Raw genomic sequence first — 97,861 nt, 5'->3', positions numbered from 1 at the left:
AAGCGCAGCAATGCGTTCAGCTTACCGGTACTAATCGGCCGTGAGGCTTGACCATAAAAAATTACTGAAGGGGGGTGGCAACACCCCCCGGATTATACTCATTGCCAGAAGCTACCAAATCACTACGATGCAATTGTAAAGGGACCTAAGGGACGAGAAGGACCTTAGGGACCTCGATAAGAGAGACGAGCGTCAAGCTCAAGAGTTTCTCTGTGGCAATGCCGAGAGGGTCACACCCGTTCCCATCCCGAACACGGAAGTTAAGCCTCTCAGGGCCGATGGTACTGCATGGGTAACTGTGTGGGAGAGTAGGTCGCCGCAGGGAATTTATTTGAAAGGCCCACCTGGTTACATACCGGGTGGGCCTTTTGCTTTGGGGGCCGAAGAGGGACCGGCACCTTGCGGTACCCGTCCTCTTTATGCTATTTTGCCGAACGGATGCCCTGACAGATTCTGCTTGGATGGAGTGTGCAACGCTTATGGCTGAAGCGGCTGAGGTCAAAATAGAACCTACCTGGAAGTCACGTCTGCTGGATGAATTCCAAAAGCCCTACATGCTCGAGCTGAAAGAGTTCCTGCGCCGGGAATTGGCCGCCCGAAAGATCATCTACCCCAAAGGGAACGAATTCTTCAACGCCTTCAACACGACACCGTTCGAACGCGTAAAGGTGGTCATCCTCGGGCAGGATCCCTACCACGGCCCGAACCAGGCGCACGGGCTCTGCTTCTCGGTCCGGCAGGGGGTGGATATCCCGCCATCCCTGGTCAACATCTACAAAGAGATCCAGCGCGACCTGGGCCTTCCGCCCCAGGAATTCACCCATGGCTATCTGCAGCATTGGGCCGAACAGGGCGTTCTTCTGCTCAACAGCGTTCTTTCCGTTGAACAGGGACGTGCCGGGTCACACCAGGGGAAAGGGTGGGAAACCTTTACCGACTGCGCCATTGCCAAACTCAACGCAGAACGGGAGCACCTGGTGTTCATGTTGTGGGGCTCCTATGCCCACCGGAAGGGTGAAGTCATCGACTCGCGCCGGCATCTCGTCCTCAAGGCGCCCCATCCGTCCCCCTTGTCTGCGCACCGTGGCTTTTTCGGGTGCGGGCACTTTTCCAAAACCAATGACTATCTTTCCCGATACGGCATCGATCCCATCGATTGGCGCCTGGCTTGAATTCCCCTTCCGTCTCTTTTCCTCTCAGTTTTAACTTTTCCTTCTCAAACTATTACGTTTCAGTTGTTAAGTACTGAGCTCTCGGTAAAATAGACCGGTCGTGTCTCAGGGCACGAACTTTATTATTATTTTTGGAGATGTCATGTCTCAAACGGTAAAGGAAGTTGTCATTATCGGTGGCGGGTTCGCCGGTCTGAATGCAGCAAAGGTTCTTGGAAGTGTTTCCGGCGTCTCTGTGACGCTTGTCGATACGAGAAACCATCACTTGTTCCAGCCGCTTCTGTACCAAGTGGCCATGGCAGGTTTGAATCCTTCTGATATCTCTGCGCCGATCCGCGGTCTGCTTTCCCGTCATAGGAACGTTCGGGTTATGATGGACGAAGCAGTCTCCGTTGATCTGCCCCAGCGGCAGGTGCACCTGCGCAGTGCCGGTTCGCTTCCCTTTGACTACCTCATCATTGCCACCGGCGCCCTCCATTCCTATTTCGGCAACGAGGAGTGGGAACTGCACGCCCCGGGACTCAAGACAATCGAGCAGGCGACCGAAATCCGGCGCCGCATCCTGACCGCCTTCGAGGACGCCGAAATGTGCGGCGAGTGCGGGGACCGTGAGCGCCTCCTCAGTTTTGTCGTGGTGGGCGCAGGCCCCACCGGTGTGGAACTGGCGGGTGCCATCGCCGAGATGGGGCAGTTCACCCTGGCGCGCGACTTCCGGCGGGTGGACCCGCGCATGAGCCGGGTGATCCTGATCGAGGCCGGTCCGCGGATCCTTCCCGCGTTCGACCCGGAACTTTCTGCTTCGGCCATGCGCAGTCTGGAACAACTCGGTGTCGAGGTCAAGACGAGCTGCCGGGTCACCTCAATCGATGACGGCGGAGTGCAGGCGGGTGACCTCTTTATTCCCACCCGTACCGTGCTCTGGGCAGCTGGGGTCGCCGCCTCGGAACTGGGGAGAACGCTGGGGGTTCCCCTGGACCGGCAGGGGCGGGTTCTGGTTGAGCCGGACCTGAGCATCGATAAATTCCCCTATGCGTTCGTCGTTGGTGACCTGGCTCATTATCCGGGCCCGGACGGGCAGCCGCTTCCCGGGCTCGCCCCGGTCGCGATGCAGCAAGGTCGAGCTGCTGCCCGTAACATCCTGCGCGATTTGTCCGGCGAGGAAAGAAAACTCTTTCATCACCTGGATAAAGGGATGCTGGCGACCATCGGCAAGAACAAGGCGGTCGGCCAGTTCCAGAAATTGCACTTCACCGGGTTCACCGCCTGGATCGCCTGGCTCTTCGTCCACATCTACTACCTCACCGGATTTGCCAATCGACTCCTGGTCGTGATCCAGTGGGGTTGGTCCTACATGACCTTCAAGCGCGGGGCACGGCTCATTACCGGGAGGGATTGGCGTCTCTACAAGAAAAGAAGAAACGACTGACGAAACGAACCCACCGTAGCTCCGCTTCTCTTCCTGCCGCCCCGGCTTTGACAAATTGCGGTTAGTCGTTTTTAATATCGCAATGACTGCGAACCCCCTTCCCCACATACTCATAACGGCCGTGCTTTTGCTGGTTCTGACGATGTCACCGGCAACGGCACGGCTCATTGAGAATCATCCGACCTCTCAGGCACCCTCGGCTGAGTCATTTCCTTCCACGGCAATTCTTATTGAGCGTTTTCCGTCTCCCGTGTCACCCATTACCATGCTTTCTCCCGCGGTGTGGTCCGCCAACACCTTTGCCGCCCCGGTCCGTTCTGCGTCCGATTCCGAGCCGGTTGGCGCCGCTTCCTCCGTGGCCGCATCGGCGGGGGATCCGGTAGCAGCCGATCAGGCACCGTCCTCGGTGCGGCGCGGCTGGGGATGGCGTCGGGCGAGCCTGGCGGAGTATGTGGTCGTTCCGGTCGCCGCAGCGGGAACCCTGTATTTCGAAAGCGAAAACGGACAGCACGTGACGGCACGCTGGCGGGGACATGACGGCTTCGACGAGGGGATTCGGAGCGCGCTGCGCCTGGACCATCCCGGAGCACGGGAGGCGGCCCGGACCACCGGGGACGTGCTGATGGGGCTTTTGATTGCCGCGCCGGTGGTGGACTCGCTGGCAACGCTGGGGATGCGGGACCGCAACTGGGATGCCCTCTGGCAGACTTCGATGATCAACCTGGAATCCTTTACCTTTACTTCGCTGGCGTCGAGCCTGATGCAGAACCTGATCGCCCGGGAAAAACCGTTCGTCAGAAACTGCAAGGACATCAACCACTGCGAGGAGACCCAGCCGAATCGGAGCATGCCCAGTGGTCACACCGCCTTCGCCTTCACCGGGGCGGGGCTGCTCTGTACCAACCACTACTACCAGGGACTTTACGCAAGTCCCGGTGCCGAGCGTCTGGCCTGTGCCAGCGGTCTTACCTTGGCGACCGCAACGGGGTTTGTACGGATGATGGCCGACGGGCATTACGCAACCGACGTCCTGGCCGGGGCCGGGATAGGCTTGTTTTCCGGTTTTGTGCTGCCGAGGCTGCTGCACTACTCATGGCCGCAGGCTACGGCGGCAGATGAGAGCGAACCCCCATCCATCTTCCGGGGGATGAATTTTGCCCCTGAAATCCGGGCTGGGGGGGGCGCCCTGGTCTGCACGGTTCCCTTCTAGAAGGGTGAGACGGAACAACCCAAGGTGGGCCCGCTGGAACGATTTCGGCGGGCCTTTGCTTTTGACTCCCACGGCCCGGCATCGGAGGATCCGGCCTGGAAGCAGGCGGTCTCGCCGCCGAAGCCGAGCATGCCGGCACCGAGCGGGTCAAGGGCCTGCGCCGCCGGCGCTTTACGGCGCTGCTGCGCAGTAAACGGTTGTATCCTTCTAACAAACATCGTAAGATGTGCGGCGACCGTCGCGGGGTACCGTCCTCGTTTTTCCCAATTGGCGTTCCTTTCTTCTGATCAGGTGCAATAGATGGATCTCGACCCGGTAGCTGAGAGCAAAAGACTGTTCGCTCGCGCCGTCAATGACTTGGCCGAGGGTAAGTCACAGTCGGCGCTCGCCGATCTGGAGCGTGCGCTCAAACTGAACGACAACCAGTCCTGGTATTCCTATTTGGGGTTCTGCATTGCGAAGGAACGGGGACAGGTCCGCAAGGGGGGGGAGCTTTGCAACCAGGCGCTGGCCCATGAGCCGGAAGAACCGGCCCATTACCAGAACTTGGCCCGGATCCACCTGATTTGCGGGCACAAGGCGGAAGCGATCGAGGTGCTGCGCAAGGGGGTAACCGTTACCTCCTGCCCCGAGCTCGTCGCCCAGTTGAACGCGCTCGGCTCCCGCAAACCACCGGTTCTTTCCTTTTTGTCCCGGGACCACTGGATCAACCATTACCTCGGCATCATCCTTTCACGTCTGGGACTTCGCTGATTCGTGCAGACTCCGATAGCATGTTGCGGGCGACTGCGTTATTATTAGAAGCAAGCAGCGCGCAACCAATGCAACAAAGGAGGCAGAAGATGGCACGTAAATTCGGTAACGCCATGGTGGATACGCTCTTGTTGGTCGGTGGCGGCGTCGTCGGGGCCGGTTTGGCCCTGCTGTTCGCACCTCAGTCGGGCAAGAAAAGCCGCGTCAGGATCGCCAAATTCAGCAAAACCATGAGCCGGAGAGGAGAAAGGACGCTCAAGGGAATCGCCGACAATGTTACGAACTTTGCGGATACCATGGGAACCATGGGTGACCGGGTCATGAGGCGGGTACACTGAGTCATTGCAGCTTCGGTAAAAAGTAACGATTTGAACAGACGGGGCCCACCGGCGAATGACGGTGGGCCTCTTTGCGTATACGGCTGACCCATATCCCGTTCTTGACCTGCCTGCTCGGTTCGGGCTACTCTAGCCAGAGGTCATAACGGCCTCGATCGGTGCAAGTTATGTGTTTGATTTTGATGGCATATCGGGTTCATCCGCGCTACCCCCTCATCCTTGCGGCGAACCGGGATGAATTCTACGATCGTCCCACCGCGGCGGCCGGTTTCTGGGAGGGACAGCTGGATCTGCTCGCGGGGAAGGATTTGGTGCACGGCGGTACCTGGCTGGGAGTGACGCGGCAGGGGCGCCTCGGTGCGGTAACCAACTACCGGGATCCCCGCCACGTGATACCCGATGCCCGCTCCCGCGGGGAGCTGGTCACTTCATTTCTCTGTTCCGCCGTGGATGCCGGAGGCTTCCTCGCTAACCTCGGCGATCAGTCGGCTGCCTACAACGGGTTCAACCTCCTGGTTGGCGATGTGGAGCAACTCCTCTATTTTTCCAACCGCGCCGGGAAAATCGTACCGATCGAACCGGGAATCCATGGAGTGAGTAACCATTTACTAGACACCCCCTGGCCGAAAGTGGCGCGGGGCAAGGAGCTTCTTGCCCGGGCGGTTGCCGCAGGGGATGTCTCTGCCGAGCGGCTGTTCACCATCCTCGCCGACCGCGAAAAACCCTGCGACGCCGAGTTGCCGGCTACCGGCGTGAGTCTGGAATGGGAGCGCCTGCTCTCTTCGATCTTTATCGTCAGCCCGACCTACGGGACGCGTGCCTCCACGGTCCTGCTGGTAAACGAGCACCGGGAGTTGGCCTTCGTGGAGCGGAGTTTCCCCCCTGTGGGGGACCCGATTACCCGGGAGGTCCATTTTTCATTGGAAGCCGGAGCCAGTCCCGAGGCGGTGCCGTCTTGCCACTTCGGTGCCAGGCGTGCCGGCGCACCCGACTAGCAGGGCGGCGGCCTGGTGGCTCGCAGCCGCTGCGGTGCCGGGCGCGGGGGGGGGCGGAAACTGTGCAGGAGGGAGCGATGGATTGACACGAGGATCGAACAATGGCAAAGAAGCTATTCGTTGCAGCTATTGAAAAAAACTGTGGCAAGACGACCACCTGTCTTGCCTTGATGCACCTGGCCCGAAAGCGCTACGAGCGGGTCGGGTTTCTCAAACCGTTCGGCGGACAGTCGGTCACGTTCCGGGGGCAGCTTGTCGACAAGGATGTGGCCCTGATGGCCGAAGTCTTCGACCTCGCCGAGGACCCGGAACTGATGTCGCCGGTCGTGCTCACGCCCAGCACCACCCGTGACGTCATCGACGGAAGGATCACCCCGGAGGAACTGCAGCAAAAGATACTGGGGGCGGCCGCGGAACTGGAGCAGCGCTGCGACCTTGTCATCGTGGAGGGCTCCGGTCATCCCGGGGTCGGTTCCATCATGGGGATCTCCAACGCCCGCATCGCGCGGATCCTGCAAACCCCGGTGCTGCTGGTGACCGGCGGCGGCCTGGGCAACGTCGTGGACCGGTTGGCCCTGATCCAGGCCCTGTTCGAAAAGGAGGAGGTCGACTTTCGGGCGGTTCTGGTCAACAAGCTGATCGGGGAGAAAAGCGGGAAAAGCCTGGAATATCTGCGGCGGGCTCTCGGTGCCGAGCCGTTCCAGGTGCTGCGCGGCTTCGACTACCACCCGGTGCTGGCCAACCCGACCCTGCAGCGGATCGCGACGCTCCTCGATCTTCCGGTGCAGGGAGACCGCAGCGAGGTGCAACGGATCGTCCACCGGGTGCTGGTCGGCGCGGCCTCGACCCAGCGGATCACGGAGCTGATTACCGAGCCCTCCCTGATCATCGTCACCAGCAGCCGCAACGAGCTTCTGGTGACCCTCGCCCACCTGTACCATCTGCCGGAATACCGGCCGTTCATCGTCGGGGTGGTGATCTCGGGGGCCTCCCCGATCAGCCCCATCACCCTGCAGATCCTGGAGAAAAGCGAGATCCCGTTCATCAGGGCGGAGCAGTGGGTCTCGGCAGAGTTGTACCAGATGATCAGCCGGGACGTTTCCAAAATCGTGGCCGAGGATCGGGAAAAGCTCGACCTGATCCGGCAACTGGCCGAAGAGCACCTTAATTTCGGGACGATGGAGGAAATTTTCTTTTCCGACCGCCCCCTGACATGGTAAAGGAAGGAACAATGACCAAAGAAAGCCCGAGACACACGGTGGTCGTCGGATGCCTGGTAAGAAACGAGGAGGGGAAGGTCCTGTTGATCCGCCACCACCAGCGGGGGTGGGAGATACCCCAGGGGCGGGTTGAGGAGGGTGAGAACCTGGTCGATGCGGTGCACCGGGAGGTGCGCGAAGAGACGGGAGTGGAGATCGAGCTCGGACCGCTGGCTGCGGTCTGGTCGATGGTCTCGCCCCCTCCGGCGGTGATTTTCGCCTTTCAGGGACGCTACTTGGAGGGGGCGCTGACACCGACTGGCGACAGCGTCGAAGTTGCCTGGTTCACCGAGGCCGAAGCCACCCAGATGGTGGCCTCGTCGGTGATGCGGCAGCGCCTTCAGGTTTTGCTGGAATTTGACGGAACCGTGTGCTATCGGTCCTACACCATCCGCCCCTACCAGTTGCACCTGGAGCGGGGACTGGCCCAGTGGTCGAGCCCGGCAGCCGAATCCTGACGCGGATCTGCGGCAGCTCCGAAAGATGCGGTAACCACGGGCCGCAGGGGGGTGGCGCAGCAAGGAATAACGAAGGGAGGGATAGATGAAGGTCGAATGGCAGGAATACCTTTCCACGGGGGTGCTGGAGATTGACATCCAGCACAAGCTCCTTTTCGAGAAATACAACGCCTTTCTTGCTGCCGTCGAGGCGGAACGCGGGCCGGAGGAAATCGGGAAGCTTTTCTGGTTTCTGGAGGCGTACACGGTGACCCATTTCCGGGAGGAAGAGGAGGTCATGCAACGGCTGGGTCACACGGAACTCCCCCGACACCGGATGGAGCACCACGACTTCGTCCGCAAGGTCCTCGATTTCAAGGAGCGGCTGAAGAGCGAGGGGCCGACCCCGCACCTCATCCTCACCACGACCCGCTTCATCTCCACCTGGCTCATCAACCACATCTCGGTCATGGACCGCGCCATCGGGAAGACTGCGGCCTCGAAAACGAGCGGATCACTGGAGTAAGACGCCGCGGCCCTGCAGCAGCGCGGTCAACTGGACCGCGTTTCGCGGCGCTGCTCCGCCCGCATCGTTGTTGAAATAGATGAAGACGTCCCGGGCCTCTCCCAAATACCCTTCGATCCGGTCGGCGTCTTCCGCCAGTTGTTCCTCGGTATATTCCCCGAAGTACTGTCCCGATGCGCCGTGCCGCCTGAGGTAGACGAAATCGGCGGTCACCGGCAGCCGGTGCAAAAACTGCGGCGCATCGGCCATGCACAACCCCACCTTTTCCTTCCGGCAGATTTCCACGATCTCATCGCCGATCCAGCTTTGGTGCCGAAATTCGAAGACGTGCCGTACCGGGTAGGCGTGCAGCAGTTCGAGGAATCCCGCGAACCGGTCCCGATCGCAGGCGAAGCTCGGCGGAAACTGCCACAAAACCACCTTCAGCTTCTCCTTCAGTTCCATTGCCGGCTCGAAAAAGCGCGGCAGGCTCTCCTCCGAACCCAAAAGCCTCTTGATATGCGTGATGTAGCGGCTCCCCTTGATGGCGAAGGCGTAGTCCGCCGGCGTCTCCTCGTACCAGTGCCGAAACGTTTCCGGCTTCGGGGTCCGGTAGAAGGTGACGTTGAGCTCGACGGTCGGAAAAACCGACCGGTAGTGGGCAAACCAGTGCTTCTGGGCCAGGTGTTCCGGATAGAAGTTCCCCAGCCAGTGATGGTAGCTGTACCCGCTGCACCCGATGAAGAGTTTGGCCATATCGAGTCTCCTCTGTCATTCACCTGCCTACTGCATCCCCAGAGTGTTCCCCGCCTGCGCAAGGTGAGAAGTATATCAATCTCTTAAAACGATTCACGCCAACGCATTGGCCGCGCCGTCGACAGGTGGCAAAGGTTGAGCGTTGCTCACCCGGAAGGGAAACAAAAAAGTCTGGTAGAATGGAGGGCCTCTCGATCACACGGGGGGCTTTTCCATTGGGGGGGGATATGAAGAGAGCACCGAGCGCCATCATCCTGATCGGCATACCGGCGGCAGGGAAAACGACCTTTTACCGAGCGCGCTTTTTCGACACTCACCTGAGGATCAGCCTGGACCAGCTCCAGAGCCGGCGCCGGGAACAACTCGTCCTGGATGCCTGCCTGGCCGGAGGAATATCGTTCGTCTCGGATAACACGAACGCCACCGTTGCAGTCCGGGAACGCTTCATCGTGGCGGCGGGGGCGGCGGGATACCGTGTGATTGGGTATTACTTCAGTTCCCAGCTTCCCGATGCGCTGTTACGTAACCGGTTGCGCGAAGCAAAGGCAAGGATCCCGGATGCGGGGGTGTGCGGAATCGCGGGACGGCTGGAACTTCCGACGCTGGCCGAGGGGTTCGAGGAGCTTTGGTTTGTGCGGATGGCGGAGGAGGGTGGCTTCGTGATTGAGCCGTGGCGGGAGGAGGATATCGGCAATGGAACTCGATCCTGAGGAGACTGCGGCTGGGCTGATTCCGCCGGGAGCCGGGCTGGAAGAGCTGCGCAAGATCGCCTCCCACTGCACCGCCTGCCCGTTGTGGGAGCGCGGGACCCAGACCGTCTTCGGCGAGGGGCTGCCTGATGCCCGACTGATCCTGGTCGGGGAACAGCCGGGGGATATCGAGGACCGGAAAGGACAGCCGTTCGTGGGGCCGGCCGGCCGGGTGCTGGATCAGGCCCTGGAGCGGGCCGGCATCGTGCGCAGCGACGCCTACGTTACCAACGTCGTGAAGCACTTCAAGTGGATCGCCCTCGGGAAGCGCCGCCTGCACCAGAAGCCGAACTCCCGGGAGATCGGCGCCTGCCTCCCCTGGCTCGATGCCGAAATCGCGCTCATCAAGCCGCTGGTCTTGGTGGCGATGGGAGCAACGGCGGCCCAGGCCCTGTTCGGGAGCAAGGTGCAGGTCAAGCGGGACCACGGCCGCTTTCTCCCGACCGACCGGGTCCCCCATGCCATGGTGACCACCCATCCCTCCGCGATCCTGAGGGCGCCCACCGACGACGAGCGCCACTACGCTCTCGATGAATTCGTGGCGGACCTGCGCCGGGTCGCGGCAGTCCTCAAATGACCCGCACCTGCTGAGCGTGGTGGGTTCGGGATGATCCAAAGAGGGTAACGGAATCTAAATCCACCAGGGGTGCCCGGGTGGACTCATCGGGTACCGTACGGCTCCTCCCGTTCGTGGAACGGGTCCAGCCGGATCACTTCCAGAAAGGGGACCTCCTGCTGCCGCTGCAGTATCCCCTCCACCAGAAACGGCCCCGGCGTGGTCACCCGCTCTCCCATGAGCCGGTAGCGCTGCGGCAGCACCACTCCCTCCAGCAGTCCCGTTTCGTCTTCCAAGGTCACATACTGAAGGATTCCCTCCCGAATCGGAACCCGGCGCATTGCCGCCATTACCGCCGCCAGCCGTACCGGCTCTCCGGCCGGGCGCGCCGTAGCTTGTGCCACCGTCAGGCAGCGGCAGCGTCTCGCCTCGGGGCGCAAAAGCCGCATCGGGTGGGCGGTCACGCTCATCTCCAGATGGATCAGCTCGTTGCGCACCCGGGTCAGGGACTGGTACAGGGTGACGCGCTGCCGGTCGGCATCGGACAGCGGGGGGAGGGTGAGGTGCAGCCGGTCGAGATCATCCAGCGGTGCACCCTCCCGGAACCGCTTTAGTACGGTCTCGTGCAGAAACGGGTACCCCTGCCGGGTGAGGGGAGGGAGCCGATCGCAGGCTCCGGAGAAAACCAGCGCGGTCACATCCCGTATGATAAGGGGGACTCGTTCCAGGAGGTCCCGCAGGGAAAGGAACGGACCACCGTCCTCCCGTACCTCGATGAGCTCCAGGGCGGCCCGCCGGGAGAGCCCCTTCACCTTGGCAAGACCGATCCGGACGGTGGCCGCCGTTCCTTGACTCATTTCCAGGCCGCAGGAGTAGCTCGACCGGTTGACCTCCGGAAGGGAGAGCCGCACCCCCATCCGCTGGAGATCGTTCGCTTCGACCCGGAGCGGGTAGAGTCCCTGATGGTGGTTGAGGAGCGCGCAGGCGAACTGAAGGGGATAATGCACCTTGCAATAGGCGGAGTAGTAAGCGAGGCGGGCGTAGCTTGCCGCATGGGCCTTGTTGAAGGAGTAGGCGGCAAACCTGGCGGCGGTGAGCCAGGCGCGTCGCGCCCGGGCTCGTCCCTGTTCACCCGCCTCCTCGGGTAGCTGTTCCAGGAAGCGGCGCTGCAGCTCGGCGAGCACCTCGGCATCGCCGCCGCTGCGCACGATGCCCCGGCGCAGCTCGTCGGCCTCGGCGAGGCTGACGCCTCCGGTCCGGCTCAAAAGCTCCATGACGTCCTCCTCGTAAAGAAGGAGTCCCTGGGTCGTGGCGGTGCGGTCGGCCAGTGCCGGAAAGACGGGGAGGGCCCGCTCTTCGCCGCGCGCCCGGCGTACGAAGCTTCGCTTGACCTCCCCGGAGGCCGCGCCGGGCCGGATCAGGGCGAGGGCGGCGGTGAGATCGCTGCTGCTCCGGATGGGGAGCCGGGCCAGCAGGACGCGCATCGCAGGGCTCTCCAACTGAAAACAGCCCAGCGTGTCCGCCCGGTCGATGAGCTCGAGGGTGGCCGGGTCCTCACGCGGCAGCGCCGCCAGGGAGCACGGCTCGGCTTGGGCCAGGCGCAGCGTTTCTTCCAGTTCGCTCAGGCAGCGGTTGCCGAGCAGGTCGATCTTTACCAGGCCCAGTTCGGCCACCGCCACCGAGTCGTACTGGGTGATTACCACCCCCTTCGGGGCCCGTTCCAGGGGGAGCCGGTCCCGAAGGGGAAAACGTTCGATGAGCACGCCCCCCGGGTGCACCGCCAGGTGGTGCGGCCGGCCAACCAGGCGTCGGACCAGGGGGAGGATTTCCGTGAGCATGGGAGCCTTCTCGTAGCGCCGCAGCGGGTCCTCCGCGGCCGTCTCTTCCGGCAGCTGCGCCGCGAGGTCGAGGAAATCGACCTCCTGCGGTTCGAGCTCCTCCGGAGGGAGCGCCCGGCTCAGGCTCTCGATCAGGGCGGGGCGGGCCCCCCAGGCCTTCAACCCCTCCCGCAGGGCGGAGCGGTAGCGGAAGCTGTGGTGTGCGGCGACCATGGCGACATGATCGTGGCCGAAATGGCGATAGACGAAATCGATTACCTCGTCCCGCCGGTGCCACGGCAGGTCGAGGTCGACATCGGGCCAGGAGCTCTTGCCAGGGTGCAGGAAGCGCTCGAAAAGGAGTCCTTCCGCGATCGGGTCCACCGGCGAGCCCCCGAGCAGGTGGATGACGAGCGAACTGACCGCCGATCCCCGGACGGCGGTGGGGATGCCGTTGTCGCGGCAGTAGCCGAGGATCTCGGCTACCTGGAGCATGAAACGGGAAAAGCCCAAGGCCGCGAACGTGGCCAGTTCCTGATCCAGGCGCACCCGGTGTACCTGAAGCCACGCCGGCTCCGGGGCCTCCCGCAGGGAAATGGCTCGGCTGCAAAGCTGTCTGAGCTGCAAGGCGTTCGCTTCCTCGCTTAAAAGATCGCTCCGGGGAGCAAGCTCCTGGATCAGGTCGAAAGAACAGGTGGCGGCGATCTCCTCCGCTGCCGCAACTGCCGCCGGCAGGTCGTGGAACAGGACGTCCGCCGCTTCCGGGGAGATAAGTAGCCGATCCACGGATTCCGCTTCGGCCGCCATCTCCATTTCCCGCAGCGCGGTCCCGGTCCGGATCGCGAGCTGGAGCAGGTGGAGCGGGTGGTCGGCGGGGTCAAGGAGCAGGCAGTCCAGATCTGCCACCGCCCGGATTCCCAGGCGACGGGCCGCTTCGACCCGCGGCGCTGGCTCCTCGTCGGTCCCCGGACGCACGATCAGCAATCCCGCCATCGGTCGGGGAAACCCTCCAGCCACCAGGCGGGCCAGCGCGGCCGGATCGTCGCTCAGGGCGAAGAGCCCCTCCCGGTGTTTCAGGAGCAGCGCCACCGGATCGTCCGCCTTTTCTTTGCTCTCGCCCACCGCGCCACGACGGCGCGCCACGATATGGCAAAGGGACCGGTATCCCGTGTCGTTTCTGGCCAGAAGGACCATCCGGCCGTGACGGCTCCCGACCCCCTGGCGAAGATCGAACCCCGACCGCAGCTCGATGCCGGTAATGGGACGGATGCCGTACTCTCTGCATTGTCGGTGAAACCTCACCTGGCCGTAGAGATTCTCGATGTCGGTCAGGGCGAGTGCCGGGTATCCCAGCCGACTGGCGCGCTCCACGAGCTCCTCAATAGAGGCGGTGCCGTACCCGAGCGAATAGTCGCTTTTTACATGCAATGGGATGAACATCCGGAGGAGCTCCTGAGCCGGCGCTTTTCACGAGGAACGGTTCCTTGACAACCTTATTGGGATCTATAACATTCAATATTAATTATTTCAAATTTTTATCATTCTAAAGATCCGGCGATCACTGGCATAACGGGAACAGCGAAGCGACAGGCGGAAACGGTCGGCAAAATCAGGTTGCGCTGGCCGGCCTGGGGACTGTGCCTCCAGCCTCATCAAGGGGCTCAACTGCTACCGGCAGCAGCCGGACGGCGATGGCTCGGTACCGGACAGGAATAGGCTGGTGCACGCGTTTTGAAAGGGTATTGATTCTTCTGGTGGGGCTGGGGAGCGGATTGGTGGAAGGAGCGCTCTGGGGGCTGGCGGCTGCCGTGAACCTCAACGCGGCGCAGCGCCTGGTGGGCGTTTTAACCGCTAACCGTGCCGGGGCAAGGGATGAATGAATCGGCGGCGTCAGTGGTGCAGGGATTCGGCAAGGAGGCGGTTGGTCTCGCGCAGCCGGCGGCTTATCAGCCGGGCGATGCGCAACAGGAGCTTACCCCGGATGCCCGGGTACTTTTGGGGAAAATCGCAGGAAGGTTGCTGCACGTCATGACGAAGGAGCGGCGCCGCGATCGCAAAGGCGTAAACGGAAGGGGGGCTCGCCGTCGCGAGCCGCGCGGAAGCGGCAAGTTCCTAGAGGAGAATGACGATCTCGTCGATACTTCGGAAGATCTTCCCGCCGCTGCGCTCGATGAAGTGGATCAACTGCAGGTTGATCGGCAGACCGACGAAATCCCCGCTGTCCCTAAGGTCGGTCCGCAGCCCGTAGCATTTCTTACCCAGTGCGGAGGCAAAACCTACCTCACCCGCGGTGCCCGAGTCGACCTCGGCGCCGTCGAGCACCGCAAGGACGTAGTTAGCCCACCGGATTCCCCCCTCGTTGCACGTCCCGATTTGCCGGGAAACCTCCTGCAGCTGCGCTACTCGCTCGTTGAAGTCGGTCTGCCGCAGGGCCGTCTCGATACGGTCCTTAAACTGGGTTTGATCCCAGGGGTCGAAAATCTCGAAGCCCAGAGCGGCGAGCCTGACCTTGATCTTGTTGAGATAGGCGACGTTTTCGGGAGAGAAGCCGAGCGGGGAGGCGAGATACAGCTTTTTCATGTTGCCGAACTCCTGGCTTGGCGATGCCGGTTACTGTTTCAGGCAGTCCAGATCTCACTCAAGCATGTGAAAGTATTCATAGAACGCGGAGGCAGAGCCGGTCAGCTCGCGGTTTTAATGTTAGCCTACGCTCTGATCCCTGTCCATATAAAAACCGTGTTCTTGCACCGTCATCCCCAATACAGTCTCATGTCGAGCGGCATATCAGCCGATACAGTACTTACTGCTCGCAATGCCTGCACCCCGCCAACTTGAAGGCAGGTTTTAAGGGTATAATGAAATGAAAGCCAAAAGTCTCAACAATACCACCAATGGGCGGTTGTCGAACGATCGAGCGGCAGGACCGGGCCACAGCATCTCATTGACGGAGGGGAACGACGGTATGGCAATGGTTCCTGAAAAAGCAGGTGAGCTCTCCCTCCTCGGCAGCGGCAATACCTCTCCGCTGGGGGCTACCGTCTTCGACGGCGGGGTGAATTTCAGCGTCTTCGCCCGGGACTGCACCGGAATCGAACTCCTTCTGTTCGACGCCGTTGACGACCAACTCCCCTCGCGGGTCATCGTCTTGGACCCGAGGAAGAACCGGACCTATCACTACTGGCACGTCTTCGTTCCGGGGATCGGTCCCGGCCAGCTTTACGGCTATCGCGTCTCCGGGCCCTTCATCCCCCAGCGCGGCTTCCGTTTCGATCCGGAGAAGCTGCTCCTCGATCCCTACGGACGGGCGGTGGTGGTTCCCAAAGGGTACGACCGCGGCGCCGCCTGCCTCCCTGGGGACAATGTCGGCAAGGCGATGAAGAGCGTCGTTGCCGACCCTCGAGGCTATGACTGGGAGGGGGACCTCCCTCTCAAGCGCCCCTTTTCCCGCACCGTCATCTACGAGATGCATGTTGCCGGCTTCACCAAGCACCCCTCCTCCGGGGTGGCCCCGGAAAAGCGTGGCACCTATGCCGGCTTGATGGAGAAGATCCCCTATCTCCAGGAGCTCGGCGTCACCGCAGTGGAGCTCTTGCCGGTATTCCAGTTCGATCCCAACGACGCCCCGCTGGGGCTGCGCAACTTCTGGGGGTACAGCCCGGTCTCCTTTTTCGCGCCCCACGCCGGTTACAGTTCGGACCCAAACCCCTTGGGCGCATTGAACGAGTTCCGCACCATGGTGAAGGCGCTGCACCGCGCCGGGATCGAAGTGATCCTCGACGTCGTCTTCAACCACACCTCGGAAGGGGACCACAAAGGGCCCACCTTCTGCTACCGCGGCTTTGCCAACGACGTCTACTACACCCTCTCCCCGGACGGGAACTACATGGATTATTCCGGGTGCGGCAACACCTTCAACGCCAACCACCACGTGGTGCGCCGGATGATCATCGACAGCCTCTTGTACTGGGTCCGCGAGATGCACGTGGACGGCTTCCGCTTCGACCTCGCCTCGATCCTTTCCCGGGACTTGGAGGGGCACCCGCTGAAAAATCCCCCCATCATCTGGGATATCGAGTCGGAGCCGGCGCTGGCCGGAATCAAGCTGATCGCCGAGGCGTGGGATGCGGGGGGGCTCTACCAGGTGGGGAGCTTCATCGGGGACAGCTGGACGGAGTGGAACGGGGAGTTTCGCGACGACGTGCGCAGCTTTTTCAAAGGGGATAACGGGTCGGTGTCGCGCTTTGCGTCGCGGCTGCTGGCCAGCCCCGACATCTACGGCCACCAGGAGCGCGAGCCGGAGCAGAGCATCAACTTCGTCACCTGCCACGACGGGTTCACCCTCAACGACCTCGTCTCCTACAACCGGAAACACAACGAGGCCAACGGAGAGGACAACCGGGATGGTGCCACCTTCAACGTGAGCTGGAACTGCGGTGTCGAGGGGGAGAGCCCGGACCCGGCGGTGGAGGCGCTGCGCAACCGCCAGGTGAAAAATTTCCTCGCCGCAACCCTCCTCGCCCTCGGCACCCCGATGATCCTCATGGGAGACGAGGTGCGCCGGACTCAGAAGGGGAACAACAACGCCTATTGCCAGGACAACGAGATCGGCTGGTTCGACTGGCGACTTCTGGAGCGTCACGCCGACGTCCACCGCTTCGTGCAGCACCTGATCCACGCCCGGCTGATGCACGGCACCAGCATGGAGGATCTCGGGCTTACCCTGAACCAACTGTTGCACCAGGCCCGTTTGGAATGGCATGGCGTCCGCCTCGGCTCACCGGACTGGAGCCACGAGTCCCACTCGATCGCCCTCACCGCGTGGAGCGGCACCCGCAACGTCGTCTTCCACTACATGGTGAACGCCTACTGGAAACCGCTCAACTTCCGGCTCCCTTCCCCGAAGAAACTCCCCGGCGGCGTTTGGCATCGCTTCATCGATACCTCGCTCGTCTCTCCGGACGATATCCTTCCCTTCCAGGAGGCGCCGGAGGTGCCCGACAAGGGGTACCTCGTCAAGGAGCGCTCCCTCGTGGTGCTGGTGGCGGTGGCCAAGGAGCCGTAGCCTCAGCAGGCTCTTCACCCCCCGGGCCGGTCGTCAGGTAACGATACCTGGTGCCTGCCCGGCGGGGAGCGGGTGCCTCTGCCCGAAGGGAGCTGGTGCCTGCCTTGTGGGAGCGCCATTCCTGGCGCGATCAGGCCCGCGAGCGGACCGGCAATCGCCCTGCTGTCAGAAATACCGATTCCATAACAACGCCCCCTCGAAGACCCCGTGCCGGTTCACCGCCTCCTGGCTCACTTCCAGGGTCACCGTGTCCTGCTGCGACACGCGGAAGCTCTGGTTGATCCCTCCTTTCAACACCCAGCGATCGTCGCCCAGCTCGTAGACCGCCCCGCGCAGGAAAAACTGCACCTTCCACCACCCGCCGATCTGTTCCAGGTCCCCCACCGAAAGTGCCGGACCGATGGTCGCCGTCCCGCGGATCTTGCCTCCCGCGTTGAAGTCCAATTCCCCCATGACATAGGCGATGCCCCCGAACGGGGAGGCATGGGCGAAACCGCCCCCGGTGTTGATCCGGAACAGGAGCGCATCACTGCCGTCGCGCATCGCCTCCCGGTCCGCGCCGATGAGCGCCTTCCAGGAGAGGGGTTGGAAGAAACGGTCGCGCGGGGCGAGCGAGACGATGTCCAAAAGGTGCAGGGATTTCACCTCCACATCGTGCGTTCCGAAGTTGTAGAGGAAGGCGGCTTCCATGAACTTGAGCTGCGCCCCGGGGAGGTACCCCTGGTCCGGATCGAGCAGCGAGTGGTAGGCAGGCTGCAGACGCAGCTCGAGGTAGGGGTCGCTGCGACGGACTCCGGCCCCGGTGCCGACGGCGAAGGAACCGTGGCCCCGATCGGGCGGATCCGGTTCGGCCGCGGTTTCGGCGGCGCTGCTGCTTCCCATGCGGCTTCGCTCGGCCAGGACCTTGAGGTAGTTCCTCGAATACGCCTCCTTGCCGATCTCCTCGCGGGCAAAGCGAAACTGGAGAAATTCCGCGGCCAAATCGAGCGATTGTCTCCGCTCCTCGGCGGATACCGGGAGGTTGCGCACCGCCTGGGGGGAAAGCTCCGCCCGGGCGATTCGGTAGGCGGCCTCCCGGGTGGGGGCGTCGAGCCCCGCGGCGATCCGGCGGATCTTGGTCCCCTGGGACGGACGGTAGTGCGCCGGCCCGAGGACCCCGGCCGCTCGGGCCAGGTCGATGGTATCGGAGGGGAGCACCCATAGACCGGTCTTGTCGGTGAGTCTCAGTTCGGGCCGGGCGGCGTCGATGAGGAAGAGCAGGTTGTACGAGCAGTTCTCGTCGAAGAAATAGTAGTCGGAGTAGATCTTCTGCAGCTCCCACAGATGGGCGAGCATCCGGCGCACCTCCGGTTGCGAGAGCTTGAGCGGGTACTCCCACATGTCGCGGTGCTCGAGGTCGGAGTACTCCTTGACCTTGAGGTAGTAGGGGAGCAGCGAATAATAGCCACGATAGCCGCCGAAGATCCCCCTCCAGGCGTAGAGCAGGCCGTTGCTGTCGGTGGCGGCTGCGGCGTAGTTGGCGGCGTAGGAGATGAGGCTGCTTTTGCTGGTGCCGTCCAGGCGCAAGAGGGTGTGCCCGAACATGGAGGCGGGGCTGTTGATGTGTCCCACCGGGAAGACCAGGACCGCGGCTTGGGGATCGACCGTCTCGAACAGGCTGTCGCGCTCGGTGCAGGTGACGGCGGGGAGCCGGGCGGGGTCGATCCGGAGCTTTTCCTGCAGAAACTGGAACCTGGCGGGGAAGCGGCAGAGCGCGTGCTCGCCGTCCTTTCCGCCGGGAAGGAAAAAGCTGCGCAGCGTCTGGGCGAGTTCCGCGGCGGAGTCGGTCCGCCCCTCAGGGGCGAGGAAAAAGCGGGGATCGGGGATACGGCTCCGGACCCGCTCGCCGCTGCCGGCGTAATGGAGCAGGGCATGCCAGGTCCGGTCGCGATCCAGATCCATCTTTTGCGCCTGCTGGACCAGCTGTTCCGCGTAGGCGCTCTCGGTGCGTGGTTCCGGGGGGGAGGTTTCGGCGCGGCCCCACAACGGCAGGGCCAGCAGCATGAGCATCGGCAGCAAGACGGGCCACCGGGACCGCCGCGCTGGCCCACCGCGGCCGCCACGGAACCAGGGACGAAAAAAAGGTACACGGACCGCTCCGTGTACCTTTTTGGTTGCTGCAGACGCCACGCGGCTAGTTGCTGCCAACGGCGATGGCGTTATCGATGACTTCCGCCATGACCACGTGGTCGGAAGTGAAGATCCGGTCGAAGTTAGCCTGAAGCTTCGAGTTGAAGGCGGCGGTGCGCTCGGCGGGAATCCCGAGCATCTCGTCGAAGGTCGACAGGGTTTCCCCTTTGCCGGCGGCGATGTCCTTGGCCAGGTTGTCCATGTTGGCCCGTACGAACTCGTTCAGCTTCTCGTTTTTAACCACCTTCGCGGGCTGGGTGCACTGAGAAGTCCCGGAGCTGATGCCGAAGGTCTGGGTTCCGGTCGACCCGTTGGTGGTCGACTGCAGGATCTCGAAAAGGATCGAGCCTTCCGCCTTGCCCTGCCAGATGAGGGCGCCCAGACCGCACCCCGTGTTGCGTTGAGCGTCGGCGTATGCTGAGCCTGCCGTTACCAGAATGAGTGCAAAAACCAGAAGTAGCTTTTTCATTGTTTCCTCCTGTCTGTATCAGTGGGATGAAATGCTGCTGGTTTATTTTAGGCGTTGACATCGGTGTGTCAACGCAGCCCGCTGGAATAAGGGACGGGGCCGGCGGTTTGTTACCCGAAAACTACCAGTTTTCTCCCAGGAGTTCGAAGTGGGCACGGGGGTGCGCGCAGGCCGGACAGGCATCGGGGGCGTTCTTGCCGTGGTGCAGATAGCCGCAGTTACGGCAGCGCCAGGTCGTCTCTTCGTCACGGCTGAAGACCCGTCCCTGCTCGAGGTTTTGCAGCAGGTCGCGGTAGCGCTTTTCGTGCTGCCTTTCGGCGACGCAGATGAAGTCCCAGATCGAGGCGATAATCGCGAACCCTTCCTCGCGGGCCACCCGGGCAAACTCGGGGTAGAGCATGCTGTATTCCTCGTGCTCCCCATTGGCGGCGGAAAGGAGGTTTTCCGCGGTGCTGCCGATGCGGCCGGCCGGGAAGGTGGCGGTAATTTCCAGGTCGCCCCCCTCCAGGAAACTGAAGAAGCGCTTGGCGTGCTCCTTCTCCTGGTTGGCGGTCTCCTCGAAGATGTCGGCAATCTGGACGTATCCTTCCTTGCGGGCCACCCCGGCAAAATAGGTATAGCGGTTGCGCGCCTGGCTCTCCCCGGAAAAGGATTTCAGCAGGTTCTGCTCCGTCTTCGTTCCCTTGATACTGGACATGCTTGGTGCTCCTTTTATGAGTTGGGTGCCGCGGGATGCGGCGCTGACTGCTTGTTTCGGGTGGTCGTTTTCTGATGCCGACGTCGACTTTTCCTATCTGGTGTCCGGGGACCGTCACGGAGAAGGACAAGATTGGCAAGCGCCAACGGACGGGTCGAGCATAACGTCATAACATAGTCAGAATTTGTGTCAAGGTCTGACATCGCATTGCACCCCTCTGTATCAACGAAAGACAACCGGGGTGATCCGTCCCGGCAACGGCTCGGGCAATGTCTTGGCGATGACCGCCTCCTGTCACGGTCATATATTATTTCATGGGATAACATCTTGTCGTATCGTCATTTTGTTCTGGTATAATTGGATATGTTGGAGGCGATTGGCAGTACCAAGGAGGCAACTAAATGAACGTTTTTGACTGTGCCATAAAAATCGAGGATGAAGCCCGGAGATTCTACCAGAACATGAGGGCGGAGAGTGCCAGCCCCGAATTGAAGAACCTTTTCGCCATCCTGGCCGCCGCTGAGGAGGAGCACCTGCGGACCCTGCAGAAAATGAAGGAAATGGGGGCCAACGGCAAAAGCGATCTGGGACCGGTGGGGGCTGAAGCCTGCGGTTTCCGGCCCTTCCGGGGGACGGGCGGTCTTAAGGCTGCGACGAAGAACGACCGTGACTTCTACCTGCATGCGATCCACGAGGAGGAGCAGGACATCAAGTTTTACGAGGATCTGGCCAGCCGGACCAAAGATGAAGTAGTGCGGCAGCAACTTTTGATGATCGCCGAGCAGGAGCGGCAGCATCTGGCCCGTATCGAAAACATCTACAGTTTTGTGGAGGAACCGCGTACCTTCCTCGCCTCGGGCGAGTTCAGCAACCTCAACGATCTCTGATGAGGGAGGTCCTTCACTGAGGAGACCCCCCCGCAACCGGGAACAACAAAGGGCCCAGCGTCGTATCACGCTGGGCCCTTTGTTGTGGATGGGAAGCGGCGCTTCCCCCGGCACGGTCACCCCCGGTGCGGCGGCGCCGGGCGCCGAGCCGAGGCCGTTACACCGGACCTTCGTTGGTCCGTCCGTAGCTCCCGGCGAGCTCGGCGGTGGCGATGATATGCGTCTGCATCGCTTCTTCGAGCTTTTCACGCCCCGCCTCCGGGGGAAGTTCCAGTTTCCGGTCCAGGACGTAAAGGCGGAAGACGTAACGCTGGATTCCGGAAGGAGGACACGGACCGCTGTAGCCCGTTTTTTTCAGGCTGTTGATCCCGACCTCGGTATGGAAAGGGGAGGACGTGCTCCCGGATCTCCGAGGTCTGCGGCGGGATGTTCCAGAGCACCCAGTGGCATTCGCTCCCCGCCGGCGCATCGAGGATTTCCAGCACCAGTGCCAGGGAACGTGCCTGCTCCGGGACGCCGTGGATCATCAGGTGCGGATTGAAGTTATCGCCGTCGCAGGCGGAAATTTCGGTTTGTCAGCCATGAATCCTCCCTTGGAGACGGCAGCGCGGCACGCAACTCCCCGTCCCCCGCAGGGCGGTGGGGCGCCCCAACAACGGGTGCGGCAGTTGGCTCAGTCGCCGAAGGCCTCGCTGTCGACGATTTCCGGAGCGTCCACGACGCTGCGGTAGACGGAGCCGTGAAAGAGGATGTATTTCCTGCTGCAGGTGCAGGAAAATGACAGCCTCACCCCCCAGTGCTCCTTGACGTACTGTGGATATTCGTTCCGGTTGCCGCATACGCAGGTGAAACCATCGTCATCAACTGTCAACTCGGACATGGCGTCCTCGGTTCCCTCTTGCCCCAGCCTCTTGGTTGTCTTCGGCTCGGTGCTCTTCCGGCCGTTATCGCTGGGGAAGATGTTGGATTGGTGAAACAGGTGCCTGACCCTCTACGATTCTAGTGACGTGATGTTGAAAGTCAAACCGTGCCGGCGAATTTGTAATGCCACAACGACTTGAAAAGACAACGAAAACGGTCAGGGCGGGTGCTGCACGACCTTGGCCGGCGCCGGCCGGCGGAGTTGGTCCCGGACTATCGGCCGTCTTTGCGCCGGTTTTTTGTGGCAGTACACTGTTGCGCTGTAGAAAATTCTCATATGCCGAGGTGCGGCATGAGAACACCCCGACAATCCGGACGCGCAGGGCCGCTGGTACTACCGCCGCAACCCGAAAGGGTACTATCCCCGGGTGCGGCGCTGCCCCGAGGGGGGGGACCTCGGTGACGACCCCGCCCCCGGAAATCGACGACGAGGAGGAATACCGATGAACATGCAGATCATTGCGGTCCCGCTGCTCGCGGCAGTTTTGCTGGCCGGATGCGCCTCCCGGCCGACCGGTCCGAGCGTCATGGTGCTGCCCGCCCCGGGCAAGAGTTTCGACCAGTTCAACCTCGAAGACGCGCGCTGCCGGCAGTGGGCGGCCCAGCAGGTGGGGATCTCGCCCCAGGAGAAGGCAAACCGCGCCATGGCCCGCAGCTCAGCGGTCGGCACCGCCGTGGGGGCCGGGGTCGGGGCGGTCCTTGGGGCGGTGACCGGGCACCCCGGTACCGGCGCCGCACTCGGCGCCGGGGGAGGGCTCCTGGTCGGCAGCGCCTCCGGGAGCGAGGCCGCCGAGAGCAGCGGCAACCAAGCCCAACGCCAGTTCGACATCGCTTACCAGCAGTGCATGTACTCCTACGGAAACCAGATCCCGGGGGTGCTCCCGGCCAACCTGACCCCCGCTCCGCCGCCACCGCCGCCGCGCTGAACCGCACCGGCGGGTCCCCGCTGAGGGGAGACCCACACGAAAAGAGCCCGTTTCCGGTTGGGAAAACGGGCTCTTTTTTTAGCCGTGCTCAGGCGGCAGCTGCTACGGGTGGAACACCACGTCGACCCAGTAGTTGGAGCTTCTCCAGCCGCTGGCGGGGAACATGCTGGTCGAGCCGTAGGCAAAGACGCCGTTGGAGCCGGAGCCGCCGTCGGCCAGCGCATGCAGTGGCGGGGTGTCCACCCCCTTGGTGGCGAAGTAGGTCTGGTCGTCGCTGTAGTGGCCGCTGTTGGTGTGGTAGGAAGCGACGTAGACGGTGCCGGCGCTGATCGCGACCGGGGCGGCGAAATTTACCTGCTGCCATCCCGACGCCGTCTCGCCCGAAAACGTGGCACTGGCGATGAGGGTGCCGCTGCCGCTCCAAAGGTGTGCGGTATGGGTGCCGGTGTTGGTCGATGCCTTGTAGAAGCGGATTCCGGTGATGAACCCGGAGACGTCGGAGGTGAAACGGACGCCCAACTCGACGGCGCTGTCCGGCCCGGAATCGATGACCGACGGAGTGGTCGAGGCGCTCCAGATGCTGATCTGGGCAGCGACGGTGACCGTGCTGCTGCCGCGGAGCGTGCCGCTGGTGGCGGTGATGGTGCTGCTGCCGGAGGCGACGGCCGTTGCCAGACCCGAGGCTGCGACGGTCGCGACCGCGGCGTTGGAGGTCGACCAGGTCACCTGGCTGGTGAGATCCTGGGTGCTGCCGTCGGTGTAGGTTCCCGTCGCGGTGAACTGCTGCGTGGTGCCGACCAGCAGGGTCGGCGCCGCCGGGGTCACCGAGAGGGAGACGAGGGTCGGAGCGGTCGTCGAAGCTGGCGTGAAGAGCACGTCGACCCAGTAGTTGGACGCGTTCCATCCCTGGTTGGGGAAGCTGCTGCCGGTTCCATAGGCGAAAACACCGTTGAACCCCAAGCTTCCGTCCGCCGGGGCATGCAGCGGCACGGCATCGAAGCCCCGGCCCGAGAAGTAGAACTGGTCGTCGCTGTAGTGCCCGGTGCTGGTGTGGTAGGAGGCGATGTACGGGGTGTTGGCGGTGATGGCAACCGGGGCGCTGAAGGTGGCGCGCTGCCACCCCGAGGCGGTCTCTCCGGAGAAGGTGACGCTGGCCAAAAGGGTGCCGTTGGCGGCCCAGAGGTTGCCGACATGGGTGCCGGTATTGCCCGTTGCCTTGTAAAAGCGGATGCCGGCGATGCTCCCGTTGACGTCCGAAGTGAAGCGGACCCCGAGTTCCACCGGGCTGTCCGGGCCGGAATCGACCACCCCCGGGGACGCTGAAGGCCACAGGGAGGCGAAGGTGCTGCCGCTTACCGTTACGTTTACACCGGTGCCGGGACTCTCGAGGTTGCCGCTGTCGTCCACGGCGCGGCTCAGGATCGTGGTCGGACCGGAACTGGCCGGGGTCCAGACGTAGCTCCAGCTTCCCCGCCCGGAAGCCGGGTGCCAGGTGAGCCCGGCGTCGGTGGAGACCTCGACCCCGCCGACCACCCCGCCGCTGTCGGTTGCGGTTCCGGTGACGGTCACGCTGGAGCCGGGGGCGAAAGAGAGGCCGGAGGAGGGAAAGGTGATAACCGAGGTGGGCGGGGTCAGGTCGGTGGACGGGGATGCCGCGACCAGCCCGGACTGCAGGGTCGCCGGCTGGACCCCCATGTCGGCGAGGAGGTTCACCGTCGCCTGTTTCATCCGGACATCGGTGGTCGAGCCGAGGCTCGTCCGGTCGTGGTTGGCGTCGAGCCCCCAGGCCCATTCGTAGGTTCCGGTGGAAAAGACCAGGGCCCCGCTGGCGTCCCGATAGAGGGTCACGTTGTGGGTCGTGGAGCAGGCACCCACCGTGGAGCCATAGTCCAGGAGGCAGGCGGTGGAGGTCGAGACCGGCGTGGTGCTGAGGCGGATCAACCCCGCCGGGCGGAAACCGTTGTCCTCATCCATGTCCAGCTCGTCGGCCAGGGTTCCCGGCGCCAGCGATGCCGTCTGCCCGGAGCCGAGCGTGGCAAGGGAGGTGTTGCGCCAAAACCGCATCTTCCCGTCGGCCTGCGGCACCGTGATCGGCCCCCCCAGGTAGCTGTCGGCAAACCGGGTGAGACTTCCGGTCAGAAGGTTCTCGGGGCGGCCGCCGTCGGCGGGGGGGCTGAAGCGCGGGTCGCGCCAGGTGCCGGTCCAGGTTGGCGGGTCGGCCGGGTCGATCGGGGCGTTGGCCCAGGTCTCCTTGTAACAGACCAGGGTGCGGTACGGGGTGGCGGTCCCGTCGATGCTGTTTTCCCAACGGGTCTTCCAGTAGATGGTGTTGCCGCTGAGAAAGGCGAGGTTCACCCCCGCGGCGCGCGCCGCCTCCACGTTGGTGCGCTGGTTCCCGGACCAGTACTCGTCGTGGCCGTTGGAGAGGAAGACCTGGTGATTTAAAAGCAGGGTCCCGTTGCGGTCGCTGTCCAGGGCGGTGCTGTAGCTGACGTCGAAACCGTTGGCCTCCAGCCAGCGCAGCATCGGGTATTCCGCGTTGAAGAGCCAGGTCTGCGGCTCGACGCTTCGGGTCAGGAAGGGGCGGTTGTAACTGACCTTGTAGGCGCGGCAGTAGGTACCGTTGCACAGGGGCCCCTGGTAGAAGTCGTTGCCGCCGTAGTTGTTGTAGGCATGCCAGGTGGTGTCGGAGCTTTGGAAGATGATGGCGGAATTGCGGGTGTCGTTGCGCACCACGAAGACGATGTGGCTCGCCCCGCCGGTGTCGGTCCGGGTGGCCTTGGCGAGGTAGATGCCGGAGACGGCGCTGGCCGGGACCTTCCAGGATGCGGACACGCTCCAGTTGCCGCAGTCGACGAGCCCGGTCGCGGGATCCGAGAGGCAGGCCGGCTGGTTTTGTGCCGTGCTGCCGGTGATCGAGGTGATCATGCGGGCGCCGTTGCCGCCGTAGTAGCCCAGGCGGTAGATGTCCAGCCGCCAGGAGCGGGCCGGCGTGTTGAGCTTGAAAAACACGGTCCCCCCGGCCGGGACGCTGATGTCGGTGGCAAACCCCTGGATGGTGAGGTCGCCGGCGTCCTTGGTGGGGAGATCCCAGGTGGACTGGGGGGTGCCGACCAGGCAGTTCTCTCCTTCGATCGGGTTGGCGGGAGCGGCGCAACTGGCCGCTGCCGGGCGGGGCGCGGCGAGGAAGATGCAGGCGGCGACGAGACAGGCGGTAACCGCCCGGATGCTGCTTGCGGGAACGTTGAAGTTCATGTCGTTCCTCCTTAGTGATGGGTGGATGGTTGGAAATAACCGGGAGAACGGGCAGGGGAGGGACAGCAGGAGTGGGAGCCGTCAGGTTTGCTAAAAGATTAGCAGCATGTAACGGATTTGAAAGTCGTTATCGAAAGAGGGCGGGAGGGAAAGTTCAGGCGAAGCAGATGCTGTAGACGATGAGGAAGGTGAGCTGGCAGCAGGCGACCACCCAGCCGTTGCGCAGCATGGATTTGAGGTCCTTGGAGGCGGCGAAGCCGAGCGAGCTCATCATGTTGGCCCCGGGGAAGACGAAGTTGTTGACGCGGGTGGCGACCACCAGGGCGAGCGACCAGGAGATCATGGCGACCCCGTAGCGCGCTAGGAGGGAACCGAACATCTCGTGCAAAAGTTTCATGGTGGCGACGGTGGCGCCACTGATGCCGAAGGCCCCGAGAAATCCGCCGGTAATCACGATCGCCGGCTTGCCGCCGATTTCCATGAGCGGCCGGATCAGCTTGGAGAGCGCCGCGAACCCTCCGGCCTGCTGCACGAAAACGATGAACGGATCGAGCAGGAGAAAGAGGAAGAAAAGCCCCACGTTTCCCGCCATCCCCTTCACAACCAGTTTCAGGATGGTTTCGAAGCTGAGCCCGCCGGTGAGTCCGGTCACCAGCGAAAGCCCGAGCATGATGACGATGACGAACGGGGTGGGGGCCTGGCCGAGGATGCCGTAGACCACGGCGGCGACAAAGCACAAGGTGAAGACGACGGTGGCGCGCCGGCTCCGCGCGGTGGGGACGAACCGCTCCATCTCCTCGGGGAGCTCGTAGCGCTCGGTATCCCGCGTCTGGCGCTGGATCCTCTGCACCATCACCCAGGTGACGCACAGGGTGATGAGGGCTACCGGGCCCGAGACGTAAAGGAGCATGGTGCCGTAGCCGATCTTGGTGAGCCCGATCAGGGTGATCACCGGAGGGGTGAATGGCCCCAGGATGAGTGCCTCTTCCCCGACCGCCTGGAAGAGCACCCCGACGGTGCTGCGGGAAAGACCGACCGCCGCGGCGATGGGGAGAACGATCGGGGCGATGATGGCGTTGCCGCCGGCCAGCGTCCCCAGAAGGCCGACGATCACCAGGCAGGCCGCCATGATCCCGAGCATCGCCTTTTTTTCGGTGTCGACGCCGATCCCGTAGATGATCCGGTGCACGATGGTATGGGAGACCTTGGTCGCCTCCAGCACCTCGCCCAGGCCGCGACCGAGCATGATGATGAGCCCGACCAGGGCGAGGAAGGAGCCCATGGCGTTGGCGAAGGACTGGCCCAGGGTGATCAGGTTCTGCCCGCTCAAAAGCGCCCCGACCATGACGCAGATGGCGGTGGCGGGGAGGATGTCGACGTTGCGGAAAACCAGGACCACGTAAAGGATGAGCGGGGCGAGCCCGATCAGGCCGATCAGCGTGCCGGTGTCGATGGCGAAGGGCATGAAAAGACCTCGGCGGTAAGATCCGCGGGCCGAACCTGTCGGCCCGCGGGAAAGCGCCGCTGAGTATAGCACAGGAGTTTTCGAGGTGAGAGAGAATTGCGGAATTGCGGCGGGCCGATCCGATCGATCGGTCTGATCCGGCGGATCGGTTCGATCGGTCCCGCCGCAGGGGACGTCCCCCTACTTGAGGGTGAACGAGGTGTCGCCGACCCCGAAGGAGAACTGGGCGGCCCCGGTCGCGAAGCGGTAGTACCTGCCGTCCCCGCCGGTGCCCGCCGCGATGGCCCAGTCGGAATAGGTCCCCTGCTCCCCTTCGATCCTGATCCAGTACTTCTTACCGGCGGTGGCGGCAAACGGGGTGGGGAGCACGAAGTCGTAGTCGTACATCGACGAGCCGGCTACCGCGGTCTCCGCGGCGTTGCCCGAGGTGGTGTACTTGGCGAGGTAGGTCTCGGCTCCGGCGTCGGGGCGGGTCACCAGCGGCTGGGTCCCGCCGGGGATCGAGTCGAAGAAGGTGATGGTGAAGAAGAGGACCTTGCCGAAGGTGGCGTTGTGCAGGTAGCCGCCGCGCCACTTCACCTCGGAGATGCTCTGGTCGGAGCCCAGGGTGAAGTCCTTGTAGGCGTACATGTCGTTGTCGCTGCCGTTGGGATAGACCATGGAGGACTGGATCAGTCCCCCCTGCGGGTTGAGCGGATAGCTGAAGATCGACGCCGGGGCGTTGATCGAGTAGGTCGCCGAGGCGACCGTGGAGCTCACCCCGGAGAGGACCGCGAATGCCTTGAACGTGGTGGTGCCGGTCCCGGAGATCGCCACCGGGGCCGTGTAGACGGTGGAGGCGGTGGTAGGGAGGGTGCCGTCGGTGGTGTAGTAAATGGTGGCGCCGGCGGTGGCGCACTGGATGGTCACACTCTGGGCGCCGCTGTAGCTTCCTCCGGACGGGGTGAAGGTCGGGGTGGCGACGCTCGGCAGGTAGCTGATCGCATAGGTGGCCGACGCGGCAGCCGAGGTGGTCAGGCCGCTCTTCACCGCGATCGCCTTGATGGTCATGCTGGTCCCGTTGCCGGACACGGCGATCGGGGCGGCGTCGCTGTAGAGGGTGGACGAGGTCGTCGGGGTGCTGCCGTCCGTGGTGTAGTAGATGCTCGCGCCGGTGGTTGCCGTCTGCAGGGTCACCGTCTGGTCGCTGTGGTAGGTCCCGGCGGCCGGCATGAGGGTCGGGGTGGCGACGGTGCTGTAGCTGATGGCGAAGCTGCCGGAACTGACCGTGGAGTCGGCCAGCCCGTTTTTGATCGCCAGCGCCCGGATGGTCAGGCTGGTCCCGTTGCCGCTCACCGGGATCGGGGCGCTGTAGACCATGGATGAGGTGGTGGGGGTGCTGCCGTCCATGGTGTAGTAGATGGTCGCCCCGGTCGTGCTGCTCTGGAGGGCGACGGTCTGATCCTGCCCGAAGGTGCCGCCGGTCGGCGTCAAGGTGGGCGCGGCGACGCTGGTGCTGTTGTTATTGTTGGCGGTGCCGGAGCTTCCCCCTCCCGAGCAGCCGTAGCCCGAGACCAATACCAACAGGGCGCCCAGCAGGACAAGTAGTCGGTATCCCTTGCAATTGTTCATCTTCTGCCCCCTTCGTTCGTTGCCGAAGCCCCGCATGGGAACCTGGTGCGGCGGCGCGTCGGCGTCCAGTGTCGTTCGCTTTTCGTCGTCCCCTAGGTAATCGTGGGCCGCCCTTTCCCAGGTAAGGAGTGACGGGCTGCCACGCTTGCATTCCCTGGATTGCCCCCGGAACTCCCGCATCGTGAGCCGCTTCCCGATCGGGAAAGAGGATTCCCTCAGTGGGGACGGAGGAAGGAGCTGTTGTCGGCCGCCCCGCTTCCGTTGATCCTCCCCCCGGCGGACGGGGGGAGGATCGGTACCAAGGTTGACGCCGCGGCAGCTACCTGATGTCCGCGGTGAAGGATGGGGTCAGTGCGGCCACCGGCTGGTTGCTGAGATCCGCCGGGTTGAATTCGGCCTCGGGGAGGCTGAAGTCGGTCGCCTTGGGAGTCCCGGTGGTGATCTTGCAGTTCACGGTGGCGAACTCGCCCGCCCCGAATCCCGGCGCGGAACTTAAGACGAAGAAGGAGAGCTTGGCCGGGGTTCCGCCGGAGGCGGGGGTGAACGTCTCGGCGGCAATGCTGCACTGGCTGGCGACCCCGGAGGGGGTGACCACCCCCGATGCCACGCCGCCGCTGTTGTCCGTGTTCACCGTCACCCCGCTGGGGAGATCGACCTCCACGTGGATGCCGGAGAGGGCGGTTCCGCTGGGGAGGGTGCCGGAAGTGGAGAGTTTCAGTACCGCGGCCGTCGGCTGTGCTGCGCTTCCGCCGCCGCTGCCGCAGCCGGAAAGGGCCAGGGCGAATAAGGCCAGGCCGATCAGGCCGGCGCTTTTGATGCTTTTCATGGAATCCTCCGTTGCTACGCGCTGTTGTCGCTTTTCAGGGAGCGGCGCCGCGGCGGCCGTTTTGCCGGACCGCCGCAGCGCCCGACTGCTACTGCAGCCCCAGCGTCATCCGCAAAATCCCGATCACGTCGTAGATGTCGATCTTCCCGTCACCTTTGGGCATGCCGTCGCTTCCGAGCGGGGCGACGTCGCCGTGGGCGAGGTCGTTTGCCGTCGGGGCGATCTGCCCGGTCGCGATCTTGAGCAACCGCTGCGCGTCGGCAAGATCCGGCGCGCTCTTGCCGTTGGCGGGGGTGACGATCCCGTCCAGGGTGGTGTAGGTCGAGACCAGGCCGTTGCCGAAGACCCGCTGGGCGTAGATGTCGTAGTGCGTGTCGCTTCTGAAGTCCTGCCAGACGATGATGGCGCCTCCCGTGCCGTCGGCGACGATCTGCGGGTTCATCTGGTCGTCCTCCGGGGTGGAGATGGCGATTCCGTTGTCGTCCCAGACCGCGTGGCCGTCTGCGGCGATCCTTTGCGCGTAGATGTCGGCGTTTACCTCGATCATGTTTTCGTCCGGCGAGACGATGAGGCCGCTTCGGTAGTCCTCCCAGACGATGATGGCCCCCCCGGCGCCGTCCGAGACCAGCTGCGGGTTGAGCTGGGCGGAGGTGACCTGGGAGACCGGGATGCCGTTCAGGGTCCAGCCGGCGTGCATGGCGCCGTTGGCGTCCATGTGCTGGGCGTAGATGTCGTAGTTGGCGCCGTTTCTCAGGTCCTGCCAGGCGAGGATCACCCCGCCGGCCCCGTCGGCGACCATTTCCACTCCGAGCTGGGAGTTGGTGGCGATGCAGACCGGGGTGCCGCCGGCGCCCCACCCGTCGTGGATGGCGCCGCTGCCGTCGATGCGCTGCAGGTAGATGTCGGCGTGCAGCGGGTCGTTGCGGAAGTCCTCCCAGGCGATGAAGGCCCCTCCCGCCCCGTCGGCGGCGAGCTGCGGGGTGAGTTCGGTGGTGGCCTGGGAGACGGCGACGCCGTCGGCGGTCCATCCCGCGTGGATGGTCCCGTTGCCGTCGATGCGGCTCGCGTAGATGCTGGAGCCGGTCCCGGTCCGGTTATCCTCCCAGGCGATGATGGCGCCCCCGGTCCCGTCGCCGATCAGCTGCGGGTTGAGCTTGTTGTTGGTTGCGGTGGAGACGGCGACGCCGTTTGCGCTCCACCCGGCGTGGACGCTTCCGTTGGCGTCCAGGTGCTGGGCGTAGATGTTGAAGTTGGTGCCGTTTCTGAGATCCTGCCAGACGATGATCGCCCCGCCGGCGCCGTCGGAGACGAGCTGCGGGTTCAACTGGTCGCTCGTGGCGGTGCAGACCGCCACCCCGTCCACTGACCAGCCGGCGACGACCTTGCCGTCCTTGTCCAGGTGCTGCGCGTAGAGGTCGGCCTCGGTGGCGGAGCCGCGGTAGTCCTGCCAGACCATGATGATGCCGCCGGAGCCGTCACTGATGCTGCGCATGTTGTTCTGTCCCTGGACCACCTGGACCACGCCTCCGGCGGGCCAGCTGGCCACCGGGTTGCCGCCGGCGTCGATCCGGTCCAGGTAGATGCCGTGGCTGGAGGGGCCGCTGTTCGCTCCGGCGGCGACGATCGCCCCGCCGGCCCCGTCGCTGACCACCTGCGGCATGGTCAGCGTGACCGAGCTCATGGTCTTGAAGACCGGTGTGTTTATGTTCGCGTCGTAGCCCCATCCCCAGGATGTGTCCGGGTGGAGCAGCGCGGCGAGAAGCGCCAGTGATCCCAGCAGCGTCCCCCGCGTAAGTGCTCTGATTTGCCGAGTATCCATATCAGTCTCCTTATCGATGCGGGGAGGGGGACCCTCCCCGCGATCGGTAATTACGGGTTACGGTGTGGTCACGATGGCGGTGGTCGACCATCCCGAGGCACCGGCGCCGTTGGTGGCCTGGATCCGGTAGTAGTAGGTGACCCCTCGGGGGAGGCCGGTGTTGGTGAAGGTGGTGGCGGTGGCCGCGACGTTGAAGCTGGTAAGCCCCGCGGTGAAGCCGGCGTTGGTGGCCCGCTGGATGGTGAACCCGCCGATGTTGGTGCCGGCGGCGGCCCAGCTGAGCGCGACCTGGTCGGTGGTGGTCCCGGTGGTGCGGGAGGCGGTCGCCCGGAAAGTGGTCGGGGTGGCGGGCGGGGTCGCCTGGACGCTGACGAAGGCGGACCAGACCGAGGTAACGGCACCGGAGACGTAATTCACCCGGTAGTAGTAGGTGGTGCCGGAAACGACCGTGGTGTCGGTGTAGCTGGAGACCCCGGCGGCGACGGTGAAGGTGGTGAGCCCACGGGTGAAGCCGGTGTTGGTCGCCCGCTGGATGGTGACGGTCGCGGTCGGGTTACTGTTGACCCAGCTCAAGAGCACCGACAGCGGCGGCGCCGTGGAGAGCGTCGCGGTGAGGCCGGCCGGCGGCTGCAGCGATGCGGTGACCGATACGGCGGTGGACGGCGCGCTGGTCCCGGCCGGGTTGCTGGCGGTCACCGTACAGGAGTAGGTGAGGCCGTTGGTGAGCCCGATGACGAGGAGCGGGCTCGCCGCGCCGGTACCGGTGACGCTGGTGCCGCCGACCGGGGTGCAGGTCGCGGTGTAGCTCATCGGGAAGGCCGGGCAGGTCGAGGTGGGAGGCGTGAAGCGGATGCTCGCCTGGCCGCTGGCCCCGGTCGCGGTGAGGTTGGTCGGCGCGGCCGGCGGTACCCCCGGGGTGACCGCGTTCGAGGGGACCGAGGTGAGCCCGGCGCCGAGGGTGTTGGTGAGCGACGCGGTGAAGGTGTACGTCGCGCAGTTGGTCAGCCCGGTGATGGTCGCCGGGATGCTCACCAGGTTCGCGGTCGGCGTGCCGGCCACCCCGCCGGTGATCGGGGTGATGCTGTACGAGGTGATCGGGTTGGACCCGGTCGACGACGGGGTGACCGTTACCGTGGCCGAGGCGTTCCCCGCGACGGCGGTGACCGTCGGCGCCGCCGGGATCGACGGTGCCAGGAAGACCACCGGGCGCATCATGTCGTTCTCCTCGTGACCGAGGATGTGGCAGTGCCAGACGTACTCCCAGCCGAAGTTGGTCAGCTGGTTGGTGACCGTGATCGGGTTGTTGGTGAGCGGATCGACGCCGGTGAAGCCCGCGGTGCTCCCGATCGGCATGGTCACGTCCAGCGGACGGACGCTTTCCGGAAGCTGGAACGGCAGTACCGGGGTGCTCGGCCGCAGTGCCACGGTGATGTCCTCGAGCGGGTTCATCCGGACCGTGTCCTTCCAGCCGATCTCATTTTCGTCGGGCGGTTTCACCGTCCCGTCCCAACCCATCCGGTTGATGACCTGGACATCGAAGAGGTGGAAATGGATGAAATGGGTGTCCACCCCGTTGTGGGTGATCTTCCAGATCTGGGTCTCACCCGGGCTCACGATCTCGGTCGGGGGATCGATGTACCCCAGCGGGATTGTGGTCTGGGTCAGGAAGTTGGTGAACGGAAGCTCGACGCCCAAGGTGGCGTTCATCCGGCCGTAGTCGGTGGTGAAGAGCTCCTGGATCGCCTTCGACTTCTGCGGCATGACGGTGCTGGTGCTCGCGGCGGCAGTGGCTGCGGTGCCGGTCGTCGGCGGCGCGATGCTCACCGTCACCGGACCGGTGAAGCCGCTACCGGCGTTGGACAAGACGATGCCGTTCACGGTCCCGGTGATGGTGGCGAGTGCGGTGGCGCCGGTTCCGCCGCCGCCGGTCAGGGTGACCACCGGCGGAGTCGAATAGCCGCTGCCGCCGCTGGTAATGACCAGGGAGTTGACCGAGGCGCCTAAGGCCGCGGTGGCGGTCGCCTGGAGGCCGCCGGCGGGGGGGGGATCGATGGTGACGATCGGGGTGCTGGTGTAGCCGGCGCCCGATTTGGTCACCGTGACCGAGCCGAGCATGCCGGTGAGCACGCTGGTGCCGGTCGCGGTGGTGCCGCCCGCCGGGGGCGGGGTGAAGAGGACCGCCGGTGCCGTGGTGTAGCCGGAGCCCGGGTTGGTGATGGTGACCGAGACCCCGTTGCCGATGGTCGCCGTTGCCGCGGCGCCGGTTCCGCCGCCGCCGGTGATGGCGACGGTTACCGGGGCGACGTAGCCCGCCCCGCCGTTGGTGACGGTGATGGCGGTGATCCTGCCGCCGGCTACCGTCGCGGTCGCCGTGGCGCCGGCCCCGTTACCGAGGGCGTCGGTGATGGTGATGGTCGGTGCCGTGGTGAAGTTGCGGCCGCCGTTGGTGACGGTGACGGCGCTGATCAGGCCGATGGTGAGGTTGGCGGTGCCGGTGGCCTGGGTGCCGGTCAAGGTCGGCGGGGGCGAGAAGACGACGCCCGGGGCGACGATGTAGCCTGAGCCGATGTTGGTCATGGTGACCGCGCTCACCCCGTTGGTGAGGTTCGCGGTGGCCGTGGCGCCGGCCCCGCCGCCGCCGGTGATGGTGACTGCCGGGGTGGTGGTGTAGCCGCTGCCGGCCGCGGTGACCGCGACGGTGGCGACCTGGGTCGGGCTGCCGATGGTGGCGACGGCGGTCGCCTGGGTGACGGCCGGGCTCGCGTCGAGGTAGACGTTGGGGACGCTCGTGTAGCCGCTGCCGCCGTTCACCACGGAGATCCCGGTGACCACGCCGAGGAGGTTCACCGTGGCGACTGCGGTCGCCTGGGTCCCGCCGGCCGGCGGGGCGTCGATGGTCACGTTGGGGGCGCTGGTGTAGCCGGTCCCCGCGTTGGTGATGGCGATGGAGCTTACCACCCCGGCGGTGAGGGTAGCCGTGGCGGTGGCGCTGCCGCCGGTGAAGGTGACCGTCGGGGCGGTGGTGTAGCCGATCCCGCCGCCGCCGATGGTCGCGGTCGCTGCGGCGCCGGTCCCGCCGCCGCCGGTGAAGACCACGGTCGGCGCGCTCTGGTAGCCGTTACCCGGAGCGGTGATGGTGACCGAGGCGACCCGGCTGGAGACGGTTGCCGTGGCTTGGGCGCCGGTTCCGCCACCGCCGCCGAAGCTGACCGTCGGTGCGGTGAGGTAACCGGTCCCCGGGTTGGTCAGGGTCAGGGTCGATACGGTACTGGTGACGGTTGCCGTCGCGGTGCCACGGGTGCCGCCCGGCGGAGGTGCGGCGATGGTGATGGTCGGGGCGCTGGTGTAGCCGGAGCCCGGGTTGGTGACGGTGATCGAGTTCACCCGTCCCCCGACGAGGTTCGCGGTTGCGGCCGCGCCGGTCCCGCCGCCGCCGGTGATGGTCACCGCCGGGGCGGTAGTGTAGCCGCGCCCCCGGGTGGTGACGTTGATGGCGCTGACCCCCTGGGAGATCGTCGTGGTCGCCGTGGCGCCGCTTCCGCCGCCGCCGGTGATGGTGACGGTCGGTGCGGTCGTGTAGCCGGTGCCGCCGTTGGTCAGGGTGAGGCTCAGGCCGGAGACCATGTTCGCCGTTGCCGCAGCACCGGTCCCGCCGCCACCGCCGGTGAAACTGACGGTCGGAGCCGCGGTGTAGCCGGAACCTTGGGTAGTGACCGTGACGCCGGTGACCCCCCCGCCGGTCAGGGTGAGGGTGTCGACGACGTTGGTGATGGTGGCGGTGGCGGTGGCCGGGGTGGTGGAGGTGCCGGTGATGGTGACCGCCGGCGGGGTGGTGTAGCCGGAGCCGCCGTTTTGTACCGCGATCGTCCCGAGCCCGTTGCCGGTCGGCGTATAGCCGAGCTGGGTGTCGTAGATGCGGGAGTAGGTGCTGGTGTAGGTGCTGTTGAAGGCGCTGTTCAAGGCGGCCTCCGGAACGATCGGGGGCTCCTGGCTCTTGGCGTAGAGGCCCTGGGTGGTCGCGGTGGAGGCAAAGGCGGCCTGCAGGGTGGGAACGCTGAACGGCACGGTGTTGGGCGCCGTCTGGTCGACGACGATCTGCATGATGGTGCGGGTATTAGGCCCGTAACCGGGCTGGGTCTTCGGGGCGCCGCCGCTGGCACTTTGGTCCAGGTCGTTGGTGTAGTAGTCGAGGCGGGCGTCGAAGCCCGGCACCGGAGCGGGTGAGTCGTTGTACATGATCAGGGTGGAGCCCGCGGGAACCGAGGAGAAGTCGACGACGACGTCGGCACGCTCGGCCGGACCGAGGAAGAGCCCGTGGGTGGAAACGTTGAGCACGGTGATGCTGCGCCGCATGTATTCGTAGCCGATCGGGGTGGACGGGATCACCACCGGGGCCGGGAGCAGCCCCGCCTCGGTGCCGATCTGGACCATGGCCGGACCCGCAGTGGTCGGGTCGGGGACGCCGCCGTCGCGGCCGTCGGTGGGCCAGGTGGAAGGCCAGCAGGCGGCCGGAAGACCGGTGCCGTTGAGGGGGTTGCCGGCGGCGTCAAGCAGGCCGGTGGCGAGGCCGATGCCCAGGGCCGGATTGGAGATCGGGATGGTCTGCGCGCACGGCTGCAGGGTGGAGGTCGCGATCGGCGGATTGGAGGGGACCATGTTCACCTCGGTGCAGCTTGCGGAGGTGGCGGCGGCCCCGACGCAGACGGTTCCGGCGGCGGCTCCCGGTGCCGGCGGTGTGGCGGCATAGTAGAGCTGGAGGTTCTGGGCCCGGTCGTTGCCTGCGTTCAGGATGCGGAAGCGGTAGGCGGCCGGCGCGACGTGGAGCACCGGATAGGCGGTGCCGTTGACCAGCGGCGTATCCATGAATGCTTCCGGGGTCCCCGACGGGTTCGGAATGATCGGGCACTCGATGGTCTGTCCCGGAAAGGCGCTCGAGGTGCAGGGAACGGTGACCGCCGAGGGCGGGTTGGCGGCGGTGAGGCTGGTCTGGTTCGGCCAGAACCAGGCGCCGTAGTCCCAGCGGCCAAAGCCGTTGACCCCCGCCGGGTCGGCCGGGTTCTGGTTGGGGGTGTAGACGTGCGGGAACCAGAGGTTGCCCATGCCGCCGTAGAGGGTGCTGTTCCAGGTCGGGTCCTCGGCGGCGAGTTCGCCGGCCGAAGGAACGAAGGTCTTGTCCTGGATCACCAGCGGGATCAGGTGCGCGAGGTCCTGGCTCACGATCGCGCCGGTGGTGGGATCGGTGACGACGGTGCCCGGAACGGTCGCCGCGGCGAGGGCGCCCTCCTCGGCCGGGTCGACGATCAGGTATCCCGCCGCTTCACCCGCGTAGACGTTGAGTCGGGTCAGGCCGTAGGCGTGGTCGTGGTAGAACATGAGCCGGCCGCTTTGCTGGTTGGTCCAGTAGAAGGTCTCCTGGCCGTCCCCCGGGGTCGGGTTGGCCATGCCGATCTTGCTCCCCGGACCTACCATGTCCGGTACGTTCTGGAAGCTCAAACCCTTGAGGAGCGAGGTCGTGTTTTCCCCCACCGGGGTGGTCCACTGGTGCGGGGTACCGTCGCTGATCCAGGGGGACTTGCCGCCGTGGAGGTGAAGCGTGGCGCGGTTTTGGGTGTAGTAGGTCCCGTCCGGGCCCATCCCCGCCCCCATGTAGGTGGTGTCGACCGGGAGAAAGAGGTCGCCGGCGTTGCCGACGCCGAGGTTGTTGGTGAACTTCACCCGTACCGGGCGGTTCTTGGTCGCCAGGATGAACGGGCCGAGGTACTGGTGCGGCCCCGCCGCGCCGGTGAGGGTGATGGGGTTGCCGTTGGCATCGACCTGCTGGTAGCCCCGAAGTTTGGTGGCCGGGAGGTCGGTATGCATCTTCTGGGTGTAGTCGCTGAGCGAAATGCTGTAGTAGTCGCTGCCGGGGAAGGTGGTGGTGTCCGGCTGCGCGAGCGGGATGCACTGCTTGGTGCCCGGCGTCTGGCCGGAGACCGGGCAGAGTCCAGGGAGCTGGTCCACGAACTTGCGGATACCGGTACCGGCGACGAAGGGGGCGCCGATGGTCGCGGTTGCGGTGGCGGCGGTTCCGGTGGTCGGCGGGGCGATGGTTACCACCGGGGCCTTGCAACTGGTCCCGCCCCCCGCGAGGGCGATGGCGGTCACCGAGGTCCCGGTCAGGGTCGCCGTTGCCGTCGCCGCGCAGGCCGGGTCGGGGTCGGTGATGGTGACGGCCGGTGCCGCGGTGTAGCCGCTCCCGCCGCCGGTGACCACGATCGAGGTGATGGTCCCGGACGGAAGCGGACTGTTGGCGTAGTTCGGGAAACCGAAGAGGTCGGTGCAGGTCCCGGGGACCGGATTGGGGGTGGTGCAGATCGGCACCGAGGTCGCGGGGGGCGTATAGGCAAGCGCGCCCCCGCCGGCTCCCAGAAGGAGCGCGACGGCAGTCAGCAGCCCTCCCCATAGGGTACGGAAACGCTCGTTCATGGTTTCCCTCCTTGCTGGGCCAAACCGGCCTTCTTCATTGCCTCCAGCTTCCGTGCCGCGGTGCGGGCCGCCGCGGCCTTGCGGTCGCAGTTGGACGTGCCTCGCATCTGCCCTTGGCCGTCACCGCCGCGGGCGGAGCCGTCACATTTGAGTGGCTGCCCCGGATCCGGTGGCTGTGCCGTGGGTGGCGCGCCATTGGCGGCGCGGGCCAGGTCCGCGGTCAGAGCCAGCAACGCCAAAAGCGCTGCCGCCGCCACGGTTCGACCTGCATACAACAACGTCGGTCTGTTCATGGTTGCTCCCCTCCTGTTGCTTGTTGATTCGGTGCTGCGGGTTAGTGGGACGTCTTTCTTTGCCGGTACGAGCCGGCAGAACGGCTGGTTTGCACCGTTACTCTTTCGGTTTCCGGAAAGGAGGGCGTCGATGCCTGTACCGGCGGGGGAGGCGGCAGTTCCGGAACCGGTGCCGCGGTCACCGTCGCCGGTTGAGGCGCCGGAGTGCTCGCCGCTTCTCCATCACAGACCGCCTCGTAGTGGTCCTGGAAATCGACCACCCGGCAGTCGCTGGCCGCTCCCACCAAACCCGGCAGCAGCACGATCACGATCAGAATGAGCTTTTTCATGGCATCGCCCTCCCGGTGCTTCCTTTACGGTTTTTTCACCTCGAGCAGTTCCACCTCGAAGGCGAGTGCCGCCCCGGGGAGGATGAGCTCCCCGGCGCCTTTTTCGCCGTAAGCGATGCTGGACGGACAGAAAAGACGCGCCTTGCCCCCTTCCTTCATCTTCTGCAGCCCCTCGGTCCAGCACTTGATGACCCCTTGGAGGGGGAATTCGAGGGGCTTGCCCCGCTTGTAGGAGCTGTCGAACTCGGTGCCGTCGGCCAGCGTGCCGCGGTAGTTCACCTTGACCGTGTCCTCGGCGGCCGGGCTCTTGCCGTTGCCTTCGGAAAGCGAAACGAAGACCAGGCCGGAGTCGGACTTCACCGCCCCCTTTTCCCGGCTCGCCGTTTCCAGAAACTTCTGGTTTGCCGCCGCGAGCTTTTCGCCCTGCGCCTTGCGGCGGAGCCGGGCCAGGTCCTGGACCTTCGCGCTGTAGGCGCTGATGTCGAACGCCTTCTTGCCGCCGGTCCCGTCGGCCAGCCCCTGCTTGACCATTTCCAGCTCGGCGGGGGAAAGGGAGAATACGGACAGCTGCTGCGCGATGATCTGGCCGATCGCGTACAGCGTTTTCTGTTCCTCAGTTTTCGGGGGATCGGCGGCAAAGGCGGGGATGGCAAAGGCAAGGATCAACATGGCTACTGCGGATCGAAACATGTTCAGCTCCTTTAGGTAGAGTGCCGGCAGTGAATCTGCCGGTTCGGGATTGGAAGATTGTATTGATATTGTTTAATCTGGGGCTTTCGTTGGGAAAGCCGTCGTGGTCGACTCTCAAAGGACGTTCTGCAGTAGAGGAAAGCCTGAGGGGGAACCCGCATTTCATGTCATAAAAATCGCTAAGACAGACTTCCACTTTCGCTGTGTCGCATTTTCGCAATATCAGATTCTGTGCCAGCCGGATTTTGTCTTTGTAAGTGGCCAAAACCAATGAGTGTTTAGGGAAGGGGAGCGACGGAGCGGGCCTGGTGAAGGGTGCAAAAAATTTTGCGGGGTATGGCCGGGGGATCTACGTAAAAGTTCTGAATGAAAGAAAAAAATGTTCCGTGTCCGGTTGGACGACAGACGGTAGTTCGGAGCAAATCTTTGTAAGGGAGCGTAAAGGTCGGTAAAGGGGGGGGAGAAAAAGGCGGGATCTGGCGGGCGGAAATGGTGCGGAGCGTCGATGCGCGGACAATAAAAGGGCGCAGCATGCTGCGCCCCTGCATTTTCCTGGTTAGTCGTCCCCCGAACTCCGGCCTACTGGTAGGTGATCCGGTAGACGGCCCCGGCACGGTCGTCGGAGACCAGCAGGCTTCCGTCCGGCATCTGTTGGAGGTCGACCGGCCTCCCCCACGCCTCGCCGTGCTGCAGCCATCCCTCCGCAAAGGGCTGGTAATACGCCGGGTGCCCCTTCTGCAGCGTGACCAGCGTGAGGCGGTAGCCGATCGGGGTGGTGCGGTTCCAGGAGCCGTGCTCGGCAATGAGGATCTGGTTCCGGTACTCCGCCGGGAACATCGTGCCGGTATAAAAGCGCATCCCCAGCGCTGCGACGTGCGCGGGGAGTTCCAGCTCCGGTGGGACGAAACGGTTCTTGGCCATCTTGTCCCCGAACTCCGGATCCTTGATCCCCTTCCCGTGCCAGTAGGGGAAGCCGAAATGGAGCCCCGGGCGCGGTGCCCGGTTCAGCTCGTCCGGAGGGATGTTGTCTCCCATGAGGTCGCGCCCGTTGTCGGTGAACCAGAGCTCCCGGGTTTCGGGGTGCCAGTCGAACCCCACGGTGTTGCGGACCCCGCGCGCGAAAATTTCCAGGTTCTTCCCGTCGGGGTTCATGCGCATGATGCTCGCAAAGCGCGGGTCCTTTTTTTCGCAGACGTTGCACGGGGCCCCGACCGGGACGTAGAGCGTTCCGTCCGGACCGAAGCGGATGAACTTCCAGCCGTGATGCCGTTCGTGGGGGAAGGTGTCGTTCACCACCACCGGCCTGGGGGGATGGGTGAGCCGGTCCTCGATCTGATCGTAGCGGATGACCCGGCTGATTTCGGCGACGTAGAGCGATCCGTCCCGGAAGGCGACCCCATTGGGCATGATCAACCCATGGGCGATAACCCGCACTTTGGGACGCTGCCCTGCCCGGGGGATCAGGGCGTAAACCTTCCCCTCCTCGCGTGATCCGACGAAGACGGTCCCCTTCGCCCCCAGGGCGAGGGATCGGGCACCAGGGACATCGCCGGCAAAGAGCTCGATGTGGAATCCCGGCGGGAGCCGGATCTTGTCCAGCTGGATTTCCGCCGCCGAACAGGCGCTGACGAGGGCGAGCAGGAGCAGCGGGACCAGCAGCAAAAGGCGGAGCGGGTGGCGGCAGGACGTCGGGTCCGGGCTTGTCATGGTAGCCTCCTTGATTGACGCTGCGGTGGGAGGGGGGAGCGCGAAAACAAGCTCCAAGTATTTCCGCTGCCCTTTGGTTTTGCAACCGGAGGAGAATTGGGTCGGGAAAAGGGGGCGCCGCTGGAATGACCTGCCAGGTGGAATCGGCAACTGGCTGCCAACCCTGTGGGAGCGCCTTTCCAGGGGCGATCAACCGAAACATGTGAATGCCGCCTGCGGCGGTTCGCGCCAGGAGTGGCGCTCCCACCGGAGGGAAAACGTGCTCCCGTCGCTATACCAGGAGCAACAGTCCCTTCGCGATCAACCTCCGCTGATCGCGGCAGCAATGCCGCTCCTACACGACCCGGCGCGACATCCGCACGGGCGCAGCATGCTGCGCCCGTAGTTCGACGATGAAGGGGGAAATGGCAGGGGAAAAAGCAAAGGGCCGGAGGAGATGTCTCCCCCGGCCCTTTGCTCTTCTTTGCCCGCCTTGGTTCCGGCGTTACTGGTACTGGATGTAGATCGGCTTCGGGTTCAGCTTCAGGACTTCCTGCGGCGTGAGCAGCGCGTCCCCTTTCTTGGTGTCGTTGTGGTAGAAGAGCTTGAACCCGGTGTACTGGACCGGCTCGCTCACGATGTAGTCCTTGTAGGAATCGCGCTTGAGCCAGGGGGCGCCCCAGCCGTCCATGTTCATGAGCATCTGGACTTCCGGCTGGAGGTGGATCTGCTTCGCGTTGGTGACCATGTTCCGGGTGAACCGGTGCACGATCATGACCTTCGGCGGGATGTTGTATTTCTTTACCAGGTCGCGCAGGTAGGACGAGGCGTAGTTGATGTCCGCGGCGTCATAGGTGCCGATCTTGCTCCCCGGGCGCTTGCCGCTCTTGATCAGGTTGAACTCCGGGTCGATGGCCAGGTGCACGTCCGGGTTTTTCAGGATCCACTCGAAGCGGGGGAGGATCTTCCGGATGTTGTCATGCCCGGTCTGGATGTCGATGAACATGATGGCGTGCGCTTCCTTGGCCCACCCGTACACATCGTTGATGATCTTGTCCGGCATCACCATGCGGTAGAGTCCGGCCTTGCCCGGCTCGCCCTGGGCCACGACCGCGATCAGGTGCAGCGCCGGCTGAACCGGGTGCGCCGGATCGGCAGCTTCCCAGCGGGAAGCCTCACGCTTGAGGCGGCGCAGCATCTCGTCCTTCGGATATTCCCCGAGAGCGCCCATCCGCTTGGAGAGCGGGTTGCCATAGTAGGCGACGATACGTTTCTGCGGGAGGATCGAACCGGGCAGGGTCTGCGGACCTTTTACCGGCCACCCTTTCTTCGCGGCGAATTCCGGATCTTCCCCGGCCTGGTACTTCACCTTAGGGCCGGCCGGAGCTGCCGCGGCGTCCTTGCCTTTGCCTTTGCCCTTGGCTCCCGCGTCTTTTTCGCCGGGAGCGGGGCGGGAGGCGCTGCTGTTCTTGTCGAAGGTTGCGGCGCTGGAGCGCTGCGGCTGTACTGCCGCGGTCACGGCGGTGGTAGCGGCAACCTTCGTTGCGACCGGTGCCGGCACAGCCTGCTGGGCGTTCGAGTTCTTGTCCTTGCAGGCCGCAAGAGACAGGGGGACGAGCAGGGCGAGCAGCGAAAGCGGGAGCCGGAAGGTCCCGGAGGTAAAGCGGAGGTTCACGAAGTTACTCCTTATGCCGAAGTGTAGTGTCGCGGTCGTAGCACCGGCGCGGCCGAGCCGCCGCCGGGAAAGACCGAGGGATTTTTCCTGTTCAAGCCTTTATGTCGAGTGGGAACTGGCGCTGAAGTTGATCCGACACTCACGCCAAGAGGTGAGGCGAGTTCCTGCGTTCGAGGGGAAGGCTGGGGGTACTTTAACCCGTCCGGGGCTCGTGTGTCAACGGGGCAATGATCAATGAACGATGAACAATGATCGGAAAACCGATCAGATACGTGCGGTGTTTAGCCAGTGCTGGAAAAAATTATTGTCCATGGATCATTGACCATTGTTCATTGAACTCAGAGCCACTGGATCTCCCGCTTCAGCCGTTCCCGCCGACGCTTGATCATCAGGTCCAGGTAACGGGACCCGAGCTGCTTCTTAACCAGGGATTGTTTGACCGGGGAAAGCTTGAGGATCAGCCCCATGAGCAGTGAGATGATCCGATGGCTGGTGCGGGCGTTGTTGTCCCAGATCAGGTGCTGCAGCTTATCCCTCTCGATGGCCATCAAAACGATCCGGTGTGCGGTGTCGACCGGCGTCGGCACCCGTTCCGGTTTGGGCACGAGGCTCAGGGCGCCGCACTGGCAAACCCTGACGCAGACCCCGCACCCGATACAGCGCTTCACGTCGATCACGCACTTTCTCTTCCCCTGGCGCAGCGGCTCGTTGGCCGAGATCAGGTGCAGCGCTTCGACCGGGCAGGCGTCGACGCACCTGCCGCAGCCGTTGCAGTATTGCTGCTGCAGTTGGGGAAAGAAGTTCGTCGAGTGGATCGGGGAAACTTCTCCGAGTTTGCGCGCCGCGATGAGCGATTCGCAGCAGCAGGAGCAGCAGTTGCAGATGAAACTCACCCCTTCGCGCACGTTTTCCCCGAACTGGATCAGGTTCTGCTCGCGCGCTTTTTGCAGCAGGTCCAGGCATTCGACGCTGTCGATTTCGCGGGCGTGGCCATGACGGATGAGGGAGTCCGCGGCATGGTCGAAGGTCATGCACATTTCCAGGTCCGCGGAGCAGGCCCGGTTCAGCTGTTTCATCTTATGGCGGCAGTAGCAGGTGCTGATGCCGATCCGCCACGCGTTTTTCACCACCTCGCTGGCCCGCTCGTAGTCGTAGACCTGGGTGACGTGTGCAGTCGGAATTTCTCCCTCCCCCACGAAGATCCGCCCGAGCTTGGTCTCTCCGGTGTGAAGCTCCTTGATGAACGCCCCTTCCAGGTTGAGATACTGGAAAAGGAGCTCGCTCAGCGACTCCTGGTCGATGTCGCTGCGGCTGCGCATCATCGAGAACTCGAAGAAGCCACGCATCGGCGGCGGCAGCACGTAGAGCTTTTCGTCGTGCTGCAGCACATCCAGAAGCAGCGCGCGGTCGGCAAATCCCTCCAGAATCCGAGCCGCCTCGACCTCCCGCATCCCCCAGATATGCGAGGCTTTGGCGGCGGTAAAGGGAAGCACCGGCAACTGGCCCAGCAGCCCCGCTTCATGCTCGTTGACCATCAAGGCGAGGATCTTGTAGAGGAGTTCCGACGGGGGGGCGCCTTGCGGGAACCGGTTCAGACGCTCGATGAGGCTCGTGTAGTTGCTTCGGGTCGATGGATGTGGCATTTCACTCTCTCCGATCCAGCAGGGATTTCAATGAGTATCGGGACCAAGAAATTTTTTCATTTCCCCTGCCGAGCTAAGCTGCCGGAATCGCACCGTTATTGCCGTGTGCAGGGTTGTTTTTTAAAGATTAAAAACGATTAAGAGTATAGCGACCTTTCTCTGGCCCGCAATGAAAGCGATTGTGGTAGAGTAGGGACCTTCTTCAATGACAGGAGGGGCGATGTACGTTTTCCTGGCCGTCTATCTCACTATTTATGGCGGAGCCCATCTCTATCTGCTACGGCGCACCCTGAAGGCGTTCGAGCTGGGTGCGCCTTTTCCGGCGTTTTTCCTCATGCTCGGGCTTTTCATGGTGGGCGCCCCGATGCTGGTGCGGATCCTGGAACGGATCCAGTTGGAAGCGCCGGCGCGGGTGATCGCGGAAATCGGCTACTCGTGGATGGGTTGTTTCTTCCTGTTCCTCAGCGCCTCCCTCGCTCTTGATCTGTTCGGGCTGATCCTGAAGGCCGTAGGGCAGATGCTGCAGCGCGACCTCTCCTTTTCCGAACCGGGCTTGGTGGCCGCGTCGCTTTGCATTGCCCTTGCCGCCTCCATCTACGGTCTGTTCGAAGCACGCCACGTAAAGGTGGAGCAGGTGGTGCTGGAAAGTACCAAGCTTCCGGCCGGCGTCGGGAGGCTGCGGATCGTGCAGGTCTCGGACGTGCATCTTGGCTTGATGGTGGGGCGGCCGAGACTGGAGCAGATCCTGGCGCAGGTTGCGGCGTTAAAGCCCGACCTCCTGGTCTCCACCGGGGACCTCGTCGACGGTCAGATGGACGGGTTGAAGGGGCTGGATACGGTGCTGGCGACGGTCCGCGCGCCGCTGGGAAACTTCGCGGTACTCGGTAACCACGAGGTCTTCGCCGGAGTGGGGCCGTCGGTCGCCTTCACCACCCGAGGCGGTTACCGAATGCTGCGCGGCGAGGCCGTGGCGGTGAACAGCTACCTGACCGTGGCCGGGGTGGACGACCCTGCGGTGCGTTACCGTCAGAAGGAAAAGGGAAGCGCTGTCAGCGAGAAGGAAATGCTGGAGAAGGTGCCGCAGGACCACTTCACACTCTTGCTGAAGCACCGGCCTGCCATCGACCCGGGCGCGCAGGGCAAGTTCGATCTGCAGCTTTCCGGCCACGTGCACAAGGGGCAGATTTTTCCCTTCAACCTGATCACCCATCTTGCCTACCCCGCGAAGATGGGGCTCTCCCGCTTCGGAACATCCTGGCTCTACGTGAGCCGGGGTACCGGCACCTGGGGGCCTCCGATCCGCGTCCTCGCCCCGCCCGAGGTGACGGTGATTGACGTTGTTCAAAGAGTGATGGGCAATGAGCAGTGAGCAACGGCTCCCGTATCACGCCCCCTACACGGGGAAGGACAGAGTGAGGATGGGGTTAAAGGATGTCTCGTCAACCTTGCTGCTCTGTTTGGTTGACGACTGCCAGCCTCTGTGCTAATAAGATATGCCCCAAGGTTGCCGGGGAATCTGGGGACAGCGAATTGAACCAAGAGGGGGACCGGCACCTACGGAGCCAGTCCCCTTGAACGTTGGAAGGATTTACGGTGCCGACATATTCCGAAGAACTCGACGCGCTGGCGGCGGAAGGGCTGTATCGGCGCATGCGCCTGATCGCCGGAGCGCAGGGGAGCCGGGTCCAACTGGACGGGAAGGAAGTCCTGCTGCTCTGCTCCAACAATTACCTTGGCCTGGCGAGCCATCCCGCGCTCAAGGCGGCCTCGGCCGCGGCCCTGGAACAGGGGACCGGCAGCGGCGCGGCCCGGCTGGTCTCCGGGAACATGGAGCTCCACGAGCAACTTGAGGAACGGCTGGCCGCGTTCAAGGGAACCGAACGGGCCCTTCTTTTCAATACCGGCTACGCCGCCAATACCGGGATCATCTCCGCCTTGGTCGGGCGCGGCGACACCGTCTTTTCCGACCGCCTCAACCATGCCAGCATCGTCGACGGCGCTCTCCTCTCCCGCGCCACCTTCGTCCGCTACCCCCACTGCGACACCGCCGCACTCGAAAAGCTCTTGAGCGAGAAGCGCGGCAAGGGTCGCTGCCTCATCGTCACCGACGGGGTCTTCAGCATGGATGGCGATATCGCGCCGCTGGCGGCCCTGGTCGGGTTGGCCCGGCGTTTCGACGCGCTGCTCATGGTCGACGACGCCCACGGCAGCGGCGTCCTCGGCGCCACCGGGCGGGGAAGCGGCGAACTCTGCGGCGTAACCGGCGGGATCGACGTCCAGATGGGCACCCTCGGCAAAGGCTTTGGGAGCTTTGGCGCCTATGCGGCCGCCTCTGCCGAGATCTGCGATTACCTGGTCAACAAGGCCCGCAGCTTTATCTTTTCCACCTCGCTCCCCCCGGCGGTGCTCGCCGCTTCCCTTGCCGCAATTGAGGTGGTCGACTCGGCGGAAGGGGCGCGGCTGCGGGATCAATTGGCGCGGAACGCGGTGCTTTTCAAGACGCGGCTGGAGCAGGCCGGCTTCGACACCATGGGGAGTCAGACCCAGATCATCCCGGTCTTCGTCGGGCCCGCCGAGACGACGATGGAATTCAGCCAGCTGCTTTTGGAGGAAGGGATCTTCGTTCAGGGGATCCGGCCGCCGACCGTGCCGGCTGGGAGCTGCCGGCTCCGCTGCACCCTGATGGCGACGCATACCGAGGAGGAAATCGCCGAGGCGGCGGAGAAGATCATCTCGGTGGGGAAAGCGCTGCACGTTATCTAGGATCAACTTTCGTTGCTCTGTGGGAGCGCCATTCCTGGCGCGAATAGCCGGCCGCCCTTCGCGCCAGGAATGGTGCTCCCAGGGTAATCACCGGCACCAGTACAATCTGACTATCCTTTGTGCCTCGCGTGTGAAATCAAGGATTAAAGATATGCCCTCCATAGAACTTTCCACCGGCGTCCGCCTTTTCTATGCGGAAGAAGGTGCCGGACGCCCCGTTGTTTTCCTGCACGGGTGGGCCATGTCCGGGCGGGTCTGGCATTTCCAGGCTCCGCTGGCCGATGATTGCCGGCTGGTCTGCCCGGACCTGCGCGGACACGGGCAGTCGGACGTGGCCGGTTCCTATACCGTCGAGGATTTCGCGGCGGATCTGGTCGCCCTGTTCCGGCAGCTTGATCTGCAGAATGCCGTCCTGGTGGGATGGTCCATGGGGGTGCAGGTTGCGCTTCAGGCCTTTTCCGAACTGCGCGAACGGGTCGCGGCACTGGTTCTCGTGGGCGGGACGCCGCGGTTTACCACCGCTGACGACTTCCCCCACGGCAAGGAGCCGGTCGAGGTGAAGGGGATGGGGGTCCGCCTGCGGCGCGATCATCGCAAGACCATGGGGGAATTCTTCCGCGGGATGTTCGTGGAAGGGGAGATGGACTCTCGGCAGTACCAGCGGATCGTCCACGAGATCGTGCTCAGCAGCCACTCCCCCACGCTGGAGTCGGCACTGAATTCGCTCTCCATCCTGTCGACCGTGGACCTCCGGGACCGGTTGCCTCAGGTGGACCGGCCGGTGTTGCTGATCCACGGGGCGGGCGACAACGTGGTACCCGCCTCGGCGTCAGCTTACATGGCAAAGCGGCTCCCCGATGCGACGCTTAAGGTCATGGAGGGATGCGGCCACGCGCCGTTCATGACCAGGCCAGATGAGTTCAACCGCCTGGTCCGGGATTTCATGGCCCACCTATAAAGTCCCCCTTTGCGAAGGGGGATTTAGGGGGATTTGCCTTTTCAAGCCGTTTGCCAGAAACCAAATCCCCCCCCAGCCCCCCTTCGCAAAGGGGGGAGTACAAGGAATACAAGTAGATGGTCGCTAATATAGACAGGCGCAAGGTGCAGGGGGCTTTCCACCGGCAAGCGGCCGATTACGACAGCAAGGCAGTGGTTCAGGCTCGCGTGGTGGAGCGGATGACGGCGATCCTGCGGAAGGAAGTCCAGGCACCGAAAAAAATCCTCGACATCGGTGCCGGGACCGGGAACCTGCTGGCGGAACTGCGCCGGCTCTATCCGGAAGCCACCGCCATCGGCGCCGATCTGGCGCTGGGTATGTGCCGGGCGGCGGCGCAGAAACTTGAGGGCTCTGTTCAACTCGTGAACGCGGACGCCGAACGGCTGCCGTTTGCCGACGGTGTTTTCGACGTCGTGGTTTCGACCTCCACCTACCAATGGCTACCCTCGCTGGATAACGCCTTTGCCGACGTGCGGCGGGTTCTGAAGCCCGGGGGGCTTTTTTGTTTTGCCCTTTTCGGCGAGCGTACGCTGTATGAGCTGCGTGAGTCGTACCGGAAGGTTTTAAACGGTGCTCCGGATCGCACCCATTCCTTCCATCCCGGGGCAGAGGTGCTCGCCGCATTGCAGCGGACCGGCTTTTCGGGAGCGGGCGTGACCTCCGCAATGGAAGTGGAGATGCATCCCGACGTGCCGGAGCTGTTGCGGTCGCTGAAGCGGATCGGGGCGGGGAACGCCGCGCCGGGCGGATCGCAAGGACTGTCGCAGCGGCGGGTCATGCTGGAGATGATGGAGACCTATCAGCGGGAGTATGGGCAAGATGGTCAGATCCCGGCAAGCTACGAAGTGCTCTATGGTTTAGGGCGGGGGTAAATCACGTAGATCGCGTTAAGGAAACGAAACGCGACGGTCCTTCCGGCATAGGTTGAAGCAATGGTGAGACGGTAGGGGCGTCGCAGCTGCGCCCTTGTTGTATCAGAGGCCAGGATTTCAAGTCCCCCTTTGTCAAACAAAGGGGGAGTGCTTGGATCTGGTGCAGTAGTTAATAAGAAAGGGCGCTCCTGTTTGGGAGCGCCCTTTCCATCTTATAAGCGGATTTTACGGGGGCAGCATGCTGCGCCCCTACGGGTCTTAGCCGGTGCTGCCCGGGTCAGCCCGATGTCTCCGATCTCCTACACCCTGGTCAGCTGACGGTAGTGGATGCGGTGCGGCTGGTCGGCGGCGGTGCCGAGACGGGCGTGACGGTCTTCCTCATACTCGGAGTAGTTCCCTTCGAACCAGACCACCTTGCTGTCGCCTTCGAAAGCGAGGATGTGGGTCGCGATGCGGTCCAGGAACCAGCGGTCGTGGGAGATGACCACGGCGCAGCCGGCGAAGTTCTCCAGCGCTTCTTCCAGCGCCCGCATGGTATTTACGTCCAGGTCGTTGGTCGGCTCGTCAAGGAGGATGACGTTGCCGCCGTCCTTCAGCATCTTCGCGAGATGCACCCGGTTGCGCTCGCCGCCGGAGAGGCTACCGACCTTCTTCTGCTGGTCCGCGCCGGAGAAGTTGAAGCGGGCCACGTAGGCGCGGGAGTTGACGGTCTGCTTGCCGAGTTGCAACTGTTCCTGCCCCTCCGAAATGACCTCCCAGATCGATTTTTCCGGATCGAGCGCCTCGCGGCTCTGGTCCACGTAGGCGAGCTTGACGGTTTCGCCGGTCCGGAAGGTGCCGGAGTCCGGCTTCTCTTCGCCGGTGATCATACGGAAAAGGGTGGTCTTGCCGGCGCCGTTCGGGCCGATCACCCCGACGATGCCGCCCGGCGGGAGCCGGAAGTTCATCCCTTCCATGAGGAGCTTGTCGCCGTAAGCCTTGGCCACGTCGGTTGCCTCGACGACGACCCCGCCCAGACGCGGCCCCGGCGGAATGTAGATTTCCAGATCCTTCGCGTGCTTCTCGCTTTCGGTGTTCAGCATGTCCTCGTAAGCGGTGATGCGGGCCTTCCCCTTGGCGTGGCGCCCTTTCGGGGACATCTTGATCCACTCCAGCTCGCGTTTGAGGGTCTTTTGGCGCTCGCTCTCGGACTTCTCTTCCTGGGCGAGGCGCTGCTGTTTCTGGTCCAGCCAGGAGGAATAGTTCCCCTGCCATGGAATCCCCTGGCCGCGGTCGAGTTCCAGGATCCAGCCGGCGACGTTGTCGAGGAAGTAACGGTCGTGGGTGACGGCGATGACCGTCCCTTCGTAGCGTTGCAGGTGCTGTTCGAGCCAGGCTACCGACTCGGCGTCGAGGTGGTTCGTCGGCTCGTCCAGAAGCAGGATGTCCGGCTTCTGCAGCAGCAGTCGGCAGAGCGCGACCCGTCTTTTTTCACCGCCGGAAAGGTTCTTGACGTTGGTGTCACCCGGGGGGCAGCGAAGGGCGTCCATCGCCATCTCCAGGCGGGAGTCGAGATCCCAGGCGTCGAGGTGGTCGAGCTTCTCCTGGACTGCCGCCTGGCGGTCGCAGAGCTTTCCCATCTCCTTGTCGGTCATCTCTTCGCCGAACTTTGCGTTTATCTCGTTGAACTCGTTCATCAGGTCCACGACTTCCTGGACCCCTTCCTCGACGCACTGACGGACCGTCTTGGTGTCGTCGAGCTGCGGCTCCTGCTCCAGGTAGCCGACGGTGTAGCCGGCGGAGAGAACCGCCTTGCCGTTGTATTCCTTGTCCACGCCGGCGAGGATGCGGAGCAGGGAGCTCTTGCCGGAGCCGTTCAGGCCGAGAACGCCGATCTTGGCGCCGTAGAAATAGGAAAGGTAGATGTCTTTGAGTACCGGTTTCTTATCGTAAAACTTGCTTACCCCGATCATGGAGTAAATTACCTTGTTCGGTTCGATCGCCATGTAGTTAGTAGACCCCCGTTTTATTGAGTAGATTCAGCTCTTTTACATGTAAGGCGGTTGCCGTGTCAACTGCGATAAAACCACCCCGAGTCCATCCTTGACTTTCGCCGGCAGGTATAGTTAAATCCGCTGATCTCAAAAGCCTCCGAAAGGAAATATCTCAATGCAAATGCCCAAAGGCAAGGCTCTGCTCTTTGCTGCCGGAATCGTTGCTTCCGCCCTCATCTACGGCTGCGGTGGCAGCTCCTCCAATAACATCATTCCCAGCGTCGTTTCCATCTTCGATGCCCACAACGCCGTTTTTCGGAACAACACCGCATTGGTCACTGCGGGGTACAACGGTTTTGGCCAGTTGGGATTTGATTTCGGTAACCTGAGCGACCAGACGGTGTACCATCCGATTGCCCAAAATATCGTTGCCTTCACCAATCACACCACGGGGGCACGAATCGGTGGCGTTGCGGTCGGAGCTGCGCATACCGTTGCCTTCGGAAGACCTGCGCCTTTCAGCAACATTACCGGTCAATCCCTCGCATACGCCTGGGGATCCAACTACCACGGCCAGTTGGGCAACGGCACCGTTACCCCCACCACGGGCTCGGCCGCTTACAGCCGGATTCCGCTGCGTGTCGGTCCGAAGACGTATCTGACTACCGATGCGGTCGGTACGCCCAACGGGGGACCGCTCACCGGAGTTACTGCCGTGGCAGCGGGAGGGTTCCACTCCGTGGCGCTGAGGGGCAGCGACGGCGCCGTATTTACCTGGGGATACAACGGCTATGGCGAACTGGGGAACAACAACTTCACCGACAGTCCTTGGCCCGTCCCCGTTCTGGCCTATCCGGGCGGACAGAACGACCGGCTCGAAAAGATCACTGCCATCGCTTCGGGCGCAGACCACGTTCTCGCCTTGAGGATCGACGGTACTCTTTTTGCCTGGGGGGATAACACGTATGGCCAGTGCGGCCAGGATAATTCCATCCCGGCCAACCTGAGGGTGGGCTATGCCAAACCGGTGGTATTTCCGTCGAACCCTGGCATCGCGCAGATAGCTGCCGGGGGGACCTTCTCCGTAGCTCTGGCCAACGACATGAAGACGATGTTCTTCTGGGGCAACAACATCGGGCATCCTGATGTGTCGACGCTGTCACTTGCGACCCCGATGCCGCTTTTCATTCCCAGCGCCGTTCAAAACCACAACATTGTAAAGATTTCCGCCGGCCTGGATCATATCGTGATTCTGCTGGATAACGGCACGGTCTACGCGATCGGGTTCAATTCCTACGGCCAGCTCGGTGATGCGACGGTGGTCAGTCGCCCGGTCACCATTATCGGCAATACCACCTTCTCGAACCGCACCACGGCCTGGGCCAATTTCTCCACCGCAACCCACGGCTCGACCCGCTTCGGCATCTACAGCTCCGCAGCCTCTTTATTGGCTCATGGAGAGTGGCTTGCCGACGACATCTCCGCCTTCGGCCACAGCACGATGGTACATATCGTCGGCAAGGGCTGGTACGGCTGGGGGGATAACGGTCACGGGCAGCTCGGCCAGCCGATCTCCACCACCTCGATCGGGTATATCCTGAGCGCCGTTCCGGTAGCGGGCGCGCAAGAGTTCTAATCGCCGCTAACTCCAGCAACCGCGGCACTTTTTCCCGGACTCACAAGGGGGGACTTCGTCCCCCCTTTTTCCTTGACTTGGCTTAGTGAAAAGATTAATTTGACGGATTGTTTCCCGGATTCGGCATTCAGAAAGGTTGATACAACAATGGAAGAGTTGAGCGAACTGCTTTTACAGAGAAGACGCAAGGTTGACGCACTTTGGGAGGCGGGGATCAACCCGTACCCCAACGATTTCCGCCCCCAGCACACCTCGGCCGACATCAAGGCCGCCTACGGCGAGATCATGGAGATCGAGGAGAACCCGCAGACCTTCGTGGTTGCCGGGAGGATCCTCGCCCGCCGTTCCTTCGGCAAGGCCGCCTTTGTCCAGCTCCAGGACCGCAAGGGGCGGGTACAGCTCTATTTGAAGAAAGACACCCTCGGTGAGGCACTCTTCGCCGAGTTTGAAGCCTACGACATCGGCGACATCGTCGGCGCCGTCGGGACCCCGTTTCGCACCAAGACCGGCGAACTCTCCTTGAACGTCACCGAGATCCGCCTCCTTACCAAGTCGCTCTTGCCGCTGCCGGAGAAGTTCCACGGCCTGACCGACGTCGAGACCCGCTACCGCCAGCGCTACGTCGACCTGATCGTGAGCCCCGAGGTGCGCGAGGTCTTCTTCAAGCGTTCGCGCATCGTCAGCCTGATCCGCGAGTACATGACCGGCAAGGACTTCCTCGAGGTCGAAACGCCGATGATGCAGCAGATCCCGGGCGGCGCTACGGCGCGTCCGTTCATCACCCATCACAACGCGCTGGACATGGACCTCTATCTGCGCATCGCCCCCGAGCTCTACCTGAAGCGGCTCGTGGTCGGTGGTCTGGACCGGGTCTTCGAGATCAACCGGAACTTCCGCAACGAGGGGATCTCGGTCCGCCACAACCCCGAATTCACCATGATGGAGTTCTACCAGGCCTACGCGACCTTCGAGGACCTGATGGACTTCACCGAGGATCTTCTCTGCCACGTCACCCAGGAACTTCTGGGGACGCTCGACTTCACCTACCAGGGGCATGAGATCAGCTTCCAGCGTCCCTGGAAGCGCCTCACCGTGAAAGAGGCCATCGTCGAGTACGGCGACATCGACGCCAAGTCCCTGGAGGACCGCGACCTTGCCTACGCCTACAGCCAGAAGATCGGGCTGGAGCTCACCGAGGATATCGGCTACGGCAAGCTGATCACCGAGATCTTCGAGGAGGTTGCGGAGACCAAGCTGATCCAGCCGACCTTCATCACTGAGTACCCGACCGAGGTTTCGCCGCTTTCCCGCAAGAACGACCACGACCCGCAGTACGTGGACCGCTTCGAGTTCTTCTGCGCCGGGCGCGAGATGGCGAACGCCTTCTCCGAGCTCAACGACCCGCGCGACCAGAAGGAGCGCTTCCTGCAGCAGGTCGCCGCGAAGGCGAAAGGCGACGAGGAGGCGCACTACATGGACGAGGACTACATCCGCGCCCTGGAGTACGGCCTGCCGCCGACCGCCGGGGAGGGGATCGGCATCGACCGCCTGGTCATGCTCCTCACCGATTCCCCGTCGATCCGCGACGTCATCCTGTTCCCGCAACTGAGGAAAGAGTCCAAATAAAATGCCCTTCGAGCTTCTAATCGGGTTGCGCTACCTCAAGGCAAAGCGCAAATCGACCTTCATATCGCTGATCACCCTCATCTCGGTGGCCGGCGTTGCGCTCGGGGTCATGGCCCTCATCATCGTCCTCGCCGTCATGACGGGATTCGAGGAGGACCTGAAGGACAAGATCCTCGGGACCAACGCCCACATCGTGGTGCTGAACTCGATGGGGTCGGTAGAAAACTACCAGGCCGTCGAGAAGAAGCTGGTGCAGATGGACGGGGTGGTCGCCGCCACTCCCTTCATTTACAACCAAGTGATGCTCTCCTCGGGGAAGAACGTCTCTGGCGTCGTCCTGCGCGGTATCGACGTGAAGACCGATGCGCAGGTCACCAACCTGCACAAGTCGATCGTGGAGGGGGGGCTCAGTTCTCTTGAAGACACGGCCACCAAGGAGCCCGGGGTCGTGATCGGCAAGGAGCTGGCCCGCAACCTGGGACTCAATCTCGGTGACACCGTCGACGTCATCTCTCCGATGGGGAACATCACCCCCTTCGGGATGATGCCCAAGATGCGCCGGTTCAACGTGGTCGGGATCTTCAACACCGGGATGTTCGAGTACGACTCCACCTTGGCGTACGTCTCGCTGCCGGTGGCCCAGGAGTTTCTCGACCTGGGCGACGTGGTGACCGGTATCCAGCTCAAGGTGCGCGACGTCTACAAGACCGGGGATCTGGTCAAGAAGATCAACCGCGACCTCGGCGTACCGTTCCACGCGCGGGACTGGATGCAGATGAACAAGAACATCCTGTTCGCGCTTCGGACCGAGAAGAGCGTGATGTTCATCATCCTCACCCTGATCGTGCTGGTGGCGGCCTTCGGGATCGCCTCGACCCTGTTCATGGTGGTCATGGAGAAGACCCGCGACATCGCCATCCTGAAATCGATGGGGGCGACCAGCCGCTCCATCATGCGGATCTTCGTCTTCGAGGGGGTCATCATCGGCGTCTTCGGGACGATCATCGGGGTTCTGGGGGGGCTCGTGGTGGCCCTGAACCTGGAACCGATCGTCGGCGTGATCCAGAAGGTGACCGGCTTCGAGCTCTTCAGCAAGGACATCTACTATCTCGATCATTTCCCGTCCAAGGTGATCCCTTCGGACGTGCTTTTGATCAGCGTCACCGCGGTGCTCATCTCGTTTGCCGCGACGCTCTATCCATCCTGGGCGGCCTCGCGGCTCCCGCCGGCGGAGGCGTTGCGCTATGAGTAACCTGCTCGAGGTCCGTGACCTCTACAAGACCTACGGCGGCGGTCCTTCCAAGGTCGAGGTCCTCAAGGGGATCGATCTTACCGTCGCTGCCGGCGACACCATGGCGCTGGTCGGCAAGTCCGGGGCCGGGAAAAGCACCCTGCTTCACGTCATGGGGACCATCGACCGCCCGTCCTCCGGGCAGATCCTCTTCGACGGCGAAGACATCTTCCGCTTGGGCGACCAGCCGCTGGCCGCCTTCCGCAACCGCTCCATCGGCTTTGTCTTCCAGTTCCATCACCTCCTGCCGGAGTTCACGGCGTTGGAGAACGTGATGATGCCGCTTTTGATCGGCGGGGTGAAGCGGAGCGAGGCGGCGGAGAAGGCCCTGCCCCTTTTGCAGGACGTGGGGCTTTCCCACCGGATCACCCACCGCCCCGGCGAACTTTCCGGCGGTGAGCAGCAGCGGGTGGCGATCGCGCGGGCCCTGGTCCGTTCGCCGCGCATTTTGCTCGCCGACGAGCCGACCGGCAACCTGGATACCCGCACCAGCGAAGAGGTGCACTCGCTGCTCTATTCCATCCAGGAGCGGACCGGGATCGCGCTGGTGATCGTGACCCACAACGAGAAACTCGCTGCCGGGATGGGACGGATCATCCGCCTGGCCGACGGGCGGATCGTCGAGGAATAACCTTCCAAGTCCCCCTTTGAAAAAGGGGGACTTCGGGGGATTTGCCGTTTTAAGGGCTTGGAACCAGAACCTTGGAAGCAAATCCCCCCCGACCCCCCTTTGTTAAAGGGGGGAGGAGATAGCCCCCTTCGTTAAAGGGGGAGTCAAAACGCAGTTCATTCTTTGCATTTTTAATGTCACTAGGGGGACTTTTGCTCCGCATATTTGTTTCGGCCCTTCTGGCCCTGCAACTGTTGTTCGCCACAGCTGCCTTTGCTGAAGGGGACAAGATCGTCGCCATCAAGGTGAAGGGGAACAAGCGGATCGAGTCCGCCGCCGTGATGCAGGTGGTCAAGGTGCGTCCGGGTGACGAGGTCGACCTCGACAAGGTCGACGCCGACCTCCGTGCCATCTTCAAGCTCGGCTATTTCCGTGAGGTAAGTGCGGAGAGTGACAAAACCGACGGCGGAATCACCCTGACCTACGTGGTGCTGGAAAAACCGGTGGTCCGCGAAGTGAAGATCGAGGGTGCCAAGGAAGTCAGCACCGACAAGGTGCGCGAAGCCCTCGACGTCAAGGCCAACTCGATCTACTCCCCCAAGGACGTCGCCAAAGGGGTCAAAAAGGTCAAAAAGCTCTACTCCGACGAAGGGTACTACCTCGCCGAGGTGGAGACGAAAGTCGAGAAGAAGAACGACACCGACCTGAACCTCCTGGTCCACATCAAGGAAGGGGACAAGATCCTCATCGAGAAGATCAAGTTCGAGGGGAACCACGCCTTCAACGACAAGAAGCTGAAAAAGCAGATGGAGACTGTCGAGCGCTGGTGGCTTTCCTGGCTGACCGGTGGCGGCACCTACAAGGAAGAGGTCCTGAAAAACGACGTCGCCCTGATTGCCGATCTCTACCTCAACAACGGCTATGTCAACGTGAAGGTCGGAGAACCGAAGGTGGAACTCCTTCCCGACAAGAAGGGACTCACCGTCACCATCGGGATCACCGAAGGCGATCAGTACAAGTTGGGCGCTCTTGGCTTCAAGGGGGACCTCCTGGAGAGCACCGAGGAGCTCTCCAAGAAGCTCAAGGAAAAAAGCGGCGAGCTCTTCAGCCGGACCAACCTTCGCACCGACGTTTTCGCCCTCACCGATGAATATGCGGACAAGGGGTACGCCTTTGCCAACGCCTCCCCGCAGACGAGGATTCACCCGGAAAACAAGACCATCGACATCACCTTCGAGATGGAGAAGGGGGCGAAGGTCAACATTGACCGGATCAACATCACCGGCAACACCAAGAGCCGCGACAAGGTAGTGCGCCGCGAGATGAAACTGATGGAAGGCGATCTCTACAACGCGACCGCCATCAAAAAGAGCAAGCAGAACCTGATGAACACCGGCTTCTTCGAAGAAGCCAACATCAATACCGCGAAGGGGACCTCCCCCGACAAGATCGACCTCAACGTCGACGTGAAGGAGAAGCCGACCGGCACCTTCAGTGTCGGCGCCGGCTACTCGTCGCTGGACGGCATCATCGGCCAGGGGTCGATCCAGCAGTCGAACTTCCTCGGCCTGGGACTGAAGCTTTCCGCCGCGGTTTCCTTCGGTACCAAGTCCCAGACCTACAACCTCGGCGTCACCGACCCCTACTTCATGGACACCAAGTGGACCCTGGGGGGCGACGTCTACCGGACCGAGCGCCAGTACATCGACTACACCCGTCGGGCGACCGGCGCCGACATCAAGGCCGGGTACCCGCTTTCCGACAACGTGAGCACCTTCTGGGTCTACCGCTACGAGGAGAAGGAGATCTTCGACGAGTCGCAGGGGCTTTTGGAGGGGATTCACAACGGGACCATCGTCGCTCCTGAGACAACCTCCACCACGTCGTCGATCACTGCCAGCCTCAGCCGCAACACCACCGACTACCGCCTCGATCCCTCCAACGGTACGGTCAGCTCGCTCTCGGTGGAGTTCGCCGGTTTGGGCGGTTCGAACCGGTTTGTCCGGTCGATCGCCGACGGCATCTACTTCCATCCGGTCGGTTGGGGGTCGGTCGCCTCGATCCACGGCGCGTTCGGGATGATCCAGGGGGTCATGGGCAAGGACGTGCAGATCGACGAGAAGTTCTATCTCGGCGGCATCGGCACGCTGCGCGGTTTTGGCAACCGGACGGTTTCTCCCAGCAGATCCACCGAAACCGTCGTCACTGACTACCGCGGCGTCGGCACCAGCACCGGCGGGCGGGTCTACCTCGGCGGGGAAACCGAGGCGTACGTGAACCTCGAGTACACCATGCCCCTGGTCAAGGAGGCGGGTCTCAAGGGGGTCCTCTTCTTCGACGCCGGCAACGCGTACCCGACCCTGGAAAAAACCTTCCAGAGCTACGACCAAAATCCCGCATCGCCGGCGATCCTCGCGAGCTACGGCTTCGGGATCCGGTGGTTCTCGCCGATCGGGCCGCTGCGGCTCGAATACGGCATCCCGGTCAACCCGCGTAAAGACATCGACCACCCCGGTGGCCGTCTTGAATTCTCAATCGGGAATTTCTTCTAACCATAGTCAGACAAGGAGCAGGTCATGAGAAGATTGATCGTTGCGTTGTTTATGATGGCAGCCCTTCCGGTTGCGGCGCTTGCCGCCGACGGGGCCAAGATCGGCTCGGTGGACGTGCAGAAGGTGCTGTTGATGTCCGATGCCGGCAAAGATGCCAAGGAGCAGCTCAGCCAGCGGGCCGCCATGTATGAAGGGGCCAAGAATTCCAAGGAAGAAGAGCTCAAGAAGCTCAAGGGCGAGCTCGAAAAACAGGGAAGCATCCTGTCCGATTCGGCGCGCAGCGCCAAGGAACGGGACTACCAGCAGCAGCTCAAGGAGTACCAGCGCTTCCTGAAGGATGCCCAGGAAGACCTCCAGTCCAAAAACGACGAGTACACCGGCAAGATCGTGGACGAGATCGTGAAGGTGACCCAGAACTACGGCCGCCAAAACGGCTACACCGCGATTTTCGTCAAGAGCGAGCAGATGGTCTACCTTGACGAGAAGGCCGACGTGACCGAGCAGATCCTCAAGGCGTTCAACGCCTCCCGCGCCAAGAAGTAAACGGGGACAAAGATGACGAAATCTCTCAAGGAGATTGCGGCCTATCTGGGCGGCACCGTGGTCGGCGACGGGGACGTGACCGTCGCCGGACTCGGGACCCTGGATGACGCCGGGGAGCACGATCTCACCTTCCTCGCCAATCCCAAGTACGCCAGCAAGGTCGCCACGACCCGCGCCGCCGCGGTCATCCTCCCCGCCGGGGCGGAGACCCACGGCCGCAACGCGATCCTGTGCGCCAACCCGTACCTCGCCTTCGCCAAGCTCCTGACCCTCTTCGCGGTGAAGCGGCTCCCCCCCTGCGGCATCATGCCCGGTGCGTTCGTCGCCGAAGGGGTGACCATCGGGGCCGACGTTTCGATCTATCCCGGCGCCTCGGTCGCTTCCGGGGTGGTGCTCGGGGACCGGGTCACCCTGCATCCGGGAGTGGTGCTGTACCCCGGTGTGGTGGTCGGCGATGACGTCACCCTCCATGCCAACGTGAGCGTGCGGGAAGGGTGCCGTATCGGCAACCGCGTCATCATCCAAAACGGCGCGGTCATCGGCAGCGACGGCTTCGGCTATGCTCCGGACGGCCCCCAATGGTACAAGATCCCGCAGATCGGCATCGTGGTGGTCGAGGATGACGTCGAGATCGGTGCCAACAGCACCGTCGACCGGGCAGCTCTCGAGGTGACCCGGATCGGCAAGGGAACCAAGATCGACAACCTGGTCCAGGTGGCCCACAACTGCGTGATCGGCGAAAACGGCATGATCTGCTCGCAGGTCGGGATCTCGGGGAGCACCCGGGTCGGCAACAACGTCACCCTGGGCGGCCAGGTCGGCGTCGCCGGACACATCAAGATCGGCGACAAGGTCATGATCGGCGCGAAATCCGGCGTCCCCGGCAACATCGAATCCAATCAGATCCTGAGCGGCATTCCGGTCATCCCGCACCGCGAGTGGCTCAAGGCTTCCGGCGTCTATGCCAAGCTCCCCGAGATGCGCAAGACGATGATCGCCCTGGAAAAAAGGGTGGCGGAGCTGGAAGGGCTGTTGGCGGAGGCAGGGGTAAACCGGGGCTAGGGGCTGAGGAAAAACCGGGGCTGGGGACTAGGGGCTAGGAGCTAGGGAGCAAAGACGAAGAAGGCGGTGATCAACCCGCTTATCTTTACTAGCCCCTAGCCCCCCATCCCTAGCCCCTGCCTTAGAACACAAGGAGTTTATGCAATGCTTGATACCGTTGAAATCATGAACGTTTTGCCGCACCGCTATCCGTTCCTCCTGGTGGACCGGGTGCTGGAGGTGGAGGAGGGGAAACGGATCGTCGCCATCAAGAACGTGACCATGAACGAGCCCTTCTTCCAGGGGCACTTTCCCGGTCACCCGATCATGCCGGGGGTCCTCATCATCGAGGCGATGGCCCAGGTCGCGGCCATCATGGCATACCTCACCGCTAAGGACACTGCGGACAAGAAGGTCAGCTACTTCATGGGGATCGACAACGCGCGCTTCCGCAAGCCGGTAAAGCCCGGCGACACCCTGCGCATCGAGGTCGAGACCATCTTCGTCAAGCGCGGCGTCTGGAGCGTGGCCGGCAAGACCTACGTCGGTGACACCTTGGTGACCGAAGCCGAACTGAAGGCAACGCTGGTAGACAAGTAGTCAGAAAACCGGGGCTAGAGGCTGGGGCCTAGAGGCCAGGGAAGGGCAAGGACTTTCCCTCGGCATTGTTCCCCAGCCCCCAGGTCCTAGCCCCCAGCCCCGAACTTTTGGGAGATTTTATGATCCACAGCACCGCAATCATCCACCCCGGCGCGCAGATCGCCGACGGCGTCGAAATCGGACCGTACGCCGTCATCGGCGAACACGTCAAGATCGGCAAGGGAACCAAGGTCGGCCCCCACGCCGTCATCGACGGGTGGACCGAGATCGGGGAAGCAAACACCATCTTCCAGCTGGCTTCGGTCGGGGCCATCCCGCAGGACCTGAAGTACAAGGGTGAAGAGACTTACCTGCGCATCGGCAATGGCAACACGATCCGCGAGTTCGCCACCTTGCACCTCGGCACCGTCACCGGCGACGGCGAGACCACGGTCGGCGACGGGAACCTCTTCATGGCTTACTCCCACGTCGCCCACGACTGCCACATCGGCAGCCATGTCGTCATGGCGAACGGGGCTACCCTCGCGGGCCACGTTACCATCGAGGACTACGTGATCCTGGGGGGGCTGTGCGCGGTGCACCAGTTCGCCCGGATCGGCGAAAGCGTCATGGTCGGCGGCGGGTGCCTGATCGGCAACGACGTGCCTCCCTACACCATCATCACCGGGGAAGGGCGGGACCTGCGGCTGCGCGGGCTGAACCTGATCGGCCTGAAGCGGCGCGGCTTCTCCGACGAGACCATTTCCCGGCTCAAGCGCGCCTACAAGATCCTTTCCCTTTCCGGGCTCAAACTCACCGAGGCGGTCGAGAAAATGAAGACCGACGTGGAGAGCTGCCCGGAGGTCGATCGATTCATCTCGTTCATCGAAAACTCCACCCAGCGCGGGGTATGCAGGTAAAATCGGGGGTCTGGGATCTGGGGTCTGGGGTCGGGGAACAGAGGTTGTTCTGTCCGATTGTTGATCCCTGGCACCGGGCCCTTGAACGTTGTATGACTGTTGCGGGTTAGGTGGCACGAGGTCCTGTCGGGTTTCCCCGACCCCGGAACCTGACCACCGACCCCGCTTCACGAGGTCCCAGTTGCAAGCAAGAAAAAAGGTGATGATCGTGGCCGGCGAGGCGTCCGGCGAGATGTACGGCGCGCGGATTGCCGCCGGACTTCGGGCGCTCCTCCCCGATGTCGAGCTTTTCGGTATGGGGGGGGACTGCATGCGGCGCGAAGGGGTCGACACGCTGGTCGACGCCAACGTCATGGCCGTCATGGGCATTGTCGAGGTGGTCGCCCATCTCCCGACCATCGCCAAAGGTTTCACCACCCTCAAGAAGCGTCTCCTGAACGACCCTCCCGACTTGGTCATCTGCATCGATTACCCCGACTTCAACCTCCGCCTGGGCAAGGTCGCCAAGGACGCCGGCATCAAGGTGCTGCACTTCGTCAGCCCTACCATCTGGGCCTGGCGCCCCGGCCGGATCCACGGTATCGGCCGTGCCATCAACCGGATGGCGGTCCTCTTCCCCTTCGAGGTCCCGTACTACGAACGGGCCGGCATCCCGGTCTCCTTCGTCGGGCACCCGCTTCTCGACATGGTGCACCCGACCATGGGGAAGGATGAGGCGGTCCGCTCCTTCGGGCTGGACCCGTCCCGGCGCACCCTGGGCCTCTTTCCGGGGAGCCGCAAGAGCGTCCTGAAAAGGCTTTTGCCGGTCGTCCTCGAGTCGGCCCGCCAGCTCAAAGGACGCTTTCCCGGTCTGCAGTTCCTCCTGCCGCTCGCGTCCTCGCTGCGCGAAGCGGACCTCGCCCCGTACCTCGACGGCTGCGGGTTGGAGATCAAGGTGGTCTCCGGGCGCAACTACGACCTGATGGTCGCCTGCGACGCCGCGATCTCGGTCTCGGGGACGGTCATCATGGAATTGGCCCTGGTCGGGGTGCCGATGGTCCTCATTTACAAGGTGCCCTGGCTGAACTACGAGATCGGCAAGCGGGTCATCAACGTCGATCACATCGGGATCTGCAACATCGTGGCGGAAAAGCGGGTGGTACAGGAGCTGATCCAGCACGAGGCGGAGCCGCCGCGGATCGTGGCGGAGATCGAGCGGATCCTCAACGACCCGGTGTACAACGCCAAGATGCGCGCCGAACTGGCCGAGGTGCGCGTGCGCCTGGGGAGCGGTGGCGCACTGGAGCGGCTGGCAAAGGTGGCCGCGGAGATGCTGCAGTGAGGGATGGCTTCCTTTTTACTCCCCCCTTTGAAAAAGGGGGGGCGGGGGGGATCTGCCTTTGTGTGAAGGGGGGGATGGAACCCCATCCTCACCGTGTCCGTCGCAAGCGTGCGCTCTCGCGCGCGACCCTTGATGGGGAGGGGACGTATCCGGTGGGTACGCCCAATATTCCAGCCTTCTGCTGCTTCGAGGGCGTGCCATGCTGAGGGAGATCCGCTGGCATTTGGAGACCTTCCTGTTCCTGTCGATCTCCTTCGCCGTGGCCCGGCTTCCCCTGGGGCTCTCCCGTTCCGTCGGACGCTCGATGGGGCGGCTTATGTTCCGGCTTTTGAAACGGCGTCGCGAGGTAGCCATCGGCAACATCGCCGACTCGCTGCCGTTTCTGGAAAAACAGGCGGGCTGGGCCAAGCGGTCCCCGGAGGATCTGGCCCGCCAGTGCTTCGAGCATCTGGGGCTCTCGCTCATGGAGGACTGCCGGATTTACCACGGCCGCGGTCAAGCGCTCATCGACGCGGTCGAGGTTAACGGCAACGAACACTGGCAAAAGGCCCTGGAGCGCGGCAAGGGGGTCGCCTTCGTGACCGGGCACTGCGGCAACTGGGAACTTCTCGCCCTTTCTTTCGGCGCCCGCTACCATAACCTCTCCGTCGTCGCCCGCCGCCAGGACAACCCTCACCTGAATGGGGTACTGGAGAGGATCCGCAGCGGCTACGGTAACAGCGTCATCTACCGCGAGGGCGCCCTCCGCGCGATGTTCTCGAGCTTCAAGAAGAACGGGATCGTGGGGCTTTTGATCGACCAGGCGGTCGCTCCCGAGGACGGGGTTCTGGTCAACTTTCTAGGACGCCCCGCCTGGACCACGAACTTCCTGGCGCAGCTGGCGCGCAAGGTCGAGGTGCCGCTGATTCCCGCCTTCATCCATCGGGACGGAGAGCGCCAGGTGATCACCTTCCATCCCGAGATCATCCTCCCTGAGCTGGCCGACGGTGTGCGGGACACCCAGATTCTCACCAACTGCATCGAGCGGTACGTGATCGAGCATCCGGCGGATTGGTATTGGATTCACAAGCGGTGGAAACGGGTGCCCCAGCAGGGGGCGCCGGGAGTGGCGGAACATGCAGAATAGCAAGGCGTTGCGGGATTTTTTGGTTCCGGTCCTGGTCCTTCTCGTCGGAACGGGGCTGATCGCCGCCACCGGCTTCGATCTTTTGGTGGAACGCCACTTCTACGACCAGGTCGGCGGCTGGGTCGGCAAGAACTTCTTCCCGGTGACCATCCTCTACCGCTTCGGATTCTATCCCGCGTTCATCGTGGGAGGGGTGGCGCTGGTCGTCTTCTTCTACAGCTTCATCACGCCGCGTGCGCTTTGTTACCGGAAAGGTGCGCTCTTCCTGGTCCTGCTGCTGGTGCTTGGCCCCGGGCTGCTGGTGAACAGCTACTTCAAGGATCACTGGGGCAGGCCGCGTCCGGCCCACCTGCAGATGTTCGGCGGCACCGAACGGATGCCCTACCACCAGATCTGGGAGCGCGGCGTCGCGGGACAGGGGAAATCGTTTCCCTCCGGGCACGCGGCGGCAGCCTTCTATCTTTTCGCCCCTTATTTCGTGCTGCGGCGCCGTGCGCCGGAAAAGGCGCGTCGTTACCTGGCCCTGGGGCTCATCTACGGCGTCTTCATGGGGATCGCGCGCATGTCCCAGGGCGGGCATTTCCCGAGCGACGTCCTCTGGGCGGGAGGCATCACCTACCTGGTGGGCGTTGTGCTCACCCACCTCCTCAAGCTCGATGAAGAACCAGACCCGCAACTGGAAACACTCCCGTAAAGGCCATCGATGGTCGAACTCCTCTACAACCTGCTCCTTTTTCTGCTGCTCCCGTTCATTCTCGCCTACCATTGCTACCGGTCGGTGACGCGCGGGCGGCGCAGCGCGCTCGCCGAGCGGTTCGGGTTCATCCCGGCTGATGAGCTGGCGGTGGTTGCCGGGAAACCGGTCATCTTCGTGCACGCGGTTTCCGTCGGGGAGACCATGGCGGCGGTCCCGCTTCTCAAGGGGATCCGCGGGCGCTTTCCGGAGCACCGCATCGTCCTCTCCAACGTCACCGAGACCGGGCGCAGCGTCGCGCTGAAGAGCAAGCTCGCCGATCTCTGCATCTACTTTCCCTTCGATTTCAACTTCGCCGTGGCCGGGGTTCTGGACCGGGTACGGCCGGACCTGATCGTGATCATGGAGACCGAGATCTGGCCGAACTTCATCCGTGCGGCGCGTGCCCGGAACATCCCCGTGGTGCTCGCCAACGGCCGTATCTCGGACCGCTCGCTCAAGCGCTACCTGAAGCTCTCCTGGTTCTTCGGGCCGGTCCTGCGCGAGATCACCGCGTTATGCATGCAGACCGCCGCCGACGGCGAGCGGATCGGCGCCATCGGTGCCCGCCCGGATACGGTCCGGGTCACCGGGAATCTGAAGTACGACCTGCCGGTGCAGATCCCGTCCGCCGAGGCGGTGGCCGTGCTCAAGGAGAAGTACCGCATCCCGGCCGGGGCTTTCGTCTTTACCGCCGCGAGCACCCACGAGGGGGAGGAAGGGGCGGCGGTCGAGGCGTACCGCGCTTTGGTGGCCGCCGGCGGGGAGCATTTCATGATCCTGGCGCCGCGTCATCCCGAGCGTGCCGCCGCGGTTGCCGAGCTGTTGCGCAAAGAGGGGGTCCCCTTCCGGCTCCGCTCCACGCTGGACGAGGTCACCGCAGCGCTTCCTGCCGGCTCCGTGCTGCTGCTCGATACCGTGGGCGAGCTGGCCCGCCTCTACGGCGCCTCCGACCTCGTTTTCGTCGGGGGAAGCCTCGTTCCGACCGGGGGACATAACCCGCTGGAACCCGCCGCCTGTGGCGTCGCTGCCCTTTTCGGACCGCACATGGAGAACTTCCGGGAGATCGCGACCGGCTTTCTGGGCTACGGCGCCGGCCTTCAGGTCCCCGACCCGGCCGGCCTGGCGGCGGACGTGGTCGCGCTGTACCGGGACACGACCCGCCGGGAGCAGATGGGGCGCCAGGGGGCGCGGCTTTTGGAAGAGAGTGCCGGCGCAACAAGGCGCCACCTGGATGTGATGCAGGAGTTCCAAAGGGGGGCCGTGCCGCGTGGCTGACCTCGCCCTTTACTACCAGGAACTGGTAAGCGGAAAACGTACCGGGTTCCGTGACCGTCTGCTTTTGGGCGCGCTGCGCCTTGCTTCCTATCCCTATGCCTGCCTGATGGGGCAGCGGGCGCTCGCCTACCGGATGGGGATCTTCCGCTCCCACCGGCTGCCGCGGCCGGTGATCGCGGTGGGAAACCTCACCATGGGGGGGACCGGGAAGACCCCGATGGTGGCGCACCTCGCGGCGCAATTGATCGCGGACGGGAAACGGGTCGTGGTACTGACGCGCGGTTACGGCGGCAGCGCCGGTAAGGGACCGTGCCTGGTTTCTGACGGAAAGGCGATCCTGGTGACCCCGGAGGTTTCCGGTGACGAACCGTCGCTTCTGGCGCGCAAGGTGCCGGGGCTCATGGTGGTGGTCGGATCGGACCGCTACCGCTGCGGCCTCTTCGCCATGGAAAAGCTCCAGCCCGACGTATTCATTCTCGATGACGGCTACCAGCATCTCCGGCTCCAGCGAGACCTGAACCTCCTTTTGATGGATGCCCGCAATCCGCTCGGCAACGGTCGCGTCATTCCGGCCGGTTTCCTGCGCGAGCCGCGTTCGGCGGCCAAGCGTGCCGACGTCGTCGTCTACACCCGTTGCGCCGCTGCCGGTGAGCCCAACCTTTTCCCCGGCAAACCGGCCTGCTGGACCACCCATAGCATTACCGGCTATCACGACGTCATCCTGGGAACGCGCCTGGGGCCCGCCGAGCTGCAAGGCAAACGCATCGTCGCCTTCTCGGGGATCGCCGATCCGAAGGCCTTCTTCGATCTCATCGAAACGGGCGGGGTAAGCCTTACCGCGACCATCTCCTTCGCCGATCATGCAAGCTACGGCGAGGAGGAGATTGCCGCAATCAATCGGGTCCGTGTCACCTCACGCTCCACCGTCCTCATCACCACCGAGAAGGATGCGGTGAAACTCGCCCCCTTTGTCTCCCGACTCGGTACCTGCCTCACCGCCGACCTTGCCATCCGCTTCTACGACGAATCCCCGCTGGCTGCCTCGCTGGAGAAAATCCTTTATTAACAAAGGGCTCTGTGGCACAATGCCCCGTTGCGCCGACGTTGTTTTTGACAAGGATGGGCAGGGTGGGCCGAAGGAAGATTCTCCTCCCGGTCACCCTGCCGATCGTACTGGTTGAAAGGAAGAGCCGATGGCACTTTCCCAAGCATTGCTGGAAGTTTTGGCCTGTCCCGGGTGCCGGGGAAAACTCCTCGACCGGGAGGACCACCTGGTCTGTCCGGCCTGTGCGGTGCGGTATCGCGTCGAGGACGGGATCCCGGTGCTGCTGGTGGAGCAGGCGGAGCCGGTCTGAGCCGAGCCCCCCTCTCCCACCGGGAGAGGGGGGGGGTGAGTAGGGGCACGTGCCTGGAAAGGCGCTCCCACAGGCCGATGATCGGCGATCGCCGCAACTGGCGAAATGGCTTTCATTTGCAGGCCAGCCATGCTATAAAGTGCAGTTTTTAACGCGTTTCCGGCCCGCTGTCGCCGCCTGACGATGGCGCCGGGGTCTGGTGAGTGAATGGGCAGGAAGATCGATATCGAGAAGATACGCCGGGTCGTGGTCCGGGTCCCCAACTGGCTCGGCGACGCCGTCATGGCCACACCGATTCTGGGGGCCGTCCGGGCGAGCTTTCCCAAGGCGCGGATTGCCGTCCTGGCAACGCCGCTTCCGGCACAGCTTTTCACCACCCACCCCGCCGTCGACGAGGTCCTGGTCTACGACAAGAAGGGGACCCATGCCGGGATCGGTGGCCGGCTGAAACTGATCCAGGAACTCTGTTCCCGCTCGTTCGACCTCGCCATCCTTTTCCCCAACTCGGTTGATGCGGCCCTGGTTCCGCTTCTGGCGGGGGTCCGGCGCCGCATGGGGACCGGTCACCAGGGGCGCGGCCTGCTGCTGACCCATACCTACGACGATGCCCCGATGCGCGAGACCCGGCTGCACCAGGTGGAAAACGACCTGCGCCGGGTGGGGCAGTTCGGGATCGCCGGGGGAAGCGGGAAGCTCGAGCTTGCCACGACTGCCGCCGAGGACGCCGCCATCGCCGAACTTCTGGCCGACGCCGGCATCGCGCCGGGGGAGTTCGTCCTGGGGGTGAATCCGGGTGCGACCTACGGCTCGGCGAAGAGATGGTATCCGGACCGGTTCGCCGCCGCGGCCGCAGAACTGGGCGCGGCGTGGGGCGCCAAGGTGGTCATCACCGGCTCTCCCGCCGAGGCTCCCATGGCCGCCGAGATCGCCGCCCTGCTTCCCGGTGCCGTCAACCTGGCCGGCAAGACTGATGTGCGCGGTCTCATGGCGCTGATCAAGCGCTGCAACTTTTTCATCACCAACGACTCCGGGCCGATGCATATTGCGGCGGCTTTCGGGGTGCCGCTGGTGGCGGTTTTCGGTCCCACCGACAACAGTGCCACCTCGCCCTACACCCCCGATGCCATCATGGTCCGCAAGCCGGTTGACTGCGCGCCCTGCATGCTGCGGGAATGCCCGACCGACCACCGCTGCATGACCGAAGTTACCGCCGCCGACGTGGTCGAAGCGGCGCAGCGCCTGTGGCGCCAGGTTTCAGGAAAGCAATGACCCACATATTCAAGAGACTGTTCAATTACATCCGCCCCTATTGGAAACGCATCGCCCTCGCCATGGTCGCCTCGAGCACCTACGGCGCGATGGACGGTGCCTTCGCCTACCTGGTCGCCCCGGTCCTGGAAAAAATCTTCAAGTCGAAAGACATGGTGATCTTCTCCGTCCTTCCCCTGGGGATCATCGCCATCTTCGCCATTCGTGGCCTTTGCCGCTATACCAACGACTACTTCATGCGCACTGCCGGTCAGCTCGCGGTGCAGGATGTCCGCAACGACATTTATAAGCGGAACATCTTCCTCGGGCTGGGCTTTTTCTACCGGCAACAGACCGGCGCTCTCATGTCCCGCGTCCTGAACGACGTGGCGGCGATGCAGGAAGGGGTCGCCGTCATCATCACCTCGACGCTGCGCGACTTTATCGGCACCATTGCGCTGTTCGGCGTCATTTTCTACCGCAACTGGCAGCTCGCCCTGATCTCGTTCCTGGTCATCCCGGTCACGGTCATCCCGGCACAGCTGCTGAGCAAGAAGCTCAAGGCGATCGCCCGCTCCTCCCAGGAGAAGCTCGGCGGGATATCCGGACACCTCCAGGAGACCTTCACCGGGATCAAGGTCATCAAGGCCTTCGGCGTGGAGCACCGCGAGATCGATCGGTTCAACGCGGCCAACAGGCTGTACTACGTCTGGATGCGGAAGTGGATCAAGTACAGCAACCTCAACTCGCCGATCATGGAGGTCATCACCTCCGTCGGGATCGCCGCCGTGGTCTGGTTCGGCGGGAGCAAGGTCATGGCCGGCAAGATGTCGGCGGCCGAATTCTTTTCCTTCATCACCGCGATGGCGCTGGTCTATTCCCCCCTGAAACGCCTGGTCCAGTCCTACAACGATTTCCAGCGCTGCGTCGGCGCCGCGGAGCGGGTCTTCGAGATCATCGACGAGGAGCCGGAGATCGTGGACGCTCCCAATGCGGTTACCCTGGGGCGGGTGCGGGGGGAAGTGGAGTTGAAGGGGGTCTCGTTCCGCTTCGGCGAAGAGGACGTGCTGAAAAATGTATCCCTTTCCGCCCAGCGCGGCGAAGTCATCGCCCTGGTCGGCCCCTCCGGTAGCGGCAAGACTACGCTCGTCTCGCTCATCATGCGTTTTTACGATGTGAACGAGGGGGCGGTGCTGGTGGATGGGCACGACGTCCGTTCGGTCTCCCTGGCGAGCCTCCTCTCCCAGATCGCCCTGGTGGACCAGGAGACGGTCCTTTTCAACGAGACGGTGGCCAACAACATCCGCTACGGAAAGCCCGACGCGACCGATGCCGAGGTGGAAGCGGCGGCGCGGGCGGCCTTTGCCTACGACTTCATCATGCAGATGCCGGACGGCTTCCAGACCAACATCGGTGACCGCGGGGTGCGCCTCTCCGGTGGCCAGCGCCAGCGGCTCTGCATTGCCCGGGCCCTCATCAAGGATGCTCCGATCCTGATCCTCGACGAAGCCACCAGCGCGCTGGACACCGAAAGCGAGCAGATGGTGCAGAACGCGCTCAACAACCTTATGCAGAACCGCACCGTCTTCGTCATCGCCCACCGGCTCTCCACCATCCTCAACGCGGACAGGATCCTGGTGCTGGAGAAAGGGCGGATCGTCGAGTCCGGTAGCCATCAGGAGCTCCTCGAACGGGAAGGGCTATACCAGAAGCTCTATAACATGCAGTTCCAGGACGGACCGGTGGAACTGGCGGTCGGCGCGCCGTAATGGGAGCGACCGGAGCCGGAAAACGGTTCGTCGTCATCTTCGAGCCGCTGCAGAGCGTCCACCTGCACAAGGACGTCGGCCAGGTCCCTTACCAGCTTTTCAAGCATTACGGCTACCGAAGCGAAATCGTCTGTCGCAAAAACGAAACGCACTACCAGTACCTCGACCGGGACCTGAAGGGGCTGACCCTGACGTTCCTTAAATCCTCTCCCCTGCGCTATCTCCTGGGCGAGGCAAAAGACATCGACGTGCTGATGCTGTTCCATATCACAACGAAGACGATCTACGCCGGCATCCTGTACAAGTTGCTCAACCCGCGCGGGACCCTCTACGTAAAATATGACCTCTCCGACGACGAGATCCTCTATGCAACCTGGGGACACCGGAATTTCTTTACCCAGCTGAAAAGGAACTTTCTGTTTTCTCGACTTCTGCGGTACCTGGACCTCTTTTCCGCGGAGAGCCGCGGGGTGTACCGGAAGATCACAAAGATACCGCCGCAGAAAAAGCTTCACATCCCCAACGGGTTCGATCCGGATCTGCCGGTACGCTACGGGGTGGTACCCAAGCCCTTTGGCGCGAAAGAAAACGTCATCCTGCTGGTGGGACGTCACGGCTCGCGGGAGAAGAATTCGGAGCTGGTTCTGGGTGCGCTGGAGCTGATCCGGGATATCGGCGATTGGGAAGTCCACTTCGTGGGACCGATGACGGAGGAGTTTGTCGCGACCAAGGAAGACTTTTTGGAGCGCCACCCCTGGTACCGGGGGAAGGTTCACTTCCCCGGGAGTATCAGCGACAAGAAAGTTCTTTTTGAGTATTACAACCGCGCCAAGATCTTCTGTCTTCCGTCGCGCTGGGAGAGCTGGGGGCTCGTCTGCGTGGAAGCGCTCTCTTTCGGCAACGTGCTGGTCATGTCCCAAGGGATCGTCTCCGCTCCTGATCTCACCGACGACGGACGGGTCGGCTTCATGGTTGAAGGGGAAGATGCCGCTTCTTGGGCCAAAATGATAACGTCCCTAATGGCGAACCAGGACTTACTTGCCGAGCGGTCCAGAACAGCCGCACGGCATTTCCAGGAGAACTTCGAGTGGAAGAAGGTGCTAGAGGTCTTGAACGATCGAATTGAGTCCCTTGTTCATACCCGCGATGCTGACGCCCCCTGATGCAAATAACACAATGGTATCGCGGCGCCGGGGTAAGGGATTAACTTGCCCTTTACAGATCCGATAAGGCCCGAGGGAGGGCACGAGCGGCCACCCTGATGTTCGTAGGGTTCCAACTTGCAGCCAGAGCACTTTCACGTGTCTCATCTTCATGAAGGACCCGCTGTCGGGGCAGCTCAGAAAAGCCATTCATGACCTTTACTTGCGTTTCTTACTATTTGTTCCTGCCGCTACTGTTCCTGGGCCATTTCCTGCTGAGGGAGCGCTGGCGTTGGATTCTTCTGCTAGCAGCCAGTTATGGGGTTTACGCCTCATTCAAGGCCCCGCTGTTGCTGGGCGTTCTTGCTCTGGTGACTCTGGCCAGTTACACAAGCGGACTCACTATAGTCAACTCCCGGTCTCAGGGCAGGCGCCGCCTCGCATTCTGGTTGGGTATCGGTAGTTGCATCTTACTTCTGGCCGTTTGCAAAGTTGCGCCGCTCTTCGCTTCGGGAAAGGTGCTGGTGTCCATCGGGGTCTCCTACTTTGCCTTCCAGGCGATCTCTTATCTGACCGACGTATATCTGGAGATCGAGGAGCCGGAGCGACACCTCGGCTATTACGCGCTCTATCTGGCGTTCTTTCCGAAACTCCTGCAGGGACCGATTGAACGCGCGGGGGATCTGCTACCGCAGCTGAAACGGGGATATGTCTGCGATCCGGAGCGGTTGCGACGTGCCCTCTTGCAGCTGGTGTGGGGGCTTTTCCAGAAGATCGTTATCGCCGACCGGCTCGGAAGCTATGTCGATGCCGTCTTCAACGACATCCACGCCTACTCGGGATGGCCGCTTCTCGCTGCGACCTATCTTTTCGCGCTGCAGATCTACTTTGACTTCTCCGGATATACGGAAATGGCGCTGGGGTCGGCGCAGCTGTTTGGCATTGACCTGACCCAGAACTTCAACGCTCCCTACCGCGCTACCTCAATCGCTGATTTCTGGCGCCGCTGGCACATCTCGTTTTCCCGGTGGATCCTGGACTATATCTTCAAACCCCTGCAGCTTGCGTGGCGCGGCGGCAAAAAGGCGGGTACCGCGGCAGCGCTTCTGGTGACCTTCTTCGTATCCGGGCTCTGGCATGGGATCAGTTGGGGGTTCGTGATCTGGGGAGGACTGCACGGGATCTACCTCGCCTGCGCTACCTTCTATGGCCCGTACCAGAAAAGGCTACACCGTGCCATGGGGCTGGATAAGGGGACGCTCCTCACAGTGTGGCAGAGAGGGGTGACGTTCCATTTGGTCTGCTTCGCCTGGATCTTCTTCCGGGCCAATTCCGTTGCCGACGCCTGGTACCTCGTGACCCATGTCGTCGACTTTGCCCGCGGAAGCGGCCTGCACACCACAATCGAACCGACCCGAGATCTGCTTATTACTTTGCTGCTGCTGTTGGTCCCGTTCGCGGTGTCGCTGTTTCGGTGCCGTCTCCCTTTGCTTGAGCAGCGGGGATGGGTGCGCTGGAGCGCCTACTACGCCCTTGCTTTGGGTATCATGCTTTTCCGTAATGCCGGGGAGAGCTTTATCTACTTCCGGTTCTGATTCTCTGGGTTCATGAAAAAACTGCTCTGGAAACTCACACTCTTCTGTCTTCCGCTGCTGCTTGTCAGCGCTGCCGCGACCTTGTTGCCGCTCAACTTCTTTACCTTCAAGCTGTGGGAAGCGTTGGTGGTCCGTTGGAGAAATCCACTTCTCTCCGGTCCTTTTTACCCATCCCGGCGTATGGCTATGGTCGAAGAGGGGGACCTTGGGCACGGGACCCGCTACGCCATCAGGCGCAACGCGATCTGGGAGACCGACCGTTACGGCTTCCGGGCGAAGGAACGATCGGAGAACCCGGAGATCGTGGTGGTGGGGGATTCCTACATCGTTGGGACGAGCCTGTCCCAGGATGAGACCTTCGCGGAACGGCTCCGGCAGCAGCTGGGGCGCTCAGTCTACCCGTACGCCCCGAAGGACCTTAACAGCTTTCTGCGCGATGCGCGCTTTGCTGTCCACCCCCCCAAAGTGGTTATCTTCGAGGACTTGGAGCGGAACATGCTCCGACTGGGCCCCCTTAGACTTCCTAAGCGCTTGGATTCCGCTGGGAAGCTGCAGGCTTTGGCTCCGTTGGCGGTGACTCTGGACCGGATGATCAAGCAGGAGCCGGTGAACTACCTCCGGGCGCGGCTTACGTCCGAACGAATAGGGGTGCGCTACCGCGGCATCTTTTTTTACCAAGGGGAGAACGCCACCATGACCGCCGCCCCCGGCGAGGTCAGCCGAATGGTGGGGCGTCTAAAGGAATACTCGGACTACTTTCGGCGTCGTGGCATCCGGTTCATCTTCCTCCCGATACCGAACAAGGAGACCGTCTACTACGACTACCTCCCGTCGAAACGGCGTCCCCGCGTGCTGGAGGAGGTGCTTAATAGGGTGGCGGAAAGCGGTGTTGATGTGATAGATTCGCTCCGCCCGTTCCAGACGGCAAGGGCGGAGGGGGTAGCCCCCTTTCAGCCGGACGATACCCACTGGAGCCCCGCCGGGGTTGACATCGCGGTGCGGTTGATCGCCCAGCAACTGAATCAGAGTGAGACCGGTCCGGTGCAGGCGCTCAGCGCGACGGTTTCCCCGCGTTTAACAGCCGCCGCCCGAGGCGGCCGAAGCGGAAGATAGCATGGACATCACGTTCGTCACGGTGAACTACAACACGAAAAAGCTCTTGCAAGAGATGGTCTCCTTCTTTGCCGGGACGGAGTTTCCATTCAGCTATTCCTTCGTGGTCGTCGATAACGACTCCCGAGATGGGTCCGTAGCATACCTTGCCCAGGCTCCTGGGGTTGTTCCCATTCTCAACCGGGAGAACTGCGGCTACGGCAGAGCCATGAACCAGGGGATCGCGGCCAGCGACAGCCGCTACGTTTGTATCCTGAACACGGACCTCATTTTGAATCGGGCGGCGCTGGTGGCGCTCTGGGAGTACTTGGAATCGCACCCAGAGACGGGACTAGCCTGCCCACTGATCTGTGACCCGGGCACTTTGAAGCCGCAGAACTTCATCTTCCACGAAAGCCTTCTCGAGCATTACGTGGAAACGGTTTCACGGTCGCGGGCTCGCGCGCTGCGCCGCCAGATGGTGGAGGCTCGGGAACCGTTCCCGGTCCAAGGGGTGATGGGCTCATTCATGATCCTGCGCCGTTCCCTCATTGGGGAGGAAGGTCTCTTCGACGAGGATTTCATCTTCTACTACGAGGACACTGACCTGGCCCACCGCCTCAAGGCGCGGGGGGTCCGCTGCATGGTACTCCCCGAGCACCAGATCGTGCATCTTGGCGGTCAGTCGAGCTCGAACCTCTCCTCACTGCAGGTGTTCCTGAACAGCCGGCACCGGTACCTGATGAAGCATTTCGGGGTGCGGCACACCCGCAACATCCTGTGCATGGTCTGGTGGCGGACCTGGATTGGACTGCAGAAGTACCGGACCAAAGCCGTTCTCCTTCGGCGCGACTCGGACAAAAAGAAACTTGCCTTCATGCAGCGCAACTGCGGCGAACTTGGCCGACTGATAGCTGGCACGAGGTAGCACATAGGAATAGGTGGAACATGGCAAAGGTATCAGCATACATCATCGGGTATAACGAGGAGCGCAACATCGGGGATGCGGTGAAGAGCGTCCTTTGGGCCGACGAGGTGGTCTTCGTCGACTCCTTCAGCACGGACCGCTCCGCCGAGATCGCCGAGTCGCTCGGGGCGCGGGTGGTCCAGGTCCCCTTCGAGGGGTTCGGCAAGCTCCGCACCGCTGCCATCAACTCGACCAAGTACGAGTGGGTCTTCAGCCTCGACACCGACGAGCGCTGCACCGAGGCCGCCCGTGACGAGATCCGTGAGCTGATCGAGAAGCCGGACGCGAAAGACGTCTACTACACGCCGCGCCGCAACGTCTTCATGGGCCGCTGGATCCGCCACTGCGGCTTCTATCCGGACTTCCGGCAGCCGCAGCTCTTCCGCCGCGACAAGATGACCTTTGACGAGGGGATGGTCCACGAGGGGTTCACGATCCACGGCAGCATCGGCTACATGAAGAACTACATCTGGCAGTTCCCCTACCGCGACCTCTCCCAGCTGATCGGCAAGATGGAGCGCTACTCGAGCCTGGGGGCCATCAAGCTTTCCGACCGGGGCCGCAATGCCTCCATGGCGCGTGCCTTCTTTTCCGGGCTCGCCGCGTTCATCAGGATCTACTTCCTCAAGCTCGGCTTTTTGGACGGCTGGCCCGGGTTCGTGATCTCCTTCGCCAACTTCGAGGGGACCTTCTACCGCTACGCCAAAGGGGTCGAGCTGAAATCCGACTGGAGCGGGACGGAGACTGCGAGCTATGAGGGGTAACCTCTCCGTCGGGGTGATCGTCTCCACCTACAACTCCCCGGCCTACCTGGCACGGGTCCTGGAGGGATACCGCCTCCAGAGCCGCTATCCGGACGAGCTTATCGTCGCCGACGACGGCTCCGGTCCGGAGACCGCGCAGGTGGTGGAGGAATTCGCCGCCCGGGCACCGTTTCCGGTGCGTCACGTCTGGCACGAGGACAACGGTTTTCGCCTGGCGGAGATCCGCAATCGCGCCATCGCCCGGGCCGAAAGCGATTACCTCATCTTCACCGACGGCGACTGCGTCCCCCATCCCTGTTTCGTCGCGGACCACGCCCGCGCCTTCCGCCCGGGGAGCTTCGTCACCGGGAAGAGGATGCTGGTCGGCAAGGATCTTTCGCCGACGTTTCTTTGGAAGGGCTTTGCCGGGGCGCTGGCCTCCTGTCTGACCGGAGGCCTTTCCGGCGGGCATCATCTGGTCCGGCTCCCCTGGTATAACCCCGGCAAAAAAGGCATCCGCGGCCTGCGCGGCTGCAACATCGCCGTCGCCCGGGCGGATCTTCTCGAAATCAACGGATTCAACGAGCAGATCGTTGGCTGGGGGAGGGAGGATTCGGAGCTGGTGGGACGGCTGTTCGCGCTGGGGCGAAGCCGGAGGGAGACACCGTTTTCTGCGATTGTTTTCCATCTGTGGCACCCGGAGAACAGCCGGGCGAGCCTGGAGGAAAACGACCGGCTCCTCAAGGAGAGCCTGGAGTCCGGGAGCTACCGCTGTCCCTGCGGGATCGTGAAGGAGTAGAAGTCGTGCTCGACGTAGCATTCATAACCGTTAACTACAACACCAGGGAGCTGCTGGAGTCGCTGATCAATTTTTTCCGGCAGGCGCGGCTCCCTTTTTCCTTTAGCGTGACCGTGGTCGACAACGGTTCCACCGACGGCTCGCTGGAGTTTCTGGACACCGTGCCTGAGGTACTGACCCTGAAAATGGGGGAGAACCTCGGCTACGGCAAGGCGATGAACCGTGGGATCGCACAGAGCCACGCCCGCTACCTCTGCCTGATCAACACCGACGTGGAGCTCAACGAGCAGGCGCTCACCGCCCTGGTCGAGCACCTGGACCGGCATCGGGAGGTTCAAGTCGCTTCCCCGGTGATCCGCTACGCCGACGGCCGCATCCAGGGATTCTTCTTCAAGTTCGGGCTCCCGACCCTGTACCTCGACCTGTACAAGAAGCTGTGCAACTCGCTGATCAAGCGCAAGGTGGCATCGGCGCAGCGCCCGCTGCGGGTCGACGGGATCGCCGGGGCCTTCATCTTCTGCCGCAGCTCGCTCGCCCGCCACGGCAAGCTCTTCGACGAGAACTTCTTCTTCTATTACGAGGACACCGAGCTGGCGCACCGCTTGTACCAGGCGGGGCACCGCTGCGAGGTGCTGCCGCGGGAGAGCATCATCCACTACGGCGGCGGTTCCAGTTCGCCGCGGCATATCCAGCTTTTCTACGCCGGGAAATACCGCTACGTCCGGTTGCTCCACGGTGACGGCCATGCCCGTGCCGTCATGCTGCAGGACCTGATGCGGGTGGGGGCCAAGCGTCTTTTCTACGAGCTTGTCGGGCGCGTCGCACCCTCGGAGCACATCAACCGGAAGCGGGAAAGCTATTCCTACGTGGCCCAGACCCTGAACGAACTCCAGTCGGGCACGCAGGACCGGAAGGCGCTATGAGAGTGTTGATCGTCAAGACCTCGTCTTTGGGAGACGTGATCCACGCACTCCCGTTGCTCGACTACCTGAAACAGGCGGTCCCCGGGGTGGAGATCGACTGGGTGGTGGAGGAGCCCTTCCGGATGATCCTGGAAGGAAACCCGCACCTAAGCCGGCTCTTCACCGTCCGGACCAAGGCATGGCGCAAGAGCCCCTTGGCGGCCGAGACGCGGCGCGAGGTCGCCGAGCTCAAGGAAGCACTGAGGGCACGGGACTACGACATGGTCTTCGACGTCCAGGGGAACTTCAAGAGCGGCCTGATCGGCTGGCTCACCGGATGCGCCGAGCGGATCGGCTTTGACCGGGAGACGGTGCGCGAGCCGCTCAACCTCCTTTTCACCACGCGGCGGGTTCCGATGCGCAAGCTGGACTACCACGTGACCGAGAAGTACCTGCGGGTGGTGAGCGTCCCGTTCGGCAAAGATTTCCGGACCATGCAACTTGTCTCGGAGATCGTCACCTCACCCCAGGAGGACGCCAACGCGGCGGCGCTGATGGCGACCCTTTCCGACGGGCTGGTCTTTCTTTTCCACTGCGGCACTTCCTGGAGGACGAAACTCTGGGCGCAGACCCGTTGGGTCGAGCTGGGGCGCGAGATCCTGGATACCTTCCGGGAGGCGTCCATTCTTTTAACCTGGGGGGACCAGGCGGAGCGGGATCGTGCCACCGAGATCGCCCGCGAGATCGGCCCCGGCGCCCGCGTCATCGACCGTTACCCGCTCAAGGCGTTGACCGCGATCCTGAAGAAGGTCGATCTCGTGGTTGCCGGCGACACCGGACCGGTTCATATCGCCGCCGCCGTGGGGACGCCGACCGTTTCCATCTTCCGGGCCACCGACGGAAAACTGACCGGGCCGCGCGGCGAGCTCCATGTTGCCGTGCAGTCGCCTTTGCACTGCGCCAAGTGCGGCCGCAAGGAATGCGACAAGGACCGTCAGTGCAGCGAAAGCGTGAAGGTCGAGCCGGTACTGGCCGCGGTGAAGAAATTGCTGGGACAATGAATAAGTCGAAGCCTTTGCACTCCCCCCTTTGAAAAAGGTGAGACGGGGGGGATTTGCCTTTGAGCTGTTCCGACCTTAAGCGAGGCAAAACCTTCTGAGTAAGTAGCCAAGACGTCCCCTCTCCTTCAAGGAGAGGGACAGGGTGAGGATGGGGTTCATTGGGGCAACTTTCTCTTTGGACAAGACCTCACACCCTGACATGGGCGGCTCAAAACCAAATCCCCTAAATCTCCCTTAGCAAAAGGGGATTTCAAAACACTGCCTTAAGTCAGCCAAGACTGTTAAGGCTGATGGGAATGCCCCCGTCCCTTCCTTGCGAGGAAGGTCATGGAGTTACTGGGTTGAAAATCGCCATCGTTCGCCTCTCCTCGCTGGGAGACATCATCTTCTGCATGGCCTCGCTGCAGGTGATTCGCCGTCACCTGCCGGAGTGCTCCATCACCTGGTTCGCGGATAGGAAGTTCGCCGACATCCTCGACTACCAGAAGGATCTGGAGCGCGTGGTCAAGGTCGACCTGAAGGGGCTGAAGAAGTCCTTTTCTTTCGACAAGCTGCGCCAGGAGTACCGGCAGGTGGCGGAGTGCGGACCGTTCGACATGGTGATCGACATGCACGGGATGATCAAGGCCGCGGCGATCGCCCGGAAGGTCGGGACCCGGACTGCCGGGTTTGCCCGCGACGTGGTGAAGGAGCCGCTGGCGACGTTTTTGTACGACAAGAAGATCTCGATCCCGCTGGAGATGAACACGGTCTACCGCTACACGAGCCTTGCCGCCCAGGCGCTGGGGTTCGAGTTCGACGAGAACGAGCTCCGCGAGAAGGAGCCCTTCATCTTTCACGGTCCGCAGGACGCCGCCGCCTCCGATCCCTTTCTCCGCAGCGACCGGAAAAACATCATCTTCGTGGTCGGCTCCACCTGGGAATCGCGCAACTACCCCAAGGAGCGGCTGGTGACCATCGCCAACGCACTGCGGGAAAACATCCTGATCTGCCACGGGTCGGCGGCGGAGCTTGAAACCGCCAACTACATCGCCGAGCATTGCGAGTACGCAAAGGTGCTGCCGAAGCTTTCCATCAACCAACTGAAGGCGGCGATCAGCCGGGCGGATCTGCTGATCGGGGGAGACACCGGGCCGACCCATATCGCCTGGGCGAACAACATCCCCTGCGTGGTCCTCTTCGGCCCGACCCCGGCGCACCGGATCTATCCCGGCTCCAAGTGCAAGATTCTCAAGTCGAGTTCGGTGGTGCGCGAAGAGAAGCTGAACAAGAACGATTTCTCGATCCGGGAGCTCAAGGAAGAGACCATCATCGCCCTGGCGCAGGAACTGCTTCGCGGCTGAGGCGCGGCGAAACAATGGAATTGTAGGTAGTAAGCGTGGGAGCGCCTTTCCGGGCGCGATTTTTCGGCATTGATCGCGCCCGGAAGGGCGCTCCCACAGTCATGCCGACGGCCCGAGGCTAAGGGGGCAACCCGGAAGCTTCGGTCAAGGGGGGACAATGAAGATACTCGTAACCGGCGCCGCGGGCTTCATCGGCTTCCATCTGGCTCAAAGGCTGCTCGACGACGGGCACCGGGTGGTCGGGATCGACAACCTGAACGAATACTACGACGTGGGGCTCAAAAACGCCCGTCTGAAGCGGCTTGAAGGACGCGACGGCTTCTCCTTCGTCAAGCTCGACCTCGCCGACCGGGACGGCATGGCGGCGCTTTTTGCCCGGGAGGGGGTCGACGCGGTGGTCAACCTCGCCGCCCAGGCCGGGGTCCGCTACTCGGTCGTGAACCCCTACGCCTACCTCGACAGCAACCTGGCCGGGTTCCTCAACGTCCTGGAGGGGTGCCGCCACAACAAGGTCGGGCACCTGGTCTACGCATCGTCGAGCTCGGTCTACGGCGCCAACACGACGATGCCGTTTTCGGTGCACCACAACGTGGATCACCCGGTTTCCCTCTACGCGGCGACCAAAAAGGCCAACGAGCTCATGGCGCACACCTACTCGAGCCTCTATGGCATCCCCACGACGGGGCTGCGTTTCTTCACGGTGTACGGACCGTGGGGGCGGCCGGATATGGCCCTTTTCCTCTTCACCAAGGCGATCCTGGAAGGGCGCCCGATCGACGTTTTCAACTACGGCAAGATGAAGCGCGACTTCACCTACGTGGGGGACATCGTGGAAGGGGTGGTCCGGGTGATCGGCCGGGTGCCGGCGGGTAGCCCCGGCTGGAGCGGCGCGGATCCCGATCCCGGAACGAGCTTCGCCCCGTACCGCATCTACAACATCGGCAACAACCAACCGGTGGAACTGCTCCGCTTCATCGAAGTGCTGGAGCAGGCGCTCGGCAAGGAAGCGAAGAAGAACCTCCTGCCGCTGCAGGCGGGGGACGTCCCGGAAACCTACGCCGACGTGGACGACCTCACCGCCGAGGTCGGTTTCCGCCCCGCCACCAGCATCGAGGAAGGGGTGGGACAATTCGTGGCGTGGTACCGGGAATACTACGGGGTGTAGCTCGTGGCACTCTGTTGCGGGGACCGCTCGGTCCGATCTGACTCCCGCGAGAGTGATCCTTTTAGCATAGTTCAAGGAACGTAACACATGACCGCTTCACCCGCAGCGCCCTTCGCTCGTGAATTCAACCGCTTCTTCGGTTTCACTTCCCGCTACCTCGCGTTCTGGCTCCTGTACTTCTTCCTCTGCCGGATAGCTTTCGTCGCCTACCATGGCACGAAAGCGGCCTCGCTCTCTGCCGCCACCTCTGCCGGCATCTTCGCCCACGGCGCCTACATCGACCTTTCCGCCGCCTGCTATCTCACCATTCTCCCTTTCCTGGTGTGGATGGTTTCAAGCTATCTCCCCTTCCGGGGGGCACGCTCCCTGGTTTCCTGGTACAGCCGCTGCTGCATCGTGGTGGTCGCGGTGATCTCGGTCGGCGACCTGCAGGTTTACAAGGAGTGGGGCACCAAGGTGAACGCCCAGGCGATCGCCTACCTGCGCTACCCCAAGGAGGCGTTCGCCTCGGTCTCCTCCTCGCCGCTGCTCCTCCTGGTGCTGCTCGCCCTATCCCTTGCTTTGGCGGGACATTTCCTCTACGCCCGGATCGGTCGGGGGCTTCCTTTTGAGCCGGCGCCAGCCGGGGGCGTGGTGCGGATCCCGCTCTTCCTGGTGTTCGGGGGACTGATCTTTTTGGGGATCCGCGGCAGCGTGGGACAGGCGCCCATGAACCCGAGCTTCGCCTACTTCTCCCCCAACCAGTTCGCCAACCACGCCGCCATCAACCCGGAGTGGAACCTCCTCTACGACGTGAAGTACTACCTGCGCGACCACGGCAATGCCTACGTCTACCTCGACCCTGCCGACGCGCGCAGCCGCACCGAACGGCTGATGCGCACCAGCCTCCCCAACGACACCGAGTCCATCCTCACCACGAACCGTCCCAACATCGTGGTCTTCATCCTGGAGAGCTGGACCGCCGACGTCGTCGCTTCCTTGGGGGCGGAAAAGGGGATCACCCCCAACTTCGAAGATCTGGTCTCCCAGGGGATGCTCTTCACCAACTTCTTCGCCAACGGGTACCGAAGCTCCTACGGCATCCCGGCCGTGCTGGGCGGTTTCCCCTCGACCCCGGACGGCAGCGTCCTGAACCACCCGCTCAAGATGGAGCGGCTGCCGACCCTGGGGGGCGTCCTCAAGAAGGCGGGGTACGCGTCGAGCTTTCACTATGGGGGGGATGACCGTTTCGACGACATGATCGCCTTCATCGTCCATTCCGGGTTCGACAAGGTCGTGGACCGGGAGGCTTTCGACAAGAAGGACATGAACTCGAAGTGGGGGGCGCAGGACCACGTCCTCTTCCAGCGGGTGATCGACGATCTCAACAAGCAGCGGCAGCCGTTTTTCTCCGCCATGTTCACCCTGAGCAGCCACGAGCCGTTCGAGGTGCCGATGACCCCGGTTTATCCCGGCAAGGACGAGGTGGCGCTGTTCAAAAACGCGGTCCACTACAGCGACCGGAGCCTGAAGGGGTTCTTCGAGCGGGCCCGCAAGCAGAGCTGGTATCCCAATACCCTCTTCGTCTTCGTCGCCGATCACGGCCACACCCTGCCGCTGCACCGCAACTCCTATCAGCCCGAGCGGTTCCGCATCCCGCTTTTGCTTTACGGTGAGGTGCTGAAGAAGCAATACCGCGGGGTGAAGAACCCCGGCTTCGGTTCCCAGTCGGACATCGCCGCCACGTTGCTCGCCCAGTTGGGGCTTTCCCACGACGAGTTTCTCTGGAGCAACAACCTGCTCAACCGACGGCGCAATGACTACGCCTTTTACAATTCCACCGAGGGATTTGCCCTGGCGACCCCGGAGCAGATCACGGTCTTCAGCCACCAGTCGAAAAAGGTGATCCAGCGCAGCCGTTCCGGCCGCACGCCGGTCCAGGATGCCGAATCGCTCAAGGACACCCAGGCCTACATGCAGTACCTCTACGACAAGTACTCCCGGCTCTAAGGCCGGCAAAGTCCTTTGGGAAAGGAGCCACCCATGAAATACCAGCCGCTCGATTTTTCCGGCATTACCACCTACCCCATCGCCGAGCGCAACAACAAGGTCAGCGTGAAGGACGACTTCGCCGGTCCGGTGACCGCCGGGATGTCGGTCACCGATCTTTTGGCCGCCCTCCCCAACCAGCTCGGGGCGCAGGCGCTCAACCGGGTCATCGACGCGGTGGTCGGGGCGCGGGAAAAAGGGAAGCCGGTGATGGTCGCCATGGGTGGGCACGTGATCAAGTGCGGACTGCAGCCGGTGCTGAAGGCGCTCATCGACGCCGACGTCATCTCGGCGATTGCCTTAAACGGTGCCGGCTCGATCCACGACTACGAGATCGCGCTGATCGGTGCGACCAGCGAGGACGTCGGGGCGGTGTTGCATGCGGGCAACTTCGGGATGGCGCGGGAGACCGGCATCGACATCAACGAGGCGATCCGGAAGGGGGTCGAGCAGGGGCTGGGCTACGGCGAGTCGGTGGGGAGGGCGATCCTGGATCGGGAGCTCCCCTATCGGGAGCAGAGCCTGCAGGCGGTCTGCGTGGCGAAGGGGATTCCGGTGACGGTGCACGTGGCGGTGGGTACCGACATCACCCACCAGCACCCCTCCGCCGACGGCGCGGTGATCGGCGAGGCGAGCTACCGCGATTTCCGGCTCTTCACCTCGGTGGTGTCCCAGTTGGGCGACGGCGGCGTGTATCTCAACATCGGGAGCGCGGTGCTGCTACCGGAGGTTTTCCTGAAGGCGCTTTCCGTGGCGCAAAACCTCGGCTACCACGTCGACCATTTCACCACCGCCAACTTCGACATGCAGCAGCACTACCGGCCGCTGACCAACGTGGTGAAGCGTCCGACCTCCGGCGAGAGCCGCGGCTACACGGTCACCGGCCACCACGAGATCATGCTCCCGCTTTTGGCGGCGGCAATCCTCGATAAAATCCGGTGAACCCGTTCGACGTTCGGCGTTCGACGTTCGACGTCTTTCGGACCGACGTTCGATGCCGGGTATGTTATCCTCTCCGCTTGGCTTTTGACACCCTGGCACGAACGGAGGTCGGCATGAGGATTGAAAAGTTCGAGGATTTGGATTGTTGGCAACAGGCCCGGGTATTGGTGAGATTAATCTACAGCGGGATGGGGCACTGCAAGGACTTTGGCTTCAAAGACCAAATACAGCGTGCTGCGGTCTCGGTGATGTCCAATATTGCTGAAGGGTTTGAAAGAGGCAGCAACCGCGACTTTATCAACTTCTTAACCATCTCCCGCGCATCTTTGTCAGAAGTGAAGAGTTTGAATTATGTGGCCCTCGACGTAGGGTACTTCGATCCGAAGAACTTTCAGCTGGTGGACAGTCATTGCTCCCGGCTGACCAACCTCCTGAACGGATTCATCCGTTTCTTAAGAACAAAGCAAAAACCTCCAATTGCATAGATTCAACGCCGAACGCCGAACGTCGAACGTCGAACGTCGAACGCCGAACGTCGAACGGTTTTTATGCCTCCAGCACCTCCCGCACCTTTTCGGCGAGGGCCTGCATCTGGAAGGGCTTGTGCAGGAAATGCTGGCCGGTTTCGATCCTGCCCCGCTCCGCCATGATCTCGGCGGTGTACCCCGAGATGAACAGGCATTTCAGCCCCGGCTGCTGCGCGGCAAGCCGCTCCGCCAGATCGCGCCCGTTCATCCCGGGCATGATGATGTCGGTGATCAAAAGGTCGACCTCCCCGATCTGCGCGGCGATCTCCAGGGCCTCCTGGGGGGAACCCGCCGCCACCACGTGGTACCCCAGGTTGGTGAGCATCGCCGTCCCGAGGTTCTTGATCGCTTCCTCGTCCTCGACGAACAGGATCGTTTCGTACCCCCCGACCAGCACCATCGGTTTCTCCGGCTGGGGCTGGACGGCGCCCTTCTCCGCCGGGAGGAAGATGCTGAAGGTGGTTCCCTCCCCCGGCTCGCTGTAAACCTTGATGTGCCCCCCGTTTTGCTTCAGGATGCCGTACACCGTGGCCAGCCCGAGGCCGGTGCCGTGCCCGAGCCCCTTGGTGGTGAAGAAGGGTTCGAAAATGTGCTCCAGCACCTCCGCCGACATGCCGCTACCGTTGTCGGTAACCGACAACAGGACGTAGTCGCCGGCGGGGATGGCCGTGAGGGCCCCGACCTCGGAGCGCATCATGGTGAAGTTTTCGGTGCGGATCTCCAGGCGGCCGACCCCGGCGATCGCGTCGCGGGCGTTGACGCAGAGGTTCGCGAGCATCTGGTCCACCTGGGTCGGATCGATCTTCACCCGCCACAGTTCCTGGGCCGGGTGCCAGTCGAGCTCGATGTCCTCCCCGATCAGGCGCCGGAGCATCTTGAGCGTCGCCGAGATGTTGTCGTTTAAGTCGATGACCCGGGGCTGAACCTCCTGCTTGCGCGCAAATGCCAAAAGCTGCCGGGTGATGGCCGCGGAGCGGTCGGCGGCGTCGAGGATTTCCTCCAGGGTCTTGCGCAGGTGAGGGGGGACATTGCGGTCCATCAGGGCGAGCTCGGCGCGTCCCATGATGATCCCCAGCATGTTGTTGAAGTCGTGCGCGACCCCGCCGGCCAGCCTTCCCACCGATTCCATCTTCTGGGCCTGGATCAGCTGCTGCTCCATGCGCCGGTGGTCGGTGATGTCGGTCAAGATGGAGAGCAGGCGCCGCTCGCCACCGATCGGGATGATCCGCCCCGCGTAGTTGATGGTCACCGCTTTCCCACCCTTGGTGTGGTAGGTCAGTTCCAGGTTCTGCACCTGCCCGTCCGCCCGGATCCCCTCGAAGATCTTGTTCCGCTCCTCAGCGGTGATGACCCCCAGTTCCACGAACCGCTTGCCGACCGCCTCCTCCTTGGTGAAGCCGAAGAGCTCCTCGAAGCGCCGGTTGATGTTGATGCATTTGCTGTCTTCGATGGAGCTGATCGCCATGGCGGTCGGGGCGTGTTCGAAGGCGCTGGCGAAACGCTCGTTGCTTTCCCTGAGCGATTCCTCCACCCGCAGCCGTTCGGCGACGTCCCAGGCGAAGTCGGCAAAGCGCGTCACCACGTCCAGGTCCTCGTCGGTGTAGTCGATGGGGCGGTTGCCGACGCCGAAAACGGCAACCACCCGGTCCGAGCGGAAAATGGGGACGGCCAGTTCCCGGACCACGGCCGGATGCCCGTCCGGGAGCCCCTTGCGGTCCGGAAGCGCGGCGTAATCGTTGTGGACCAGGGGGCGGCGGCCCCGGACACAGTCGGCCCAGACCCCGCTGGTGCACGGGTTGTGCAGCGCCCCCTCCCGGGTGCCGCAGAGGGTGCGGGTCCGGGTGGACCAGCCGGAGTGGGTGACCGCGTTTTGGTCCTCGGAGACAAAGTGGCAGAAGCTGATGCTGCTGTCGGTGAGGACTTCGAGCTGGTCCAGGGCGCGGGTCAGGACCTCGTCCAGGGGGTGGGAGAGGCCGAACCGGATCAGGTCGACCCGCGCCTTGAGGACCTTTTCCTCCCGCCGGTTTTTGGTGATGTCCTGCCAGATGCAGTGGTAGATCCCCTTGCCGCCCACCACGGAGTACTGGGCCTTCACCAGGACGTTTCTCGGTTCCCCCTGTTTGGTCCGCTGCAGGGTCTCGAACTCCTCGCTCCCCTGGCTTACCACCTTGCGGATCCGGTCGCGGGCGTCGGCGGCGGTCTCCAGGATGTCGATCTCCTCCACCTTGAGCCGGCGGAATTCCTCACGGGTATAGCCGAGCTGCCGGCAGGCCTGATCGTTGAAGTCGATCAGGGTGCCGCGCTCCACGTCGATGATCACGATCCCGTAGGAACTGAGTTGGAAGAGGGAGCGGTAGATGAGTTCGCTTTCGGCGAGCCGGTTTTGGAGCCTGAGCCGTTCGGTGATGTCGGTGTCGGCACCGCGGAAGCCGACCATCGTGCCGGCCTCGTCGAGGACCGCGAAAGCGTTGGTGGAGACCCAGACGGTCTCGCCGGACTTGGCGCGGACCGGGGTGACCAGGTCGACGAAGGAGCTTTTCCTGGCAAAGGCGGCCTCCGCCTCGGCCCGGTAGCGGTCCCCGGCTTCGCCGTGCAGCTCGTGGAAGCGCCTTTTCCCGACGAGTTCCTCGCTCAGGTAGCCCCATACCGACTCCGCGACCGGGCTCACGTGGGTGTAGAGCCCGGTGGTATCGGTTTCCCAGGTGATGGTGCGGCTTTGCCGGGCGAGCTGGCTGAAGCGCTCCGTGGTCTCTCGAAGCTCCTCGTCCATCCGGTGCCGCTGGCGCCATCCGGAAAGGACCCGGCCCAAAAGCGCGGTGATCACCGGGTAGATGACGATCACCGGCAGGGGGAGGTGATCCAGCGCCTTGGCCTGGAGTTCCCGCGGCAGCAGGAACATGCAGGCGATCATCGCCGCGTGCACCACGATCCCGAAGAGGTACAGGCCGGAGAGGGAGAGCTTGTCGAGACGCCCCGACGGAAGGCGCTTCCAGAGAATGCCGAGCATTCCCGCGCTGACGATGGTGGCGACCCCCATGGCCGCGCCGCCGCCCCCCAGGTGGAGCCGGTATGCAGTCGCCAGGGCCATGGCGATGATGGTGGAAAGGGTGGGGAAGAAGAAGCCGGAGAGGCCGAGGAGGATGGTGCGGGTGTCGAAGATGATGCCGGAGCTGAAGACGACCGGGCACTTCATGAGCAGTACCGCCATCGCCCCGAGAATGACCCCGGTCACCGCCTGGCGCGGCAGGGGGCGCGCCAGGCGCGCCCGTTCCGGCGAGAAGGTGTCGTAGAGGATCCCCAGGGTGAGCAGGAGGGCCGCGTTGTTGACCAAGCCGATGAAGATACTGTTGTTCATGGCGCCTATGCTGATGCTGCTCTGGATTAGATCGGAGAAATCTGCTCGGACGTCAGTATCAAATACGGGTGCGGCAAAATGCTCGCCGATACTAGCATTGTTTTGGTCCCTTATACAACTGCCCGTTGCCCGAAGAAGCGGGAATTTTTGCCAAAATCAATCCCCGGGTGGCGCGGCCCAAGCCTTCGTGCCGTATCTTCTTGTTCAGCTGCCGTCAACTGTTGTATAGTGAGCAGTCTTGTCGGGGCGCCGGTTGCGGCGCCGCCTCAGGAGAGCGTCACCTCGGTCGGAGGCAATGTGGAAAGAAGAGAAGTGGAATCCCTTTTCGAACGGGCGCCGGAAGTACGTGCCCTGGTGATCGGGGATCTGATGTTGGACGAGTACCTTTGGGGCAAGGCGGAGCGGATCTCCCCGGAGGCCCCGGTCCAGGTGGTGGACGTGATGCGGGAAGACCTGCGGCTCGGCGGGGCGGGAAACGTGGTGAACAACCTCGCCGCCCTGGGATGCGCAGTGTCGGTCTGCGGCGTCATCGGCGATGACGACAACGGTGCGCTGCTCAGGCGCGCCTTCGAAGGGAAAAACGTGGAGCTGGACGGGGTCTTCGTGGAGCCGGGGCGCCGGACCAGCAAGAAGACCCGGATCATCGCCGCCAACCAGCAGATCGTCCGGATCGACCGGGAGACCAAGTCGGCCGTCACCGAGCAGAGCGAGACGGCGATCCTCGATTACCTGGCCGTCGCGGCGCACCGCTTCGACGTCATCCTGGTTTCCGATTACCTCAAGGGGGTGCTCACCCCGAACGTCCTTGCCGCCGTATGCGAGGCGGGGCGGGTCCTGGGCAAACCGGTGGTGATCGATCCCAAGGGGAACGATTACCGCAAATACCGCGGGGCCACGCTGCTCACCCCGAACCGCAAGGAGGCCGAAATCGCCTCCGGCATCCCCATCACCGACGCCGAGAGCCTGGACCGTGCCGCCGCGGCGCTCTTAGGCGAGCTCGAACTGGGGGCGCTTTTGATCACCCGCAGCGAGGCGGGGATGTCGCTTTTCCCCCGCGAGGGTGGGGCGGTCCACATCCCGACCGTGGCGCGCGAGGTCTACGACGTCACCGGCGCCGGCGACACCGTCTTGTCGGTGCTCTCCCTGGGACTTGCCTGCGGCCTTCCGCTGGCCGACGCCGCCTGGATCTCCAATGTCGCCGCCGGCATCGCGGTCGGCAAACTGGGGACCTCCACGGTGTCGCCCGAAGAGATCGTGGCCGAGGTCGGCCACGGGCACAAGGACAGCGTCTCCAAGATCAAGAACCTCGACGTCCTCAGCCATCTGGTGGCCATGGAGCGGGAGCGGGGCAAAAAAGTGGTCTTCACCAACGGCTGCTTCGACCTTTTGCACGTGGGCCATGTGAAGTACCTGCAGAAGGCACGCAGCTTCGGCGACGTCCTGATCGTCGGGCTCAACTCGGACGCCTCGGTGAAAAGGCTCAAGGGAGAAAGCCGGCCGCTGATCGTTGAGGCGGAGCGGGCCCACATCCTGGCGGCCCTGGACTGCATCGACTACGTGGTCCTCTTCGAGGAGGACACCCCGCTGCGCCTGATCGAGGCGCTCAAGCCGGCGGTCCTGGTGAAGGGGGGCGACTACACCCTGGACGGCGTGGTCGGGCGCGAAGTGGTCGAGGCTTCGGGAGGAAGGGTCGAACTCGTGGAGTTCGTCGACGGCAGATCCACCTCCCGCATCATCGACCGGATCCGCGCGAGCGAAGGCAGGTAGAGATTCTCCTTGCCCCGCAGCGGCGGGGCGGGCTATTTTACGCGTATTTAAATTTTTCGGAGGATGCATGAAGAAAGCATTGATAACGGGCATCACCGGCCAGGACGGTTCGTACCTCGCCGAACTCTTGCTCGGCAAGGGATATCAGGTTCACGGGATGATCCGCCGCTCCTCGTCGTTCAATACCGGCCGCATCGACCATATCTACCGCGATCCCCACGAAAGCGACACGAACCTCCTGCTTCACTACGGCGACCTCAACGACGCGAGCTCGATCAACCATATCCTGCGCGAGATCCGCCCCGACGAGATCTACAACCTCGGTGCCCAAAGCCACGTCCGGGTCTCCTTCGACGTCCCCGAATACACCGCCGAGGTCGACGCCCTGGGCGCGGTGCGCATTCTGGAAGGGATCCGGGAGACCGGCATCAATACCCGCTTCTATCAGGCATCCTCTTCGGAGCTGTACGGCAAGGTGGTGGAAACCCCCCAGAAGGAGACCACTCCCTTCTATCCCCGCTCCCCCTACGCCTGCGCCAAGGCCTACGCCTACTACATCACCCAGAACTACCGCGAGAGCTACGGGATGTTCGCCTGCAACGGGATCCTCTTCAACCACGAGTCCCCGCGCCGCGGCGAGACCTTCGTGACCCGGAAGATCACCCGGGCCGCCGCCCGGATCAAGCTCGGGATGCAGAGGTGCCTGTACCTGGGAAACATCGAAGCCAAGCGTGACTGGGGTTTCGCCGGCGACTACGTCGAGGCGATGTGGCGCATGCTGCAGGCCTCGGAGGCGGGTGACTACGTGGTCGCCACCGGCGAGACCTACACGGTCCGCTCCTTTGCCGAGCTGGTCTTCGCGCGGCTCGACATGCCGCTGATCTGGCAGGGGGAAGGGGTGCACGAGAAGGGAATCGACTCCAAGACCGGCAAGATCGTCGTCGAGATCGACCCGAAGTACTTCCGCCCCGCCGAGGTCGATCTCCTTCTGGGGGACGCGACCAAGGCCAAGCGCGAGCTCGGCTGGGCGCCGCAGACCTCCTACCGCGAGCTGGTGGAGATGATGACCGACGCCGACCTGGAACTCGCGCAGCGGGAGCTTCGGGCCAATGGATAAGGGGGCGCGCATCTTCGTCGCCGGCCACCGCGGGCTGGTCGGTTCGGCCATCGTCCGGACCCTCCAGGCCGCCGGGTACCGCAACCTGATTACGCGGACCAGCGCCGAGCTCGACCTGCGCGAGCAGGGGGCGACCCGGGCCTTCTTCGAGAAGGAGCGCCCCGAGTATGTCTTCATCGCCGCGGCCAAGGTCGGGGGGATCGTCGCCAACAACAGCTACCCCGCTGAGTTCATCTACGACAACCTGATGATCCAGAACAACGTGATCCACGCGTCGTATCTGAGCGGGGTGCAAAAGCTCCTCCTTTTGGGGAGCACCTGCATCTACCCGAAGCTCGCGCCGCAGCCGATCCGCGAGGACGCGCTCCTGACCGGCCCGCTGGAGCCGACCAACGAGCCGTACGCCATCGCGAAGATCGCCGGGATCAAGATGTGCCAGTCCTACAACCGGCAGTACGGGACCCGGTACATCTGCGCCATGCCGACGAACCTCTACGGCCCCAACGACAACTTCGACCTCACCACCTCGCACGTGCTCCCTGCCTTCATCCGCAAGTTCCACGAGGCGAAGGCGTCGGGAGCTGAAAACGTGGTGATCTGGGGGAGCGGTACCCCGTACCGCGAGTTCGTCCACGTCGACGACGTCGCCGAGGCGTCCCTGTTCCTGATGGAAAACTACGAAGGATGGGAGCCGGTGAACATCGGCAGCGGGGAGGAGCTGACCATCCGGGCGCTGGCCGAGCAGGTGGCGGCGGTGGTCGGGTTTAAGGGGGGGCTCGTCTTCGATGCGAGCAAACCGGACGGGACCCCGCGCAAGCTCAGCGACGTGAGCCGGATTCACGAGTTGGGCTGGCGGCACCGGATCACCCTGGAAGAGGGGCTCAACTCCACCTACGCCTGGTACCTGGAAAACCAGGGGGGCGGGGTGAGAGGCTAGGGTCCGGGGGGCTGGTCCCTTCGGCGCCGGTCTCCCTTCGTGGACCGATTGGGCCGACCGGTCTGATCCGTCCGATCGGAGCTGAACCTCGGTCGAAACCGCGGCAAATTATTGAGAGGGCGCGCTTTTTGCGTCCTTTTTCAATCTCTGTGCCAAAACGGCTCGTTTGCCGGCAAAAACGCTTTACACCAATTTTCGATGATGGTATACTTCAGCACGCATTCATGGATAAAGCCAATAATATCAAGCGTCTACTCGCCTTCGTGGCGGTCGTTGCCGCCCTCGCCCTGATCGTCACGATTTTCGTGCGCAGCCGGGGGGGCAAAGCGCCGGCCCTGGTTCCCCGACTCCCGGTCAAGGTGGGAGTCTCCTTAAGCGGCATCCACTTCACCGAGACCCGGGAAGGGGTGAAGAAGTGGGACCTCTCCGCGGACCGTGCCGAATACAACCGGGAAACCAACAAGACTTCCCTGTTCAAGGTGCGGCTTCTCATCACCGACAAAAGTGCCGGGGATTTCAAGGTAACCGCCGAGCGCGCCGAATACGACCATGCCACCAAGAACGTCCGCCTCACCGGTCACGTGGAGGGGGACGGCAGCAAGGGGACGCATTTCGCCACCGAAAGCCTCACCTATCTCGCTGCGCCTTCCCGGCTGGAGACCGGGGACAAGGTGAACTTCAGCGACCGGGGGATGACGGTGGAAGGTGTAGGGATGAAGTTTTGGACGCAAACACGAAGATTGCAGCTGCTCAGCGCGGTTGCCGCGGAGTTCGGAGGGAGAAGATGATGCGATCGACCCTTTTCGGGGCGCTGCTCCTCCTTTTGCTGAGCTCTCTCGCCGGGGCGGCCTCCACCAGCAGCGAACCATTAAAAATTAAATCAAACGAGCTCCATGCCGATAATGAGAAGAAGACCGCGGTCTTTGAGGGGAAGGTGGTCGCCCGCCAGGGGGACATGACCCTGCTCGCCGACCGGGTGGTCATCAGCTACGGCGCCGACGGCCATGAACTGAGCCGGGTGGAGGCGTTCGGCAACGTCCGGATCCACCAGGGGACCCGGCAGGCATTCGGCTCCCACGCCACCTACGACAACAAGGCGCGCAAGATCATCCTCGACGGTTCTCCCAAGGTGCTCCAGGGTGAGGACGTCATCACCGGAAAGGTGATCACCTACTACGTCGACGAGCAAAAGAGCGAGGTGACCGGCGGACCCAACGAGCGGGTGGAAGCGGTAATCCACCCCGGAGGCAAGGATGCCGGCAAAAAACCGTAGCACCCTCTACACCGAGGGGCTCGCCAAGGGGTTCGACCGGCGCATGGTGGTGAAGGGGGTGGACCTCACGGTCTCCTCCGGCGAGGTGGTCGGGCTGCTCGGCCCCAACGGCGCCGGCAAGACCACCACCTTCTACATGGTGGTAGGATTGGCCCGTCCCGACGCCGGGCAGGTTTACCTGAACGGCGAGGCGATCACCGGGCTCCCCATGTACCAGCGGGCCCGCCGCGGCATCAGCTACCTGCCGCAGGAGCCGTCGGTCTTCCGCCGGCTCACGGTGCGGGACAACCTGCTGGCGGTCCTGGAGACCATGCCGATCTCGCCGGCGCGCCGTCGCGAGCGGGTCGAGGAGCTCCTGGGGGAATTCCGGATCGAGCACATCGCCGGGAGCCGCGGTTTCGCCCTCTCCGGGGGGGAACGGCGCCGGGTCGAGATCGCCCGGGCTCTGGCGACCGATCCCGCCTTCATCCTGCTCGACGAGCCGTTTGCCGGGATCGACCCGATCGCGGTGATCGACATCCAGAACATCATCACCTCCCTGAAGGGAAAGGGGCTCGGGGTGCTCATCTCCGACCACAACGTCCGCGAGACGCTCGGGGTGTGCGACAAGGCCTACATCATGAGTTCCGGTGAGGTGCTCGAATGCGGCGACCCGGTGCAGATCTCCCAGAGCAAGAAGGCGCGCGAGATCTACCTCGGGGAAAAATTCCGGCTCTGAACAGCCGCTGCGGGAGATTTTTCCGCAGATGCATTATAATTAAAAGCAGGGGAGGGGGCGGCGAAGCGGCGCGGGACGCGGCGTGAGCTTACCCAGCCGAGCCCGCCGACAGTTTTCATGAGTTTTACCGCTTCCGCGGCGCCGACGGCGTCGGGGCGGTAAACGCGACTTCCGGCAGTACGCAGAATCTTCTCCGGTTTTTAGAAGAGGTGTTATGGCTATCGAGATGCGCCAGCAGATGAAAATGAGCCAGCAGCTGGTGATGACCCCCCAGTTGCAGCAGGCCATCAAGCTTCTCCAGCTCTCGCGGCTGGAGCTGCAGGATGTGGTGCGTCAGGAGCTCGAGGAAAATCCCATCCTGGACGAGGTCCCTGAGCAGGAAGAGATCCGGGAGCCCGAGCAGATCGAGCTCTCCGAGAAGGAGGCGGAGCCGGAGTCGGCGGCAAGCGACTTCCAGGAGGTGCGGGCCGGCGAGGAAACCCGCGACACCGACTGGGACTCCTACATCGACGGCTACAACTACAGCGCCGGCGAACAGTACTACGACGACGAGGAGCGCCCCTCCTTCGAGAACCTTTTGACCAAGAAGTCGACCCTCGCCGACCACCTCCTCTGGCAGCTGAGCCTGGTCCGCTTCACGGAAGGGGAGATGGCCATCGGCGCCGAGATCATCGGCAACATCGACGAGGACGGCTACCTGCGCGCCACCGTGGAGGACATCGCCACCGCCTGCGTGCTGGTGGAGCCGTTTCGCCACCAGGTGCTCGGCGAGGCGGGTCTCACCGAGAAATCCGCGGCCGCCGAGATCACCGAGGCGTCGGACCGCTTCGCCGACCAGGTGCTCAAGCCCCAGGTCCTTCCGGTCCTGAAAAGGATCCAGGAGTTCGACCCGGTCGGCGTCGGGGCCCGCGACCTGCGCGAGTGTCTGCTCCTCCAGGTGGAGAGCCTGGGAATGGGGGGGACCATCGTCGAGGCGCTTTTGCGCGACCACCTCAAGGACCTGGAGAGCCGCAAGTACAAGCAGGCCGCCAAGGTGCTCGGGGTCGAGATCGCCGACATCCTCGCCGCCTCCAAGATCATCGCCGAACTGGACCCCAAGCCGGGGCGGATGTTCGGCCAGGAGGACGTTCAGTACATCTCCGCCGATATCTTCGTGCACAAGGTGGGCGACGACTACGTGGTCCTCTTGAACGACGATGGCATGCCCAACCTCAGGATCAACCCGCTCTACACCAACGAGGCGAAGGTGGGGCGCTCCCTGGACAAGCAGGCCGAGGAGTACATCGGCGACAAGATGCGCTCCGCGATGTGGCTCATCAAGAGCATCCAGCAGCGCCAGCGCACCATCTTCAAGGTGGCCAAGAGCCTGGTGAAGTTTCAGCGCGACTTTTTGGACCGCGGCATCGAGTACCTGCGCCCCCTGGTCCTGCGCGACATCGCCGAGGACATCGGGATGCACGAGTCGACCATCAGCCGCGTCACCACCAACAAGTACATGCAGACCCCGCAGGGGCTCTTCGAACTGAAGTACTTCTTCAACTCCGGCATCTCCACCGGGGAGGGGGACTTCATCGCTTCGGAGAGCGTGAAGAGCAAGATCAAGGAGCTCGTGGACGCCGAGGACCCCAAGCGCCCTTACAGCGACCAGCGCCTGGCCGAGCTTCTTTCCACCCACAACATCGTCATCGCCAGGCGGACGGTTACGAAGTATCGCGAGATGCTTCGGATTGGATCCTCCTCGGAGCGCAAGAAGCATTTCTAGTTTCCATCGGCCTTTCCCTGCCGCGACCGGGGGGAGGGACCGGGCATTACAATAAAGGGAGGTACCAGTATGCAGATAACGACGACTTTTAGACACATGGAGCCGAGCGAAGCCCTGAAGAGCTACGCCGAAGAGAAGCTGGAGAGGGTGAAGAAATACATCGACGAGCCCATTGTCGTCCAGGCCTTCCTTACCGTAGAAAAAATCCGCCACAAAGCGGAAGTGACCATCACCGCCAAGGGGATCACCATCAAGGCCGCCGAGGAGAGCAACGACATGTACGCCTCGCTCGACGCCGTCGGTGACAAGATCGAGCGTCAGCTCTCCCGCTACAAAGAGCGGATCAAGGCGCACAAGCCGGCCGCCGAGGGAAAGTCCCGCCAGGTGCAGAAGTCGATCGTTCAGGCTGAGGGGCTCGAGACTCCCGCCGCCGCCCCGGTCATCATCAAGACCAAGAGCTTTTCCATGAAGCCGATGTCGGTCGAGGAAGCCGTGATGCAGATGGAACTGCTGCACAAGGATTTTCTCGTCTACACCGAGTCGAGCACGGAAAACATCAACGTGGTCTACCGTCGTAAGGACGGCAACTACGGCCTGATCGCCCCGGAAAGGGTCTAGCGGGTCGAGGGATTGAAGGTCGGGGGCTTCGCTTTGAAGCCCCCGACGCCGCTTCCGGCCGGTCCGGAGGCGGGGGAGAGGTTTCCCATTTGAAGAACATGAGCCTGAGTATCAAGGACCTTCTGGAGGACAAGGCTTACGGCCTCGACCTGCGGCTCATCGGCGGCGAGGCCGGGCTGGTGAACCGGCTCTACAGCTCCCGCATTCAAAAACCCGGCCTGGCTCTGACCGGCTACACCGAGCATCTGCACCCGGACCGGGTCCAGGTCCTGGGGCACACCGAGATATCCTACCTGCGGCAGATCCCGGAAGAGATCGGCCGCAAGCACATCGAAACCCTCTGCTCCTTCCCGATCGCCTGCTTCATCGTCACCAAGGGGCTCGATCCCCCGCACTTTCTCAAAAGCGCCGCGGGGAGCGCGGGCATTCCGCTTTTGGTGACGCACCACCAGTCCTCCACCTTCATCTCGCTGATCACGAAGTTTCTCGAGGAGAGCCTGCTCCCCGCCACCCACATCCACGGCGTGCTCGTGGACGTGCTCGGGGTGGGGGTGCTCCTTTTGGGCAAAAGCGGCATCGGCAAGAGCGAGTGCGCCCTTGACCTGGTGATCCGCGGCCACCGCCTGGTGGCCGACGACATCGTGCACATCAAGAAGAAGATGCCGGCGGCGCTGGTGGGACAGGCCGGGGAGACGATCCAGTACCACATGGAGATCCGCGGGCTGGGGATCATCAACATCAAGGACCTCTACGGGGTCTCCTCGATCCGCGAAAAGAAGATCATCGACCTGGTCCTGGAGCTTTTGGAGTGGAACCCCGAGCAGGAGTACGACCGGCTCGGGATCGACGACGAGGTGAAGACCATCTTGGGTGTCGACCTGCCGCACCTGAAGGTCCCGGTCCGCCCCGGCCGC

General features: G+C 63.2%; 79 protein-coding genes, 1 rRNA gene and 1 pseudogene (1 of these 81 only partly in view). 59 read left to right on the top strand and 22 right to left on the bottom strand.

The features are described 5' to 3' along the window. The first annotated feature begins 208 nt into the window (after positions 1-208). From rrf to JFN93_RS14885, 10 genes are all read left to right on the top strand, one after another. Positions 209-325: ribosomal RNA gene (rrf, locus tag JFN93_RS14930) — 5S ribosomal RNA — on the top strand. A 154-nt stretch (positions 326-479) separates the two neighbouring features. Then, positions 480-1,172 carry a uracil-DNA glycosylase gene (gene ung, locus JFN93_RS14925; protein WP_199384893.1) on the top strand — a complete coding sequence of 231 codons (693 nt, stop codon included), beginning with the start codon at positions 480-482 and terminating at the stop codon, positions 1,170-1,172. A gap of 142 nt (positions 1,173-1,314) precedes the next feature. Then, positions 1,315-2,598 carry an NAD(P)/FAD-dependent oxidoreductase gene (locus tag JFN93_RS14920; RefSeq protein ID WP_199384892.1) on the top strand — a complete coding sequence of 428 codons (1,284 nt, stop codon included), beginning with the start codon at positions 1,315-1,317 and terminating at the stop codon, positions 2,596-2,598. Between the two features lie 250 nt (positions 2,599-2,848). Beyond that, complete coding sequence (locus JFN93_RS25965) at positions 2,849-3,808, top strand: phosphatase PAP2 family protein (protein WP_199384891.1); 960 nt, start codon at positions 2,849-2,851, stop codon at positions 3,806-3,808. 300 nt (positions 3,809-4,108) lie between these two features. After that, on the top strand, positions 4,109-4,561 hold the full coding sequence (locus tag JFN93_RS14910; RefSeq protein WP_199384890.1) for a hypothetical protein: 453 nt from the start codon (positions 4,109-4,111) through the stop codon (positions 4,559-4,561). An 89-nt stretch (positions 4,562-4,650) separates the two neighbouring features. Beyond that, a complete protein-coding gene (locus JFN93_RS14905) occupies positions 4,651-4,899 on the top strand; it encodes a YtxH domain-containing protein (RefSeq protein ID WP_236021734.1) in 249 nt (82 codons plus the stop codon). A gap of 167 nt (positions 4,900-5,066) precedes the next feature. Further along, positions 5,067-5,894 carry an NRDE family protein gene (locus tag JFN93_RS14900; RefSeq protein WP_199384889.1) on the top strand — a complete coding sequence of 276 codons (828 nt, stop codon included), beginning with the start codon at positions 5,067-5,069 and terminating at the stop codon, positions 5,892-5,894. A gap of 101 nt (positions 5,895-5,995) precedes the next feature. Continuing rightward, on the top strand, positions 5,996-7,114 hold the full coding sequence (locus tag JFN93_RS14895; RefSeq protein WP_199384888.1) for an AAA family ATPase: 1,119 nt from the start codon (positions 5,996-5,998) through the stop codon (positions 7,112-7,114). 11 nt (positions 7,115-7,125) lie between these two features. Further along, complete coding sequence (locus tag JFN93_RS14890; protein ID WP_199384887.1) at positions 7,126-7,611, top strand: NUDIX hydrolase; 486 nt, start codon at positions 7,126-7,128, stop codon at positions 7,609-7,611. A gap of 85 nt (positions 7,612-7,696) precedes the next feature. Continuing rightward, positions 7,697-8,116 (top strand): hemerythrin family protein, encoded by a 420-nt coding sequence (locus JFN93_RS14885; RefSeq protein ID WP_199384886.1) that lies wholly within the window; start codon positions 7,697-7,699, stop codon positions 8,114-8,116. Here JFN93_RS14885 and JFN93_RS14880 read toward each other — a convergent pair. Next, entirely contained in the window at positions 8,105-8,851 is a 747-nt protein-coding gene (locus JFN93_RS14880; RefSeq protein ID WP_199384885.1) for a DUF72 domain-containing protein, read from the bottom strand. The genes JFN93_RS14885 and JFN93_RS14880 overlap by 12 nt on opposite strands. A 227-nt stretch (positions 8,852-9,078) precedes the next feature. Here JFN93_RS14880 and JFN93_RS14875 point away from each other — a divergent pair, with 227 nt between their 5' ends. Together JFN93_RS14875 and JFN93_RS14870 are read left to right on the top strand one after the other, a co-directional pair. Next, on the top strand, positions 9,079-9,561 hold the full coding sequence (locus JFN93_RS14875) for an AAA family ATPase (protein WP_199384884.1): 483 nt from the start codon (positions 9,079-9,081) through the stop codon (positions 9,559-9,561). Continuing rightward, positions 9,545-10,177: a UdgX family uracil-DNA binding protein gene (locus JFN93_RS14870; protein ID WP_199384883.1), complete on the top strand. Its 633-nt coding sequence runs from the start codon at positions 9,545-9,547 to the stop codon at positions 10,175-10,177. The genes JFN93_RS14875 and JFN93_RS14870 overlap by 17 nt, the downstream gene beginning before the upstream one ends. An 83-nt stretch (positions 10,178-10,260) precedes the next feature. On the opposite strand, the gene JFN93_RS14865 is transcribed toward JFN93_RS14870, so the two are convergent. Beyond that, positions 10,261-13,413 (bottom strand): PHP domain-containing protein, encoded by a 3,153-nt coding sequence (locus JFN93_RS14865; protein ID WP_199384882.1) that lies wholly within the window; start codon positions 13,411-13,413, stop codon positions 10,261-10,263. Positions 13,414-13,715: 302 nt separating this feature from the next. Here JFN93_RS14865 and JFN93_RS14860 point away from each other — a divergent pair, with 302 nt between their 5' ends. Continuing rightward, complete coding sequence (locus JFN93_RS14860) at positions 13,716-13,853, top strand: hypothetical protein (RefSeq protein ID WP_199384881.1); 138 nt, start codon at positions 13,716-13,718, stop codon at positions 13,851-13,853. A 232-nt stretch (positions 13,854-14,085) separates the two neighbouring features. On the opposite strand, the gene JFN93_RS14855 is transcribed toward JFN93_RS14860, so the two are convergent. Continuing rightward, a complete protein-coding gene (locus JFN93_RS14855; protein ID WP_199384880.1) occupies positions 14,086-14,553 on the bottom strand; it encodes a nucleoside 2-deoxyribosyltransferase in 468 nt (155 codons plus the stop codon). Between the two features lie 382 nt (positions 14,554-14,935). Between JFN93_RS14855 and glgX the strand changes: the two genes are divergently transcribed. Continuing rightward, positions 14,936-17,035, top strand: a complete 2,100-nt coding sequence (gene glgX / locus JFN93_RS14850) for a glycogen debranching protein GlgX (RefSeq protein ID WP_199384879.1) — start codon at positions 14,936-14,938, stop codon at positions 17,033-17,035. A 165-nt stretch (positions 17,036-17,200) separates the two neighbouring features. Here the strand turns inward: glgX and JFN93_RS14845 are convergent, their stop codons facing one another. The 3 genes from JFN93_RS14845 to rbr all read right to left on the bottom strand — a co-directional run bounded on the left by JFN93_RS14845 (position 17,201) and on the right by rbr (position 20,370). Then, positions 17,201-19,084, bottom strand: coding sequence for an Lnb N-terminal periplasmic domain-containing protein (locus tag JFN93_RS14845; protein ID WP_236021744.1), 1,884 nt, complete (start codon positions 19,082-19,084; stop codon positions 17,201-17,203). Positions 19,085-19,208: 124 nt separating this feature from the next. After that, on the bottom strand, positions 19,209-19,673 hold the full coding sequence (locus JFN93_RS14840) for a DUF3015 family protein (RefSeq protein ID WP_199384878.1): 465 nt from the start codon (positions 19,671-19,673) through the stop codon (positions 19,209-19,211). 121 nt (positions 19,674-19,794) lie between these two features. Next, a complete protein-coding gene (gene rbr, locus JFN93_RS14835; RefSeq protein WP_199384877.1) occupies positions 19,795-20,370 on the bottom strand; it encodes a rubrerythrin in 576 nt (191 codons plus the stop codon). Between the two features lie 401 nt (positions 20,371-20,771). Between rbr and JFN93_RS14830 the strand changes: the two genes are divergently transcribed. Beyond that, the gene (locus JFN93_RS14830) at positions 20,772-21,257 is read left to right on the top strand and encodes a ferritin-like domain-containing protein (protein WP_199384876.1); all 486 of its coding nucleotides are present in this window, start codon (positions 20,772-20,774) and stop codon (positions 21,255-21,257) included. A gap of 157 nt (positions 21,258-21,414) precedes the next feature. Here JFN93_RS14830 and JFN93_RS14825 read toward each other — a convergent pair. Then, positions 21,415-21,784 (bottom strand): annotated as a pseudogene (locus tag JFN93_RS14825) (YbhB/YbcL family Raf kinase inhibitor-like protein). A 146-nt stretch (positions 21,785-21,930) separates the two neighbouring features. Continuing rightward, positions 21,931-22,137 carry a hypothetical protein gene (locus tag JFN93_RS14820; RefSeq protein WP_199384874.1) on the bottom strand — a complete coding sequence of 69 codons (207 nt, stop codon included), beginning with the start codon at positions 22,135-22,137 and terminating at the stop codon, positions 21,931-21,933. 484 nt (positions 22,138-22,621) lie between these two features. On the opposite strand from JFN93_RS14820, the gene JFN93_RS14815 reads away from it, so the two are divergent. After that, positions 22,622-23,104: a YMGG-like glycine zipper-containing protein gene (locus JFN93_RS14815; RefSeq protein ID WP_199384873.1), complete on the top strand. Its 483-nt coding sequence runs from the start codon at positions 22,622-22,624 to the stop codon at positions 23,102-23,104. 102 nt (positions 23,105-23,206) lie between these two features. Here the strand turns inward: JFN93_RS14815 and JFN93_RS14810 are convergent, their stop codons facing one another. From JFN93_RS14810 to JFN93_RS14755, 12 genes are all read right to left on the bottom strand, one after another. Beyond that, positions 23,207-26,359: a N,N-dimethylformamidase beta subunit family domain-containing protein gene (locus JFN93_RS14810; protein ID WP_199384872.1), complete on the bottom strand. Its 3,153-nt coding sequence runs from the start codon at positions 26,357-26,359 to the stop codon at positions 23,207-23,209. 154 nt (positions 26,360-26,513) lie between these two features. Further along, a complete protein-coding gene (locus JFN93_RS14805; RefSeq protein ID WP_199384871.1) occupies positions 26,514-27,824 on the bottom strand; it encodes a permease in 1,311 nt (436 codons plus the stop codon). 180 nt (positions 27,825-28,004) lie between these two features. Next, on the bottom strand, positions 28,005-29,435 hold the full coding sequence (locus JFN93_RS14800; RefSeq protein WP_199384870.1) for a chitobiase/beta-hexosaminidase C-terminal domain-containing protein: 1,431 nt from the start codon (positions 29,433-29,435) through the stop codon (positions 28,005-28,007). Positions 29,436-29,754: 319 nt separating this feature from the next. Further along, the gene (locus JFN93_RS14795) at positions 29,755-30,261 is read right to left on the bottom strand and encodes a hypothetical protein (protein ID WP_199384869.1); all 507 of its coding nucleotides are present in this window, start codon (positions 30,259-30,261) and stop codon (positions 29,755-29,757) included. Between the two features lie 88 nt (positions 30,262-30,349). Continuing rightward, positions 30,350-32,080, bottom strand: a complete 1,731-nt coding sequence (locus JFN93_RS14790) for a hypothetical protein (protein ID WP_199384868.1) — start codon at positions 32,078-32,080, stop codon at positions 30,350-30,352. 57 nt (positions 32,081-32,137) lie between these two features. Then, positions 32,138-38,545, bottom strand: coding sequence for a fibronectin type III domain-containing protein (locus JFN93_RS25830; protein ID WP_199384867.1), 6,408 nt, complete (start codon positions 38,543-38,545; stop codon positions 32,138-32,140). After that, positions 38,542-38,838: a hypothetical protein gene (locus JFN93_RS14780; protein ID WP_199384866.1), complete on the bottom strand. Its 297-nt coding sequence runs from the start codon at positions 38,836-38,838 to the stop codon at positions 38,542-38,544. The genes JFN93_RS25830 and JFN93_RS14780 overlap by 4 nt, the downstream gene beginning before the upstream one ends. 41 nt (positions 38,839-38,879) lie before the next feature. Next, complete coding sequence (locus JFN93_RS14775; RefSeq protein ID WP_199384865.1) at positions 38,880-39,167, bottom strand: hypothetical protein; 288 nt, start codon at positions 39,165-39,167, stop codon at positions 38,880-38,882. Positions 39,168-39,191: 24 nt separating this feature from the next. Then, a complete protein-coding gene (locus JFN93_RS14770; protein WP_199384864.1) occupies positions 39,192-39,857 on the bottom strand; it encodes an FKBP-type peptidyl-prolyl cis-trans isomerase in 666 nt (221 codons plus the stop codon). A 579-nt stretch (positions 39,858-40,436) separates the two neighbouring features. Continuing rightward, positions 40,437-41,564 carry a PQQ-dependent sugar dehydrogenase gene (locus tag JFN93_RS14765; RefSeq protein WP_199384863.1) on the bottom strand — a complete coding sequence of 376 codons (1,128 nt, stop codon included), beginning with the start codon at positions 41,562-41,564 and terminating at the stop codon, positions 40,437-40,439. 484 nt (positions 41,565-42,048) lie between these two features. After that, complete coding sequence (locus JFN93_RS14760) at positions 42,049-43,218, bottom strand: hypothetical protein (protein WP_199384862.1); 1,170 nt, start codon at positions 43,216-43,218, stop codon at positions 42,049-42,051. A 338-nt stretch (positions 43,219-43,556) separates the two neighbouring features. Beyond that, positions 43,557-44,861 carry a 4Fe-4S dicluster domain-containing protein gene (locus JFN93_RS14755; RefSeq protein WP_199384861.1) on the bottom strand — a complete coding sequence of 435 codons (1,305 nt, stop codon included), beginning with the start codon at positions 44,859-44,861 and terminating at the stop codon, positions 43,557-43,559. A gap of 220 nt (positions 44,862-45,081) precedes the next feature. Here JFN93_RS14755 and JFN93_RS14750 point away from each other — a divergent pair, with 220 nt between their 5' ends. From JFN93_RS14750 to JFN93_RS14735, 4 genes are all read left to right on the top strand, one after another. Next, on the top strand, positions 45,082-46,230 hold the full coding sequence (locus tag JFN93_RS14750) for a metallophosphoesterase (protein WP_199384860.1): 1,149 nt from the start codon (positions 45,082-45,084) through the stop codon (positions 46,228-46,230). Between the two features lie 224 nt (positions 46,231-46,454). Continuing rightward, positions 46,455-47,624 (top strand): 8-amino-7-oxononanoate synthase, encoded by a 1,170-nt coding sequence (gene bioF, locus JFN93_RS14745; protein ID WP_328754081.1) that lies wholly within the window; start codon positions 46,455-46,457, stop codon positions 47,622-47,624. Positions 47,625-47,775: 151 nt separating this feature from the next. Next, complete coding sequence (locus tag JFN93_RS14740; RefSeq protein ID WP_199384859.1) at positions 47,776-48,582, top strand: alpha/beta fold hydrolase; 807 nt, start codon at positions 47,776-47,778, stop codon at positions 48,580-48,582. Between the two features lie 116 nt (positions 48,583-48,698). Next, entirely contained in the window at positions 48,699-49,493 is a 795-nt protein-coding gene (locus JFN93_RS14735) for a methyltransferase domain-containing protein (protein WP_199384858.1), read from the top strand. Between the two features lie 299 nt (positions 49,494-49,792). Here the strand turns inward: JFN93_RS14735 and ettA are convergent, their stop codons facing one another. After that, positions 49,793-51,478, bottom strand: coding sequence for an energy-dependent translational throttle protein EttA (ettA, locus tag JFN93_RS14730; protein ID WP_199384857.1), 1,686 nt, complete (start codon positions 51,476-51,478; stop codon positions 49,793-49,795). Between the two features lie 163 nt (positions 51,479-51,641). On the opposite strand from ettA, the gene JFN93_RS14725 reads away from it, so the two are divergent. From JFN93_RS14725 to JFN93_RS14580, 30 genes are all read left to right on the top strand, one after another. Beyond that, positions 51,642-53,102 carry an RCC1 domain-containing protein gene (locus tag JFN93_RS14725; RefSeq protein ID WP_199384856.1) on the top strand — a complete coding sequence of 487 codons (1,461 nt, stop codon included), beginning with the start codon at positions 51,642-51,644 and terminating at the stop codon, positions 53,100-53,102. Positions 53,103-53,249: 147 nt separating this feature from the next. After that, a complete protein-coding gene (gene lysS, locus JFN93_RS14720) occupies positions 53,250-54,728 on the top strand; it encodes a lysine--tRNA ligase (RefSeq protein WP_199384855.1) in 1,479 nt (492 codons plus the stop codon). Between the two features lies 1 nt (position 54,729). Further along, positions 54,730-55,980 (top strand): lipoprotein-releasing ABC transporter permease subunit, encoded by a 1,251-nt coding sequence (locus JFN93_RS14715; RefSeq protein WP_199384854.1) that lies wholly within the window; start codon positions 54,730-54,732, stop codon positions 55,978-55,980. Then, the gene (locus JFN93_RS14710) at positions 55,973-56,650 is read left to right on the top strand and encodes an ABC transporter ATP-binding protein (RefSeq protein WP_199384853.1); all 678 of its coding nucleotides are present in this window, start codon (positions 55,973-55,975) and stop codon (positions 56,648-56,650) included. Before JFN93_RS14715 ends, JFN93_RS14710 begins: the two co-directional genes overlap by 8 nt. Before the next feature lie 191 nt (positions 56,651-56,841). Then, positions 56,842-59,181, top strand: a complete 2,340-nt coding sequence (bamA, locus tag JFN93_RS14705) for an outer membrane protein assembly factor BamA (RefSeq protein WP_407931885.1) — start codon at positions 56,842-56,844, stop codon at positions 59,179-59,181. Positions 59,182-59,205: 24 nt separating this feature from the next. After that, a complete protein-coding gene (locus JFN93_RS14700; RefSeq protein ID WP_199384851.1) occupies positions 59,206-59,724 on the top strand; it encodes an OmpH family outer membrane protein in 519 nt (172 codons plus the stop codon). 12 nt (positions 59,725-59,736) lie between these two features. After that, positions 59,737-60,786: a UDP-3-O-(3-hydroxymyristoyl)glucosamine N-acyltransferase gene (gene lpxD, locus JFN93_RS14695; RefSeq protein ID WP_199384850.1), complete on the top strand. Its 1,050-nt coding sequence runs from the start codon at positions 59,737-59,739 to the stop codon at positions 60,784-60,786. 144 nt (positions 60,787-60,930) lie between these two features. After that, positions 60,931-61,365 (top strand): 3-hydroxyacyl-ACP dehydratase FabZ, encoded by a 435-nt coding sequence (fabZ, locus tag JFN93_RS14690; protein ID WP_199384849.1) that lies wholly within the window; start codon positions 60,931-60,933, stop codon positions 61,363-61,365. 119 nt (positions 61,366-61,484) lie between these two features. Continuing rightward, on the top strand, positions 61,485-62,264 hold the full coding sequence (lpxA, locus tag JFN93_RS14685) for an acyl-ACP--UDP-N-acetylglucosamine O-acyltransferase (RefSeq protein ID WP_199384848.1): 780 nt from the start codon (positions 61,485-61,487) through the stop codon (positions 62,262-62,264). A gap of 202 nt (positions 62,265-62,466) precedes the next feature. Next, on the top strand, positions 62,467-63,585 hold the full coding sequence (gene lpxB, locus JFN93_RS14680) for a lipid-A-disaccharide synthase (RefSeq protein WP_199384898.1): 1,119 nt from the start codon (positions 62,467-62,469) through the stop codon (positions 63,583-63,585). A gap of 199 nt (positions 63,586-63,784) precedes the next feature. Then, a complete protein-coding gene (locus JFN93_RS14675; protein ID WP_199384847.1) occupies positions 63,785-64,711 on the top strand; it encodes a lysophospholipid acyltransferase family protein in 927 nt (308 codons plus the stop codon). After that, on the top strand, positions 64,701-65,405 hold the full coding sequence (locus JFN93_RS14670) for a phosphatase PAP2 family protein (RefSeq protein ID WP_199384846.1): 705 nt from the start codon (positions 64,701-64,703) through the stop codon (positions 65,403-65,405). Before JFN93_RS14675 ends, JFN93_RS14670 begins: the two co-directional genes overlap by 11 nt. A gap of 9 nt (positions 65,406-65,414) precedes the next feature. Next, entirely contained in the window at positions 65,415-66,722 is a 1,308-nt protein-coding gene (locus tag JFN93_RS14665; RefSeq protein WP_199384845.1) for a 3-deoxy-D-manno-octulosonic acid transferase, read from the top strand. Next, the gene (gene lpxK, locus JFN93_RS14660) at positions 66,715-67,788 is read left to right on the top strand and encodes a tetraacyldisaccharide 4'-kinase (protein WP_199384844.1); all 1,074 of its coding nucleotides are present in this window, start codon (positions 66,715-66,717) and stop codon (positions 67,786-67,788) included. Before JFN93_RS14665 ends, lpxK begins: the two co-directional genes overlap by 8 nt. A gap of 127 nt (positions 67,789-67,915) precedes the next feature. After that, the gene (locus JFN93_RS14655) at positions 67,916-68,077 is read left to right on the top strand and encodes a Trm112 family protein (protein WP_199384843.1); all 162 of its coding nucleotides are present in this window, start codon (positions 67,916-67,918) and stop codon (positions 68,075-68,077) included. Positions 68,078-68,284: 207 nt separating this feature from the next. Beyond that, positions 68,285-69,346, top strand: a complete 1,062-nt coding sequence (waaF, locus tag JFN93_RS14650) for a lipopolysaccharide heptosyltransferase II (protein ID WP_199384842.1) — start codon at positions 68,285-68,287, stop codon at positions 69,344-69,346. Then, complete coding sequence (gene msbA / locus JFN93_RS14645; RefSeq protein WP_199384841.1) at positions 69,343-71,094, top strand: lipid A export permease/ATP-binding protein MsbA; 1,752 nt, start codon at positions 69,343-69,345, stop codon at positions 71,092-71,094. The genes waaF and msbA overlap by 4 nt, the downstream gene beginning before the upstream one ends. Next, positions 71,094-72,257 (top strand): glycosyltransferase family 4 protein, encoded by a 1,164-nt coding sequence (locus tag JFN93_RS14640; RefSeq protein WP_199384840.1) that lies wholly within the window; start codon positions 71,094-71,096, stop codon positions 72,255-72,257. The genes msbA and JFN93_RS14640 overlap by 1 nt, the downstream gene beginning before the upstream one ends. Positions 72,258-72,760: 503 nt before the next feature. Further along, entirely contained in the window at positions 72,761-73,831 is a 1,071-nt protein-coding gene (locus JFN93_RS14635) for an MBOAT family O-acyltransferase (protein WP_199384839.1), read from the top strand. A 12-nt stretch (positions 73,832-73,843) separates the two neighbouring features. Continuing rightward, positions 73,844-74,944 (top strand): alginate O-acetyltransferase AlgX-related protein, encoded by a 1,101-nt coding sequence (locus tag JFN93_RS14630; RefSeq protein ID WP_199384838.1) that lies wholly within the window; start codon positions 73,844-73,846, stop codon positions 74,942-74,944. Position 74,945: 1 nt separating this feature from the next. Then, a complete protein-coding gene (locus tag JFN93_RS14625) occupies positions 74,946-75,851 on the top strand; it encodes a glycosyltransferase family 2 protein (RefSeq protein ID WP_199384837.1) in 906 nt (301 codons plus the stop codon). 20 nt (positions 75,852-75,871) lie between these two features. Continuing rightward, on the top strand, positions 75,872-76,654 hold the full coding sequence (locus JFN93_RS14620) for a glycosyltransferase family 2 protein (RefSeq protein ID WP_199384836.1): 783 nt from the start codon (positions 75,872-75,874) through the stop codon (positions 76,652-76,654). Beyond that, positions 76,644-77,432 carry a glycosyltransferase family 2 protein gene (locus JFN93_RS14615; protein WP_199384835.1) on the top strand — a complete coding sequence of 263 codons (789 nt, stop codon included), beginning with the start codon at positions 76,644-76,646 and terminating at the stop codon, positions 77,430-77,432. The genes JFN93_RS14620 and JFN93_RS14615 overlap by 11 nt, the downstream gene beginning before the upstream one ends. Positions 77,433-77,437: 5 nt before the next feature. Then, complete coding sequence (locus JFN93_RS14610; protein WP_199384834.1) at positions 77,438-78,355, top strand: glycosyltransferase family 2 protein; 918 nt, start codon at positions 77,438-77,440, stop codon at positions 78,353-78,355. Further along, positions 78,352-79,395 (top strand): lipopolysaccharide heptosyltransferase I, encoded by a 1,044-nt coding sequence (waaC, locus tag JFN93_RS14605; RefSeq protein WP_199384833.1) that lies wholly within the window; start codon positions 78,352-78,354, stop codon positions 79,393-79,395. Before JFN93_RS14610 ends, waaC (JFN93_RS14605) begins: the two co-directional genes overlap by 4 nt. 341 nt (positions 79,396-79,736) lie before the next feature. Then, a complete protein-coding gene (gene waaC, locus JFN93_RS14600) occupies positions 79,737-80,738 on the top strand; it encodes a lipopolysaccharide heptosyltransferase I (protein ID WP_199384832.1) in 1,002 nt (333 codons plus the stop codon). Between the two features lie 157 nt (positions 80,739-80,895). After that, the gene (locus JFN93_RS14595; RefSeq protein WP_199384831.1) at positions 80,896-81,903 is read left to right on the top strand and encodes an NAD-dependent epimerase; all 1,008 of its coding nucleotides are present in this window, start codon (positions 80,896-80,898) and stop codon (positions 81,901-81,903) included. Between the two features lie 87 nt (positions 81,904-81,990). After that, entirely contained in the window at positions 81,991-83,892 is a 1,902-nt protein-coding gene (locus tag JFN93_RS14590; RefSeq protein WP_199384830.1) for an LTA synthase family protein, read from the top strand. A gap of 33 nt (positions 83,893-83,925) precedes the next feature. Next, positions 83,926-84,873, top strand: coding sequence for a hypothetical protein (locus tag JFN93_RS14585; RefSeq protein ID WP_199384829.1), 948 nt, complete (start codon positions 83,926-83,928; stop codon positions 84,871-84,873). Positions 84,874-84,986: 113 nt separating this feature from the next. Continuing rightward, positions 84,987-85,358, top strand: a complete 372-nt coding sequence (locus tag JFN93_RS14580; protein WP_199384828.1) for a four helix bundle protein — start codon at positions 84,987-84,989, stop codon at positions 85,356-85,358. 61 nt (positions 85,359-85,419) lie between these two features. Here the strand turns inward: JFN93_RS14580 and JFN93_RS14575 are convergent, their stop codons facing one another. Further along, positions 85,420-88,755, bottom strand: a complete 3,336-nt coding sequence (locus tag JFN93_RS14575) for a PAS domain S-box protein (protein ID WP_199384827.1) — start codon at positions 88,753-88,755, stop codon at positions 85,420-85,422. A 297-nt stretch (positions 88,756-89,052) separates the two neighbouring features. Here JFN93_RS14575 and hldE point away from each other — a divergent pair, with 297 nt between their 5' ends. From hldE to hprK, 9 genes are all read left to right on the top strand, one after another. Further along, a complete protein-coding gene (gene hldE / locus JFN93_RS14570) occupies positions 89,053-90,522 on the top strand; it encodes a bifunctional D-glycero-beta-D-manno-heptose-7-phosphate kinase/D-glycero-beta-D-manno-heptose 1-phosphate adenylyltransferase HldE (RefSeq protein WP_199384826.1) in 1,470 nt (489 codons plus the stop codon). A gap of 67 nt (positions 90,523-90,589) precedes the next feature. Then, positions 90,590-91,639 carry a GDP-mannose 4,6-dehydratase gene (gene gmd, locus JFN93_RS14565; RefSeq protein ID WP_199384825.1) on the top strand — a complete coding sequence of 350 codons (1,050 nt, stop codon included), beginning with the start codon at positions 90,590-90,592 and terminating at the stop codon, positions 91,637-91,639. Then, on the top strand, positions 91,632-92,576 hold the full coding sequence (gene fcl, locus JFN93_RS14560; RefSeq protein ID WP_199384824.1) for a GDP-L-fucose synthase: 945 nt from the start codon (positions 91,632-91,634) through the stop codon (positions 92,574-92,576). Before gmd ends, fcl begins: the two co-directional genes overlap by 8 nt. A gap of 224 nt (positions 92,577-92,800) precedes the next feature. Next, positions 92,801-93,364, top strand: coding sequence for an LPS export ABC transporter periplasmic protein LptC (gene lptC, locus JFN93_RS14555; RefSeq protein ID WP_199384823.1), 564 nt, complete (start codon positions 92,801-92,803; stop codon positions 93,362-93,364). Next, positions 93,361-93,849, top strand: a complete 489-nt coding sequence (gene lptA / locus JFN93_RS14550) for a lipopolysaccharide transport periplasmic protein LptA (protein ID WP_199384822.1) — start codon at positions 93,361-93,363, stop codon at positions 93,847-93,849. The genes lptC and lptA overlap by 4 nt, the downstream gene beginning before the upstream one ends. Continuing rightward, positions 93,830-94,567, top strand: coding sequence for an LPS export ABC transporter ATP-binding protein (gene lptB, locus JFN93_RS14545; protein ID WP_199384821.1), 738 nt, complete (start codon positions 93,830-93,832; stop codon positions 94,565-94,567). The genes lptA and lptB overlap by 20 nt, the downstream gene beginning before the upstream one ends. Positions 94,568-94,781: 214 nt before the next feature. Continuing rightward, positions 94,782-96,329 carry an RNA polymerase factor sigma-54 gene (rpoN, locus tag JFN93_RS14540; protein WP_199384820.1) on the top strand — a complete coding sequence of 516 codons (1,548 nt, stop codon included), beginning with the start codon at positions 94,782-94,784 and terminating at the stop codon, positions 96,327-96,329. Positions 96,330-96,398: 69 nt separating this feature from the next. Next, complete coding sequence (gene hpf, locus JFN93_RS14535; RefSeq protein WP_199384819.1) at positions 96,399-96,947, top strand: ribosome hibernation-promoting factor, HPF/YfiA family; 549 nt, start codon at positions 96,399-96,401, stop codon at positions 96,945-96,947. A 98-nt stretch (positions 96,948-97,045) separates the two neighbouring features. Continuing rightward, on the top strand, positions 97,046-97,861 hold the 5' portion of the coding sequence (hprK, locus tag JFN93_RS14530) for an HPr(Ser) kinase/phosphatase (RefSeq protein ID WP_199384897.1). Its footprint extends 135 nt past the window's final position; the window shows 816 of its 951 coding nt (coding positions 1-816); its start codon is at positions 97,046-97,048; its stop codon lies beyond the right edge, outside the window.

The sequence above is a fragment of the Geomesophilobacter sediminis genome (assembly GCF_016458275.1).
Lineage (GTDB): Bacteria > Desulfobacterota > Desulfuromonadia > Geobacterales > Geobacteraceae > Geomesophilobacter > Geomesophilobacter sediminis.
The sequence above is the reverse complement of the archived record's forward strand: the minus strand, read 5'-3'. Positions and strand labels throughout refer to the sequence as shown.

Bases quoted from the DNA above. Each gene is read 5' to 3' on its own strand.
- JFN93_RS14585 (WP_199384829.1), top strand. From the start codon at position 83,926: ATGAAATACCAGCCGCTCGATTTTTCCGGCATTACCACCTACCCCATC.
- JFN93_RS14820 (WP_199384874.1), bottom strand. From the start codon at position 22,137: ATGTCCGAGTTGACAGTTGATGACGATGGTTTCACCTGCGTATGCGGC.
- JFN93_RS14865 (WP_199384882.1), bottom strand. From the start codon at position 13,413: ATGTTCATCCCATTGCATGTAAAAAGCGACTATTCGCTCGGGTACGGC.
- JFN93_RS14920 (WP_199384892.1), top strand. From the start codon at position 1,315: ATGTCTCAAACGGTAAAGGAAGTTGTCATTATCGGTGGCGGGTTCGCC.
- fcl (WP_199384824.1), top strand. From the start codon at position 91,632: ATGGATAAGGGGGCGCGCATCTTCGTCGCCGGCCACCGCGGGCTGGTC.
- JFN93_RS14765 (WP_199384863.1), bottom strand. From the start codon at position 41,564: ATGACAAGCCCGGACCCGACGTCCTGCCGCCACCCGCTCCGCCTTTTG.
- JFN93_RS14615 (WP_199384835.1), top strand. From the start codon at position 76,644: ATGAGGGGTAACCTCTCCGTCGGGGTGATCGTCTCCACCTACAACTCC.
- JFN93_RS14870 (WP_199384883.1), top strand. From the start codon at position 9,545: ATGGAACTCGATCCTGAGGAGACTGCGGCTGGGCTGATTCCGCCGGGA.
- JFN93_RS14805 (WP_199384871.1), bottom strand. From the start codon at position 27,824: ATGCCCTTCGCCATCGACACCGGCACGCTGATCGGCCTGATCGGGCTC.
- lptC (WP_199384823.1), top strand. From the start codon at position 92,801: ATGGATAAAGCCAATAATATCAAGCGTCTACTCGCCTTCGTGGCGGTC.
- JFN93_RS14590 (WP_199384830.1), top strand. From the start codon at position 81,991: ATGACCGCTTCACCCGCAGCGCCCTTCGCTCGTGAATTCAACCGCTTC.
- JFN93_RS14905 (WP_236021734.1), top strand. From the start codon at position 4,651: ATGGCACGTAAATTCGGTAACGCCATGGTGGATACGCTCTTGTTGGTC.
- lpxD (WP_199384850.1), top strand. From the start codon at position 59,737: ATGACGAAATCTCTCAAGGAGATTGCGGCCTATCTGGGCGGCACCGTG.
- JFN93_RS14855 (WP_199384880.1), bottom strand. From the start codon at position 14,553: ATGAAAAAGCTGTATCTCGCCTCCCCGCTCGGCTTCTCTCCCGAAAAC.
- JFN93_RS14580 (WP_199384828.1), top strand. From the start codon at position 84,987: ATGAGGATTGAAAAGTTCGAGGATTTGGATTGTTGGCAACAGGCCCGG.
- JFN93_RS14895 (WP_199384888.1), top strand. From the start codon at position 5,996: ATGGCAAAGAAGCTATTCGTTGCAGCTATTGAAAAAAACTGTGGCAAG.
- JFN93_RS14750 (WP_199384860.1), top strand. From the start codon at position 45,082: ATGTACGTTTTCCTGGCCGTCTATCTCACTATTTATGGCGGAGCCCAT.
- JFN93_RS14710 (WP_199384853.1), top strand. From the start codon at position 55,973: ATGAGTAACCTGCTCGAGGTCCGTGACCTCTACAAGACCTACGGCGGC.
- JFN93_RS14840 (WP_199384878.1), bottom strand. From the start codon at position 19,673: ATGAAAAAGCTACTTCTGGTTTTTGCACTCATTCTGGTAACGGCAGGC.
- lysS (WP_199384855.1), top strand. From the start codon at position 53,250: ATGGAAGAGTTGAGCGAACTGCTTTTACAGAGAAGACGCAAGGTTGAC.
- lptB (WP_199384821.1), top strand. From the start codon at position 93,830: ATGCCGGCAAAAAACCGTAGCACCCTCTACACCGAGGGGCTCGCCAAG.
- JFN93_RS14875 (WP_199384884.1), top strand. From the start codon at position 9,079: ATGAAGAGAGCACCGAGCGCCATCATCCTGATCGGCATACCGGCGGCA.
- JFN93_RS14700 (WP_199384851.1), top strand. From the start codon at position 59,206: ATGAGAAGATTGATCGTTGCGTTGTTTATGATGGCAGCCCTTCCGGTT.
- lpxA (WP_199384848.1), top strand. From the start codon at position 61,485: ATGATCCACAGCACCGCAATCATCCACCCCGGCGCGCAGATCGCCGAC.
- JFN93_RS14755 (WP_199384861.1), bottom strand. From the start codon at position 44,861: ATGCCACATCCATCGACCCGAAGCAACTACACGAGCCTCATCGAGCGT.
- JFN93_RS14640 (WP_199384840.1), top strand. From the start codon at position 71,094: ATGGGAGCGACCGGAGCCGGAAAACGGTTCGTCGTCATCTTCGAGCCG.
- JFN93_RS14885 (WP_199384886.1), top strand. From the start codon at position 7,697: ATGAAGGTCGAATGGCAGGAATACCTTTCCACGGGGGTGCTGGAGATT.
- hpf (WP_199384819.1), top strand. From the start codon at position 96,399: ATGCAGATAACGACGACTTTTAGACACATGGAGCCGAGCGAAGCCCTG.
- JFN93_RS14830 (WP_199384876.1), top strand. From the start codon at position 20,772: ATGAACGTTTTTGACTGTGCCATAAAAATCGAGGATGAAGCCCGGAGA.
- JFN93_RS14775 (WP_199384865.1), bottom strand. From the start codon at position 39,167: ATGAAAAAGCTCATTCTGATCGTGATCGTGCTGCTGCCGGGTTTGGTG.
- lptA (WP_199384822.1), top strand. From the start codon at position 93,361: ATGATGCGATCGACCCTTTTCGGGGCGCTGCTCCTCCTTTTGCTGAGC.
- JFN93_RS14725 (WP_199384856.1), top strand. From the start codon at position 51,642: ATGCAAATGCCCAAAGGCAAGGCTCTGCTCTTTGCTGCCGGAATCGTT.
- rbr (WP_199384877.1), bottom strand. From the start codon at position 20,370: ATGTCCAGTATCAAGGGAACGAAGACGGAGCAGAACCTGCTGAAATCC.
- JFN93_RS14845 (WP_236021744.1), bottom strand. From the start codon at position 19,084: ATGCTCATGCTGCTGGCCCTGCCGTTGTGGGGCCGCGCCGAAACCTCC.
- JFN93_RS14715 (WP_199384854.1), top strand. From the start codon at position 54,730: ATGCCCTTCGAGCTTCTAATCGGGTTGCGCTACCTCAAGGCAAAGCGC.
- fabZ (WP_199384849.1), top strand. From the start codon at position 60,931: ATGCTTGATACCGTTGAAATCATGAACGTTTTGCCGCACCGCTATCCG.
- msbA (WP_199384841.1), top strand. From the start codon at position 69,343: ATGACCCACATATTCAAGAGACTGTTCAATTACATCCGCCCCTATTGG.
- waaF (WP_199384842.1), top strand. From the start codon at position 68,285: ATGGGCAGGAAGATCGATATCGAGAAGATACGCCGGGTCGTGGTCCGG.
- JFN93_RS14655 (WP_199384843.1), top strand. From the start codon at position 67,916: ATGGCACTTTCCCAAGCATTGCTGGAAGTTTTGGCCTGTCCCGGGTGC.
- ung (WP_199384893.1), top strand. From the start codon at position 480: ATGGCTGAAGCGGCTGAGGTCAAAATAGAACCTACCTGGAAGTCACGT.
- JFN93_RS14890 (WP_199384887.1), top strand. From the start codon at position 7,126: ATGACCAAAGAAAGCCCGAGACACACGGTGGTCGTCGGATGCCTGGTA.
- JFN93_RS14740 (WP_199384859.1), top strand. From the start codon at position 47,776: ATGCCCTCCATAGAACTTTCCACCGGCGTCCGCCTTTTCTATGCGGAA.
- JFN93_RS14795 (WP_199384869.1), bottom strand. From the start codon at position 30,261: ATGAAAAGCATCAAAAGCGCCGGCCTGATCGGCCTGGCCTTATTCGCC.
- lpxB (WP_199384898.1), top strand. From the start codon at position 62,467: ATGATCGTGGCCGGCGAGGCGTCCGGCGAGATGTACGGCGCGCGGATT.
- JFN93_RS14625 (WP_199384837.1), top strand. From the start codon at position 74,946: ATGGACATCACGTTCGTCACGGTGAACTACAACACGAAAAAGCTCTTG.
- JFN93_RS14675 (WP_199384847.1), top strand. From the start codon at position 63,785: ATGCTGAGGGAGATCCGCTGGCATTTGGAGACCTTCCTGTTCCTGTCG.
- JFN93_RS14910 (WP_199384890.1), top strand. From the start codon at position 4,109: ATGGATCTCGACCCGGTAGCTGAGAGCAAAAGACTGTTCGCTCGCGCC.
- JFN93_RS14800 (WP_199384870.1), bottom strand. From the start codon at position 29,435: ATGAACAATTGCAAGGGATACCGACTACTTGTCCTGCTGGGCGCCCTG.
- JFN93_RS14665 (WP_199384845.1), top strand. From the start codon at position 65,415: ATGGTCGAACTCCTCTACAACCTGCTCCTTTTTCTGCTGCTCCCGTTC.
- JFN93_RS14620 (WP_199384836.1), top strand. From the start codon at position 75,872: ATGGCAAAGGTATCAGCATACATCATCGGGTATAACGAGGAGCGCAAC.
- JFN93_RS14900 (WP_199384889.1), top strand. From the start codon at position 5,067: ATGTGTTTGATTTTGATGGCATATCGGGTTCATCCGCGCTACCCCCTC.
- JFN93_RS14780 (WP_199384866.1), bottom strand. From the start codon at position 38,838: ATGAACAGACCGACGTTGTTGTATGCAGGTCGAACCGTGGCGGCGGCA.
- JFN93_RS14880 (WP_199384885.1), bottom strand. From the start codon at position 8,851: ATGGCCAAACTCTTCATCGGGTGCAGCGGGTACAGCTACCATCACTGG.
- JFN93_RS14670 (WP_199384846.1), top strand. From the start codon at position 64,701: ATGCAGAATAGCAAGGCGTTGCGGGATTTTTTGGTTCCGGTCCTGGTC.
- gmd (WP_199384825.1), top strand. From the start codon at position 90,590: ATGAAGAAAGCATTGATAACGGGCATCACCGGCCAGGACGGTTCGTAC.
- JFN93_RS14735 (WP_199384858.1), top strand. From the start codon at position 48,699: ATGGTCGCTAATATAGACAGGCGCAAGGTGCAGGGGGCTTTCCACCGG.
- JFN93_RS14810 (WP_199384872.1), bottom strand. From the start codon at position 26,359: ATGAACTTCAACGTTCCCGCAAGCAGCATCCGGGCGGTTACCGCCTGT.
- ettA (WP_199384857.1), bottom strand. From the start codon at position 51,478: ATGGCGATCGAACCGAACAAGGTAATTTACTCCATGATCGGGGTAAGC.
- JFN93_RS25830 (WP_199384867.1), bottom strand. From the start codon at position 38,545: ATGAACGAGCGTTTCCGTACCCTATGGGGAGGGCTGCTGACTGCCGTC.
- waaC (WP_199384833.1), top strand. From the start codon at position 78,352: ATGAGAGTGTTGATCGTCAAGACCTCGTCTTTGGGAGACGTGATCCAC.
- glgX (WP_199384879.1), top strand. From the start codon at position 14,936: ATGGCAATGGTTCCTGAAAAAGCAGGTGAGCTCTCCCTCCTCGGCAGC.
- JFN93_RS14770 (WP_199384864.1), bottom strand. From the start codon at position 39,857: ATGTTTCGATCCGCAGTAGCCATGTTGATCCTTGCCTTTGCCATCCCC.
- rpoN (WP_199384820.1), top strand. From the start codon at position 94,782: ATGGCTATCGAGATGCGCCAGCAGATGAAAATGAGCCAGCAGCTGGTG.
- JFN93_RS14815 (WP_199384873.1), top strand. From the start codon at position 22,622: ATGAACATGCAGATCATTGCGGTCCCGCTGCTCGCGGCAGTTTTGCTG.
- JFN93_RS14790 (WP_199384868.1), bottom strand. From the start codon at position 32,080: ATGGATACTCGGCAAATCAGAGCACTTACGCGGGGGACGCTGCTGGGA.
- JFN93_RS14595 (WP_199384831.1), top strand. From the start codon at position 80,896: ATGAAGATACTCGTAACCGGCGCCGCGGGCTTCATCGGCTTCCATCTG.
- JFN93_RS14575 (WP_199384827.1), bottom strand. From the start codon at position 88,755: ATGAACAACAGTATCTTCATCGGCTTGGTCAACAACGCGGCCCTCCTG.
- JFN93_RS14630 (WP_199384838.1), top strand. From the start codon at position 73,844: ATGAAAAAACTGCTCTGGAAACTCACACTCTTCTGTCTTCCGCTGCTG.